Origin of the sequence: Sphingomonas sp. Leaf4, from assembly GCF_920939515.1 — a bacterium.
In the GTDB taxonomy this organism is placed as follows: domain Bacteria; phylum Pseudomonadota; class Alphaproteobacteria; order Sphingomonadales; family Sphingomonadaceae; genus Sphingomonas.
Genome location: NZ_CAKLBB010000002.1, coordinates 55,027 through 166,718, shown reverse-complemented (window position 1 = coordinate 166,718; position 111,692 = coordinate 55,027). Strand labels below are relative to the sequence as shown.

Sequence of the window (111,692 nt, the reverse complement as noted above, 5' to 3'; positions counted from 1 at the left end):
GATCGTCGGCGCGATCGAGGACGAGCATGACGAGGCTCCGACCGACCTGTTCGTGCCGCTCGATGGCGGCGCATGGGAGGCGGATGCCCGCGCCGAGCTGGAGGACGCCGCCGAACTGATCGACCCGCGGCTGGGCGAAGTCGACGAGGACGTCGAGACGCTGGGCGGCCTCGCCTTCGTGCTGGCGGGCGAAGTGCCCAAAGAAGGGACCTGCCTCGACCACCCCTCGGGCTGGAAGATCGAGATCGTCGCCGCCGACACCCGCCGCGTGCTGCGCCTGCGCCTCCACCCGCCGGTGTCGACTGAGGACGAATAGGGCAACCTCCTCCACTCCCTGATAAGGGATGGGCCGGGGGTGGGTCGGTTCGGGGCGAGTGCTGCCGTTCCGTCGTGGACCTACCTGTTCCACCTCGCAACCAACGTCGCCCCGGCGAAGGCCGGGGCCTCAAGCGACGCTTGTCGCGCATCAGCCCCGGGAGATCCCAGCCTTCGCTGGGATGACGCTCGCTTCAAGGCAGGTGAATCAGCCTGAGCCTCTCCCCCACGAAAATTCACCCCCACCCCCCGGACACCGCTTCCCCCCGCCCCCGCGCCCGCCTATTCAAGCGGAATGCGCAAACACGTCATCCGCCTGACCATCATCGTCATCGTGCTGCTCGCGCTGCTGGCGTTCTATCTGACGCGGCCCGACCGGGCACGCTTCAGCGAGCAGGCGGTGACCGGCCGGACCCCGCAACTCTCGCAGGCGCGGCCGCAGCGTATCCCGACGGTCCGCGTCGCCGAACCGATCGGCTGGGCCGATGGCCAGACGCCGACCGCAGCCGCCGGCTTGCAGGTACAGGCGTTCGCCAAGGGACTCGACCATCCACGCTGGCTCTATGCCCTCGCCAACGGCGACGTGCTGGTGGCGGAGAGCAACAGCCCGCCGCGCGAGGGCGGCGGCATCACCGGCTGGTTCATGAAGCGGTTCATGGACCGCGCCGGGGCGGGCACCCCCTCGGCCAATCGCATCACCCTGTTGCGCGACGTGAACGGCGACGGCGTGGCGGAGAGTCGCAGCGCGCTGCTGACCGGGCTGAACTCGCCGTTCGGCATGGCGGTGGTCGGCGACTGGCTCTATGTCGCCAACACCGACGCGCTGGTGCGCTATCCCTTCCGCGTTGGCCAGACCAAGATCACCGCCGCAGCGGAGAAGATCGTCGCGCTGCCCGGCGGCGGCAACCACTGGGCGCGCAACGTCGTCGCCGCGCCCGATGGCAAGTCGCTCTACGTCAGCGTCGGATCGGCGTCGAACATCGCCGAGAATGGGCTGGACGTCGAAAAGAACCGCGCCGCGATCTGGCAGGTGAACCCCGAAACCAAAAGCTTCCGCATCTATGCCACGGGCCTGCGCAACGCCAACGGCATGGCGTTCGAACCGCGCAGCAAGGAGCTGTGGGCGGTGGTCAACGAACGCGACATGATCGGGTCGGACATGCCGCCCGATTATCTGACGAAGGTGGAATTCGGCGGCAACTATGGCTGGCCGTGGCATTATTGGGGCGGCTACATCGACGATCGCGTCCAGCCGCAGCGGCCCGATCTGCGCGAATATGTCGTCCGCCCCGATTATGCGCTGGGCGCGCATGTCGCGCCCTTGGGCCTAGCCTTCACCGATGCGATGCGGCTGGGCGACCGCTTCGGCAATGGCGCGGTGGTCGGCCTGCACGGATCGTGGAACCGGGTGCCGCCATCGGGCTACAAGGTGGTCTATGTGCCGTTCGGCACCAACGGCTTTCCGCTGCCCAACAGCCGCCCGGTCGATCTGCTCACCGGCTTCCTGACCGCCGACGGCAAACAGGTCCACGGCCGCCCGGTGGGCGTGATCGCCGACCGCACCGGCGCGATGCTGGTGGCCGACGACGTCGGCAACGTGATCTGGCGCGTCAGCCAGCCGCTGGCGGCGCGCTGAGGCCCTCCCTCCGTCATTCCGGCGAAGGCCGGAATCCATGGATGGGTGACGGCAGCGATAGAGTCGCCAGCACCCGACACAATGGATTCCGGCCTTCGCCGGAATGACGAGCGTTACTTGAGAAGTGCCGGCCCATCGCGCCCCAGTTTCTCACGAATCTTCGCCGCGAACAGCGCCAGCATCGGCGGCAGGTCGAGCACCGCATGGACATGCGTGTCGTGCAGCTCGCAGCGCGCCTGCACGCTCTGCCCCATCGCGCTGACGGTGAAGTGGAGCGTATCCCCCTCCCACCGTTTGTCGTGCATCGTGCCGCCGGGGATCATGCCCGCCAGCTTGTCGATGCCGCCATCGATTCGCGTCCGCACCCCTGCGCGGCCCAGCTTGTGGGGAATGTCGACTTCGACCGGCTGTGTCATGAACGCTCCTGTACGGTGATATTCCCCAGTTAGTGCGCCACGCTGCGCGAAAACAGGTTCATCACCACCACCCCGGCGATGATGAGCGCCATGCCGGTGAGCGCCGCCCCGTCCAGCCGCTGCCCCTGCCACCCCCACGCGATCCCCGCGACCAGCACGATCCCCACCCCCGACCAGATCGCATAGGCGATCCCGGTCGGCATCGTGCGCAGCGCCAGCGACAGGCAATAGAAGGCGACGGCATAGCCGACGACGGTTACGATCGAGGGGACGAGGCGGGTGAATCCCTGCGTCGAGCGCATCATCGAGGTAGCGATCACTTCGGCGACGATCGCGACGGCGAGCCAGGCATAGGCGGTCATGCCGGTACTGATACCGCGCGACGGCGGCCAAAATAACCCATGTTCGTCACCCCGGACCTGTTCCGGGGTCCACCGTGCGGCAGGCGGCACGGTACGGGACGAACGACATTGCCGACGGAGCCGTGGACCCCGGAACGAGTCCGGGGTGACGAGGGCCGGGAACAACTCCCCCTTGCACCCGCCCGCCCCACGGCGGATATGCCGCGCGTGTCTGCGCTCCTCGCTCTCCTCGCCGGCCTGACCTCGGCCTTTGGCTTCGCGCCGCTCGAATGGTGGCCGGTGACGCTGGCCGCGTTCGCGCTGTGGCTGTGGCTGGTCCACCGCGCGCCGAGCCTCAGGACCGCGCTGTGGCGCTCATGGCTGTTCGGCGTCGGCCATTTCACCATCGGCAACAACTGGATCCAGCACGCCTTCGACTTTCAGGACCGGATGCCCCCCGCGCTTGGCTATGTTGCGGTCGTCGGCCTCGCGCTCTATCTCGCGATCTATCCGATGCTGGCGGGCGGCTTCGCATGGCGGCTGGGGCGGCGCGGCGAGCGCCCCGACCTCGGCTTCGTCCTGATCGCCGGCGCAGGCTGGATCGTCACCGAATATTGTCGCGCGGTGGTAATGACGGGCTATCCATGGAACCCGGTCGGCGCGATCTGGGTCCCGACCCCGCTGCGCCATCTTGCCGCCTTCACCGGCACCTACGCGCTGTCGGGGCTGACCGTCGTCGCCAGCGCCGCGATCCTGCTGCCCCGGTCGCGCGTACGCTACGCCGTGCTGGTCGGGCTTGCCGTGCTGATGGCCGGGTTCGCATGGATGGAACGCCCCACCACCCCGGCCATATCGTCCGACGCGCCGCGCGTGCGCGTGGTCCAGCCCAATGCTGGCAAGGAGGAGCAGAATCAGCCGGGGTATGACGATCGGGTATTCGATACGCTGGTCGCGCTGTCAGGGCGGCCGGGACCGGTTCCCCGACTGGTGATCTGGCCGGAAGGTGCGGTCAACCCGCCGTTGGAGGATGGCTATCCCCCCGAATGGTATCCGCAGTCCCCGTTCCTGCTGCGCACGCGCATTGCCGAGACGCTGGGGCCGCGCGACGTCGCGTTGGTCGGCGGAACCGCCCTGTTCTTCGATCGCCAGCGCCGGATCGAAGGGGCCGGCAATTCGGTGTTCGCCATCACCGCCGATGCCCGCATCATCGGCCGGTACGACAAGGCGCATCTGGTGCCGGGCGGGGAATATCTGCCGTTGCGCTCGATCCTCCAGCCGCTCGGCCTGTCGCGACTGGTGATGGGGGATGTCGATTTCCGCCCCGGCCCCGGCCCAGCGACGATCGCGGTTCCCGGTTTCGGCGATGCGGGGATGCAGATCTGCTACGAGATCATCTTTTCCGGGCAGGTCGTCGACCCGACGCACCGGCCACGCTTCATCGTCAATCCGTCCGTCGATTCATGGTACGGCAGTTGGGGGCCACCGCAACATCTGGCGCAGGCCCGGCTGCGCGCCGTCGAGGAGGGGTTGCCGGTGTTGCGCTCCACCACCAACGGCATTTCGGCGGTGATCGACGCATCGGGCGCGCTGGTTGCAACCATCCCTATGCGCCGCGCCGACGCGATCGAGGTTCCGATCCCCGCCCCGCACCCCCCGACCCTGTTCGCGCGGCTGGGCAACTGGCTGGCGCTGGCGATGATAGTTTTGCTTAGCGGCCTCGCGATTGCCATCCGCCGCGCCGCGCGCTAGGGCCATGGACATAAGGAAAGCTTTATATGCGGCATGGCAACGGCCGCGCGCTTTCGCTCTAACCAGAGGAAGTCCATGCGTTCCAATTATCTCTTCACCTCGGAATCGGTTTCCGAAGGCCATCCCGACAAGGTCGCCGACCAGATTTCCGATTCGATCGTCGATCTGTTCCTGTCGAAAGACCCCGAAGCGCGCATCGCCTGCGAAACGCTGACCACCACCCAGCTCGTCGTGCTGGCCGGGGAAATCCGCTGCAAGGGCGTGTTCGAGAACGGCCAGTGGGCCGACGGCGCGCAGGCCGAGATCGAGGCCGCCGTCCGTGAGACGGTGAAGAAGATCGGCTATGAACAGTCGGGCTTCCACTGGGAAACCTTTCGCTTCGAAAACAACCTGCATGCGCAGTCGGCGCATATCGCGCAGGGCGTCGACGCCTCGGGCAACAAGGACGAAGGCGCCGGCGACCAGGGCATCATGTTCGGCTTCGCCTGCGACGAGACGCCCGACCTGATGCCGGCCACGCTCGACTACAGCCACAAGATCCTCGCGAAGATGGCGGCCGACCGTCACGCGCGCACCGCGCCGTTCCTCGAACCCGACGCCAAGAGCCAGGTCACGCTGCGCTTCGAAAACGGCAAACCGGTCGCCGCCACCGCGATCGTCGTGTCGACGCAGCATGCGCCGGGCTATGACGAGGGCGACAAGGAGGCCGAACTCCACGCCTATGTGAAGTCGGTCATCGCCGACGTGCTCCCGGCCGACCTGCTGTCGGACGCGACCGAATATCACATCAACCCGACCGGCAGCTTCGAGATCGGCGGCCCCGATGGCGACGCCGGCCTCACCGGTCGCAAGATCATCGTCGACACCTACGGCGGCGCGGCTCCGCACGGCGGCGGCGCGTTCAGCGGCAAGGACCCGACCAAGGTCGATCGCTCGGCGGCGTACATCACCCGCTATCTGGCGAAGAACATCGTCGCCGCCGGCCTCGCCAAGCGCTGCACGATCCAGCTTGCCTATGCGATCGGCGTGTCGAAGCCGCTGTCGCTCTATGTCGACACCCATGGCACCGGCACCGCCGACGACGCCGCGATCGAAACCGCGATCGCCAAGATCGAGAAATTGGGCGGCCTGACCCCGCGCGGCATCCGCATGGCGCTCGGCCTCAACAAGCCGATCTATCGCGCCACCGCCGCTTATGGCCATTTCGGCCGCAAGCCCGAAGGCGACCTGTTCCCGTGGGAAAAGACCGACCTGGTCGACGAACTGAAGGCGGCGCTGGCGGCGTAAACCGTCTCGACAGCACGGCATTTTTGCGGGAGGTTCGCCGGCGACGGCGGACCTCCCGTTTGCATTGGGGGCCGCGTCGGAGGGGAACCTGATGCGACGCTTCCTGCTTCTGCTCGCGGCCTGTGCCACGCTGCCCGCCGCTGCCCAGACGACACCTACAACCGTACCCGCTCCCGTACCGACTGCTGCCGAGCAGGCCGAACTCGACCGCATCGTCGCGCGCGGACGATTGATGGCGGCCTATGACCGCGCGGCATGGCTCGGCACCGACGATGTGATGCCCCGCCTTGGCCAGCGGCGCGATCAGGCCGGCGGCTGGATCGTCGATGGTCCGGCAAGCGAACCGACCGTCGTCTTCCACGACCGCTCGAACCCACCGCGCGCGCTCTATTCGGCGCGGCTGGTCGGCGGCAAACTGGTCGATGCCACGATGCTGTCGGGCGACGCGGCCATCCTGTCGCCCGACCGGCTGCGCCTGATCGCGGCGCGCAACGCAGCGGCGAGGGCGATTGGCGCGGCCGGCATCGGTCCGTGCGGGTCATCGTTCAACACGGTCGTCGTCCCGCCGCCGACCGCGACCGGCCCGACCTCGGTCTATTTCCTGTCGCCGCAGATGAAGGCGGGCGAGATGCCCATCGGTGGCCATTACCGCGTCGAGGTCGCCGTCGATGGCACGCCCGGCACCCCCTACGCCTTTTCCAAAGGCTGCATGACGCTGCCACCCCCGCCGCCCGGCGTCCGTGAGGCGCTGGCCATCGCCTCGACGCTCACCGCGCCGCTGCCTAACGAAACGCACAGCTTCGCGGTGGAGGCCTATCGCCGGCCGCTGGTCGTCGTGATCCCCGGCCCGGCGCGTGCGTTCCTGCTCCGCCCGGGGCAACCGGTCCGCCCGTTCGCGATGCCGGCCACGCCGCGCCGCTAGTAGTTGGTCCATCCGCCTTGAACCAAGCGTCATCCCAGCGAAGGCTGGGATCTCCCCGTGACAGCACACAGCAGGAGCGGCGGGAGGCCCCAGCCTCCGCTGGGGCGACGCTTTGGGTACGATGAATCAACGACAAATGCCGATCGGCACTCCGCCCGAAGCGGCGCATGATCCGGCGTTTCGGGTCGAACGCGCTATCCGCTTCGTCACCCCGGACCTGTTCCGGGGTCCACTCGGCCGCACACGCTGCCGCTCAAGACTAGAACCACACCGATTGCCGCACCGTAGCCCCCGGAACACGTCCGGGGTGACGGTACGGAAATGAATGTCGATCAGACATGGTACACCGAATCACGCAAAACGTGCCGACAGCGCCCGGCCAAACGGCGCACCAAGGGGGGAATGCGATGCGAACGACGACGGGCCTGCTCACGGCCGCACTGGGCGCGATGATCGCCGCGACAATGCCGGCGACCGCGCAGCAGATGGGCAAGACCGTCATCCGCACCTCGGCGACCAAGCCCTATCGCTTCCGCCACAGCCGCCTCGCCGTTCCCACCGTCCTCGACGGCATCCCCCGCACCAGCGTCGAGGCGCTCGGCGCGGATGAACTCGACGTCTATGCCCGCTACGAACGGGGCAACGACATGATTACCGTCTATGTCTATCGGCAGGTCAGCGGCGCGGTGCCGGTGTGGTTCGATCGCGCCCGCCATTCGGTCGAGACGCGCACCGACCTGTTCGGCACCGTCACCCCGGCGATGGCCCCCGCCGCCTTCACTCCGCCGGGACAGACCACGCCCAGCGGCCTGATCGGCGCATGGAGCATCACCAAGCCGCCCTATCGCGGCACGGCGCTGGCGCTGCTGCCGCTCGGCGAATGGCTGGTGAAGGTGCGCTACAGCTCGTCCACCCTCGACGGCGCGGGTGTCGCCGCGCGGATGCCCGCCGTGCTGGCGGCGCTCGACTGGCCGAAGAATGTCGCGACCGGCCCGGCCGCGCAGCCGATCGCCGATTGCGCCACGCCGCTCACCTTCCCCACCACCGCGCAGCCGGTCCGCGACGAACAGGCGCTGACGTCGGCGGCGATCACCGGCGGCCTGTTCGCCTCGCTGCTGGCCAAGGCGACGCCCGAACCCGCCGCCACGTCGGTGCTGTGGTGCCGCGATCCGGCCCCGGCGCGCGTCGGCGGCGTCTACCGCGCCAATGCCGCGACCGACGCCTATCTGCTGGCGTTCACCGATTCGGGACGCGGGGCCAGCGTCGCACCCGACGCGATGGGCGTGCTGCTCGACGAAAAGGCTCCGCCACGCTGGTCGGTATCGCTCGACGATCTGGGGGCGACGACCAGCTACCCGCCGATGACCGCGCTCCCCCGCCCCGATCAGGTGATCGCCGCGCTCGAAGGCCCCGCCCTGTCGCGCACCTCGACCTGGGGCAAGAAGCGGCAGGTCGATGTCAATTCTGCCATGGTGGGGTCGGGCAAGTAGCGGCGCTGTCCTACAGTGCGGCGGCCGGGTAGCGTACCGGCCGCTCCTTGACCACGCGAAGATGACTCCACGATCACCGATCGCCACTGTTGCGATACGTTCGCAACAAACGCGCCATTAGTGTAAACTTTGTAAACTTTGGGCGAAATTGGACCACCGGAACTAGGACCGATCGACATTCAGCCGGACGGTGCCTCAGGCGCCTCCCCTCCCTGACAAGAGTTTCGGGTCGGTCATGCCCCCGGCATGACCTGAACAGTGCGGGGCACTGTTCACCCAAAACTGGGCTGGGGGTGGGTTGGCCCGAGAGGAAACATAAGCGCTCCACAACCGGCCTACCCACCCCCAACCCCTCCCTTCCAGGGAGGGGAGCAGATTGGGAAGCCATTTCGTTGAATGTCGATCCGCCCTTGGGGGCGGGTCGATGCCCGCCGCGTCGCCGGACGGTGCTACCCGCCCCGCTGGCCGCGCGCGCCCTGTTCGGCTGCAAGCAGCGTCGCCACGGCGCGCGCCACAACCGCCTCCGCCGCCCAGCCGATCACCGCGCCGACCACGACGTCGATCGGGAAATGCTTGCCCCGCGGAATCTGGATCGCGGCGATCGCCCCCGCCCCGGCATAGGCGGGACCGGCAGCCTGCGGATATTCGCGCGCCACCGCCCGCGCGACCGCGACCGCGCCGGCGGTATGGCCCGAGGGAAAGGAATTATGCGGCCCCTCGTCGCGCTCGCCCGGCGTCGGTCGATGCGCCTCGCGGCTGGCGAACAGATACGGCCGTGCCCGGTCGATATTGTGCTTCATCACGGCCTTCACCGCCGTCGCCAGCCCATGCGCCGCCAGCATCCGCGCACCGGTCCGCGTCAGCCGGCCATTGCCCGACACCAGCCCGGTGGCGATGACGCACAGGTTGATCGCGACGGTCGGCGGCTGATCGGCCACCTCGCTCAGCCAGCCGGCGACCTTTACCACCGGATGGTCGGACAGCTCGCGCGCCACCGCCTGTCCCGCCTCGGTATCGGCATCGACCAGCGCTTTCGCCTGGTCCTTTGCCTGCTGCTTCCTGCCCACGACCATGTTCCTCTCGGGCAATCGAACCCCTCACAACGGCCATGGGTCCGTGGCAAAGTGTTGCCGTTTGGCCGGACCCCGCCTACGTCCGCGCCCCATGAACGATCCCACCACCATCCGCCGCCTCTATGGCCGTCGTCAGGGGCACAAGCTGCGCACCGGCCAGGCCGCGCTGGTCGAGGAGCTGCTGCCCCGCGTTTCCGTCCCCGACACCGGGCCGCTGGACGCCGCCACGCTGTTCGGCGACAACCGCCCGCTCGAAATCGAGATCGGCTTCGGCGCGGGCGAGCATCTCGCCGGACAGGCGGCGATGCGCCCGACCCACGGCTTCATCGGCTGCGAACCGTTCCTGAACGGCGTGGTCGGTGCGCTCAACCACATCCGCGACGATAATCTCGCCAACGTCCGGCTGCACATGGGCGACGCGCTGGAGGTGATCGAACGTTTCGCCGACGCCTCGCTCGACCGGGTCTATCTGCTCCACCCCGATCCATGGCCCAAGGCGCGCCATGCCAAGCGGCGGATGATGAACCATGGCCCGATGGACCTGATCGCGCGCAAGCTGCGCCCCGGCGGCGAATTCCGTCTGGGCACCGACGATCCGACCTATTGCCGCTGGGCGATGATGGTGATGGACCAGCGCCGCGACTTCGCATGGCAGGCCGCGACCGCCGCCGACTTCCTCACCCGCCCCGCCGACTGGCCGGAAACCCGCTACGAACGCAAGGCCCGCCGGCAGGGGCATGAAGTCTGGTATTTCAGGTATATCCGCGCCTGAGATACCGGTCGGCTGGCAGTTCCGTTGGCACGGACACCGGCGGCACCGGTCGCGCGGCGGCGGCGGCGATCCATGCGTCGCCGCCATCGCGCCGGCGCGTTGATCCGTCGCCGCGCGTCGCCACCCGGCCATAAATCGGTCGCTCGCTGTCGCCCGGCGCGCCGCCGAACATCGCGGCGATATTGCCATAGGTCGACGGATCGCGCCCATCGAGGCTCAGCCGGTCGTTGAGGTAGCACGCCGTCGCCCATGCGGTTGCGGGGTCGGGGGTCATCGCGATGATCCGCTTGGCCCAGTACATCCGCAGGTTGTTGTGCATCCATCCAAACCGCAGGAACTGCCGCTGGCAGGCGTTCCACGTCTCGTCGCGCGTCTCTCCGCGTAGCATCGCCGCAAGGGTTTCGATCTCGGGCCGGGGATCGCCTTCATGCTCGGCCAGCGTCGCCCGCGCCCAGCCGGCGACCCGGTCGTAGCACTCGGGCGCCGCAAGGCCACGCGCCTGATAGTGGAACCACTCGCGCCATCCGAGCAGTTCGTCGGCGAACTTGGTCTTGTGCTTCGCCCCCGCCGCCGCCGCATCGACCGCGCGCATCACCTCGCGCGGTCCCAGCACCCCGAAGTGGAGATAGGGCGACAGGCCGCTCGCCCCCTCGCGCCGGGTCGCGTCGTTGCGGGTCACGGCATAGCCCGGCAGTACCTTGTCGACCAGCCGTTGCAGCCGGTCCCCGGCCGCCGCCCGGCCGGCGGGAAACGCAGCGCTGGCGGGCAGGCTGTGGTCGATGTCCAGACCGGCTATCAGCATGTCGAGATCGTCGTCCAGCACATCGGGCACGAACGGCAGCGCTCCGGCATAGGCCGCCACCTCGGCCGGCTCGTCCACCGCCTCCAGCCATGCCGCCCGTTCGGGTTCGTGACGCCGCAGAAAGCCCGAACGACCGCCGATGCCCTCGCCCAGCACCGCCGGGGGCACCAGACAGGCGGCGTTGACCGCATAGGCCGGGATCGCGACCCGCCCTGCCACCCGCTCGCCCTGCCAGCGCGCGACGAAGGTCGGCTGATCCTCCATCACCAGCGCGGCGGCATCGGCGGCAAGGCGATAGACCAGTCCCTTCTCGCGGTGCCCTGAGCGATCGACATGGCGGACGCAGGCCAGCCCACGCGCCTCGCACCCGGCGGCAAGATCGCGGCTCGCCCCCAAGATGAACTGGTGCAACCGGTCCGACGCATAGGGATAATCCTCGCGCACACCATGATAGACCAACACCGGCAGCCCAAGCGCATTACCCAGTCGGACGGCGGCATCGATCACCGGATTGTCGGTGGCGCGCAACGCCTGTTGCAGCCAACACAGGACATAGCGCGCGCCGGTCGCGATCGGCCGGTCGTTGGCCTCGCGGACACGCGGTGCCTCACGCCAGTCGGCAAGCCCGGGCGGCAGCGGCACGCTCACCATCCCATGCTGCCGGGAATGCCCTTGAATGGTCCGGCAAGGTCGTCGGTGATCCAGCCGCCATAGAAGCCGCCGGGCTGGGGCCGGACCCGCTCGCCATCGATGGTGCAGGCATCGAACGGCGCGGCGTAGAAGGCGACATGATCGCGCAGCATGGCGAAGGCCGGCGTCGGGTTTGGATAGCTCCAGCCGACGTCGTTGAACCGCTGCCCGCCGACCTCGACATGCCAGTAGCGCGCCTCCCCCTTCCATTCGCAGAACGATCGCCGTGTCGACGGGCGGAGCAGGCCTGGCGCAATCGCGTCGGGCGGGATGTACCAGCTCGGCGGATGGCTCGTTTCCAGCGTGCGGACGGCCGCGACGGTATCGGCGACGACGATACCGGCATGGACGATGCGGACATGCCGGTCGCTGGCTTGCGCGATCGCGGGACGCGGATAGTCCCAGACGCTCTCCTGTCCCGGCGCGGGCGCATCAGGACGCGGCCTCATACGCTTGCCTCCCGTCGCCCGAGCCAGCGTTGCAGGCGCGGGCGCACGATCAGGAACCGGCGATAGCCATATTCCAGCGCGGCCAGAACCGGCCGATAGCGCGCCAGCAGCCCCAACGGCCGCAGCAGCGGGATCGCGCGCCACATCGCCGCGAACGCCGCCGCGCCGGAAAGCATCCGCCCATCCTCGCGCGCATGGAACCGGGCAAGCAGCTCGGCACGGTCGACCGGGCAGTCCGCCGGGCCGGTCGCATCGACGAACTCGATCCGCCCGCGCCGGTCGAGCCGCCGCATCAGCGCGATCTCGCGCCGGCACAGCGGGCAATTGCCGTCGTGCCACACGGTGACGCGGCTCATCGCCTCTCCCCCGGATTATCACCCCAGATCCGCGTCGCCAATAGCGTCGCGAAGCCGAGCCATGCGACGAATGGCACGCCGGTCGCCGCCGCCGGCCGGTCGACCCGCGCGGCGGCGGCGACATAGGCGGCTCCGGAGGCGACCATCGCCCCCGACGTCGCCGCACTCGCTCCCAGCCGCTTCTCGCGAAAGAACAACTGTGTCCAGCCGCCGACCATCGCGGTGTTCAGCAGCCACAGGGCGACGGCGGTGTTGCGCGCCGCGCTCGACGGCTCGCGCAGCAACCGGTAGCCGCCGACGGCAAGGCCGGTTTCGAGTACCGGCCACACCGCCCCGAACACCGCGTCGGGCGGGGTGAAACCGGGCTTGTCGAGCCGGCGATACCAGCGGCGGATGCGGGGATGCGACGGATCGGGGGCATTCCGCCGCCCGACGACCGCACTCGCCCCCAGCACGAGGCCGACCGCGCCCAGCGCCAGCAGCGGCGACAGCCCGCCCTTCGACAGAGCGGCAGCGCCTTGAATGACGGTCGCGTCGGGATGTCGGGACATGGCAACGATCTCCTTTGCGTCGCACAACGATCGAAACGACATTCGGGCGCCTCGACAGGCTGTCCCACCAGCGCCTTTCGGGTAAGAGGCCGGCTGTCAGAGTAGGAAAGCGGATGAACGACACGTCGAAACCATGGGATGCCGATCTCGTCCGCACCTGGCTCGACCGGCGGATCGATGCCGCCCGGCTCGATCAGGCGGCGGCGGACCGGCGCGGCTATACGGCGCAGGACGACTATGACAAGGCGGCGGGCGAGGAATGGGCCTGTCGGGCGCTGCGGACCAGAGACCATGCCGATGACCGGACGGCGTTCGCCGCGCAGGTGAAGGCGCTGCTCGCGCAGGAGGAATATCGCACCACCGGCATCTACGACGATCGCCGGTTCGACCGGAACGTGCGCGCGACCCTGCGCAAGATCGCGAAGATGACCAAGGCGAACGACGGGTTCGCGAACACATTGCGCTATCAGGGCTGACGCGGACCGACCGCGGTACGGCACGACTTCAGGTGGATAATTTCAAGGCATGGCCCGCAAACACCCCAAACATGGTCCCTATCCAGCAGAAGCGGAGAACGAGGACGAGGCGCCGCCCCCGGTCGCGTGCTGGCTGTGCGGCCGGCCGACCGGCAAGACAATCGTCTGGCACCATCCCGTGCCCAAGAGCCGGGGCGGGCGCGACGTCGTGCCGATGCACCCGATCTGCCAGCAGACGCTGATGGCCAATTTCACCAATTCGGAATTGCAACGCCACGGCACCGATGTCGCGATGCTGCTGGCGCATCCCGACGTGCGCAAGTTCGTCGACTGGGTCGCCAACAAGGATCCCGACTTCACCGCGACCACGGCGAAGAAGCGGAAATAGCAGCCAGGGCGCGCGGGCTACAGCCCGGCAACCGGCGGCGCGAGCGTGCCGAGCCACGCGACCAGCGCGAGGATGGCGATACCGCAGCCGGTTTCCACCGCGACGCTCGCCCGCAACCCGCGCCACGCCGATGCCGGATCACCGGTCGGCAGGGCGAGCGCCGGGGTCAGCCGGAACCGGTTAAGGGCGGCGAGGCACAACATCGCGGCGAACAGCATCAGCTTGACGAGCAGCAACCGGCCATAAAGCGTACCGGTCAGTCCGCCAAAGCCGCCGACGAGCAGCCAGGCGTTGACGATCCCGCTCGCGACGATCGCCACGACCAGCACCGTGCCCAGCCCCGCGAACCCCGACGCCAGCCGGTGGGTGCGGGCGAGGCGCGACGGGTCGGGCACGCGGACGAGCAGCGCGCACAGTAGCGCCAGCACGCCGATCCACAATGCGGCGGCGAGCAGGTGGACAATATCGGCGACGAGATGCACCCGGCCGATCACCCCCTCATCCATCGCGCCATGCCCGCTCCACGCCAGCGTCGCGAGCGCCACCGCGCCGGCAAGCGCGGCAAGGCGCGGACGGGCAGCGAGCGCCACCGCCACGCACAGCGCGACGATCCGCACGACCCATGACCGGCCGACCGCCGTCGCCGTCACCACCATCTCCAGCGTCGCGCGGTCGACGTCACCGATTCCGGTGCCCGCCATGCCCGCCGCCAGCACGACCAGTCCGGCGACCGACAGCAGCATGCCGACGATCGCCAGCATCGCGACGATCCACGGCAGCCGCGCGACAGGATGGCGCCACCCGGCATAGCCCGCGATCCCGACCAGCAGCAGCAGGTCGACGAACAGTGCGAAGCGCAGCGCGATGCCGGGCAGGTCCATCACTTGACCTTGAAGGCGTAGCTGCCGTTGACACGGTGGGTATCGCCCGACACGACATGCCAGTCGAGCCGGTAGCTGCCACGCGGCAGCGGCCGGGCCAGCGTCGCCACCAGCGTCTTGCCATCGGCGGCGACGCTGGTCTGCAACGGCATCCGCATCGGCGATTTCATCTTCATGCCGGGCATGTCGGTCATCTCGATCGTGATGCCGGAAAAGGCGGCGACGAGCGGTTCGGAAAAGCCAAGCTGCACCACCTTGGTCGCGGGCACCGTCGCCTCGGCGGCAGGGGTGGCGGCAAGCAGCTTCGGATGGGCCAGCGCCGGTGCGGCAGCGAGCAGGGCGGGCACGGCAAGAGCGATCAGATGGCGCATTGCGATCCTTCGTCAGACAGGAAGCAGGGCCGGACTGTCCGGCCCCATGCCAAGCGATACGCAGCGGGCGACACCGTCCCTCGCCCGGACGAAATGATTTTCGGGCTTGAGGGAAAGCGGCGGGGCGTGCGTATTGGATAGGCCCGTTACCGATGTAGAGATGCCCGATGCCGACCGACCTCGACCGATCGCTGGCCCTGCTGGGCGACACTGACGAACCGCCCGCGCTGGCGCGGCTGGAGGGGGTGCTGTTGTCGCGGGTCGCGGCCGATCGCGCGGCGCGGGGGACGGGATTATCGATGGCGTGCGGCGCGGCGGTCGGCGCGGTCCTTCTTGGACTGGGCGCGGCGGGGCCGACGGGCAGCCCGGCAGCGGCGGCACCGCTGGGCATCGACATGGCGCTGGCCCCCTCCACCTTGCTGGCCGGGCGATGAGCCGCACGCGCTGGACGCTGCTGGTCGCGCTGGTCGCCTTCGTCGCGGCGCTCGCCGGGGTGGTTGCCGGGCGGATGCTGACCACGCCGCCGCATCACGACGGTGGCGAACTGCACGCGCTGCTGCACGACGGACTGACGCTGACCCCGGCGCAGCGTGGCGCGATCGACACGCTGGAGGCACGCTTCGCCATACGGCGCGCGGCGCTGGAGGCACGGATGCGCGCCGACAACGCACGCCTCGCCACGGCGATGGCCGCCGAACATGCGGCGGGACCGCGCGTGACGGCGGCGGTCGATGCCTGCCACCACACGATGGGCACGCTGCAAAAGGAAACGCTGGCGCATGTCTTCGCGATGCGCGCGCTGCTGCGCCCCGATCAGGCCCCGGTGTTCGACCGCGCCGTGGCGCGGGCGCTGACCGCCGGCCAGCGGTGAGCGATGCGCTGGCGGCGGTGTCGGACGCCGATCTGGCGGTACTGGCGCGCAGCGGGCACGAGATGGCGTTCGCCGCGCTGTTCGCCCGGCACCGCGCGCGGGTCTATCGACTGATCCTGAACAACGTCGCCGACGCGGACGAGGCGCTCGATCTGGTGCAGGAGACGTTCCTGTCGGCGCATCGCGCGCTCGGCCGCTACGATCCGGCCCGGCCGATGGCCGGGTGGCTGGCGACGATCGCGCTCAACAAGTGCCGTGACTGGAGCCGGCGGCGGACGGTGCGCCGCTGGCTGTGGCGCGCGCGCCCGATCGAGGAGGTCGCCGACACGCTCGGCGACGGCGCGCCGGGGCAGGACATCGCCATTGCGGACCGCGACCGGTTGACCCGGCTGCGCGCGGCGATCGCCGATCTGCCCGCCACGCTGCGCGAACCGCTGGTGCTGTGTGCGATCGAGGGGGCGAGCCATGGCGAGGCGGCGGCGATCCTCGGCGTCAGTGCCAAGGCGGTCGAAACCCGGCTGCGTCGCGCGCGGCTGCGATTGGGCGAGATGCTGCCCGAATGACGGGCCGGGATGAGGGATGCGTCCGGCGGCTGCGTATCACAGGGACGGACGGCGCGGATCGCGTTGGCAAAAGGATATGGGCATGACGACGATCGACCGGCGCACGCTGCTGCGCGGCGCCACGATGGCGGGCGGCGCGCTGGCGCTGGAACGCTGGACCCCGGCATGGGCGCAAGGGGCCGGCCTGCTCCCGACCGTATCGGGCGAATCGATCGAACTGCGCATCGCGCGGCTGACCCGCACGGTCGACGGGGTGACGACGCGCGGGGTCGGCATCAACGGCACGTCGCCCGCCCCGCTCGTCCGCCTGCGCGAAGGGCAGCGCGCGCGCATCCGCGTGGTCAACACGCTCGACGTCGACAGTTCGGTCCATTGGCACGGGTTGCTCGTGCCGTTCCAGCATGACGGCGTGCCCGGCATCTCGTTTCCCGGCATCGCGCCGGGCGGTCATTTCGACTACGACTTTCCGGTGCGCCAGAACGGCAGCTATTGGTATCACAGCCATTCGGGCGGGCAGGAACAGGAAGGGCTGTACGGCCCGATCGTCATCGACCCCGCCGACCGCGATCCCGTAGCCTATGACCGCGAGCATGTGATCGTGCTGTCCGACCATAGCCGGTCGGATGCCGCCACGATCTTTCGCCGGATGAAGCTGCAACCGGGCTATTACAACTTCCAGCGGCAGACGCTGGGCGGGCTGTTGAGCGGCGCCGACCAGCGCGCCAAGGACCGCCGCGCCTGGGGCGCGATGCGGATGGACCCGGCCGACATCGCCGACGCGACCGGAGCGACCTATACTTATCTGGTGAACGGGCGGGGGCCACGCGACAACTGGACCGGGCTGTTCGTGGCAGGGGAGCGGGTGCGGCTGCGGATCGTCAACGCATCGGCGATGACGACCTTCAACGTGCGCATTCCCGGACTGCCGCTGACGATCGTGCAGGCCGACGGGCTGAACGTCGAGCCGGTCGAGGTCGACGAATTCCAGATCGGTGTCGCCGAAACCTATGACGCGGTCGTCACGCCCGCCGAAGCCCGCGCCTATACGCTGGTGGCCGAGAGCATCGACCGGTCGGGCATGGCGCGCGCGACGCTGGCGCCGCGTATCGGCATAACCGCGCCGGTGCCGCCGCTGCGCCCGCGCCCGCTGGCCGACATGACCGACATGGGAATGGGCGGCATGGCGATGGACGAAGCCCCCACCGGCCCGCCCGACCCGAGCGCCGAACAGAACGCATCGCGGCGGCTGGCGACGCCGGGCGCGGCGATCGCGACGGCTGCTGCGACCGCGCTGGCTGCCACGGGCAAGGCCGGAATGGACCATGCGGCGATGGGGCATGCCGCCGCCGACCCGTCGGACCCGATGGCCGGGATGGATCATGGCGCGATGAAGATGCGCGACTTCGACGTGGCGCCACAGGTCGCGAAGACGCCGGGCGTGCAGACGCTGTCGCCGATGCCGGTCGACCGGACCGGCTATCCGGGACAGGGGCTTGGCGACGTCGGCCACCGCGTGCTGACCTATCGCCTGCTCCGCGCGCTGGAACCGAACCCCGACGTGCGTGCCCCGGGACGCGAACTGGAAATCCACCTGACCGGCAATATGGAGCGGTTCATGTGGGGGTTCGACGGCAAGCGCATGGTCGACACCCACGAACCCTTCGCCTTTACGTTGGGCGAGCGGGTGCGGGTGAAACTGGTCAACGACACGATGATGGGCCACCCGATCCACCTGCACGGTCATTTCTTCGACCTCGTGACCGGTCAGGGCGATCATGCCCCGCGCAAGCATACCGTGCTGGTGCAGCCCGGTGGCATCGTCAGCTTCGATCTGACCGCCGATGCGCCCGGCGACTGGGCGTTCCATTGCCATATGCTCTATCACATGCTGGCGGGAATGATGCGGGTCGTCACCGTCCGTCCGGCGGGAGCGGCGGCATGAACGGCACGATCGCCGCGCTGCTGGCCAGCGTCTTCGCCCTGCCCGCCGCCGCGCAGGACCACAGCGGCCACACCATGCCCGGCATGACGATGCCCGCCGCCCCGCCGGCCAAGGCGAAGGTGCGGACGAAACCCGCCGCGCAGGCCCGTCCGGCCGAACCCGCCGCAGCGGGCACCGACCCCCATGTGGGTCATGTCATGCCGCCCGCGCAGGCGGCCGATCCGCATGCCGGTCACGATATGTCCGACATGCCCGACATGCCGGCCGCCGATGCGCACGCCGGGCATGCCATGCCCGCGACGCCAGTGGTCGCGATCGGCACCGACCTGCCGCCCGGCGATGCCCCCGCCCCGCCGGTGCCGATGCCGCACGCCGCCGATGCGCTCTGGGGGACGGCCGCGATGGCGCGCGCGCGCGACCGGATGATGGTGGACGAGGGCGGCGGACAGCGGTTCACGCAATTGCTGGTCGACCTCGCCGAAGTTCGCTCCGGTGGCGGCTATCGCTGGGAGGGCGAAGGCTGGTGGGGCGGCGATCTCCACCGACTGGTCGTCAAGTCCGAAGGCGAGGGCGACGACCGGGTCGAAACGGCCGAGGTGCAGGCACTGTATTCACGGGCGATCGGTCCGTATTTCAACCTGCAGGCCGGCATCCGCCACGACATCCGCCCGACCCCGACCCGCACCTTCGGGGTGGTGGGGATCGAGGGACTCGCGCCCTATTGGTTCGAGATCGACGCCGCCGCCTTTCTCTCGACGCGCGGCGAGTTGCTGGCCCGAGTCGAAGGCTATTACGACCAGCGGCTGACCCAGCGGCTGATCCTCCAGCCGCGCGTCGAACTGAACCTGTCGGCGCAGGACATCCGCGCGACCGGCACCGGCACGGGGCTGACCGGGGCCGAGCTGGGTCTGCGCTTGCGTTACGAAATCGCGCGCGAATTCGCCCCCTATGTCGGCGTCCAATGGGAACGCCGCTTCGGCGACACCCGTCGTTTCGCCCGCGAAGCCGGAGGCGACAGCGGGGGGGTGGCGGTCGTCGCCGGGGTCCGCGCATGGTTCTGACCCGCGTAGCGGGGCAGCATCGTGCGGCACATCCTGCCGCACCGGACGGCGATAGCGCATAGGGGCGGTGTCCGGCCCGCCAGTTTGGCAATTCCCCCGCTACTCGTCCGCTATGCTCTGGGCGAACGACAAGGGGGACGACATTGCGACGCCATGCTGCCCCGACGACCGCGCCGTTCATCGTACCGGGCGGCAAGGACGCCGGGATCGGCCGGAGCGCGGGATATTGATTTGCCGCCCGGCCCCGCGCGCTATAAAGCTGCGTATCGTGACGCTCGCGCTGCTCCGCTCCTGGCTGTTTGCCGCCGTGCCGGCGTTGCTGGCGCTGTGCGCGATCGTATCAGTCGCGACCTGGCACGCGGCCGACCTCCACGACGACCGCCCGGTCGCCACCGTGGCGCTGGAGCGCGGCACGCCGCCCGCCGATGACGCCGCGACGATGGTCCATGTCGCCGCCCATGCGATCGGGCACGGCATGGCGGTGCCCCGCGCCACCCTCGCCCTGCCGCTGGTCGCCGAACCGCGCCAGCCGTGGCTGCGTGTGATCGCGACGCTGCCGCCCGGCCTCGCGCCCCTTTCGCCGATTCGTCCCCCGCGCGCCTGAACGTCCGCGCGTGTTCCTTGAACACGCCTCCGACGCTCACTCTGTCGTGCAGGATGTTTCATGTCCGTTTCCCCTTGCTGGCGGCGCGTGCTCGCGCTGGCCGCAGTGCTTGCGGCGGCACCGCCCGCCGCCGCGCAACTCGCCCCGCCCTTCCCCCAACTGCTCGCCGAGCGCGGCACCGCGCCGCGCATCGCCGCGCTCGACGCGCGTACCCAGGCCGCACAGGGCCTTGCCGACCAGGCACGCGCCCGCCCCAACCCGACGATCAGCGGCTATGTCGAGAATATCGGCGGCTCCGACCCCTATGGCGGCTTCGCCCGTGCCGAAACGACGATCCAGCTCAACCATGTCGTCGAACTGGGTGGCAAGCGCGCCGCGCGGATCGCGGCGGGGATCGCCGGGGTCGATGCCGCCCGCGCCCGCGCCCATGCCGGGCGTGTCGCCTATGCCCATGATCTTGCCCGCGCCTATGCGATGGCGGAGATCGCCGGACGGCGGATCGATCTTGCCGAGGAAGAAGTGGCGGAGGCGACGACCGACCTGAAGGTCGCCCGCGCGATGGTGGCGGCGGGCAAGGAAGCGCGGCTGCGCGAACTGCGCGCCGACAGCGAAGTGGCGGCGCTTACCGCCGACCTTGCCGTCACCCGCGCCGCCTATCAGACCGCGCTTGCCCAACTGGCGGTGTTGGCGGGCACCGAAACGCCCTATACCGGGCTGTCCGCCTCGCTGCTCGACACGCTGCCGCCGGTCGTACCGGTCGGGCCGCCGGCATCACCGGAAATGCGCGTCGCGCTGGCCGAACGCGATGCCGCCACCGCGCGCATCGCCGCCGAACGCAAACGCGCATTGCCCGACGTCAGCGCGCAGATCGGCATCCGCCGTCTCGAAGCGGACCGGGCGACGGCGCTGGTAGCCGGCATCTCGCTGCCGCTCACCCTGTTCGATCGCAACCGTGGCAACATCGCCGCCGCCGAAGCCGAACGCACGGCTGCCGAAATCGAACTGAACGCCCAGCGACAGGCGGCGCGCACCATGGCCGTCGCCGCCGCCACACAGGTCGCCGCCGCCGACCAGCGCGCCGCCGCCGCCGTGCGATCGGTCGCGACCGCCACCGAAACCTATCGGCTGACCCGGATCGCCTATGAATCGGGCAAGGCACCCTTGAGCGAAGTCCTGATCGCCCGTCACGACCTGGGCGTCGTGCGCGGCACCGCGCTCGACGCCGCCGCCGCGCGGATCGACGCGCGCGCAGCACTGGTCCGGCTGCACGGCCAGGCCCTTACCGGAGCAATCGTCGAATGACCTCGCAACGCCTTTACGCCGGTGCCGCGATCGGCATCGTCCTCGCCGCCGCCGCAGGCTTCGGTGCCGCGCGCCTGACCTCGCCGGTGCCCACCGCCGCCCCCGCGCCACCGGCGGAGGCCGAGCATGACGAGGCCCCGACCGATACCGTCGCGATCGACGCCGCCGGCATCGCCGCATCGCAGATCACGGTCGTCGCCGCCGCCGCCGGGTCGATCGACGCGATCCTCTCCGCCGCCGCGACCGTCGCCTCGCCACCCGATGCGCAGGCCGTGCTGGCCGCCGGCGCCGATGGCACCGTCACCCGCATCTTCAAGCGCGTCGGCGATCCCGTCGCGCGTGGCGAGACGATCGCGCTGATCGAAAGCCGTGACGCGTCCTCGGTCGTCGCCGATCGTGCCGGCGCCGCCGCGCGCGTGACGCTGGCCGAGCGGCAACTGGCCCGCGAGCGCAGCCTGTTGTCGCAAGGGGTGTCGCCTCGCGCCGACCTTGAAACGGCGCAGGCCGCGCTCGCCGTCGCGCGGGCCGATGCCGCGCGCGCGGGGGCGGCCGCCGGGGCGTTGCGCGTCGCGCGCGACGGTCGTTCGGTCGCGCTGGTCAGCCCGATCGCCGGGCGGATTACCGCCGCCCCCGCGACACTCGGCCAATATGTCGCCGCCGCGACCGAATTGTTCCGCGTCGCCGATGCCACCCGCCTGACCGTCACCGCCGCGCTGCCGCCGGCCGATGCCGCGCGCGTCCACCCCGGCGACCGGGTGGAACTGACCATCGATCCGGGTCGGATCGTGCCCGGCACGGTCCGATCGGCGACCGGCGTGGTCGATCCCGAAACCCGCGCCGCGACCGTCGTGGTCGATCCGGGGGCCGGGGCCTCCACCCTGTCGCCCGGCCAGTTGGTACAGGCGCGCATTTTCACCCGTGGCGGCACCGTTGCCGGCGGTGTCACCGTTCCCGCCGAAGCGGTGCAGACGCTGGGCGAGCGTACCGTCGTGTTCGTCGCCACCCCCACCGGCTTTCGCGCGCAGGATGTGATCGTCGGCACCCGGAGCGGCGAGCGGGTCCAGATATTGCGCGGTCTGGCGGCGGGCACGCGCATCGCCGCCGCCAATGCCTTTTTGCTGAAGGCCGAACTCGGCAAGAGCGAAGGGGACCATCATTGATCGCGCGCATCCTGACCGCATCGGTGCGCGGACGCTGGGCGGTCGCGTTCCTGACGCTGATCGTCATCGCGATCGGCGCGTGGCAGATCGCCCGCCTGCCGATCGACGCCGTGCCCGACGTGACGAACCGGCAGGTGCAGATCAGCACCTTCGTCCCCGCACTCGGCCCCACCGACGTGGAAAAGCAGATCACCTTCCCGGTCGAAACCGCGCTGGCCGGAATCCCCGGACTGGAGATGACCCGATCGGTCACGCGCAATGGCTTCAGTCAGGTCACGGCGGTCTTCGCCGATTCGACCGACATCTATTTCGCCCGTGCCCAAGTGACCGAACGGCTGGCGCAGGCGCAGGGCAGCCTGCCCGCCGGGGTCCAGCCACGGCTCAGCCCGCTGGCGACGGGTCTGGGCGAAATCTTCATGTATTCGGTCGCCTTCGCCCATCCCGACGGGCGGGGCGCGAAGGCGACGCCGGGCCGGCCGGGCTGGCAGGGCGACGGCAGCTATGTGACTCCCGAGGGTGAGCGGCTGACGACCCCGCTCGCCAAGGCCGCCTATCTGCGCACCGTGCAGGACTGGATCATCCGGCCGCAGATGCGCGGCGTGGACGGGGTGGCGGGGGTCGATTCCAACGGCGGCTATGTGAAGCAATATGTCGTCGAACCCAAGCTCGGCGCGCTGACCGCCTATGGCCTGTCGCTCACCGACCTTGCCGACGCGCTGGAGCGGGCCAATGTCTCGACCGGCTCCAACTATGTCCGGCGCGCCGGGGAAAGCTTCCTCGTGCGCGCCGATGCCCGGCTGAAATCGATCGGCGACATCGAAGCGGCGATCGTCGCGAGCCGTGGCGGCACGCCGGTGCGGGTCGCCGACGTGGCGCAGGTGGTGATCGGTGGCGGGGTCCGCACCGGCTCCGGCAGCCTGATGGGGGCCGAAGCGGTCATCTCGACCGTGCTGATGCTGACCGGCGAGAACAGCCGCATCGTCGCCGACGCGCTCGCCGACCGGCTGATCGAGGTGAACCGCACCCTGCCCGCCGACATCGTCGCCACGCCGGTCTACAACCGTGCGTCGCTGGTCCGCGCGACCATCGCCACGGTCGAGAAGAATCTGGTCGAGGGCGCGCTGCTCGTCATCGTCGTGCTGTTCGCGCTGCTCGGCAACGTCCGCGCCGCGCTCATCACCGCCGCCGTCATTCCGATCGCGATGCTGATGACCGCCACGGGCATGAACGCGCTTGGCGTTTCGGGCAATCTGATGAGTCTGGGCGCGCTCGATTTCGGGCTGATCGTCGATGGCGCGGTGATCGTGGTGGAAAACGCGCTGCGCCGCCTTGCGGAACGGCAGGAACATCTGGGCAGGCTGCTGACCAAGGAGGAACGGCTGGAGGAAACCGGCGAGGCCGCGCGCGAGATGATCCGCCCGACCGTGTTCGGGCAGGCGATCATCTTCCTCGTGTTCCTGCCGCTGCTGACGTTTCAGGGGGTGGAGGGCAAAACCTTTGCGCCGATGGCGGTCACGCTGATGCTGGCGCTCGCCTCGGCGCTGGTGCTGTCGCTCACCTTCGTGCCGGCGATGATCGCGATCCTCGTGACCGGGCGGGTGAGCGAGACCGAGGTGAAGCCGATCCGCTGGTTCAAGGCGCGCTATGCGCCGTGGCTGGCCAGGGCGGTGGCGCGGCCCCTGCCCTTCGTCGCCACCGGGGCCGGCGTGTTCGTCGCGGCGATCGTCGGGTTCGGGGCGCTGGGCGAGGAGTTCATGCCGCAGCTCGACGAACGCGACATCACCGTCACCAACTTCCGCATTCCCTCCACCTCGATCGACCAGTCGACCGCGATGCAGCTCCGCATCGAGGATGCGATCAAGACGCTGCCCGAAGTCGCGCTGGTCTTTTCCAAGAACGGCAACGCCGATCTCGGCACCGATCCGATGCCGCCCAACGCATCGGACACCTATGTCATCCCCAAACCCCGCGACGAATGGCCCGCCGGGGTGACGAGCAAGGCCGACATCCTCGCGCGGATCGAGGCGAAGATGAAGCCGCTGATCGGCAGCCGGTCCGAAATCCAGCAGCCGATCCAGATGCGCTTCAACGAACTGATCGCCGGGGTGCGATCCGACGTGGCGGTCAAGCTGTACGGCGACGATCTGGAGGCGATGCAGGCCACCGCCGGACGCATCGCCGCGTCGCTGCGCACCATCGCCGGTGCCGCCGACGTGCAGGCCGAACAGACCGACGGCGCGCCGACCTTCGACGTGGTGGTCGATCGGCAGGCGGCGGCACGCTATGGCCTGTCGGTCGATGCGGTGGCGAACACCGTCGCCGCCGCGCTGTCGGGTCGCGAGGCTGGCGTCGTCTACGAAGGCGACCGCAGCTTCGACATCGTCGTCCGCCTGCCCGACGTGGCGCGCGACGATGTGACGGCGCTCGGATCGGTGCCGGTGATGCTGCCGCCCGACGCGACCGGCCATACCGATTCGGTGCCGTTGGCGCAGGTCGCCCGCTTCCGCTACACCGAAGGCTTGAACCAGATCAGCCGTGAGAACGGCAAGCGCATGGTCGTGGTGCAGGCCAATGTGCGCGGGCGCGACCTCGGCGGGTTCGTCGGCGAGGCGCAGGCAAAGGTGGCGGCGCTCGCGCTGCCGCCGGGCATGTATATCGACTGGGGCGGCACCTTCGAAAACCTGCGGTCGGCGCGCAACCGGTTGCTGATCGTCGTGCCGCTGTGCTTCGCGGGCGTGTTCGCGCTGCTGTATCTGGCGCTCGGTGGCTGGGTGCGGGCCGCCGTGGTGTTCAGCGCGGTGCCGATGGCGCTGGCCGGCGGGGTCTTCGCGCTGCTGTTGCGCGGTATCCCCTTCTCGATCACCGCGGCGGTCGGCTTTATCGCGCTGTCGGGGGTGGCGGTGCTGAACGGCCTCGTCATGATGAGCGCGATCGGCCGGCGGCAGGCGACCGGTGTGGACGCCACCACCGCCATCATCGACGGGGCGATGGAGCGGGTCCGCCCGGTGCTGATGACCGCCCTGGTCGCCAGCCTCGGCTTCGTACCGATGGCGCTGGCGACCGGCACCGGCGCGGAGGTCCAGCGCCCGCTGGCCACGGTCGTGATCGGCGGGTTGATGACCGCGACCGCGCTGACGCTGCTGGTGCTGCCCGCGATCGTCGCGCTCATTGCCCGGCGTGGCAGCACGACGGTCGCGGCGTAGCGACGGCTACACCGCGACCGGCTGCGCCACGCGCCCGCCTTCACCGAAGATGCGCAGGTAACGGGCGATGTCCTCCGGCCGGCCGGTCGCCTTGGCCGGGTTGTCGGACAGCTTGACCGCGTGGCGTCCGTTCGCCTCGACGACCTTGCACACCAGCGAGATCGGCTCCAGCCCGCCGGCGCCCAGCGGATCGCAGCCGCGAAAGTCGTTGGTCAGGTTGGTGCCCCAGCCGAAGCTCATCCGCACCCGGCCATGGAAGTGGTGGTAGGTCGCAGTGATGCTGTCGACATCCATCCCGTCGGAAAAGATCAGCAACCTGCTGCGCGGATCGACGCCCTGGGCGTGCCACCATGCGATGATCTGTTCGCCGCCCTCGATCGGCGGCATGCTGTCGGGGCGGAAGCCGGTCCACTGCGCCAGCCACGCCGGCGCATCGCGCAGGAACGCGGTGGTGCCGAACGCATCAGGCAGCGCGATCAACAGGTTGCCGCCATAATGCCGCCGCCACTCCTCGAGCACGCGATAGGGTGCGGCGGCGATGCCGGCATCGTCGTCGGCCAGCGCCGCCTCGACCATCGGCAGTTCATGCGCGTTGGTGCCGACTGCCTCCAGCCCGGCCTGCATCGCCAGCAGCACGTTCGACGTGCCGATGAAGCGGTCACCCAGCCCCTCCTGCAACGCCTCGACGCACCAGCGCTGCCACAGAAAGCCGTGCCGCCGCCGCGTGCCGAAGTCCGACAGGACCAGATCGGGCAGGTCGCGCAGCCGCTCGACCTTGTCCCACAATCGCGCCTTCGCCCGCGCATAGGTGACGTCGAGCGCGAAGCGGCCGTGATCGGCCAGCGCCGCGCGGGCACGCAGTTCGTTGAGGATGGTGAGCGCCGGGATTTCCCATAGCGACGTCGCCGCCCACGGCCCCGCGAAACGCAGCTCATATTGCCCGTCGCGCACCGACAGCTCGTATTCGGGCAGGCGAAATTCGGCCAGCCAGTCGATGAACCCCGGCGCGAACATCCGTTCGACCCCATAGAAGCTGTTGCCCGCCAGCCAGATCAGCTCCTGCTTCGAGAAGCGCAGCGTCCGCGCATGGTCGAGCTGGGCGCGCAATTCGCTCTCGTCGATCACCTCGGCCAGCCGTACCGCCTTTGTCCGGTTTAGCACCGCGAAGGTCGCCTGTACGTCGGGGCGAACCTCGCGGATCATCTGCACCATCAGCAGCTTGTAGAAATCGGTATCGAGCAGGCTGCGCACCACCGGGTCCAGCCGCCAGCCATGGTTCCAGACACGGGTGGCAATATCCGTCATCACCATCGATCAATCCTTTATGGTGCGGGTATAGAAGGCGGCGGGGCGAAAGGCGGTTCCCGCCTCGCGGTCGCCGGTGGGCGTGATCCGCCCGCTGTCGAGCATCCGGCGGCGAAAGGCGGGCTTGTTGAGCGCGCGGCCCAGCACCGCTTCCTGCACGCCCTGAAGATCGCGCAGCGTGAAGCGATCGGGCAACAGCGCGAAAGCAGCGTCGTCGATCCCGCCACGCAACCGGTCGAGCGTCAACGCGACGATCGCGGCATGATCGAAGCCGAGCGCAATCGCATCGCCATCGATGCGGACCGCGCCGGTCGCATCGATCGTCGCCAGCCGCTGCCCCGCGTCCAGCGTCAGCCCGGCCAGCTCCGCCGGGGTCAGCAACACGCGATGCGCGATGCTGACGATCCGCATGCGTGGATCGCGATCGACCGCGCCGAAGCAATGGACCTGTTCGGGCACCGGGCCGACCAGCCCGCCCTTTTCCGCCAGCACCCGTCGGGCCGCCGCCTCCAGCGCCTCGTCGATGCCGACGAACCCGCCGGGCAGCGTCCATCGATCGGCGAACGGCGACTGCCGACGCCGGGTCAGCAGCACGACCGGACGGCCATCCATGATTCCCAGCACGACAATATCGGCCGTCACCGACGGGCGATCATAGCGCCCGGGGTCATATGCTTGGGAGGATGCCATATCTTCCATGCACTTTACATATATCCTCCTAGCATATATGTCCAGTATCGGATGACAGGAGCTGGAAGATGCGCGATCTGATCGTGGTGGTGGATACCCAGGCGGATTTCATGCTGGCGGACGGGGCTTTGCCGGTGCCCGGTGCCGACCGGCTGGCCGCGCCGATCCGCGCATGGCTCGGCCGGCGACAGGCGGCGGATACGGCGGCGGTAGTGTTCACCTTCGACACCCATTTCGCCGATACCTATTCGACCAGTGCCGAGGCGACGCTGTTTCCGATCCACTGCGTCCATGGCACGCCGGGCTGGCGCAATCTGGTCGGGGCCGATGTCGTGGCGGCGGACATTCCCTGTCTCGGGCTGGAGAAAGGCGTGTTCGATATGTGGGCCGAACCGGGGCTGACGCTCCACGACCTGCGACAGCCGGCATCCGTGGCGGTGGCGCGCGACGGTTTCTTCGCCGGGTTGCGCGCGGCGGGTATCGACCGCGCGATCGTGGTGGGAGTCGCCGCCGACTATTGTGTCCGCTGGGCGATCGATGGGCTGGTCGCGCGCGGCTTCGTCGTCGAGGTGCCGGCCGACCTTACCCGCGGGATCGAACGGTCGATCGACCGGGTGATCGAAACCGACTTCGCCGGTGCCCCGGTCGTGCTGTCCCGCGACAAGACGGTCGCATCTTCAATCACTTCGCCCTTCAACTGACCCGCCTTTGTGATATGGCCTGTCAAACCGGTTCGCGGTATCGCTACGGTGCCGAAACGGAATGGAGGCCCTCGATGTCGCAAATCCTCGTCGCCGACGACCATCCGATGTGTGCGACCGCGCTGGCGATGGCGGCGCGGGTCGTCGATCCGGCGGTGACGATCGACAGCGCGACGACGCTGGCCGAGGCGGAGGATTTCGCCCGCGTCCGTCCGCACGACCTGATCCTGCTCGACCTGATGCTGCCCGATGTTCAGGGGTTCGCCGGTCTGGCGGTATTGCGCGCGGTGCGGCCGGCCGCGCGGATCGCGATCGTGTCCGGTCGGGACGATCCGAGCGTGATCCGTCAGGCGGTGGCGCTGGGCGCCAGCGGCTTCATCCCCAAATCCTCGCCGATCGACGAGATGGTGGCGGCGATCCGCAGCCTGCTCGCCGGCGAACGCTGGATTCCCGCAGGAATCGACATCGGCGCGAGCGACGACCGGCGCGCCGACCTCGCGCAGCGGATGGGCACCTTGTCGATCGCGCAACTGCGCGTGCTCCGCGCGATCGCCAACGGGCATCAGAACAAGCAGATCGCCTATGACCTGCAACTCGCCGAACCGACGGTGAAGTCGCACTTGTCGGCGATCTTCCGCAAGCTGGGCGTCAGCAACCGGACGCAGGCGGTGCTGGCGCTTCAGGCATTCGACGCCGAGGACTGACCGTCCCGCATCACGCCTGGTCGCTCACCGCGCGCGCGGCGGCGACCACCGCCTGCGCCGCGCGATCGATCGTGTCGAGCCATGCCGGATCGATCGGCGCATCCTCCCGCGCGTCCTCCACCACGCGGAGCGCGGCCACCAGCGCCTGCGCACCGACACTCGCCGCCGCACCGCGCAGGGCATGCGCCTCGCGCCGGGCGAGATCGCCCCGCCCGCCGCCGACCAATGCGCGGAGACGCCCCGGAATACGCTGGGCATCCTCGACCAGCAGGCCGAGCAGCGTGTCGCGCGCCGCCGGCCCCAGCGTCTCGCCGAGCGCGCGGACCCGTCCGGGATCGATCGCCGCCACGTCCGGTGCGGTATCGTGTTCCTCGTCCTGCTCCACGGTCACGCCCGCGATCGCATGACGCAACGCCGCGATGTCGACCGGCTTGGCAAGGACCCCGTTCATGCCCGCCGCAACGACTTCGGCACGGCGTTCGGCCGACAGATCGGCGGTCAGCGCAAAGATCGGCACGCGCGCGCCGGCGCCGCTCCATGCCCGGATCGCCCGGGTCGCGGCGATCCCGTCCATGACTGGCATCTGCACGTCCATCAGCACCAGATCGATCGGATGCCCCGCCCGGTCGGTGACATATTCCACCGCCCGCGCGCCATGTTCGACCGCGACGACATGGTGGCCCAGCCGGCGGACGATCTCGGCGATCAGATAACGGTTGGTGTCGTTGTCCTCGGCGACGAGGATGCTGCGCGGGCGGACCGGCGCGGTGGGCGGCGGCGGGGCGATCTCGCTGGTCGCGGCGACGGTGGCCGGCAGCGGAAGGGTGAACCAGAAGCGCGATCCCTCGCCCGCGCGGCTGTCGACGCCGATCGCACCGCCCATCGATTCGACCAGCATCCGGCTGATGCTGAGGCCCAGGCCCGTGCCGCCATAGCTGCGCGTGGTCGATGCGTCGGCCTGCACGAACGGCTCGAAGATCGCCTCCAGCCGGTCGTCGCGGATGCCGACGCCGGTGTCGGCGACATCGAAACACCATAGATCGCCACCGCTCGCGGTCGCGGTGATGCGGACCGATCCGGCACGGGTGAACTTGATCGCATTGCCGACGAGGTTGGTCAGCACCCGCTGCAACCGCGCCGGATCGCCGATCACCCGGCCGGGGGCAATATCGGCCTCCAGCGCGATGCCATGCGCCGCCGCGTCGGTCGCGAACATGCCGGCGATGCCGGCGATCAGCGCGTCGGGCTCGAACGCGATCGCCTCCGCCTCGCCCTGCCCTGCCTCCAGCTTGGAAAAGGTCAGCACGTCGTCGACGATATGCGACAGCGTCCGTCCGGCCTGTTCGAGCGAGTCGAGATGCCGCATCCGTTCGACCCGCTCGGGCGTGTCGCGCAGCAACTGCGCGGCGGCGAGGATCGCGGTCAGCGGGGTGCGGATCTCGTGGCTGATCGTCGCGACGAAGGTGGCGCGCGCCGCCAGCGCGCGTTCGGCCGCTTCGCGCGCGGCACGCAGTTCGGCCATCGCCGTGACCTGTTCGGTAATGTCCTGGAACACGCCGAACAGCCCGACGGTCGTGCCGTCCGGCCCCTGTTCCGCCTGTCCACGTGTCGATACCCAGCGCAGCGCGCCGTCGTTGCGGTGCAGCCGCGCCTCGAACGCGAACGGCCCCTCGCCCGCGAACGTCTGCGCGATCCGCGAGCGGACCATCGCCCGGTCGTCGGGATGATAACAGTCGACCGCATCGCCCAGCGGCGGGGCGGCGCCGACCGGCAGGCCGTGGATGCGGAACACCTCGGGCGACCAGAACAAGCGCTGTCCGTCGTGATCGATGCGCCAATGGCCGATCTGCGCCGCCGCCTCGGCCATCGCCAGCAGGCGCTGCCGCTCCTCCAGTTGCGCGATCGCCGCGGTCGCGGCCTGCTCGGCGGCCTGGCGCAGCCCGATGTCGCGCACCGTCGCGACGATTTCCCCCACCGGCCCGTCGCCCGGCGTCAGGCGGAACGCGCCTTCCAGCCACACATACTGGCCGTCGCGATGCCGCTGGCGATAGCGACGCACCACACCGACGCCGTTTTCGGTCAGCGTCAGGCAGGCCCTGCGCATCCGTTCCTTATCGTCGGGGTGCATCCGTTCGAACGAACTGCGCCCGACCAACTCCTCGGGCGCATAGCCGAGCAGTTGCTGCGACGCGGGCGAGGCATAGCGGCGGATGCCGTCCATGCCGATGCGCAGGATCAGGTCGGTCGAATGGTCGGTCAGCAGGCGCAACTCGCGCTCGGCGGCGCGGGTCTGTTCCAGCGCGCGGTCGCGGTGGTGAAGCAGCGTCGCCATCGGAAAGGCGGTCAGCGTGATCGCCGACAGGAACAGTTGTAGGAACAGGAAGCGATCGATGGTTTCGGGAAAGCTCGCCGCGATCGGCCCGTCGCCGTGGACGGTGAAGATCGTGGCGACTATCGCGATCGTCAGCGTGGTCAGCGCCGCGCCGCCGAAACCGTGGTGGAAGGCGGCGAACACCCCGCACGGCATCAGCAGGAACAGCAGCGGATAATTGCCGATGCCGAACACCAGCGTCGCGACGAGTGCCGCGATCGACGGCAGCAGGACGAGTGCGACCGGCCCGATCGTGCCTTCGCCGGGCAGGTCGCGGCGGCTGGCGCCGAGTGCCGGCACCACGATCACCATGCCCATGACGCTGGCGGCGAACCAGCGGGCCATGGCCAGCACCGACACCGGCCCGCCGACCGCCGCCGACAGTCCGGCGGCCAGCGGCGTGCTGACCGCCGCGCCGGCCATCGCCGCAAGGATCGTCAGCGCATAGCCGCGCAGCCGCATCGGATCGGCGCCCGAGCGCCGCAGCAGCGTGGCAACGACGGTGATCTCGATCAGGTTGATCGCGCTGAACCCCAGCGCCAACCGCGTCTCGATGCCGAGCACGACATGCGACAGCAGCATGGCCACGGCGGTGACGGCCAGCCACTGCGGCAGCCGGGCGACCGGCTGTCGGGTCAGCATCGAAACCGCGACCGCATTGACCGGCCAGATCAGCACCGCCCCCGCCATCGCCGACGCGAACGACAGCGTCGCCGTCGCCAGCAACAGGATCACCGCGCCATAGGCCGCCATAGCGATCGGCAATCGGGTGAAGGCAGGCGGAAGGAACGACATGACGGACCATTTGCGCGGGAAGGTTCGGTGGTCCGGTACGGGCGGCCATGGATCGATCGGCCCGCGCCGGACGACGTCCATGATCGCCCTTCGACCCCGCGCGACATGTTCGCGATTCGGTGGTCGCGCTCAATCATCCAAAGGATGCAGCCAAGGCAAGTGATTGATCCGAAACGCAGGTCCCGAGCAGATGGCTATTGCCCGCTGGCGCTCCAACGTCGTCGCAGCAACCGGCCGATCAGCGCGGGCAACCCCGGCTGCAGGAACAGCCAGTCGCGGATCGCCGGCCCCTGCTGCGCGCCGATGACCCGCTTGTAGCCGCTGTCCCCCGCCCCCCAGTCGACCAGGGTGATGCCGTCGGCCATCCCCTGGACCAGATTGCGGTAATAGAGCAGCCGCCCCGGCGAATGTTTCGCGAAGGCGGGGTCATAGCTGTTGGCGATGGCGTATTTCAGGTGGCCGGCGTTCAGATCGAACGAGAAGGCGGCGGGCACCCCGTCGATGCGCAGCACCGCCGCCCACAACATGCCGGCGATCACCGGATCGGCGGCGGCGGTCCGCCAGAACGCGCCATGCCCTTCACCGGTGAACTTGGCGTCGCTGCCGTCGGTCCGCTCGGCGATCCAGCTCCGCTCCTCGACCGTGGCGAGCGCATCGAACGCGGCTGCGTTCCAGTCGCCGCCGCTTACGAACGACCAGTCGAGCGCGCCATGGCTGGCGAGATGCTTTTCGTGGAAACGGTTTTTCTTCAGCGTCGAGCCGCGCGGCCATGCGCCCTCGGCCTGCACGGCGGCGATGTCGAGCAGGAAGCTGTCGGCGACGAAGCGCGGCATCGCCCGCCAGCCCGCACGACCGGCGGCGGCGAGCAAGCCGGTGAGCGCGGGGTCGCCGTCATAGATTGGGCCGAGCCGGAACCCGCGCACTGCCCGTCCGGTGGTGGCGAGCAGCGTGTCGAATTCGGCCGGTGTCGCATCGGCCGCGACCGGCAGGCTGCGGAACGGCCAATAGCATCCCGGCACCTGCCCCAGCCGCAGAATGCCGGGGCCGAGCGGCACCAGCGGCAACGCCGCGACCGGCGCGTCGCCGCGCGCGACCGTCACCGTCCGCGCGACACCGCCATAGGCCGTCAGCGCGGCGGCGAACCACTGGCGGCGCAGGAAACGATGCGACGGTGGCGCCGCCGCCGCGACCAGATCGATCGCGGGCGACAGGCCATCGACGATCCGGGCATCGGGCCGGGCGTCGGGAACGGAAACGGTGGAGCGGGTCATCGCCGGGCAAACTGGCGGGCAGACGTTACGATCCGGTGGAGAAGCCGCCTTGCCCGTACCGGTCGCGGGCGTCATATCGCTGTCGTGGAATTCGAACCCGTCCTTTCGACCGTCGCCAAGACGATCCAGACCGCGATCGCGCCGGTGTTCCTGCTGGCCGGAATCGGCGCGATCCTGAACGTCATGGTCGGGCGGCTGGCGCGGATCGTCGACCGCGCGCGCGATCTGGAAAAGCTGCACCCCAGCTCGATCGGGCCGGAGCATGACCGCCACGTCTTCGAACTGCGCCTGCTCGACCGGCGGATCCGCGTCATCAACAGCGCGGTGTTCCTCGTCGTGCTGTCGGCGGTCGCGAACTGCACCGTCGTGGCGATGCTGTTCACCGCCGAACTGCTCGACCTGCGGCTGGGTAAGGCGGTGGCGATCGCGTTCATCCTGTCGATGCTGCTGCTGATCGGCGGGCTGACATGGTTTCTGGTCGAGGTCCGCATGTCGGTGCGCGCGATCCGGGTACGCGCCGAACTGCTGGAGCGCGAACGGCAATGAGCCCCCGGTGCGAACGCACGCTGTTGCAGGCGGTGGTGGCGCTTACCTGCCTGTTGCCGCTCGTCGCGGGGTCCCTCGGCATGGTGCGCGGCGCGACATGGGTCCAGTCCGCGCCGACAGTCGATCTGGACAGTCATTTCCGCTATCTGTCCGGCCTGCTGGTCGGCATCGCCGCTGGTTTCCTCAGTTGCATTCCCGGCATCGAACGCAAGAGCGGGCGTATCCGCCTGCTCGGCGCGATCGTGATTCTCGGCGGCCTTGGCCGTCTGGCGGGGCTGGGCGAGATGGGACTGCCCTCGATCGGCCACCGCATCGGGCTGGGCGTCGAACTGGTCGTCGTGCCGCTAGTGCTGGCATGGCAGACGCGGATCATGCACCGCTGCCACCGCCCCTGAGCGACCGGTTCCAAAAAAGATTTTTTCGGACTTGCGCGTTCGGGAAAGGCCGGAAAGTCCATGCGTCGCGCCGTTCGACGCGCCCGCGCGTCGATATGTGGCGCTTGCATTCCGGCGGCTTGGGCAACTAAGTCTTGTGGGTAACGTTCTACGGGACGCACTAGCCATGGTGTCGGATCGGCATTCCAGACAATCGGTTCGCGCGGTTTTCCGCAGGGGTCCATCGTCGGGAAGCACATCCGTGCAAGGCAGTGCGGACGCTTCCGCCGCACCCGTGCCGAACGCGCCAGTAAACAGGATACCGCCATGGACTTCAGGGATTCAGACGTGACCGATCGCAACACGCTCACCCTCGATCTCGCCGCTGCCACCGCCGTCGCCACGGCGGCACCGGTACGCACCAGCCACACCGTCGATGCCCAGCTCCACGCGGTCGAGGTCGATCATTCGCGCGACGCGCTGCTCACCGATTTCGGCAAGGATACGCTGAAGGACCGCTATTTGCTGCCGGGCGAATCCTATCAGGACCTGTTCGTCCGCGTCGCCTCGGCCTATGCCGACGATGCCGCGCATGCGCAGCGGCTGTACGACTATATCTCGAAGCTGTGGTTCATGCCGGCGACGCCGGTCCTGTCGAACGGCGGCACCGGGCGCGGCCTGCCGATCTCCTGCTATCTCAACTCGGTCCCCGACAGCCTTGAGGGCATCGTCGAGACGTGGAACGAGAATGTCTGGCTGGCGTCGCGCGGCGGCGGCATCGGCACCTATTGGGGCAATGTCCGCGGCATCGGCGAGCCGGTCGGCCTGAACGGCAAGACCAGCGGCATCATCCCGTTCGTCCGCGTCATGGATTCGCTGACGCTCGCCATCTCGCAAGGGTCGCTGCGGCGCGGGTCGGCGGCGTGCTACCTCGACATCAGCCACCCGGAAATCGAGGAGTTCCTCGAAATCCGCAAGCCCAGCGGCGATTTCAACCGCAAGGCGCTGAACCTGCATCACGGCGTGCTGATCCCCGATGCCTTTATGGAAGCGGTGCGCGACGGTGCCGAATGGCAACTGAAGAGCCCGAAGGACGGGTCGGTCCGTGCCACGGTCGACGCCCGCTCGCTGTTCCAGAAGCTGGTCGAAACCCGCCTCGCCACCGGCGAGCCGTACATCGTGTTCAGCGACCATGTGAATTCGACGATGCCCAAGCATCACCGCGATCTGGGCCTGAAGGTATCGACCTCGAACCTGTGCAGCGAGATCACGCTGCCCACCGGCAAGGACCACCTCGGCAATGATCGCACCGCCGTGTGCTGCCTCTCGTCGCTCAACCTCGAGACGTGGGACGAATGGAACGGCGACAAGCGCTTCATCGAGGATGTGATGCGCTTCCTCGACAATGTGCTGACCGACTATATCGAGCGCGCACCCGACGAGATGGCCCGCGCGCGCTATTCGGCGGAGCGCGAGCGTTCGGTCGGTCTGGGGGTCATGGGCTTCCACTCGTTCCTGCAGGCGCGCGGCCTGCCGTTCGAAGGCGCGATGGCCAAGGCGTGGAACCTCAAGGTGTTCCGCCACATCAGCGCGCAGGTGAACGAGGCGTCGATGCAGCTCGCCGGCGAGCGCGGGCCCTGCCCCGACGCCGCCGACATGGGCGTGATGGAGCGGTTTTCGTGCAAGATGGCGATCGCGCCGACCGCCTCGATCAGCATCATCTGCGGCGGCACCAGCGCCTGCATCGAACCGATCCCGGCGAACATCTATACCCACAAGACGCTGTCGGGTTCGTGGTCGGTCAAGAACCCGTATCTCGAAAAGCTGCTGATCGCGAAGTCGAAGAACAGCGACGCGGTGTGGAACACGATCCTCGAGCGGGGTGGTTCGGTCCAGCACCTCGACTTCCTGTCAGTCGAGGAAAAGGACACGTTCAAGACCAGCTTCGAGATCGATCAGCGCTGGCTGCTCGAACTGGCCGGCGATCGCACGCCCTATATCGATCAGGCGCAGTCGCTGAACCTGTTCATCCCCGCCGATGTCGAGAAGTGGGACCTGTTGATGCTCCACTTCCGCGCGTGGGAGCTGGGCATCAAGTCGCTCTACTATCTCCGCTCGAAGTCGGTGCAGCGCGCCGGATTCGCGGGCGGCGTGGAGGCGGACAATACCTCCGAACTGGCGAAGTTCGATCTGGGCGAGACGACCGATTATGATGAGTGCCTTGCCTGTCAGTGAGCGGGTCGCCTCACCTTGCGCAAGCAAGGTGAGGACAGACCACGGCGGGCAGCGGGGTCGCGCAGCGTCCCCGTCTGACGGCGTGGGCTGATCCTCAAGCGGGAAGTCGCAGGTCGGTTCGACGTGCCCTATGCGCGTGATCTTGGGGCACGAAAACGGGAACATGGGGATGGCCAAAACCAATTCGTCCGGCAAGGTCGGGCCGATCGAGAAGCTGCGCTATGCCGCCGCGCTGATCCGCCATCGTGTAAGCGAAGCCAGCGGCGAGGAAGCGGCGCTGCACGAGCTGCGCGAACTGCAAGGCTATGTCGCATCGTTCGAACAGGCGACCGGCAAGCGTGCCGCCGAATCGAGCGTGGTCGAGATCGGCTTCGGACCGCGACCGCGCCGGGCGTTCCTGCTGAGCGGGATGTTCGCACAGGTCCATGCGATCGACCTCGACGCGCCGATCCTGTCGCTGGGCGATGCGCTGCGCACCGCGCGGACCAACGGCATCGAACGCGCGGTCAAGAGCGTGGCGCGCTATGCGTTATTCGACCGGCGCGAATGGCCGAAATTCCATGCGACGATCCGGCGCGAACTGCCGGATTATGCGCCCGACAAGGTTCGGTTCACCATCGGTTCGGCCGGTGACGAGGCGACATGGGCGACGATCGGACAGGCCGATCTGATGATCTCGTTCGACGTGTTCGAACATATTCCGCCCGAGGAACTGCGCCTTATGCTCGGCACCGTCCGGTCGCACCTGCGCCCCGGCGGGATGGTCATCTCGCGACCCTGCGTGTTCACCGGCATCACCGGCGGCCATACCGTCGAATGGTATCCGCAGCATGCCGAGCAGCATCCGTCCGGCAATACTGCGTGGGCGCATCTGACTGACCCGGACTTTATCGTCGACACCTATCTCAACCGCATGTCGCGTGCCGACATGCGCGCGATGTTCGAGGCCGAAGGGTTCGAGGTGACGCGCGACCATGCCGAACTCGGCCGGTTCTGCGAGGTCCATTTGACGCCCGAAAAGCGCGCGCTGCTGAAAGGCTATGACGATTACGAACTGTTCTCGAACAACGTCGAATTTCATTTGAAGCCGCGGCACGACCGGGTCGCGGCATGACGATCCAGCGCGCCTCGGACCATGCGGGGGCGGGTCGCCCTGCCCCGCGCACGGCCGATGCACTGTATTCAGAGCGCCGAGCCGTCCTCTTCGGTCTCGAATGTCACCGCGACGTCGGCGTTGGCCGACAGACGGACGGTGTCACCCTCGACCTCGGCGACGAGGCCGCCGTCGATATAATGGTGGTGCCCTTCGTGGCTGGACTCCGCGCCTTCGACCTGCGCGCCGCTGTCTTTCTTCGTCAGCTTGATGCGGTCGCCTTCTACGCGGTCGACGGTGCCGACATGGACGCCGTCGGCGCCGATGACGTCGGCGTGTTCGTTGATGTTGCTCAGATCGGCCATGATGTTTCTCCGTTGGGGGCGGCGGTCAAACGCATGTCCCCGCCGTTGGTCGCATGACGCAGAACGTCGTCATCATGCTGGGCGTCGCGCTAGTCGCGGGGGGCCTTGGCGTATGGCTGCTTGCGCGGTTGCGCGGGCGGGCCACGCCGCAGGCCCGCTATGCCCATGCCATGACCGGCATGATGGCGCTGGCGCTCGGGATCATCCTCGCGATCTTCGGGATCGCGCAATGGTCGTGGGGGTCGGCATGACCTTTTCGCGCTCGGCATTCCGGCACCGGCCGGGATGACGCCATATTTCTTCGCCATAATCCCTCGATAATCTCTTTTCAGTTTTCCCGGAGTAACCCCATGTCGCTCACCGAAGCCCGCAAGCAGTACAAGCCGTTCGAATACCCTTGGGCGTTCGATTTCTGGAAGCGCCAGCAGCAGATCCACTGGATGCCCGAAGAGGTGCCGTTGGGCGAGGATTGCCGCGACTGGGCGCAGAAGCTGACCCCGCACGAGCGCAACCTGCTGACGCAGATCTTCCGCTTCTTCACCCAGGCGGATGTCGAGGTGCAGGATTGCTACCACGAGAAATACGGCCGCATCTTCAAGCCGACCGAGGTCAAGATGATGCTCGCCGCCTTCTCCAACATGGAGACGGTGCATATCGCGGCGTACAGCCATCTGCTCGACACGATCGGCATGCCCGAGAGCGAATATGGCGCCTTCCTCGAATATAGCGAGATGAAGGACAAGCACGACTATCTCCAGAACTTCGGGGTCGATACCGACGAGGACATCGCCAAGACGCTGGCGATGTTCGGCGGCTTCACCGAAGGGCTGCAGTTGTTCGCGTCGTTCGCGATGCTGATGAACTTCCCGCGCTTCAACAAGATGAAGGGCATGGGGCAGATCGTGTCGTGGTCGGTCCGTGACGAGAGCCTGCACTGCGAAGGGATCATCAAGCTGTTCCATGCCTTCTGCAAGGAACGCGACTGCATGACGCGCAGCGTTCGCGACGACATCGCCGACATGTGCCAGACGACGGTGCGGCTGGAGGACAATTTCATCGATCTCGCCTTTGAAATGGGGCCGGTCCACGGGATGACCGCCAAGGAGATCAAGAAGTACATCCGCTACATCGCCGACTGGCGGCTGGGGCAATTGGGGATGAAGCCGATCTATCTGATCGAGGAACACCCCCTGCCGTGGCTCGCCCCGCTGCTGAACGGCGTCGAGCACGCCAACTTCTTCGAACAGCGCGCGACGGAGTATTCCAAGGCGGCGACGCGCGGCAATTGGAACGAGGTGTGGGACGGCTTCGACAAGCGCCAGAAGGCCAAGGCGGTGCCGGCGGCGAACGAGGAAGCCAGCGGCATGGGGGATATGTTTGGTGGGGTTGCGGCGGAATAAGCCGCGCTGGGGCCGCGCCGGGCAAGGGGTAGCGAAGCTACCCCGAGCCTAAAGGCGCGGCCGGCCGACGGCGCCCAAAGCGCCGACCGACGGCACGGGCTTTGCCCGTGCCAGCCCGCCAATCCCCCCCAAAGTTTACAAAGTTTACACTAACCGCGCGTTCGCGTTCGGATTGCGTAGCATTCGCAAAAGCCTCCTATCGCCATTCGTCGGAAGTGTATCGGCGCACGCCGCTGTAGGACAGCGCGCTACCGCCTCCGCCTGACGGGCGCGCGGAAGTCGGCGGGTTTGTCCCGCACCCATGCCACGAAGCGCGCGACCGCCGGCACGTCGCGCAAGCTGTCGAGATCGGCGAGCGACCCGGCCAGTTCGGCGTTGGTGGCGCTGGCGTGGATCGTGCGGTGGCAGATCGGGTGGAGCGGCACCGTCTCGCGCCCGCCTTCGCTCTTGGGGATGCGGTGATGCCATTCCACCTGCGCGCCGATCGGGCGGGCGCATAGCGCGCAGACCGGCGGCGCGATCGGGCGATCGGCCAGCGCCTCGGCCGCCGCCAGTCCCGCCTTGCGCTTTACCCGTCCGGCCATGTTCATCGTGCCCTAATGCTGCCTGCGATAACATCGGATGCCTGTCGCCGTCGTGCAAGTCTTGCGGCCATGGCCCGGTCGATCGGACAATATCGAGGGGGCGTCGGGCAGATGAACGACAGATGAAGGAACCGTCCGCAGCGTACAATGGTTGTCGCTCGGCAAGTTCAGTATCAGGGAGACGACCCATGAACCGCACGACATTGCTTCTGGCCGCAACCGCCGCCGCGCTGACCGCCACTCCGTCGCTGGCGCGCGATCGATCGGTGCCGGTCTATTCGGACTACAACCCCTATTACCTCGACTACAAGACCGACATTTCCGAGGCGAAGCGCGAGCTGCGCAAGGATTTGGCGCGTGCCAAGGATGCTTCGTCGCGCGAGGATGCGTGGCATGAATATCGTCGCGAGGTGGCCGATGCCGAACATGATTTCCGCAAGGAGATGGCGGAGCGCGGCATGATCGTCCGGCGCGGCCGGGTGACGGTCGAGGAATAAGCTTCCCTGTTGTCCTACGGGGAATGGCCGCCGGGTTCGCGCCCGGCGGCTTTTTGTCGTTCCACGCCGGATTAATGTCCAGCCAGACAGCGGCTCGTGGCATCTCCCCTCCCTGAAAGGGAGGAGCCGGGGGTGGGTCGGCTGATACGGAAACACAAGGCGCCACAACCGGCCTACCCACCCCCGAACCCCTCCCTTGTCAGGGAGGGGAGCAGGTCGCTCCCGAAGCTACCCACAACAAAAAACCCCGGACGTTGCCGTCCAGGGTCTTTCGATACGCAATCACCGGGGCGGGTCCCGATACGCCGGACCCGCCCAATACAAGCCGTCTTTAGAAGTGGGTCGTCAGACCCAGCATCGGACGGAAGCTGTGCGCCGAACCGAAGGTCGACACTTCACCGCGCAGGCGGACGCCCGAGTTGCCGGTGATGCCGCCAAGGCCGATGTCCTTCGGGCCGACTTCGAAACCGGCGCCATAGGTCATTTCGTGATAGTCGCGGCTGTCGTTGCCGAACGCTGCGAAATTGACCCAGCGATAGCCGACCTTGCCGTAGATCAGGCCCGAGTCACCGGCGCGGACGCCGAAACGACCGGCTGCGCCGTAATCCCAATCGATGTCGCCCGAGATACCCTTCGACGCGCTGCCTTCGGCACCGACGAACACCGGGCCGAGCGGCACGTTGAAGCCGAGGATGCCTTCGACGAGGCTGCCGTTCAGCTTGTTGTCGCGCGGGACGAGCGGGATGCCGGCCTTGGTCCGCTCGGAATCGAACTGTTCCCAGCCGCCGAGGATCGCGACATAGGGTTCAAAGCCGATGCCGCTGGTGCCATCGGGAGCCTCGACCGCCGGGGCGGGCTCGGTGGTGGTGGCGGCGGGATCCTGCGCATAGGTGGCATCCTGCGCGAAAGCCGGCGCGGCGACGAACGCAGCGGCTGCGGCGGCAACAGTGATAAGCGTACGCATACATGACCTCACTTGAGAACTAACGGTTCCGGCATCGAAGGCGCGCCGGTTGTCCCGTGGCCCCTCTGAACCCCGCACTCCGGTGGTTGTTGCATCGCGAAGTACGATTGGGCACGGAACCGTATATCTGTTGCACAACTGCAACGGTATCTGTCGCTTCCATGAACGAACCAAGGCGCGAATGCCCGATTTCCGGTGAATTTGCGGCAGGGCCGGTTCGGCGATGCGGCAGGCAGCGACAGGGAAACCTATGCTGCGCTGCGGGTTGAAGCCGTGAGGGGCCGCCGCCATGCGGCCTTTTGGGGGAGAGCGAACGACATGCCCGAACGGATCGTGATCGTGGGTGCCGGCTTCGGCGGGATCGCCGCCGCGCAGGCGCTGCGCCATGCCGATGCGCAGGTGACGCTGATCGACCGGACCAACCATCACCTGTTCCAGCCGCTGCTGTATCAGGTGGCCGGCGCGGCGCTCTCCCCCGCCGACATCGCCGCCGCCAATCGCGCGCTGCTCCGGCGCAACCGCAATACCCGCGTGCTGATGGCCGAGGTCGCCGGGGTCGATGCCGCCGCGAAGCAAGTGCGGTTGAACGACGGACGGCGCTTGCCGTTCGACCGGCTGATCCTTGCGACCGGGGCGGCGTACAGCTTCTTCGGGCACGACGACTGGGCGGAACATGCCTTCGTGCTGAAATCGATCGACGATGCGCTGGCGATCCGCGCGGCGGTGCTGGGCGCGTTCGAACGGGCCGAACAATGCGACGATCCGGCGGAGCTGCGCCGGTTGCTGACCTTTGCCGTCGTCGGCGGCGGGCCGACCGGGGTGGAACTGGCCGGGACCATCGCCGAACTGGCGCGCACGACGCTGGCGCGCGATTTCGCCCATGTCGATCCGCGCGGGGCGCGGGTGGTGCTGTGCGAGATGGGGGATCGCATCCTTGCCGGCTTCGATCCCGCGCTGTCGGCATCGGCGAGGCGCGCGCTGGAGTCACTGGGCGTCGAGGTGCGGACCGGTGCCGCGGTCGAGACGATCGACGACGGCGGGCTGACCGTCGGCGGCGAGCGGATCGATGCGGCGGCGGTGCTGTGGGCGGCGGGCACTGCAGCGCGGCCGGCGGCGACGTGGCTGGACGCGGCGGCGGCACGCAACGGCGCGGTGAAGGTGCGGCCCGACTGCTCGGTGCCGGGACACCCCGACATCTTTGCGATCGGCGACGTCGCCAGCTTTCAGGGCGACGACGGCCCCCTCCCCGGCCTTGCCCCGGTCGCCAAGCAGCAGGGGAAGTATGTCGGCCGGCTGATCGCGGGGCGGATCGCCGGCACGCCCGATCCGGGGCCGTTCCGCTACCGCGATTATGGTTCGATGGCGGTGATCGGCCGGTCGCGCGCGGTGGCGGAGATCGGGGGCATGAAGCTCAAGGGGTTCGTCGCGTGGCTGGCATGGTCGCTCGTCCACCTGATGCTGCTGGTCGATTTCCGCAGCCGGGTGGCGGTGTACGTCAACTGGTCGTGGTCGTGGTTCACCTATGGCCGGGGCGCGCGGTTGCTGACCGGTTATGCGCCCGATCCGGGGGAGAAGCCGAAGCCGCCGGTGCTGGAGGGATGATGCTCCCCTCCCTGGCAGGGAGGGGTTGGGGGTGGGTCGGGTTGCGTGGGAACGGCGGCGCTTGACCGAAGCCTACCCACCCCCGGCCCCTCCCTTGTCAGGGAGGGGAGAAGTCCCAAACGCAAACGGCCCGCCCGCATCGCTGCGGACGGGCCGTGTGTCGTTGGTCAACGCGAGATCAGCCGACGCGCGATCCGGCCATCGGGAAGCTGCCGAACGCACCCGCGCCGACCGTGCCCGAAATCGTGTCGCCCTCGACGGTCGCTTCGCAGTCGAGCGTCATCGGCATCGGCACGACGATCGCGACCTTCCACGACAGTTTGTCGCCTTCGACCTTGCCGTCGGTGATCCCGGTCGATCCCATGGCGCCCGAATAGCTGCCGGTGAAGGTCGCGCCGTCGCTCTTGACGGTCAGCGTCGCCTTTTGATCGCCCATCGGCGATTTGGTGACGGTATCCCAGCTTCCATCCACATTGGCCATCGTCGCTCTCCTTACTTGCTGCCGCCGGTAGCGGACGTCGCAGCCGCTGGCTGCACGACTTCCACCGGCAGGCCCAGCGCGTCAAGCTGCGGCCGGACCGTCGCGGCGTTGCCGACCACGACATAGACGAAGCGATTGGGGTCGATCGACGCGCGTGCCGCAGCGTCAAGCGCCTGCGGGGTCAGCGCGCGATATTTTTGCGGCAGCGTCGCCTGATAGTTATCCGGGCGGCCGAGGAAGTCGTTGCTGCGCATCGCGCCCAGCACCGCGCCCGACGTTTCGTAGGTGCCGGCGAGCTGCCGCGTCTCGCCATCGATCGAGCGGCGGAATTCGACCGGCGTGACGCCGTTCTGCCCCAGGAACCCGCTGATCTGTTCGCGCAGCGACGCGATCGCCGGGCCGGTCTTGTCGGCCTGCACCGGCGCGTTGATGACATAGGGCACCGCGTTCTGCATCAACTGATAGCCGCCGCGCGCGCCGTACGACCAGTGCTTGGCTTCGCGCAGGTCCATGTTGATCCGGCTGAGGAAGCCCGATCCCAGCACCGTGTTGGCGGTGGTGGCCGCCAGCGTATCGGTGCGGGCGTTGAGCGGCGTCATCTCGGCGGCGACGATCAGCGACTGCGGCGAATCGGGCCGGTCGACCAGCACGATCTTGGGACTGATCGCCGCGCGCTGCGCCGGGAAGGTCTTGGTGCCCGCCGTGCCGGTCGCACGCCAGTCGCCCAGGCCCGCGTTCAGCGCCGCCTGCACTTCGGCCAGCGGCCGGTCGGATACGACGAACACCTTCGCCTTGTCCGGGCGCAGCCATGCCGCACGCCACGCCAGCAGGTCCTCGCGCTTGAGCGAGGCGACGGCGGCGGGATCGCCCACGCCGGCCGCCAGCTTCGCATAGGGCGAATCCGCGCCGTAGAGCAGCGGCGGCAGCGTCATGTCGGCCAGCCCCTGCGGGCTGGTGCGCTGCTGGCCGATCTGCGCCAGCGTCTGGCCGCGCACCCGCTCGATCTCGGCCGGGTCGAACGCCGGGTTCTTGAGGATGTCGGCGAACAGCATCGTCGCGCTGGTCAGGTTGGCGCTTGGCACGTCGAAGCCGAACGTCGTCTGATCGGCCGAGTTGCCGCCGCCGACCGACATGCCCAGCCGCTCCTTGGCCTCGGCCAGCGCGATCGAGTTGCGGGTGGTGGTGCCCTCGTCCAGCGTCGCGAGCGTCATGCCGGCGGTGCCGAGCTTGCCGGTCACGTCGGCGGCGATGCCGGCGTCGAACGCCATCGACACCTGGGTGATCGGCACGGCGGTACGCTGGGCATAGACCAGCTCCATGCCGTTCGACAGGCGGCTGCGCGTGACCTTAGGGAATTGCAGCGCGCCGCCGATGTCGGCGACGCCCGGCATGCTCCCGCGCGTGCCCTTGGCCGGACCTTCGGCGGTGGCCGGCGTCGGCGCGCTGGTGTCGGCGACCTTGGGGGCCGCCTTGGCTTCCTCATAGCCTTCGCGCGCGCCGGGGACGACGACCAGCGTATAGGCCGGGCGCGACATCCACTTCTGCGCGGCGGCCTTGGCGCGCGCCGGCGTCATGGTCGCCAGTTCGTTCAGCTCCTTCTTATAGAAGCCGGGATCGTTCGAGTAGAGTTCGCCCTGCGCCAGCGCGACCGCCTTGCCGCCGAAGCCGCCGACCGATTCCAGCCCGCCGATCGTCTGCGACACGTTGGTGGTGGCGACGCGAGCCACTTCGTCGGCGGTGGGGCCGGTGCGCAGATAGTCGGCAATCATCTGGTCGAGCCGTGCCTCGACCTGCTTGGCATCGACGCCGGGGCGCACGACCGCACGGACGATCAGCATGCCGGCCTGCGACAGCGACTGCACGCCCGCCGACACCTGCACCGCCAGCTTCTCGCGCTTCACCAGTTCATTGTCGAGCCGCGACGAGGCCAGCCCGCCGAACGCGCTCATCGCCACGTCGAGCGCCGGCGAATCGGGATCGTTCAGACCCGGCACCGGCCAGACCTTCATAATCATCGTCGCGGCGACACGGTCCTTCATCTCCTCGCGCACCGGCGCGGCCAGCGTCGGCACGGTGATCGTCGGCAGGACCGATTCCGGCCCCTTGGGGATCGCGCCGAAATATTTCTCGACCAGCGGGCGCGCTTCCTTGGCGTCAATGTCGCCGGCGAGCACCAGCACCGCGTTGTTCGGGCCGTAATGGCCGCGGAACCACGACTTCACATCCTCAAGGCTGGCGGCGTCGAGATCGGCCATCGAGCCGATGACCGAGTGGCGGTACGGGTGGCCCTGCGGAAAGATGCCCTCGGTCATCTTGTAGCGCACGAGGCCATAGGGCTGGTTGTCGCCCTGCCGCTTCTCGTTCTGCACCACGCCGCGCTGTTCATCCAGCACTCCCTGCGTCACCGCGCCGAGCAGATAGCCCATGCGATCGGATTCGAGGAACAGCGCGCGGTCGAGCGCGGGCTTGGGCACCGTCTCGAAATAATTGGTGCGGTCGTAGCTGGTCGTGCCGTTCAGGTCGGTCGCGCCGATCGAGCGCAGCGGATCGAAGAAGTCGCCCGGGGCATTTTCCGAGCCATTGAACATAAGATGTTCGAACAAATGGGCAAAACCGGTCTTGCCGGTCGGCTCATGCTTCGACCCGACATCGTACCACACCGACACCGCGACGATCGGCGCCTTGCGATCGGTATGGGTGATGACGGTCAGGCCGTTGGGCAGGGTGAATTTTTCGTACGGAATGTTGACCGGGGCGACGAGCGCCGAGAGCGGCGCGGCCTTCACCGGCGGGGCGGACGGCGCGGTCTGCGCCAGTGCGGGAGCACCGGCGAGCGCGGTGGAAGCGAGCAGGACGGACGCCATGGTACGAAACATTCGAAACCCCCAAACGTTATCGATAAACGGAATATGCGGGGTGTATGGACAGTCATGCCCCTGTGCAAGCGTCGTTTTTGCCTGGCGAGTTGACCGGCGGCGGACGTCCGACATTCGTCGTCATCCCGGGACATGCCGCAATTCGTGAACGCGCAACGTTTTGGACCGGAATCGAAGCAGGTCTTTTCGATCGATCGCGACCTTGGCCGGTATCATGACCGGAAACGGGCAACACTTCGCAACAATGCCGGCACTTCCCCGCCAATGCTACACTTGCCTTGCCGGTTGCGCACCGCCGTCTTACATGACTGTAACATATGATTTCCCGACCGGTGAACGGAGCGGAAGCTGCGGTGGTGCGTATTCCATTCCTGAAAGTCGCGGTTATGTTGCGATGCGTCATGGATATACCCTATCAAACGCTTCGTTCCTACCTGCCCTCGACCGACCGGTTCGATCGCCTGATGGAGATTGGCTGGGAGGAAACCGGGGGCCTGTTCCTCGCTTTCGGCGCGATCGCGTTCATGACCCTGGTCGGAGCGATCCGGTCGCGCTGAACGCGGGGATGATCGCGGCATCGGCGGCGTGGCGGCAACTTTGCAGCGACGCGGCGGATCGGTGTCGGACTGGCAATTTCAAGAGGATGAACGATGCGAGCAATCGTTGCGACGATGGCCTTTTCCCTGCTGGCGGCCTGCGGCGGCGCGAATTCGCGCGACGTGACCGAGGTTGCGGCGACGGGCGACAATGGCGTCAGCCTGCGCAATCTGGTCGACACGCCGATCGCGGGCGACGGGGCCGAGCGGTACAAGCTGGAGGGTGTCGCGATTCCGACGCCGTCGGACCCGCGCTCGCGCTATGAACTGCTGCGCCAGCGGCGGACGGCGGCGGGAACGACGATCGCGATCCTGCGCCAGCAGCGCGGGACCAAGGTCGCCTATGCCCGCACCGAACTCGATTGCGAGCGCGGGTTGTTCCACATTGTCGGCGTGGCGGACACGCGGGCGCATGTCGAAACCTATACCGCGCACGACGGCCCGCTGCGGCCGACCGAGGGCATGCCGCTGCGGCAGGAACTGTCGCGCTTCATCTGTGAGCGTGGCGACGCCTGAGGTTCGGTTTGAAAACGCGCCGATACGCGTTTTGCGGTGCCGGCCCGCTCCCCCTCCCGGCCACCCACAGCGTATCCTTGATGGGTGGCCGGGAGGGGGAGCGGGCCGGCACCGCCTTGAAACTCGCGCTTCCGCGAGTTTACAAAAGGCTTCCTATTCGTTCGCGGGCGGCGCGCCCGGCGTCGCGATGACCGCCTCGATCGCCGGTTCGTCGGGGATCGGGGCGGGCGTGCCGCTGCGCCGCCGTTCGAAGCTGGTCAGCAGGAAGAACAGCAGGTTGCTGCCCTGCGTCAGCGCGCCGCCCGCCAGCAGCAATCCGGCCATCGCCGCGCGCGGGCCATCGACGATATGGCTCATCTCCAGCGCGGCGGACAAGAACAGCAGGTCGCGGTTGGGCACCACCGGCAGGCGGCTGATGACCATCTGCACCGTCAGGAACGTCACCCACACGCTCCACGGTTCGGTGGGCAGCACGACCGCCCATTGCGTCGCCTGCAACAGCACGACGACCGCGATCCGCGCGACATGGATGGCGAACACCGTGCCCGCCGTCGCCCAGGGCACCGACAATATCTGCCGCCGCAGCCGCAGCAGCAGCGGCGTCAGGAAACCGGCGACCAGCAGCGCGGCAAGCACCATGCCGCCCGCCGAATGGAGCCAGTCGGCGATCCACTTTGCCCGGCCGGTCGCCATGAAGATCAGCAGCAGGACCGAGGTGATCCCGGCCGAGGCGAGCGCCGAGAGGATCGCATTGTCCTTGATCGCCAGCAGCAACGTCTTCGACGCGATCCCCAGCCGCTGGCGCGCCCAGACGAACAGATACAGCTCGCCCGAATAGCCGACGAACGCCGAATTGAAGACGCGCTTGCGCACGAACACCGGCAGTGCGCCGGGCAATTTCCGGCCGAGCAGCAGGCGGAAGATCAGCACCTCGGACAGCGGCAACGCCATGAACATCACGACGAACAACAGGTAGAACCACGGCGTGCGCGGTAGCGCGGCGGCGACGTTGCTCCACCCGATCGCGCGGACCTTCAGCACCAGCCACGCCAGCACGCCGACAAAGAACAACGCGCGGCAGACGCGGCCGAGTATCTTTGCCGCAGGGGTCTCGGACCACGCCTGAACGCGCGCGAACCGGTCGGCGAGGGTCACGCGAAGACCCCGGCGGCGCGGGAATCGGCAACGAACGCGGTGAACGCGGCACGGGTGGCGGCATCGAGCCGGAAGCGCGAATGCCGCCACACTCCGCCGGGCAGCAGGCGACGCAGCGCATATTCGATCGCGGCGGCGGGGGTATTGCGCACCCGGCGCTCGAAATGATCGCGCTCCCACGTGTTCGACCCGTGGAACGCACGGACGAACAGGCCGGGCGAGTCGAGCACGCCGATCGCCTCGCGCGGCCAGTGGTGCAGGAAATCGGTATCCTCGCCGCGCCGCTTCTCGGGGTAGCGCGCGGCCGGATCGGCTCGGTGGACGATGCTGCCCGGCACGCCGGGCTCCAGCGCGCCGACGTAAGGGTGGTCGAACCATCCGGGCGCGTCGAGGTGCATCAATGTGCCGCGCAGCACGCACGCCCCCTTGCCCCCGGTGAGTACCGCCGCCTGCCGGGCAAGGCGTTCGGGGTGATACCAGTCGTCGTCGTCCCACTGGGCGACGATCGTACCGGTCGCATGGTCGAGCGAGCGATTTCGTAAGCGTCCCAATGTGTTGTCGGGAGTCTTTGCCACCCGGTCGTAGATCAGTCGATCGGCGGGAATCGCGGCGAACAACGGGGTATAGTCCTGCGTACCGTCGTCAACGACGACCAGTTCGCGGTTACGCCATGTCTGCCTCAGGAAACAATCGACCGCCCGGCGCGCCAGCGCGGCCCGGTTCGCCGTCACCATCACGCAACTGATGCGCGCGCCATCGTCCGACCAGTTCATCGATCGCGCCTTAGGACGCGGCCGGCGAAACGGCAATGGCTGGCGCCCCGCCCCGCGCGCTGGTAGCCGGGACGGCTGATGCGTATCGTGTTCGTCCTGACCTATCCGACCCATCACGGCATCGCCGATCCGGGCGAATGGCTGCGCTGGGACAATCGCGACCGGCGGATGCCGGGCATCCTTGCCGAGCAGGATGTCGATGTCGAACTGTGGGGACTGGCGCGCGCGCCGCTCGACACGCTGTCGGCGCTGCCGGGGGTCGCGCCCTATCCGATCCGGCTGTTCGCGCCGTCGAACCCGCAGGCACGGACCCGCGACCAGCGCAGCGACACGATGGTCGCGGCGGCGACGGTCGATGCGGCGGACCTGTTCGTGCTGATCGGCAGCAATGGCGGCGCGGGGTTCGACCTGTTCGACCGGGTGCTGCGGCCCGGGCGGCGGCGGTTCGCGCTCGTCATCGGCGGCGATTACTGGAGCCGGATCGTGCCGCACGCCGATCTGCTGTTCCCGGAGTCGGCGGTGCAGGAGACGTTGCTGACCACGCCGGGCTGGCGGTTCTGGCGGCGGGCGATCCCCGGCAGCGGCATGCAGCGGCTGCCCAAGACGATCGATACCGCCCGCTTCGCGCCCGTGGAGGCGGAGAAACGCTACGATGTCATCGCGACGAGCCGCCTCACCCGCTACAAAAAGTTCGACGAGATCGCCGCGCTGGGTCGGCAGCACCGGGTGGCGGTGATCGGCGACGGGCCGCAGGCGGGCAAGCTCAAGGCGCGGTTTCCGTGGGTCGACTGGCTGGGGCATGTGCCGAACGGACAGGTGCCGGCGATGCTGGCGCAGGCGCGGCTGTTCTTCCACGCCGGGCGGCGCGACTATTTCCCGCGCGCGATCCCCGAGGCGATGGCGTGCGGCCTGCCCGTCGCGGCGTTCGACGACCGGATCGGGCCGGACGTGATCCCGCCCGCCTGTGGCCTGCTGGTGCGCGATGCCGATTATGCGGCGAAGGTCGCGGCGCTGCTCGCCGATCCGGGTGCGCTGGCGGCAATGGGCGCGGCGGCGCGGGCGCATGTCGTGGCGACGCACGGGGCGCGGTCGTCGGAGGCCGCGTGCGCGCGATTGATGGAGCTTTGCCGATGACGCGCTGGACCTTCGTCATCGCCTATTACAACGAGGCGGACTATCTGCCCGCGACGCTGGCCACCTTGGCGGCGCAGGGGGTGCCGTTCCGGCTGGTGCTGGTCGACAACGCCTCGACCGATGGCTCGGACGCGATCGCGCGGAACTTCGCGGCGCCGGGGGTCGAGGTGGTGCACTGCCAAGAGGCGCGGCCGGGCAAAATCCATGCGCTGGAGGCGGCGATGGCGCATCTGACGACCGAGTTCAGCGCGTTCGGCGATGCCGATACCTTCTATCCGCCGCACTATCTGGCCGAGGCGGAGCGGGCGTTCGATGCCGATCCTGCAGTGGTGGCGGTGATGGCGCTGGGCGTCGATGCGTCGGGGCAGCCGCTGCGCCGCGCGCTCTATTCGGGGATCGTGACGAAAATTCTGTCGAAACAAACGCATACCGGCGGTTATGGCCAGGCGTTTCGAACTTCCGCGCTAGGGCAGGCGGGCGGCTTTTCGGAGAAACACTGGCCCTACGTCCTGCTCGACCACGAGATCATGCAGCGCGTCGCGAAGCTCGGCCGCGTCGTCTATCCCTATCGCTTCTGGGCGAAACCTTCGCCGAGGCGTGCGGACCGCCGGCGGGTGCGCTGGACCTTGGCCGAGCGGGTGCTGTACCATCTGACGCCGTTCGCGGCGAAGGACTGGTATTTCTACCGGTTTCTCGGGCCACGATTGCAGGCGCGCGGGATCACGCATCTGAATTTGCGCGACAAGCCGTGGGAGGCGAAGTAGCACCATCCAAGGTATCGTAGAGATGCAGCATCGTGGTACTTCTCCCGACAAATCCGCCAGATCAGTATTGCGCGTGAATAAGCGTCTCCTCTTGATGCTACCACCTGCCATCGTGGTCATCGGGGCGGCGTGGATCGTCACAGCGGAAGTCCGCAATACGCCGAGCCGGAAAATCTACGCCGCATTACAGCAGATTATGATGCAATCCGAAACGGACATCGCCCGTCTTCCGATGGCGGTCACTGGACGAAGCGGCATTCGTGCTATCGCGATCGGCAGCGGAAATCCGCAAAGTCCGGTGGTGTGGATAGCGGTGCATGAAACCGACCCATCGGCGGCGGCGGGGATCTTTCGAATAGGCGACGTCGTCCGAAAAACGACGATCTGCCGGTCGCTTGCTCCGATGCTTCGTACCGAACGCCCCGCTCCCGCCGTCGCCCGGTATCTGGTACGGAATTGCCGTCGTTAGAAACCTGCGGTGGTCAGCAGACCACGTCGGCCAATTTCATCGTTCGGCTCTAAATACCCCGTCCGCCACGACGCGCAACGTCGCCCCGACCGCCGCCGCCGCACTCGCCAACTCACCGCCCGCGCGGGGGTCGTCGGCCGTGATTTCCACCACCGTCGCCCCGTCGCGCAGCGCCCGGGCCAGCCGGATGGCGGGCCACGGACAGCGCATGCCGCGGGCGTCGATGTGGATCACTTGCTGTGGTCGAACGGGTTCTTCGGGGCGCGCATGTTGATCCGCACCGGCACCGCGCCGAAGCCGAATTCCTTGCGCAGACTGTTGATGAGGTAGCGCTTGTAGCTCTCGGGCAACTGGTCGACGCGGGTGCCGAACAGCACGAAGCTCGGCGGGCGGCTCTTGTTCTGGGTGATGTAGCGCATCTTGACGCGCTTGCCGCCGGGCGCGGGCGGCGGGTTGGCCTCCAGCGCGCGGTCGAACCAGCGGTTGAGCTGGCCGGTCGACACGCGGCGGCTCCATGCCTCGCGCGTTTCGAACGCGACCTTCATCAGCATGTCGAGCCCCTTGCCGGTCGCCGCCGACACGGTCAGCAGCGGCACGCCCTTCGCCTGCGACAGCCCGTCCTCAAGCGCACCCTTCACGCCGTTGAACAGCGACGAGGCATGTTCGGCCACGTCCCATTTGTTGAGGGCGATCACCAGCGCGCGGCCCTCTTGCAGCACGCGGTCGGCGATCTTGATGTCCTGCAATTCCAGCCCGCGCGTCCCGTCGAGCAGCAGCACGACCACTTCGGCGAAGTCGATCGCGTGGAGCGCGTCGGCGACCGACAGCTTCTCCAGCTTTTCCTGCACCCGTGCCTTCTTGCGCATGCCGGCCGTGTCGATCAGCCGGACCGGACGGGCGTTGCCCTCGGCATCGGTCCATTCCCAATCGACGGCGATCGAATCGCGGGTGATGCCCGCTTCCGGTCCGGTGATAAGCCGGTCCTGCCCCAGAAAGCGGTTGATGAGCGTCGATTTGCCCGCGTTCGGACGGCCGACGATCGCCAGCTTGAGGATGGCGGTCTGCGGGTCGTATTCGCTCTCGTCCTCCTCCTCGATCTCCTCTTCCTCGCGTTCGATGTGCGGGCGCAGCGCGTCGAACAGGTCGGCGACACCTTCGCCGTGTTCGGCCGACATCTGCACCGGATCACCGAAGCCCAGCGCCAGCGATTCGATCACGCCGCTCTCGCCCGCGCGGCCCTCCGCCTTGTTGGCGACGAGGACGACGGTGCCGTTCGACGAGCGCAGCCACCGGGCGATCTCCTCGTCGAGCGGGGTGATGCCGGCGCGCGCGTCGATCATGAACAGCGCGACGTCGGCCATCTCGACCGCCGCCTGCGTCTGAATCCGCATGCGCCCGGGCAGCGTCGCGGCGTCTTCATCCTCGAACCCGGCCGTGTCGACGATGGTGAAGTCGAGCCCGAGCAGGCTGGCCTCGCCCTCGCGCCGGTCGCGGGTCACGCCCGGCTGATCGTCGACCAGCGCCAGCCGCTTGCCGACCAGCCGGTTGAACAGCGTCGACTTGCCGACATTGGGACGGCCGATGATGGCGACGACGGGGTTGGGCATGGGGATTCCTGGGGTGCGCGGTATGCGCGCGAGTGTAGGGCGTATGGGCCGGTGGGTCGAGGGGGTGTCCCGAAACCGTCATTCCGGCGAAAGCCGGAATCCATGGATGGGGTGACGGCATCGCATGATCGATACCACCCGACACAATGGATTCCGGCCTTCGCCGGAATGACGGTTGGGGAAGAGGGTCGGAATTACTTCCAGGCGGTGAGCTGCCCCGCGTCGTCGAGCAGGTACAGCATGCCGTTGGCGACGATCGGCGACAGGGTATAGCCCGCCTTCGACCGGGTTTCCTGCGTCGTCGTGATGCTGCCGTCGGCGGTCGAGGCGGACACCAACTGCCCTTCGGTATTGACGAGGAGCAGGCGGTTGCCCGCGAGGATCGGGCCGACCCAGCCGATGGGTCCCTTGCGCTTCTTCACGTTGCGGAAGCCCGGCAGTTGCTGGACCCAGCGCAGCTTGCCGCTGCCGCGCGAAATGCACAGCAGGCGCGCATCGTCGGTGACGACGAAGATCCATTCGCCCGCGACCCATGGCGTCGAGATGCCCGCCAGATTCTGTTCCCACAGCCGCTGGCCCGAAGTGAGTTCAAGCGCGACCATGCGCCCGCCCTGCCCGACCGCATAGACCCGGCCGTTGTCGATCACCGGTTCGGCATCGATGTCGGCCAGCGCCGACACCGAGGTCGACGCCGAGGTGCGCGACAGGCTGTCGGCCCAGACCGAACGGCCGTTTTCGTAGCGATAGGCGTTCAGTTCGCCCGACGAGAAACCGGCGACCACCGTGCCCTGCGCCGATGCCGGCGCGGCGACGCCGAACACGCCCTGCGCTTCAAGGCTGCCCGACTGGGTCCACACGACCTTGCCGTCGGCCTGGTCGAGCGCGAAAAGCTGGTTGTCCTGGCTGACGACATAGACCTGCGCATTGGCCAGCGTCGGCGCGCCACGCAGCGGACCGCCGGGCTTGGCGCGCCACACTTCCTTGCCGTCGGCGGCGTTGAACGCGACCACATCGCCGAGGCCATCGCTGGCGAACACGCGCTCGCCCTCGGCGCTGACGCCGCCGCCGAAGCGGGCGCGCGGGTTCTCGTCACCCTTGACGGTCGGCGCGGTCCAGAGCTGCGCACCGGTGTCGGCCGCCATCGCGGTGACGACGCCCTCGACATCGATCACGTACAGCTTGCCGTTATCGACCACCGGGGCGGCGGCGAGGCGCGTGCGGGTGTTGCCACCGGCGATGCGCGCCGACCACGCCTGGCGCAGCGTATCGCCCAGCGCCAGATGGCCCATCGACTTCGACGCGCTGCCGCCGGGCTGCGCCCAGCTCGCGTTGGTGGTGGCGAGCGGCAGGACAACCTGCAACTCGGCGAGCGTGGGATCGGCGACCGCCAGTTCCTCCGACGCGAGGATCGGCACGCGCTGGCCGACGATCGGCGTCTTGGGGCCGCCGCCGCCCTTGAACACGCCGCATCCACCGAGCAGCGCGAGCGCGGCGACCGCTGCCGAAAGTTTCAGGTGCTTCTTCATGGAAACGGTATCCGCGTTCAAAAGGAAGGATCAGCGCGCCGCAGCGGGCGTGGGAGCAGCATCGACGCCGAGCGACCCGGCCATCTGCACCGCGCGGGCACGGATGGTTTCGGGCACGCTTTCGGTCTGCGCGATCAGGCGATAGGTCTGCCCGGCCTGCTGCGGCTTGTCGAGGCGAAGATAGGCGATCGCCACCATCTCGCCCGCGCTGCCAAGCCACGGGCTATCCTTGTCGGCCAGGCCGCGCAGCCGGTCGATCACCGCCTGCGGCGCAAGGCCGTCATATTCGACCGCGGTCTGGCGGACCAGCGCGAGATCGCGGAACGGCTGCGCCAGCGAGTCGTCGGCGGCGACCTTGGCGAAGGCGGCGGCAGCGCCCTTGCGATCGTCCTTGCCGAGCAGGAGGTCGGCCTGCGTCAGCAGCGCGGTGGCGCGCACCGCATCCCGATCCGACGTGGTCAGCGCCTGTACCGCCGCCGTCGCCTGCGCGCTGCGGCCCGCCGCGACATCATCGAGCGCGACCGCCAGCTTTTCGCCCTGTTCGCCCGCCACCGTGTTGCGGTGATGCTGCCACCACGTCCAGCCGCCGAACGCGACGAGCGCCAGCAGGACCGCACCGATGATCCACAGACCATAGCGCCGGCCGATATGCGACATCTGCTCGCGACGCAGTTCGTCGTCCACTTCGCGAATGAAGGCGTCGTTGTTCTGCGGGGTCAGCGCCAAGGGGAAAGCTCCGGGGGTTCAGTCAAGCGGGCTCCTTTAACCGACGCCCGGCCGAAACGAAAGCGGTTGGTCGCGGGGGAAGTTGTTTGAAAACTTGCGAAGGCGCAAGTTTCCGGACGGCACCGGCCCGCTCCCCCACCCGGCCACCCACAGCGTATCCTTGATGGGTGGCCGGATGGGGGAGCGGGCCGGTGCCGCGAAACGCGCTTCGGCGCGTTTTCAAAAAACCTCTCAACCCTTGGGCGGATAGAGCTGCGCCGCGCCGGGAAAGGCCCGCGACCGGACATCGCCGGCATAGGCATCGACCGCGGCGGAAATACGGCCGGCAATATCGCCATAGGTCTTCACGAAACGCGGCGTCCGCTCGAACAGGCCCAGCATGTCCTCGGCCACCAGCACCTGCCCGTCGCATTGGGCCGATGCGCCGATGCCGATGGTGGGACAGGCGATGCGATTGGTGATGTCGATGGCGATCGGTTCGACCACGCCTTCGATCACCACCGCGAACGCGCCGGCCTCGGCGACCGCCGTCGCGTCGGCGACGATCTTGGCGGCCTCTTCGGGGCTGCGGCCGCGCGCGCCATAGCCGCCGAGCTGGTTCACCGCCTGCGGGGTCAGGCCGACATGGCCCATGACGGGGATACCCCGCTGCGACAGGAACGCGACCGTCTCGGCCATCGCCGTGCCGCCCTCCAGCTTCACCGCCGCCGCGCCGGTCGCCTTCAAGAGCATCGCCGCGCTTTCGAACGCTTGGGCGGGGCTGGCTTCGTAGCTGCCGAACGGCATGTCGATGACGACCAGCGCGTGATAGCTGCCGCGCACCACCGCCGCGCCATGCGCCGCCATCATGTCGAGCGTGACCGGCACCGTGGAGGGCAGGCCATAGATCACCTGCCCCAGACTGTCGCCGACCAGCAGCATGTCGCATTGCGCATCCATCAACTGCGCCATCCGCACGGTATAGGCGGTCAGCATCACCAGCGGGGTCTTGCCCTTGGCGGCGCGGATCGCGGGGATGGTCAGCCGTTTGGCGGGCACCGGGGTGGGCGTCGCGCGGCTGGTGGCGGTGTCGATGGTGAAGGTCGTGGACATGCCCGCGCTTTAGCGGAGCGCGATCAGCGAAGCCACCCGCGCACGATGCCATGCCGCGCCAGCGCCAGTTGGGCGAGCGCGATGGCGAAGATCACCAGTGGAAACGGCAGGGTGGCTCCGGCCCCCTTGACCGCGATCAGATCGGTCGCGGCGAACACCCACGCGAACTGCACCGCCACCGCCAGCAGCGACACCGCGAACGCCGCCGCCGCCTGCCGCCGCCGCGCGAGGAGCAGCAGCGCGCCGATCAGCCCGCCCCAGGTCGCGGCGGCATAAATCCAGTCGAACCAGCCCGGCCGCACCAGATACATCCGCCGGTCATAATCGGGCAGCGCCGCCAGCGCCGCGTCGCTCATCATCGCATGGCTGTAGAAGGCGAAAATCCCGGCAAGGCCCCACAGGACCAGCAACAGCCCGACGAACCGGAACCAAGGTGGCGTACGTCGACCGATCGCTGACGGCATATGCTTCCCCCAAAGCATGATTCGATGCGGGAGCGTAACGGGTCCGTCGGCGCCGGCCAATCGCTCTTTTGAATCAGGCGGCGAACCGCGCCGCATAGCGATCGGCCTTGAACCCGATCTCGATCCCCGCCCCGTCGAGCAGCACCGGACGACGGATCATCGACGGCTGGTCGAGCATCAGTTCGATCGCGCGCGCGGCATCGAGATCGGCACGCGCGGCTTCGGGCAGCTTGCGGAACGTCGTGCCGCTACGGTTGAGCAACGCTTCCCACCCGAGCGCCGCGACCCAGGTTTCGAGCAGCGCCCGGTCGATGCCGGCCTTCTTATAGTCGTGGAATTGATAGGCGACGCCGTGCGCGTCGAGCCACGACCGCGCCTTCTTGATCGTATCGCAGTTGGGGATGCCGTACATCGTCAGTGTCATCGATCACCTTTATCATCGGACAGAGCGCGTCAAAATCCCAAGGTCGCGACCGCGATCGCTCGACCCTGCCAAAGAACCGGGATCGATGGTAGCCCGGCAGCATGATGGCGACAAACCGGATGTACCGCTGGCTTCTTGCGTCGATGCTGGTGCTTCCGGGCGGGTGTCAGCAATCCGGCCCTCCTTCGACGCCGCTGTTCGCCGGTATCGAAGGAATGGCATATCGCCGAGGCGAAGCAATGATCCGCGACCGGATCGAGGCCCGGCAGATGCGGGGAAACCCGGAACGCGCGCTGATCTCCTATCTCGAGACGCAAGGACTCCAGATCGACCGGAACCGGAAAAGCGCCTCGGTCAAATTCGGCGGCCCCCTCTGCGGCAGCCGGGTCCGCATCGACTGGGAAACGGACCGCACCGGCAAGGTCGCCACGATGTTCGTGGTGTACGGCGATACGGGGTGCCTCTAGCGGATCGGCATTCGACCATTCCAGTGCGACGCCTGATCGAAAATCCTGCCTTTCGTCGTCACCCCGGACTTGTTCCGGGGTCCACCTGGCCGCGTACGCTGTCGATCATTCTTCGGTCTGCATCGATCGCTGCGCCGTGGACCCCGGAACGAGTCCGGGGTGACGATGCGGTCGTGAATATCGACTGGGCCTAAAGATTCACCCGTAGCCGGCGCCTCATGCCGGCTCACGCCGCCGATCGATAGCGCCGGACGGGCGGGGCCATCTGGACCACCGCCGGTTCCATCGCCAGCCGGAAGCGGGCGACGTGGCGGGCGAGCGCTTCGGCTTCGGCGGCGAGGCTGCGGGCGGCGGCGGTGCTTTCCTCGACCATCGCCGCATTCTGCTGCGTCACCGAATCCATCTCGTTGACCGCCGTGTTGACCTGTTGCAGCCCCAGCGCCTGCTGGTCCGCGCCCGCCGCGATCCGGCCGACCAGATCGCCGATCTCGACGACGCGGGTGACGATCCGGTCGAGCGCGCGGCCGGTTTCGCCGACCAGCGCGACGCCGCTTTCGACCTGCGTGCCGCTCGACTGGATGCGGGCCTTCACATCGCGCGCGGCATCGGCCGAACGCTGCGCCAGCGCGCGGACTTCGGAGGCGACCACGGCGAAGCCACGCCCGGCGTCGCCGGCCCGCGCCGCCTCTACCCCGGCGTTGAGCGCCAGCAGATTGGTCTGGAACGCGATCCCGTCGATCACCGAGATGATCTGCGAAATCTCGTCGGACGACCGCTTGATCCGGCCCATCGCCTCCACCGCGTCGCGGACGATCCTGCCGCCCGCCTCGGCATCGGCGCGGGTGGCGGCCATCGTCTCGTTGGCCTGCAACGCGCCGGCGGCGGTCTGGCGGACGGTCATGGTGATCTCGTCCATCGCCGCCGCCGTTTCCTCCAGCGACGCCGCCTGGTGTTCGGTGCGGCGCGACAGGTCGTCGGACGCGCCGCTGATCTCGGTCGCGCCGGTGCGGATGCTGCCCGCCGAATGCGACACCGCCTGCATCGCATCGCCGACCGCGACCATCGCCTGGTTGAAATCGGTGCGGATCTTGGCGAACGCGCCGGTGAATTCGGCATCGATCCGCGCGGTCAGATCGCCCTTCGCCAGCGCGTCGAGCCCCTGCCCGACCTCGGCGACGACCTGCTGCTGCTCGGCCTCGCGCTCCCGCGCGACGATCGCGGCGTCGCGGAACACCTGCAGCGCGTCGGACATCTCGCCGATCTCGTCGTGCCGGCCGATGCCGGGGATCGCCGCATCGGTATCGCCGACCGCCAGCCCGCGCATCCGGGCGGCAAGCGCCTCGACCGGTTTGGAGATCGACCGGCCGATCGCCTGCGAGAACAGCCCGACGGCCACCAGCACGATCAGAGCCAGCCCGCTGAGAATCGCCGCCGAACGCCACACCGCCGCATCGATCCGGTCGATATAGACGCCCGATCCGATCACCCAGCCCCATGGCGCGAACCCCATGACGTACGACAATTTGGGCTGCGGCACCGGTTCACCCGGCTTGGTCCATTGATATTCGAGGAAACCGGCACCCTTGTCGCGCACGATCTGCGCCATCTGCACGAAATGGGCCTTGCCGGAGGCATCGCGGTTGTTGGTCAGGTCGGTGCCGTTCAGTTCCGGCTTGATCGGGTGCATCAACATGCGGGGGTGCATGTCGTTGACCCAGAAATAATCCTTGTCGCCATAGCGCAGCGATCCGAGCGTCGAAAGCGCGGCCTTTTGCGCATCGGCGCGGCTCATCCGCCCGGCGACTTCCTCGTCATGATAATGTTCCACCACGGCGCGCGCGGTTTCGACGACCTGCTGCGTGCTGCGCTCAATATCGTCGTGCATCGTCGCGGAAAGGCGGAACAGACTGATACACAGCAGCGCGACCAGCCCCAGCGCCGCCACGACGCCGATAAGGTTGATACGGCCGCGAACCTTGAATTTCATGGTAGCCCTCCCCTGTCGCCGAGGATGGTGAGGCGTATTGCTGAATATATTATTTAAGCCTCGCCGATCCGACTCCCCGCGCGCCGCCATGCCGCGTCGATCGGCCCTTGACGAGTCCGCGTCCCGGCAATAGCCTTTGCGAATGAGTATCAATAGCGAGGCTCCATGTACGATCTGATCGACCGCCCGCTGGCCGCCCTGCCGCCCGGCGACCGCTTTCTGGTGCGCGCGATCCGCCTGTGGGTGGCGGCGCGAACCGCCTGTCAGCACCCACAGGCGATGCTTGCCGCGCGCTTCGCGCAGGCCGGCGCGCTGGAGGCGCTCGCCGATTTCGACACATGGATGACGCAGCTTTCCACCCACGCCCGCGTGCCGATCCAGATCAACTGTAAATGCGGGCTTGTGACCGACGATGAATCGGTTCTCTTGACCTTGGCGCGCGATCTCGTAACGGGGCGCGATGCGAAGGCACGGACCACGCTTTCGCTGCTGGTCGCCGATCGGGCGATCGCACCCACTTTTTGCGCGCTGGCCCGCACGGCGGCGATGCTCGGCCAGGTCGGGCTTCCCCCGGGCTCCAGCGTCAGGACGTAAGGATTATCGATGAGCGACCGCACCGCCGTAACCCACGGCCTCGAACCGACCAACGCGCTGAGCGTCGAGCGCGTGCGTTCGGTGCGTCACTGGAACGAGCATCTCTTCAGCTTTACCATCACCCGGCCGGCGAGCTTCCGCTTCCGCTCGGGCGAATTCGTGATGATCGGCCTGCCCGGCGACAACGGCAAGCCGCTGCTGCGCGCCTATTCGATCGCCAGCCCGGCCTATGCCGAGGAGCTGGAGTTCCTGTCGATCAAGGTGCAGGACGGCCCGCTGACGTCGAAGCTGCAACAGATCGTGCCGGGCGACGAAATCTACCTCGGCAAGAAGCCGACCGGCACGCTCGTCACCGATGCGCTGAAACCCGGCAGCCGGTTGTTCATGCTGTCGACCGGCACCGGCCTCGCCCCGTTCCTCAGCCTGATCCGCGACCCCGACGTGTACGAGATGTATGAATCGATCGTCGTGGTCCATTCGGTCCGCCGGGTCAGCGATCTCGCCTTCCGCACCACGCTGGAGGCGAACCTTGCCGGCGATCCGCTGGTCGAGGATCAGGCGGCGCAGCAGTTCACCTATGTCCCCACGGTAACGCGCGAGCCGTTCCACACCACCGGCCGCATCGACGCGCTGGTCGACAACGGCACGCTGTTCTCGTCGCGGATCGGCGGGGCGCAGGCGTTCGACCCGGCGACCGACCGGATCATGCTGTGCGGATCGACCGAGATGATCCGCGACTTCTCGGTCTATCTGGAGGGTCAGGGGTTCGAGGAAGGATCGAACGCCAAGCCCGGCGACTATGTGATCGAGCGCGCGTTCGTCGGCTGATCGGCGACCAAAGCAACACCGTCATCCCGGCGAAGGCCGGGATCCACCGTTCCGCCAGAACCGAACCCATCGGCGTTTGCGGAACCATGGATCCCGGCCTTCGCCGGGATGACGTGTCTTTGGGGGGCCGCCGCGCCGCACCCGCCGGATCAATAACTGATCCGCACCGTGCCCAGCACCGTGCGCGGCGCGTTGAAATATCCCTGATCGAAATTGAGCGCGGTCAGCGCCTTCGCGTTGTTGACGTTGCGGACATTGGCGCTAAGCGCCACGCGCGGCGTGAGGTCATAGCGCGCCATCAGGTCGAGCGTCGCATAGCCCCCTTCCGTGATGCGCACCGGCTGTCCGGTCGTCGCGGTGACACCGGGTTCGAGGTACATGCTGCCCTGATACTGGCCCGACGCGCCGACCTTGAGGTCGGGCAGCATCGTCGGCGACCAGACGATGTTGAGCCGCGCGGTGGTGCGCGGCACGAAGGTCCGCACCGGCCGGTCGTCGGTGCCGCGAATCCGCATCGCGGTGAAACCGCCGGTCGCCTGTAGTCCGGGCGCGAGCTGTCCGCTCATCTCCAGCTCAATGCCCTGCGAGGTCGCGTCGACGCCGCGATACAGCGTCTGGCCGACCGTGGCGTCGAACCCGGCGGCCTCCGCCGTATTCTTCTGTCGCGCCTGGAACAGCGCGACGCTGGCGTTCAGCTTGCCCGCGAGCCATTCGCCCTTCAGCCCGGCCTCCAGATTGTCGCCCTCGATCGGGTCGAGCAGGCGGCGCTGCGCATCGACCTGCGTCTGCGGGTTGAAGATCGTCGCGAAGCTCGCATAGGCGCTGATGCTGCCGGTCAGGTCGTAGGTCGCGCCGACGAACGGCAGGAAGCGCGACCGGTTGTAGTCGGTCGGCGCGCCATAGGACACGCCCTCGCTGAACGCGCGGGTGGCGTTGGCGCCGACCATCACCTTGAGCGCATCGGCCGGGTTGAGGCGGACGAGGCCGTACACCGTCTCGCGCCGGCTGTGCGTGTCGAGGCTGCGGTCGAACGCGGGAAAGTTCGGATAGGGGAACGACCCGTCGAACCCGCCGAACAACGGCAGCGAGAGGCCGATCGCCGCCCCGTCATAGGCCGAATCCTGCGTATAGCGCTGCGCCGAGCGGTTCACGCCGAACATCACGTCATGCGCCCGCCCGAACAGCGACACCGTGCCGCCGATATTGGCATCGATCAGCAGGTTGCGCGCGGCGCTGCGGAACCGGCCGGGATAGCTGACGATGCCGAGGCCGGTCGCACGGTCGGGCGCGCTGTTCACGCCGTTGGCGGTATTCGCGCCATAGACATAGAACAGGCTGTCGTCCTCGTCGATCGCGCGGCGCTGCACGGTCAGCTTCGCGGTCCAGTCGCCGAAGCGGTGGGTCACGTCGCCGAAGATCTGCCGGTCGGTCACGTCGAAGCTCGACCAGTCGGGCGAACTGTTGGCCGATCGCGCATAGTCGATGCGGCTGCCGTCGCTGTAGTACAGCGGCAGCGCGCCCCACATCGCCGCGCGGCTCTTGTGGTTCTGATGGCCATAGCCGAGGTTGACGACGGTATCGGGGCCGAGGTCGGCCTCGATCGTGCCATAGCCGGTCCAGCGCCGCAGACCGTAGCGATCGAGATAGCTGTCGGTATCGAAATACGATCCGACCGCACGGGCGCGGACTGATCCGTTGGCGGTCAGCGGCACGCTGACGTCGCCGTCGAGCCGCAGATGGTCGAACGAGCCATATTGGACGCTGGCGCTCGCCGCGAAATCCGTGGTCGGACGCTTGCGGATGAAGTTGATGACCGCCGACGGATTCCCGGTCGACGACAACAGCCCCGGTGCGCCGCGCACCACCTCGATCCGGTCGTACAGCGCGGTATCGATCGATCCGTTCTGGATCTGGAACGGAAACGGCAGGCCGACGCCATCGATCTGGAACGTCTGGATGTCGAAGCCGCGCGCCGAATAATAGAAGCGGTCGGTTTCCTGCGCCTGCACGTTCACGCCGGGCACCGTCGCCAGCAGCGCGTTGACGTCGTTGAGCTGGAAATCCTCGATCTGCGCGCGGGTCACGACGCTGACCGATTGCGGCGTCTCGCGCAGGCTGAGCGGCAGGCGGGTCGCGGTCGTCTGTGCCTTTACCGCATACTCGTCGCTGCCCTCGGTCCGCTCGCCGGTGACGACGATCTCATCGCCACGCTGCGGATCGGGGGCGACGGTGGCGGGATCGGACGTGGCGGCGGCTGCGACGAGCAGGGCGACGAAGGCGGACATGCGATTTCCTTGAGCGGTTTCGCACCGGGTACGCGCGGCCTATCGCTTTTGCAAGTGACTATCAGTAGCCGTTAGGAACCGTCCCAGAACGACGACATCCTGCCGTTCCAGCCCCAGTTTCCGATAGAAGCCAAGCGCCGCGTCATTGCCGCCACGCACCATCAACTGGACCTTGGGAATGCCCGCCGCGATCAGCCACGCCTCGGCAGCGGCCATCAGCATGCCGCCGATGCCCTGCCCCCGCCGCTCGGGCACGACCGCGAGATAATAGACCCAACCGCGATGGCCGTCCTGCCCGACCATGACGCTGCCGACGATCGCAGCATCGATCCGCGCGAGCAGGATCGTCGCGTTCCCGGCCATCAGCGCGCGGTCGAAATCGGTGTGCGGATCGTTCCACGGCCGGGTCAGCCCACAGGCCTGCCACAATGCCACCACCGCTACGGCATCGGCGGCACCCGCCGCGCCGATCAGCGGGCCAGGCAGACGCTGCCCGCCCATAATTCGCTGACGCTGTCCTTCGCGTCGTACAGTCCCGACAGGCCGCCGCTGCTGAACTCGCGGCCAAGGCTGGTATCCTCGACCGGTGCGTCGATCACCGCTTCGACGTCGGCACGCTTCGATCCGATGCCGACCCCGGCCATCGTCGTCAGCCCGCGCCCGCGCGCCGCCCAACCAACGAACCGGCCGTCCTGGAAATACAGGCGGATGCGCGAATAGCTGGCGATGTCGAGCGGCCCTTCGCCGCAATCGGCGTTGCGCGAGCGTTCGGGCAGCGCCTGCATCGCCGCCTCGGCGACGCGCAGGACGATCTCGGCGGGGGTGCCGAAGCCGATCTGGCGGCTGCTGGCCCCGGCCACCGTCTGGATGCCGTCGGGCGCGAGGTTGAGCGCCACCGCGTTGCGCGCGGCGGCCTCGGCACCGGCGGGCGCGTCGCAGCGCACGCGACGGGCATTGCCATCGACCCCGGTCAGGTCGAGCGCGCCGCCCTCCGCCAGCGCCAGCCGATAGCGGCGCTGCGCGGTGATCCCCGACCGGTCGGCGACCACGTCGACATCGACCGCGCCGGCCTCGGCGGCGGTGATCGATCGGGCGGGATAGTCGGTGCCGGCGATCGTCAGCGTGTCGGCGGCGATCGCCAGCCGTTGCTCGCCCGGAGCGACCGCGCGACACGATGCGGCATCGCTGTCCCAGCTTCCGACGAAGCGCGTCGGGATGGCGGTGAGCGCTTCGGGCGTCGGCGAGGCGATCGGCGCGGGTTGTTCGACTTCCTCAGCGGTGTTGGTCGCGGCCGGTTGCGGGTCCTGACTACAAGCGGCGACCGCCATCGCCGCGCCCATGATCCACCACCGCATCGTCGCCTCCATCGTCGCCTGTCGCGCTATGTGCCCAAAATCGCCCGTCGGCGAAAGTACACCCGCCGCGCGCGTCGCACCGGTCAGCCGGCCGGGACGACGACCGGCGGCGCACCGAGCGAGGCGTAATAGTCCTTCGCCGGCAGTTCGATCACCGTCACCCGCCCGACATTCGACGCTTCGAGCGACTGGCTGAACGACCGCGGCTTCTTCATCAGCTTCTTGTCCTCGACGACGGTCAGACCGGCGCGGCGCGCCGCCTCCGCGACGAAATGGACGCAGTTGCGGCGGTTGAGGTTATAGTGCGAATCGCCGCCCGGCCCCCATTCGGCCACCAGCGAGCGGATCGCGGCATATTGCGGATCGCTCAGCACGACCGAGAAATGCGCGTTGCTGCCCGCGATATATTTCGGCTTCGGCCGGTCGATCATCCCGCCGACCGTGCCCATCAATATCGCCGGGGTCAGCGCCTTGGCGGTGAAGCCATAGCTTTCGGAGATCGCCGGACCGCCGCTGTCGGGCGTGCCGGCAAGCGTGAAAAAGGCATGCGGGAAATTCTGGCCGAATTCCTGCGACCAGAAGGTGATCGTCACCGCCGCCTGCGCGGGCGCGATCCCGCCGAGCACCAGCAGCAGCGCGGCGCACCACCGCATCATTCCACGCATCGACCGGGCCATCGTCATATCCCGCAAATACCGAAAACGGCGCGCCGACACCAGTCGACACGCCGTTTTCATCGGTCCGAAACTGCTCAGTCCTGCTGCGACGCGCGCTTTGCCTCGGCCTCGGCGTCGTAGCCCGACGATGGCGCCGGCCCGCCCAGATGCGACGGCTGGCTGATCGATACCGGATCCGACGCATCCATCGTCTCGTCCAGCCCCTCGTCCAGCCGTGCGTCGTGATCGTTCGGCTGGTCCTCGACACGATCGTTGATTGTCGCATCCTCGCCGGCGTCGCCGCGCGCGGGCACGCCTGCGTCCTGCTCGCTGCCATCGGGCGCGACGGCGAGCGAATCCATCGCGTTGTCGTCGAATGCCTTGTTGTCGCTATCCATCATCCCTCACTCCTTCATGCCACTAACGACGGCGGAAGCGGCGCGTTCCGCGCATGAAAAAGGGCCGGACAGTCTCCCGTCCGGCCCCTTGGCATGTCGGTTGATGTGGATCAGTCGCGGTTGCCGCCCATGAACGACAGCAGGAACTGAAACATGTTCACGAAGTCGAGGTACAGCGACAGCGCGCCAAGGATCACGGCCTTGCCCGCGAAGTCGGTGCCGGCGACCTGATAATACATGTTCTTGATCCGCTGCGTGTCATAGGCGGTCAGACCGGCGAACAGCAGCACGCCGACGCCGCTGATGACGAGGCTGAGCATGCCCGACTGGAAGAACAGGTTCAGCAGCGAGGCCACGATCAGGCCGACGACACCCATGATGAGGAACGTACCGAAACCGGTCAGGTCCTTCTTGGTGGTGTAGCCGTACAGGCTGAGCGCGAGGAACGCGGCGGTAGTCGAGAAGAACGTCAGCGCGATCGACCCGCCGGTGTAGCGCAGAAAGATCGTCGACATCGACAGACCCATCACCGCCGCAAACGCCCAGAACAGCCCCTGCGCCGCCGTGGTCGACAGACGGTTGATTCCGAAGCTCATCACCATCACGAAGATCAGCGGCGAGAACATGATGAGATATTTCAGCGGCCCCGGCTGCAGGAACACCGCCGCCGCAGGCGAGCTTGCTCCGCCCCACGAGAACAGCAGCGCGACGATGCCGGTCAACAGCACACCGGAGGCCATGTAATTATATACCGACAACATATAGGACCGCAGCCCTTCGTCGCGTGCCATGTCACGGGTGCGCGTACGGGTGATCGGTGCGGCCGTCGTCCGGGGGTCGGACCAGTTCGCCATGAGTAGCTCCTATCGCCGACAACCATGTCGGATGGTGGAAATATCGCGCCGCGTAGCGCCGATTTCAAGGCAAACGCGGGAAGCAACACTTTGTTACGCACCCGGGAGATTTCACGATGCACCGCCTGTTCGTCGCCCTCCGCCCGCCGCCCGCCATGCGCGACCGGCTGCTCGCCATCATGGACGGCGTCGATGGTGCACGCTGGCAGGACGATGCACAGCTTCATCTGACCCTGCGCTACATCGGCAAGGTCGAACGTCCGGTCGCCGAGGACATCGCCACCGCGTTGCAATCGGTCCATGGCCCCGCGCCGATGCTGGCGTTGGACGGCGTCGGCCAGTTCGCGCAGCGCCATGCCGGGCGCGCTTTATGGGCCGGGGTGACGCCGCACGACACGGTCGGCGCGCTCCACCGCAAGATCGATCGCGTGCTGACGACGCTCGGCCTTCCCCCCGAGGGACGGGCGTATCTGCCGCATATCACCATCGCCCGGCTGAACGCCTCGACCGGTCCGGTCGACGGCTTCCTGCACCGCCACGCCAGCCTGTCGTTGTCGCCCGAGCGGTTCGACCAGTTCACGCTGTACGAAAGCCATCTCGGCCATGACGGCGCATGGTATGAACCGATCGCGCGCTACCCGCTCGACTGACGTTCCGTACATCTGCGCGAAAGGTTTGGAAGACATTGCAAATGCTCGGCAAGTGCTGACCGGTTCGGTTCGTCGCCGGACAATCTCTTCCTGTCGTTTCGTTCATGAAACTGTCAGGGGATCGCTGCGTTAAGCGATCCAGCACTGATGTTGATGAAAGGACTTGTTCCATGCGTAATATCCTGATGGCGATCGCCGCGGCTTCGCTGCTGGCACCGGTCGGCGCGACCTTTTCCGACAACACGCCGTCGATCGGCACGCAGAAGGCCGAAGCGCAGCGCCGCTCGCGCTATCGCGAATGGCGCGGTCGTGACGGTCGCCGTTATTGCCGCAAGCCGAACGGCACGACCGGGCTGGTCGTCGGCGGCGTCGCCGGCGCACTGGTCGGCCGCACGGTCGACACGCGCGGCGACCGCACGCTCGGCACGCTGATCGGCGGTGCCGCAGGCGCGCTGGCGGGTCGCGAGATCGAACGCGGCGGCAGCCGTGGCCGTTGCCGTTGAACCATCCACGATCTGACGTATTCTGAAGGGCGGGTCCGGCGACGGGCCCGCCCCTTTTTCATGACAAAGGTTCCCCCGCATGATCCGCAGCGCTTCCGCCCGGTACGAAGGTCTTGGCAAGGACGGCAAAGGCCATGTCTCCACCCAGTCGGGTGTGCTGGCCGACCAGCAATATGGCTTCAACACCCGGTTCGAGGACGGCAAGGGCACCAACCCAGAGGAACTGATCGCCGCCGCCCATGCGAGCTGCTTCACCATGGCGCTGAGCTTCGCGCTCGCCGGTGCCGGCTATAGCGACGGCACGCTGGAGACGACCGCCAAGGTGTCGCTCGACAAGGATGGCGACGGGTTCAAGGTGACGAAGTCGGCGCTGACGCTGAAGGCGAACGTGCCGGGGATCGAACCGGCGAAGTTCGAGGAGATCGCCGCCGGTGCGAAGGCCGGTTGCCCGATCTCGAAGCTGCTGAACGCAGAGATCACGCTCGACCACACGCTGGAAGGCTGATTCGGGTGCCGGCCGGTATCCTTCGGGATGCCGGCCGGTTCGCGACGATTGCTTCATCCTTTCGCGCTATCGTCCCCGGCGATGTTGCGCGTCCTTACCCTCGCCACCCTGTTCCCCGATGCGACCCGCCCCAATTTCGGGGTGTTCGTCGAGCGTCAGACGTTGGGACTGGCCGCGCTGCCTGATGTCGAGGTGCGCGTCGTCGCACCCGTCGGACTGCCGCCGTTTCCGGTATCGCTCGCCAGCCATTATCGCACGCTACTCGCGCTGCCCGCCGCCGAAACGTGGAAGGGTCTGGCCGTCGAGCGACCACGCTTCGTCAACCTGCCACTGACTGGCGGGCGTTTCCATGCCGCGCTGCTCGCCCGCAACCTGCGACCATTGCTGGGGCGGATTCGCGAAACCTTCGCGTTCGACGTGATCGATGCGCAATTCTTCTTCCCCGATGGTCCCGCCGCCGTCGGGCTCGGCCGGACGTTCGGCGTGCCGGTGTCGATCAAGGCGCGCGGCGCCGACATCCATCATTGGGGCCATGCGCCGGCCACAGCAGCGCAGGTTCGCGCCGCCGGACAGGCGGCGGACGGGCTGCTCGCGGTATCGCGGTCGATGGCCGACGACATCCTTGCGACCGGAATCGATCGACCGGTGCGGGTGCATCGCACTGGCATCGACCGGACGCGCTTTGGCGGCGTCGATCGCGCCGTCGCCCGCGCGCGGCTGGGCATCGCCGCGCCGCTGGTGGTGTCGCTCGGCGCGCTGATCGCGCGCAAGGGGCACCGGATCGTGCTCGATGCGGTCGCGGCGTTGCCCGGCGTCCATCTGTGGATCGTCGGCGGCGGGCCGGACCGGGCCGCGCTCGCCGCGCGCATCGCCGAACTGAGGCTGGAGGCGCGGGTGCGGCTGTGCGGATCGCTGCCGCATGACGATCTGCCCGACCTGCTCGCCGCCGCCGATGTGATGGCGCTGGCGTCGTCGTCGGAGGGCCTCGCCAATGCGTGGGTCGAGGCGCTGGCGTCGGGCACGCCGATCGTCATCCCCGATGCGGGCGCCGCGCGCGAGGTCGTCACCACCCGCGCCGCCGGCCGGATCGCCACACGCGACTCAGCCGCCTTCGCGCAGGCCATCGCCGCCGTGCTGTCGCAGGCCGCCGATCCGGTCGCGACCGGGGCGACCGTCGATGCCTATAGCTGGGAACGCAACGCCCGCGAACTGCGCGATCACCTGACCGCGCTGGTAAACCGTTACAGCGGGTAGATCGCCGCCGCGATCCAGCGGCCCTCGTCGCGCAGCACGCCCCACGCACGGGCGGCGGCGCGGCTGTCCATCGCCTCGATCCCCAGGCCCCGCGCATCGAGCGCGCGGACGAACGCGCGCGACGGCTGGCGCAACGTCGCGCCCGTACCGAGCAACAGGAATTCGGGCGCGGGCTGGATGTCTAGGATCGCCGCCAGCGCCGCCACGTCGAGTGCCTCGAACGCCGGCGGCTCCCATCCCTCGGCACGTTTCGGCGTCAGCAGCAGTGCGGGGTAGATGCCGTCATCCACCCGGAAACCGCCCGTCGTGATCCCCGAGACGAGCGGCCCGTCACCCTGCCGGACGCGGTCCATCTTCACCGGCGGGTGGCGGGCTTGGTCGGGACCGGTTCCTTGACCGTGCCCTCGCCCACCGGCGCGCCGGGCTTGAGGCCGAGCGTAATCAGCAGCGACGACGATACATAGATCGACGAATAGGTGCCGACGATCACGCCGAGGATCATCGCGGCGGTGAAGCCACGCAGCACATGCCCGCCGAACACCAGCAGCGCGGTCAGCGCGAGCAGGATGGTGAGCGAGGTCATGACGGTACGCGGCAGCGTTTCGTTGACCGACAGATCGATCAGCTCGCGCATCTCCATCTTGCGGAACTTGCGCATGTTTTCGCGGATACGGTCGTCGATCACCATCTTGTCGTTGATCGAATAGCCGATGATGGTCAGCACGGCGGCGACGATCGTCAGGTCGAACGCCATCTGCGTGAGCGCGAAGAAGCCGAGCGTCATCAGCACGTCGTGGATGATCGCGACTGCCGTCGACACGCCGAACTGCCATTCGTAGCGGAACCACGAAAAGACCGCGATGCCGACGATCGCCAGCACCACCGCCAGCACGCCGTTCGTCACCAGCTCGTCGGACACCTTGCCCGACACGGTCGAATAGTTGCTGAACGTCGCGCCGGGAAATTCGGTGGCGAGCGCGGTCTTGACCCGTTCGACCAGCCGGTCGGTCGCGCCCGAGTCACCCTCGGGCACCGGCAGGCGGATCGACACCAGCTTGGGATCGCCGAACTGCTGGATCGCGGGTTCGCCCACGCCCAGCCGCTCGATCGTGGCGCGCACCTTGTCGATCGCGGGGGGCGCGGCGAACTTCTCCTCGATCGCGACGCCGCCCATGAAATCGACGCCGAAGTTGAGGCCGCGGGCAAAGACCAGACCGACCGCCAGCAGGCTGAGGACCAGCGTGACCGCGAACGCGACCTTCCGCACCGCGACGAAGCGGATGTTGGTATTGTCGGGAACCAGTTTGATGAGACGCATGGGGATCAGGCCCTAGATGGTGATGTCGGTCGGGCGATGGCGGCGCATCCATCCGGCGACCAGCATGCGCGTGAAGGTGACGGCGGTGAACACCGAACTGGCGATGCCGAGCAGCAGCACGACCGCGAAGCCGCGGATCGGCCCCGACCCCAGGATCAGCATGATCCCGCCGGCGATGGCGTGGGTCACGTTCGCCTCGAAGATCGTGCGGCTGGCTTCCTTATAGCCCAGCTCCAGCGATTGCAGCACGCTGCGCCCGCGCCGCCGTTCCTCGCGGATGCGTTCGTTGATGAGCACGTTGGCGTCGACCGCCGTACCGATCGTCAGCACGAAGCCGGCGATCCCGGGCAGCGTCAGCGTGGCGTTCAGGAACGCCATCACCGCGAGGATCATCAGGATGTTGAGCACGACGGCGATCGTCGAATAGATGCCGAACCGGCCATAGGTCATGACCATGAACGCGATGACCGCGATCGTCGCGATGATCGCGGCGGTGACGCCCGCCTTGATCGAATCGGCGCCCAGTTCGGGGCTGACGGTGCTTTCCTGCACCACGGTCAGGTCGACCGGCAGCTTGCCCGAACGCAGCGCGATGGCGAGCTGGTTGGCGCCGTCGACGGTGAAGCCGCCCGAGATCGACGCCGATCCGCCGAGGATCGCCTCGTTGATGTTTGGGGCCGAAATCACCTGATTGTCGACGATGATCGCGAACGGCTTGCCGACGTTTTCCTGCGTCACGCGGGCGAAGCGGCGACCGCCTTCGGCATTGAAATTGATCGTGACATTGGGCTGACCGTTCTGGTCGTACGACTGACGCGCGTCGGCGACTTCGCTGCCCGAAATGATCGTGGTGCGCTTCACCGCGATCGGTGCGCCGGCACCGGCATAGGGCAGCACCTGGCTGCCGGCCGGCGCGCGGCCCTGCGCCACGGCGGCGGGATCGGCGGCCTGGTCGACCAGCTTGAATTCCAGCCGCGCGGTCTTGCCGAGCAGGTCCTTCAGCGCCTTGGGGTCCGAAAGCCCCGGCACCTGCACGACGATGCGGTTGCTGCCCTGCTGGATGATCGTCGGTTCGCGCGTGCCCAGCGCGTCGATGCGGCGACGCACGACCTCGGTCGCGTCCTTCATCGCATTCTCGACCGCAAGGCGCAGGCCCGCCTGCGTCGGGGTCAGCACGAAGCGCGTGGTGTCGCGCACCTCGATGTCCCATTCGCGCTGGCCGGTCATCCCCGCCCCGCCGCCCGTCAGGCCCAGCAGCTTCTCGCGCGCGGCATCGACCTGCGAAGCGTCGCGCACCATGAAGCTGATCTGGCCGTTCCGCGTCGAAATGTCACCGACGCTGACACGCGGCGCGCGGCGCATCTCGGTCGCGATCATCTCGCGCATCGCCTCGATCCGGGTGCCGGCGACATCCTCGGTCTTGGCTTCGAGCAGGATGTAGCTGCCGCCGGCCAGATCGAGGCCGAGGTTGATCGTCGGCGCGGGCACCCAGCCGGGCAGCTTCGCACGGGTCGCCTCGGGCAGCAGGCTGGGCACCGCGAACAGCGACAGGAGAATCACGGACGCCCAGATGGCGATCCGTTTCCAGCGGGGGAAGTCGAGCATCAGTCGTTCGCGGGCTTGGCGCCGGCCGGCGTCGTGATCTCGGCGATGGTCGCCTTGACCACGCGCACGCGGGTGTTGGGGGCGATCTCGACCTCGACGATCGCGTCCTCCACCTTCGTCACCCGGCCGAGGATACCGCCCGAGGTAACGACGGTATCACCGCGCTTTACCGATGCGATCGATGCCTGCAACGTCTTCATCCGCTTCTGCTGCGGACGGATCAGCAGAAAATAGAAGGCGACGAAGATCAGCAGCAGCGGCGCGATGCCGATGAGCGTGCCGGCGAAGCCGCCCGCGCCGGCAGGGGCGGTCGCGGACTGGGCAAAGGCGGAAGGTACGAACATTGCTGGCCTGGATTTTCCGAAAAAGCGAACGCCGCGATTGCGGCATCCTGTCACGCGGGGCAGCTATCATTTGCCACGAAGCGGCGCAACATATGCCGCTGACCCCACGCTTCGGGCTTGCATGCTGCGAAAAGCCCGCCTAAAGCGCCCGCTCTCTGATCGGGGCGTAGCGCAGCCTGGTAGCGCATCACACTGGGGGTGTGGGGGTCGCAGGTTCGAATCCTGTCGCCCCGACCAGAGAATTTTTCGGTTCGCCGATGCGAATCGGACCGCGACCTACCCGGCCACCAGCGCCGCGTCGCGCAACCCCCGCCATACCCGGATCGCCTGTACCGTCTCGGGCACGTCATGCACCCGCACGATCTGCGCGCCCCGCTCGACCCCCGCCAGCGCCAGCGCGACCGATCCGCCGAGCCGCTGGTCGGCCGGCGCCTCGTTCGACAATGCGCCGATGATCCGCTTACGACTGGCCCCGAGCAGCACCGGGCAGCCAAGGCCGTGGAACAGCGCAAGCCCGTTCACCAGCGCGAGATTGTCGGCCAGCGCCTTGCCGAAGCCGATGCCCGGATCGACCACGATCCGCTCGCGCGACACGCCGGCGGCGACGACCGCGTCGATCCGCGCCTCCAGCCAGTCGAACACGTCGAGCAGCGGATCGGCATAGCCCTTGCCGCCATGCGGCCCTTGCGTCGGTGCGGGCGAGTGCATCAGCACCACCGGACAGCCCCGCGAGACGACCAGCGGCAGCGCCTGTGGGTCGAAGGCGAGCGCGGCGACATCGTTGACGATCCCCGCCCCGGCGTCGAGCGCGGCGGTCATCACCGCCGCCTTGCGCGTGTCGACCGACACCGCGACTCCGGCGGCGGCCAGTCGCGTGGCGACCGGTACGACGCGGGCGATCTCGTCACCTTCCCACACGGTCGTCGCGCCGGGTTTGGTCGATTCGCCGCCCAGATCGATCAGCGCCGCGCCCGCCGCCGCCATCGCGACACCCGCCGCCGTCGCGCCCGCCGGATCGCCGACATGCGCCCCACCGTCCGAAAAACTGTCGGGGGTGACGTTGAGGATGCCCATCACCTGCGGCTGGTCGAACCGGATCACCCGCTCGCCAAGGCGCAGCGGCGGTCGTGGCGCGGTGGCACGCGCATGGATCCGCCGCGCGCGTTCGGCCTCGGCGGGGGCAAGGGCATCGATCCATGCCGGCAGGTCGGCGATGGCGACGACCGCGCGCCGTCCATCGCGCCAGCGCGCCTCATAGGCGGCGAACCACAGCATCCCGCCGGCGAGTCGGGTAACGCTCCCGTCAGGCAGGCCGATGGGGGAGTCGACGAAGCGGACGGGGCGGAGATAGAGGCTCATGGGCACCGCCCTGCCCCAACGACGGGTGCAGTATCAACCGCCATTCCCTACGCATTCATCGTCATTCCCGCGAAGGCGGGAATCCATATCCGCCGACGTTCGTGCTGGATTCGCAACCGTCACGTTTATGGATTCCCGCCTGCGCGGGAATGACGAAGTGTCGAGCTGAACGCCCCCGGTTACGGCTGCGTCGCGAGCAGCCACTGTTGCCGCAGCGTATCGATCGGCGCGAGCTTGCCCTCGCCCGCGACATGCCAGAAGGTCCAGCCGTTGCACGTCGGCGCGCCCTGCAATCCCGATCCCAGCTTGTGGATCGATCCGGCCATGCCGCACTCTGACAGCAGCGATCCGTCGGCCAGCACGCTCGCCCGCCAGCGGCGCTTCGCATCGGTCAGCACCGTGCCCGGCGGCACCAGCCCGTTCTCCACCAGCACGCCGAACGCCACGCGCGGCGGCTTGGTCGGCGCGCGCATCGCGCGGATCGCCGATTCGTCGAGCGGCAGCGCCGCCTCGATCCGCGCCGTCGCCGCCTCGACATAGCCCGCATCGCGTTCGATGCCGATGAAGCGCCGCCCCAGCCGCTTGGCGACCGCGCCGGTGGTGCCGGTGCCGAAGAACGGGTCGAGCACCACGTCGCCGGGCTTGGTCGACGCCAGCAGCACGCGGTACAGCAGCGCCTCGGGCTTTTGCGTCGGGTGGACCTTGGTCCCGTCCTTGCGCAGCCGCTCCGGCCCGCCGCAGATCGGGAATTCCCAGTCCGATCGCATCTGCAATTCGTCGTTCAGCGTCTTCATCTGGCGATAGTTGAAGGTGTAGCGCGCCTTCTCGCCCATCGACGCCCAGATCATCGTCTCATGCGCATTGGTGAAGCGCGTGCCCTTGAAATTGGGCATCGGGTTCGACTTGCGCCACACGATGTCGTTGAGAATCCAGAAGCCCTTGTCCTGGATGATCGACCCGACACGGTAGATGTTGTGATAGCTGCCGATGACCCAGATCGTGCCGTCGGGCTTCAGGATGCGTCGCGCCTCGGCCAGCCACGCCTTGGTGAAGGCGTCATAGGCGGCGAAGCTGTCGAACTTGTCCCAGTCGTCGTTGACCGCGTCGACCTGGCTGCCATCGGGGCGCAGCAGGTCGCCACCCAATTGCAGGTTATAGGGCGGATCGGCGAAAATGCAGTCGATCGACTTGGCCGGCAGCGACTGCATCGCGGCGATGCAATCATCCATCAGGATCCGGTCGAGCGGCAGGCTGACCGTCTTTGGCTCCCGCACCCGGATTTTCGTCGCGACCATTGTATTTTGTCCCCTTGCAGCCCGCTATTTCGGCCAATCCGCGAGTCGCGGTCAAGGGGGTGGGGTTGACTCTTGTGGTCGAGGCGATTCGTTCCCGCGCCGAATCGAGTCGCTTCCGGGCACATATGGAGTCTGCCAGCCACCGGCAGACTCAACATCTGGTAAAAAACGGTTCGTCGCAAATCTACAGCAGCAGCGCCTGCGCGACCGGTGCGAAGCTGCGCCGGTGTAGCGGCGTGACGCCCAGCGCGCGCAATCCGGCCAGATGCACCTTTGCGCCATACCCCTTGTTCGAGGCCCAGCCATAGCCGGGATATTCGGCATCGGCGGCGACCATCATCGCGTCGCGCGTCTCCTTGGCGACGATCGACGCGGCGGCGATCGACAGGCTCAGCGCATCGCCGCGCACGATCGCGAAGCTCGGATAGCGCCACTTCGGACAGCGATTGCCATCGACCAGCACCATCGCCGGCACGACATCAAGTGCCGCGACCGCGCGCTCCATCGCCAGCATGCTTGCCCACAGGATGTTGAGTTGGTCGATCTCCTCAACGCTCGCCACGCCGACGCCGACCTGCGCGCATTCCATCAACCGCGCATGCAGCACCGCCCGCCGCTTCGCCGACAACGCCTTGGAATCGTCCAGCCCCTCCGGCACGTCCGCCGGATCGAGGATCACCGCCGCCGCGACCACCGGCCCGGCCAGCGGCCCGCGCCCCGCCTCGTCCACACCCGCCACCAGTCCGGCATGGCGGGCCTCATGCGCGAAATCAGGCATCGGGTAACTTCCACAGATCGGCGATCAACGTCATGTCACGCCGTTCGAGCGGCTCGGCATCGTGCCGCCGCAATGCCGCGACGCGAGGGTCGTCCGCCAACACCGCGAACGCGCGGTCGCGGGTCGCCGTATCCGGCCAGCGGGCCAAGGCGCACAGGACCCCGTCGCCGGCATCGAACAATGCCGATCCGGACGACCCTTGCTCCAGTAGCGCCTCGGTAATGATCCGCCAGTCGGCCTCGAACGCAACGCGCACTGCATTCGCCACGCGCCAGCGGAACAACGTCGCCAGTTCAGCCACCGCCGATCCGCCACGGCGGGAAGCGCCGCATCTCGCCCGCCTGATACAGACAGACCTCGTTGCCCGCCGGGTCGAGCAGCCGCGCCTCGCGCCAGCCCCATGGGCGGTCAACCGGTTCCTGGGTGAACGACAGCCCCTGCCCTTTCAGGAACGGCACGATCACGCCCAGATCGCCGACCTCGAAGAACACCAGCGGGCGTTTGCGTTCCTCGGTCATCTCGATCGAGAAGGTGGCGCCGCCCTCGGTCTCGAACCGGGCATAGCGGCGGCTGGAGCGGACGATCTGTTTCAATCCCAGCAACCGGTAGAAATGCTCGCTGGCGGCCACGTCGTCGGCGGGCACCGTCACCTGATTGAGCATCGGCGACCAGCGCGACTGGTTGAGGTCGAGCCGCACGCCCTGCTGCGCCATCGGCCCCGCGCCGCGCCCCAGTTCGTTGGCGCCGAGCATCGAGATCCGCACGAAGTCGCGCGCGCGGCCGATCGCCTCGGGCAGCGTCCATTCCTTGGCCAGTTCGCAGGCGATTCCCGTGGACAGGGTGCAGCCGGTGCCATGCGTCGCCATGCCGTCGATGCGCGGACCGGACCATTCGATCACCGGCGGTGCGCCGCTGCCCGACTGGTGCAGCCGGTCGATCACCACCTCGCCCTCGCCGTGCCCGCCCTTTTCCAGCACCGCGCGCGCCTTGCCCAGCATCGCGGCCACCCCGCCCAGCGCCTTCGCCTCGGGCAGATTGGGGGTGGTGACGGTGGCCAGCGCCATTAGCCGGTCGAACGCGGCGATCGTCGCCTCGTCGGCCAGCCGCGCGCCGCTCGACGCTATCATCACCGGATCGAACACGATCGGCACGCCCGGCAGTTCGGCCAGCTTGTCGGCCACGGCATGCGCGGTCCGCGCCGATCCGATCATGCCGATCTTGATCGCATCGACGCCGATGTCGCGCACCACCGCGTCGATCTGCGCGATAACGATGTCGACCGGCACGGCATGCACCGCATCGACGCCCAGCGTGTTCTGCGCGGTGACGGCGGTGATCGCAGTCATCGCATGGCAGCCCAGCATCGTCGCGGTCTTGATGTCGGCCTGGATGCCGGCGCCGCCGCCGGAATCGGACCCGGCGACGATGAGGATACGGGGAGTGGTCATGGCCGCCGGACTAGCAGCAAGCGCAGCGCGATCAAGACACCGCTATTTCCGCCGCGCCGGCCGGTCGACCAGTTCGCCGCGACACTTGGGGCAGACCTCGTCCAGTTCGTCGGCGCAATCGGCGCAGAACGTATCCTCGAACGAACAGATGAACGCGCCGTGCGCATGGGGCGCGAGCGGCGTGTCGCACCGCTCGCATACCGGCTTCATGTCCAGCATTTGGGTCCAATCGATATTGAGGGGTCGAGCCAGCAACATTGCTCCCCTCCCTGACAAGGGAGGGGCTGGGGGGTGGGTCGGCCCGCGAGGGAAGGTAAGCGTTCCACAACCGGCCAACCCACCCCCGCCCCCTCCCTTCCAGGGAGGGGAGTGGCCGCGTGCCCCGTCGGGTCGATCGGTTTCAGGCAGCGACCTGTCGCACCGCGTCGCAGATGCGGTCGACCACCGCCTCGACATGGCGCGCGTCGTCGCCCTCGGCCATCACCCGGATCACCGGTTCGGTGCCCGACGGCCGCAGCACCAGCCGCCCACGCCCGGCCAGTTCGGCCTCGACGCCCGCCACCACGTCGCGCACGCGCGGATCGTCGAGCGGCTTGCCGCCCGAAAACCGCACGTTCTTGAGCAGTTGCGGCAGCGGATCGAAGCGGTGGAGCACCTCGCTCGCAGGCGCGCCGGCGCGCTTGATCTCGGCCAGCACCTGGAGCGCGGCGACCAGCCCGTCGCCGGTGGTCGCATAGTCGGACAGGATGATATGTCCCGACTGTTCGCCGCCGACATTGTAGCCCGAGCTGCGCATCTTTTCGAGGACGTGGCGGTCGCCCACGGCGGTCCGCACCAGCCCCAGCCCCTGTGCCGACAGATGCCGTTCGAGGCCGAGGTTCGACATGACGGTCGCGACAAGGCCACCGCCCTTCAACCGCCCGGCGCGCGCCCATCCGGCGGCGATCGTCGCCATCAACTGGTCGCCGTCGATCACCTTGCCCTGTTCATCGACCACGATCAGCCGGTCGGCGTCGCCGTCCAGCGCGATGCCGATCTGCGCGCCCGACGCGACGACGGTTTCCGACAGCGTCTGCGGCGCGGTCGATCCGACGCGGTCGTTGATGTTCTTGCCGTTGGGCGACACGCCGATCGCGACAACCTCCGCGCCCAGTTCCCACAGCGCGGAGGGCGCGACGTTGTACGCCGCGCCATTGGCACAATCGAGCACCAGCTTCACCCCGTCGAGCCGCATGTCGCTGGGGAAGGTCGATTTGGCGAAGTGGATATAGCGGCCGCGCGCATCCTCGATCCGCTTGGCGCGGCCGATGTCGCCCGGCGCCGAAAGTTCGATCTCTCTCTCGATCAGCGCCTCGATCGCCAGTTCGGCCTCGTCGGACAGCTTGTAGCCGTCCGGCCCGAACAATTTGATGCCGTTGTCGAAGAACGGATTGTGGCTGGCGGAGATCATCACGCCCAGGTCGGCGCGCATCGACTGGGTCAGCATCGCCACCGCCGGGGTCGGCATCGGGCCGACCAGCACCACGTCCATGCCGACCGAGGTGAACCCCGCAACCATCGCGTTTTCGAGCATATAGCCCGACAGCCGGGTGTCCTTGCCGATCACCACGCGGTGGCGGTGATGCCCACGCCGGAAATGCGCGCCGGCGGCCATGCCGATCCGCATCGCCATCTCCGCCGTCATCGGCCGGGTGTTGGTCAGCCCGCGAATGCCGTCGGTGCCGAAATATTTCCTTGCCATCGTGCCATACGCCTTCAGGTTGAGCCTTTGCGTGGCGACGCTACTACCGCCACTTTGTTAAAAGGGCGAGCATGTCGCAGGCGACACGAATTTTGGGCGGACTGGGCGCGGGGCTGGCGCTGGGCATCGTGCTGGCGGCGCAGGCGCCGGACACGGCGGTATCGGGCATCGCCGTCGCCGAACCGGTCGGCACCGCATGGTTGAACGCGCTGCGGATGACGATCGTCCCGCTGGTGGTGGCGCTGCTCGTCACCGGCGTCGCGCAGACGGCGGAGGCGGCGCGCGCGGGACGGATCGCCACGCGCTCGCTGCTGCTGTTCGTCGTCATCCTTTGGACGTCGTCGGCACTGGGCGCACTCGTCACCCTGTCGCTGCTCGACCTGTTCCCGCTGGGCGATACCGCCGCGCAGGCGCTGCGCGCGACGTTCGGCAGCGCCGCCCCGGTCGACAAGGTGCCGCCGTTCACCGACTTCCTCGTCGCGATCGTGCCGACCAATCCGGTATCGGCGGCGGCGAACGACCAGTTCCTGCCGCTGATCCTGTTCACCCTCGTCTTCGCCTTCGCGCTCACCCGCTTGCCGCAGGACCATCGCGGGGTGCTGGTGCGGCTGTTTCAGGCGATCGCCGACACGATGCTGATCGTCATCAACTGGGTCTTGTGGCTGGGGCCGATCGGCGTGTTCGCGCTCGGCTATGTCGTCGGCGCGCGCGCCGGCACAGCAGCGTTCGGCGCGCTGATCCATTACGTCCTGATCCTGATGAGCGTGGGGCTGACGATCTGGCTGCTCGCCTATCCTCTGGCGCGATTCGGCGGCCGGATCTCGATCGCGCGCTTCCTGAAGGGCACCACCCCGGCACAGGCGGTCGCGATCTCGACCCAGTCGTCGCTCGCCTCGCTGCCGGCGATGCTCAAGGGCGCGGGCGACCTCGGCGTGCCGGTGGCAACGTCGGGCGTGGTGCTGCCGATGGCGGTGGCGCTGTTCCGCGCGACGGGTCCGGCGATGAACGTCGGCGTCGCGCTCTATGTCGCGCATGTGTTCGGCGTGCCGCTGGGCGCGGGGCAGATCGCGGCGGGGATCGCGGCGGGCGCGATCACCACGATGGGCGCGGCCAGCCTGCCAGGCCAGATCAGCTTCGTCTCCTCGATCGCGCCGATCGCCGTGGCGATGGGCGTGCCGGTCGAACCGCTGGCGCTGCTCGTCGCTGTGGAGACGCTGCCCGACATCGTCCGCACGCTCGGCAACGTGACGATGAACGTCGCCGTGACGGCCACGATCGGCGAGCGCGTCGGCGGCGATCGGATGAGCGAGGCCGATGCGATTCTGGCGGAAGGGTGAAAAGGGCACGCCTGCTCCCCTCCGTGACAAGGGAGGGGCCGGGGGTGGGTCGGCCCGCGAGGGAACGATAGCGTCCGCCCCAAACCAACCCACCCCCAGCCCCTCCCTTGTCACGGAGGGGAGTAGGTTGCGAAGGCCGGGATGACGTGTCCCGCCCCTATTTCATCAACACCAGTTCTTCCGCCATCGTCGGGTGCAGCGCGACCGTCTCGTCGAACGCATCCTTCGTCAGCCCCGCCTTCACCGCGATCGCCGCCGCCTGCAATATCTCCGGTGCATCGGGCCCGATCATGTGCAGCCCGACGATCCTGCCCGTCACATCGTCGCAGATCATCTTGTACAGCGCGCGCTCGTTGCGACCCGCCAGCACGTTCTTCATCGGGCGGAAGTCGGAGAGGTACACCTTGACCGATCCGAGCTTCGACTTGGCCTCGCCCTCGGTCATGCCGACGCCCGCCATCGGCGGATGGCTGAACACCGCCGAGGGGATGTTGACGTAATCGACCCGGACGTCCTTGCCGCCATAGGTGCGATCGGCGAACGCTTGCCCCTCGCGGATCGCGACCGGGGTGAGCTGCACCCGGTTGGTGACGTCGCCGACCGCATAGATCGACGGGCACGCCGTCTGCGCCTCGTCGTTCACCTGGACCGCGCCCTTCTCGTCCAGCACGACGCCGGCCGACTCCAGCCCCAGCCCATCGGTATTGGGCGTACGGCCGGTGGCGAACATCACCATGTCGACGGTGACGGGTTCGTGGTTCGACATCCTGACCGTCAGGCAACCGTCGTCGCCCTTCTCGATCCCCTCGAACTCGGCGTGAAAGCGGAACTCGATGCCCTTGGTCATCGAAATCTGGAGCAGCCGGTCGCGGATCGATTCGTCATAGCCGCGCAGGATCACATCGCTGCGGTTGATGAGGATCACATGCGCGCCGAGCTGGTGGAACACGCCCGCGAACTCGTTGGCGATATAGCCCGCGCCGGCGATCAGGATACGCTTGGGGATCGCATCCAGATGAAACGCCTCGTTCGAGGTGATGCCGTGTTCGGCACCGGGGCACGACGGCACCGCCGGCGTCGCCCCCGTGGCGATCAGGATGCGCTCGGCCGTGATCTCACGCCCGCCCGAAAGCTTCACCGAATGCGGACCGGTAACGGTCGCGCGTTCGTGCAGGATGTCGACGCCGTGGTTCTCCAGCGTCGCGGTGTACGCGCCGTTGATCCGGTCGACCTCGGCCAGCACATTGTCGCGCAGCCGCTCCCAACTGAAATGGCACTGCGCCGGCACGTCCCAGCCGAACGCATTGGCATCGCGCAAATCCTCGGCGAAATGCGCGCCATAGACGAGCAGCTTTTTAGGGACGCACCCCCGGATCACGCAGGTGCCGCCGACGCGATATTCCTCGGCCACCGCGACCTTCGCGCCATAGGCGGCGGAGACGCGCGCGGCACGGGTGCCGCCCGATCCCGCCCCGATGACGAACAGGTCGTACTCATAATCGCTCATGCAAGTCCTGCCCGTGCCAGAAGATCGTTGGTCGACGCATCGAACGTCTGGCCGCCGCGATCGGCTGCCTTGGCCATTTCTTTTCCAAGCTCGACGCCGAACTGGTCGAACGGGTTGATCCCGATCAGCGCCGCGTTCACGAACGTCCGCGCCTCATAGAACGCGATCAGCGCGCCCAGCGTCCGCGCATCGAGGTCCTGCAACAGCAGTGTCGACGACGGCCGGTCGCCGGCATAGGCGCGCGCCGGATCGTCGTTCGCCTTGCCCGCCATCAACGCCGCGCCCTGCGCAAAGGCGTTGAGCAGCAACTGCCGGTGATGCGCGGGGTCGAGCGTATCGCCCGCCTCGACCACCGCGACGAATTCCAGCGGCACGATCCGCGTCCCCTGGTGCAGCAACTGGAACACCGCATGCTGCGCATCGGTGCCCACGCCACCCCAGGTGATCGCCGCCGAATGGCGCCCCAGCGGCTCGCCCGCCGCCGTCACCGACTTGCCGTTCGATTCCATCTCCAATTGCTGGAGATACGACGGCAGCAGCCGCAACCGCTCGTCATAGGCAAAGGTCGCGCGCGTCTCGCACCCGACGACCTGCGCATAATACAGGTCGGCGAACGCGGCGAGCACCGGCGCGTTTTCCTTGAGGTCGGCGAGCCGGAAATGCCGGTCCATTTCGGCCGCGCCCTCCAGCAGTTCCTCATAGGCCGAAAAGCCCAGCGCCAGCGCGAACGGAAAGCCGATCGACGACCACAGCGAATACCGCCCGCCGACGCTCTCGGCGAACGGCAGCACGCGCGTCTCGTCGACGCCCCATTCCACCGCCTTGTCGGGCGCGGCGGTCAGCGCGATGACCCGGCCATAGGGGTCCTCGACCCCGCCCTCGCTCATCCACGCCAGCGCCGACGTGGCGTTCAATATCGTCTCGGTCGTGGTGAACGTCTTAGAGGCGATGACGAGTAGCGTCGCGGCGGGATCGAAGCCTTTCAGCGCCTCCTCCATCGCCACGCCGTCGACGTTCGACACGATCGCCACGTCATAGCGGTCCTCGTCACGCCCCAGCGCGTCGAAGATCAGGTCCGGCCCCAGCGCCGATCCGCCGATGCCGACGTGCAGGATGTGGCGCACCGGGCCGAACGCCTCGGCCTCGATCGCGTCGATCACCTGCCGCATCCGCGTCTGGAAGCCCCGCGCCTGCGCCACGTCCTCGGCCGATCCCTCGCCGCGCTCGGCGGTGTGGGTCGCCGCGCGCCCCTCGGTCACGTTGATGACCTGCCCCGAAAACAACGCCTCGCGCTTGGCGGCCAGTTCCATCGTCGCGGCAAGGCCGGTGAAGGCATCGAGCGCGGCATCGTCGAGATGCGTCTTGGCGAAATCGAAATGAATGCCGCCGACATCGACGGTCAGCTTGGCGAGCCGGTCGGGATCGTTCGCGAACAGATCGGTCAGCCGGGTTTGCGGAAGATTCTCGATCGCGGACCAGTCCTGCATCGCCATGTCGTGCCTCGTTCGTCGCTTGGGAATAGGATGCCGCAGCCCTAGGATGCGTGTCCGTACAGGTCCAGTGCCGATGCGATCCGCTTGACGCCCCGCCCCCGCCCTAGCATGGCACGCTCCATGGCTCTCGATCCCGCCCCCGCGACTCCCGCGCCCGCCGCATCCCCCGCGCCCAAGCCGAAACGGTCGGAAACGGCGGATTTGCTGCTGTTCCTGCTGAAGCTCGCGATCGTGGTGTTCGTGATCCGCTCGTTCCTGTTCTCGCCCTTCTCGATCCCGTCGGGGTCGATGCAGCCGCGCCTGCTGATCGGCGACTATCTGTTCATCACCAAATGGAACTACGGCTATTCGCGCCATTCGCTGCCGTGGAGCCTGCCGCTGATCCCCGGGCGGATCATGGCCAGCACGCCCGCGCGCGGCGACGTGGTGGTGTTCAAGGCACCGCCGACCGCGAAGCAGGATTATATCAAGCGCGTCATCGGCCTGCCCGGCGACACGGTGCAGATGCGCGGCGGCCAGTTGTTCCTGAACGGCACCGCCATCCCCAAGCAGCGCATCGCCGACTTCGTCGTGCCCGTTTCGCCAAACACCGGCTGCGGCTATGAATTCCAGCGCGTGGTCGCGCAGGCGCCCGCCTGCGCCTATCCGCAGTTCCGCGAGACGCTGCCCGGCGGCAAGAGCTACAACGTCCTCGATCTCGGCACGACCGAGGCCGACGATACCGGCGTGTTCACCGTCCCCGCCGGCCACGCCTTCCTGATGGGCGACAACCGCGACGACAGCGCCGACAGCCGCTTCCCGGCGCGCGAAGGCGGTGGCATCGGCATCGTTCCGCTCGAGAATATCGAGGGCAAGGCGGTGGTGAACTTCTTCTCGACCGACGGATCGGCCAACTGGCTGCTGCCATGGACGTGGGTGAGCGCCGCGCGCTGGAGCCGGATCGGGGAAGGCTTCTGAGCGAGCCGCTGGCAGACTGGGTGGCCCGCGCGCTCGGCCGCGCGCCCACCCGGATCGACGACTATGCCCGCGCGCTGACCCATGGCAGCACCGCGCACGCGACCTATGAACGGCTCGAGTTCCTCGGCGACCGCGTGCTGGGCCTCGCCGTCGCCGAATGGCTCTACGAGCGGTTTCCCGGCGAGAGCGAGGGCGCGCTGTCCAAGCGGTTCAACGCGCTCGTCACCGGCGCGGTCTGCGCCGACATCGCGCGCGCGATCGGCGTCGTGCCCCATCTGAAACTCGGCAAGCAGGCGCGCGACGACGGTGCCGGCGACAGCGACAACGTGCTGGGCGACGTGATGGAGGCGCTGATCGGCGCCTTCTACCTCGACCACGGCCATGACGCAGCGCGCGGCCTCGTCCGTGCGCTGTGGGGCGCGCGCATCGACGCGCAGCTCCGCGTACCGCGCCATCCGAAATCGGCGCTCCAGGAATGGGCGGCGGCGCACAACCGCAAGCCGCCCGAATATGCCATCGTCGACAAGTCCGGCCCGGGCCACGCGCCGCGCTTCACGGTGCGCGTCACGATCGGCAAGCTGGCGGCGACGGAGGCCACCGGTACGTCGAAACAGGAAGCGGAGACGGCGGCGGCCAAGGCGCTGCTGCGGGAGCTGGGCGACTAGCCCACTTCCGCAGCGCCCGGCCTATGCGCTCCCACCGATCACCGCCCCGGCCAGCGCGATCAATGCGGTCGGCTGGTGAATCGCCGGATCGATCGCAAAGTCGGTCCAGCCTGGTTTTTCGACCGGATCGGCGAACCCCAGCGCCTGCACCACGCCGGCACCGGTTCGCGCATATCCCCGCAAAACACCTCGGCTGGTGGCGGTAATCTTGACAAGGACGGCATGTCCCGGCTCGCGATAGAGACGCGCCTGCGGGATGCCGACGTAATCGAGTTCGATACCCGCCGGAGCGATGAGATCGAGCTCGTCGAGGAACGCCTCGCCCGGCGGGTCCAGTCTCGCACGGAACGCGATTTCGCCCGGTGCGCAGCTATCGTCCGTATCGACGGGTTCGGCGATATGCTCCGCTGCGACGGTCGGTGCTTCCGTCGATGCCAGATCGGCAGACAGGCTGGCAGCCCTGGACGAATAGGGCGGCAACGGCTCCCTCAGTGCCTCGACCAGTTCGCGCCGGAAGTCGTCGAGCGTCGCCTGCTGCTCGGTGCCGACCGCAGTCTCCTTGTTGCATATCGGCTCGAGCGCATGGATCAGATGGCGCTCGCACCGTTCGAGCCACTTGTATTTGATCCATTGCCGGTGCGCCCGGTCCATCGGCACCCCCACGGGCAGCGCCGCCGGATCCAGCCGGGCATAGACGAAGCTGATCCGCGCGAACATCTCGTCCTCGCGGCCCGGACGAAGCAGGTCCCAGTTGCGGGCGGCGAAGCGCGCCTTGCGATAGGTACAACTGGCCCCGGTCGTTTCGATCAGCGGATGCCCCTGCGCGGCGAGCGCGCCACGATCGACCTCGCGTCCGCCCAGCGCCCCGGCGATCGCATCGAACGGCGCATTCGGCGCATCGTCGAGAATGCGGGCGACGTCGGCGGCGGTGAAGCAGACGTTGGGCGAACGCAGCGTCTGATAGGTCAAATGCAGCCGCCATCGCGTCAGCACGCTGCCGGCCATGCTGTCGGTCTTGGCACCCGAATAGATGCCGACGTAGAACAGCGCTCCGTCTAGGAACAGGCCGTACACGCCCGCCCCGCGCAGCGACGCCATGTCGATCGCGCGGCCGGGGCGGCGATGCGCGCTCAGGTTCATGTGATCGGGACGGTCGGTCTTCGGACCATGCGGTGCCGGGCGGAACAGTTCATCGGCCCGATAAGGCCGGGACAACACAAGGGACATCGACGCTCCGTGATGACAGGTACGGTGATAAAGCCCTGCCCCGCTTAGCAATCGGTTAAGCGATCACCGCCCCAACACCCGAATCTCCACCCGCCACCACGCCACCGCCCACAACGCCCCGAACGTCCACCCCGCCAGCACGTCGCTCGGCCAATGCACGCCCAGATACACCCGGCTTGCGCCGATCGCCGCGACCAGCAGCGCCGCCGTGCCCACGATCACCCCCCGCGTCGCCCGCCCGCGCACGATCGGGAACGCCAGTGTCGCCAGCGTCAGATAGACGATCGCCGAATGCGCGGCATGGCCGCTCGGGAAGCTGCTCGACGTTTCCTGCATCAAATGCGGGACCAGATCGGGGCGGGTCCGCGCCACCAGATGCTTGAGCCCGCTGTTGGCCGCGCAGCCAAGCCCGGTGCCGACCATCACCAGCGCTGCGCTGCGCCACCGCCCAAGGCTGGCCAGCAGCGCGGCGGCGAACATCACCACCATCGTCAGCACGGTCGCCCCGCCGAGCGCGGTCACGTCGCGCACTGCCGAGGCGAACTTCGCCGACCCGACCGGCGTCCCGTCCGGCCGCCGCAGCGCCAGCAGGATGCGGGTGTCGAAGGCGAACGCATCCCCCGCCACCACCCGCGATGCGAGAAAGAACAGTATCAGCAGCGCCACCACGGTCCCGGCAATGCCGATCATGCTCCACGGGATACGGCGCGACGGGCGGGGTTCGGCGGCAAGCGACATGCCGCCGCTTGTCGACGCTCGCCCGCCCCCGCGCAACCGGCTTATCCGGCTATCGCCTGCTCGACATAGCGGCGCGGCGTCATGCCGAGGAACAGATGCGCATCGCGCAGCAGATGCGGCACGCTGCGATACCCGCCCTCCTGCGCCGCCGTGGTCAGCCCCGCCTCGCGGAACCGGTCGAGCGCGCGCAGGAAGCGGCGGCGCATCAGCAGCGACTTGGTCGAAAAACCGAAATGGCGCAGCGCCGTCCGCCCCAGCGCCTCGCGTGATAGGCCGAGGGTTTCGGCGATCCGTCCGGCGTTGGCGGCCTCGTCGCGGTCGATCGCCGCCTGCAACCGGGGGACCAGCGGATCGCCCGGCGCGGCAGCGGCGTCGCACCGCCGGATCAGGACGGCGCGGGCGTGGCGCGCGATCTCGGCGGCGGGCATCGCCGGGCGGATGGCGGCGGACAGGTCGCGCGCCAGCGCGCCGGCGCGCAGCGGATCGAACGGGCTGATGCGATTGGCGACGGCGGCGGCGGACAGCGGCAGGACCTGCGCCCATTCGGCGGGGCCGAGCGGCACGACCACCACGTCCTGCGCGCCGTCGGCCATGATCCGCAGCGGCTTGCTGGTCGGCCCGACCAGCGCCAGCGTGGGCAGCGGTGCCGGCGGCAACGCGCCGACCTGCGCCCATGCCCGCCCGTCGCCCACGCGGATCAGGATGCGCGCATCGCCCGGCAGGTGCCACCGCTCGCCCACCGGCGGCCGGACCGGCGCGCCGCAATGCTCGTCGAGGTACATGGTGCGATCGACCCCCGCCCGTGAAACAGGGGGTGGGTCATGCGCCGGGGATCGGGGGAACGCCATGCCGTCACGGCTCAAACACCGGACAATGCGTCGCATTTCGCTGGTGAGCCCGTCGGGATTCGAACCCGAGACCTACAGATTAAAAGTCCGTTGCTCTACCAACTGAGCTACGGGCCCATCAACGAAGCGCCAGCCCCTAGGCGCGGCGACGGCCGTGGTCAACCATCTGCTGCAACTGTCGCATCGTCCGCCCGCCCACCGGATCGCGCCACCGCGCCGCGACGGCTGCCAGCGGCCGCAGCACGAACGCCCGTTCGCGAAACGCCAGATGCGGCACGACCAGTCCGGGCGAGCGCCAGCACCCGCCCGACCACAGGATGATGTCGAGGTCGATCACCCGCGATCCCCACCGCCGCCCGCGCCGCCGCCCGAACCTGCGCTCGATCGCCTTTAGTGCATCGAGCAACGCCGCCGGCCCCAGCGCGCTGTCGATGATCGCGACGGTGTTCGCGTACCGCCGCAGCGACGGCCCGAGTGGCGCGCTGGCCATGACCGGCGCGACCGCTCGCACCCCGTCCAGCGCCGCCACCGCCGCGCGGACCTCCGCCACCGGCCCGCCATGGCGGCCCCACCGGTTCGATCCGATCGCGATGGCATAGGTTGAGCTCGACATCCCCCGCGACTATCGCCTGCCGATGGACATCACCACCCCTGCCGAACCCATGATCGCGCCACCGACCGACTGCCCGCGCTGCCCCCGCCTTGTGGCGACCCGCGACGCGCTGCGCACTGAACACCCCGACTGGTGGAACGCACCGGTGCCGCGCTTCGGCGATGCCGACCCGTGGCTGGCGATCGTCGGCCTCGCGCCGGGATTGCAGGGCGCCAACCGCACCGGGCGGCCGTTCACCGGCGACCGGTCGGGGCCACTGTTCTGGGACACGCTGATCGCCGCCGGGCTGGCGGAGGGCAGCTACACCGGCAAGGTCACCGATGCGCCCGAGTTGCGCGGCGTCGCGATCTTCAACGCCGTCCGCTGCCTGCCGCCTGAAAACAGGCCGACCCCGGAGGAAATCCGCACCTGCCGCCCGTTCCTCGACGCCGATCTGGCGGCAATGCCGTCGCTGAAGGTCGTGGTGGCGCTGGGCGCGATCGCGCACCAGTCGGCGGTAAAGGTGCTGGGCGGGCGGCTGCCCAAGGCACCGTTCGCGCATCTCGCCGAACACCGCATGCCCGGCGGCGTGATCCTGCTCGATAGCTATCACTGCTCGCGCTACAACCAGAACACCGGGCGGCTGACCCCGGAGATGTTCGCCGCGGTGTTCGCCCGCGCGATCCACTTACGCGACGGCGCATGATTCCGCTTGTGCGCGTGGTGTCGCAGGGTAGCGTATGCCGACCAGTCTGAGGGGAAATCCGATGTACCGCCGCCATTTCGTCGCGCTGATGGCGCTCGCGCCGCTCGCCCGCGCGCTGCCCGCCGTGGCGCAGGGCGGGGCGGCGGGGGATTTCGCCCGGCTCTCGGCGGCCTATCTGGCCGGGATGGCGCGGCTGCATCCGGGCTATGCCACCGCGCTCGGCAACCACGCGCATGACGGCGAGGTCGAGGATTTGTCCGCCGCCGGCCGCGCCCGCGACGCGGCCTTCCTGCGCGCGACGCTGGACGAGCTCGGCCGGATCGACCGCGCCACGCTGTCACGCGACGATCAGGTTGATGCGGCGCTGCTCGACAACGACCTGCGCTATCAACTGTGGACGCTGGAAGTGCTGCAACCCTTCGCGTGGGACCCGCAGGGGGCCAATGGCACCATTTCGGGCGGCCTCTATGCGCTGGCGGCGCGCGACTTCGCGCCATGGCCGCAGCGGCTGCGCTCCGCCACGCGGCGGATGGAGCAGGTGCCGGCGATGTACGCGCAGATGCGCGACACCATCGTTCCCGCGCGCGTCCCGGCGATCTTCGCGACGACCGTCGCCAAGCAGAACGGCGGCATCCTCCAGATCGTCGACACGATGCTTAGCCCCCACAAGGACACGCTGCCCCGCGGCGATCGGGCGCGGTTCGACCGGGCGGTGGCGACGCTGCGCGGCGCGGTCGCCGAACAGCAGCGCTGGCTCGACACCATGCTGGTCCCCGCCGCGAAGGGCGATTTCCGTTTGGGGACGGCGCTCTACGACCAGAAGCTGAAATTCGCGCTCGTCTCGCCGCTGTCGCGTGGTGAGATCAAGGCGCGCGCCACCCGCGCCGCCGCCGACACGCGGGCCGAAATGTATGCGCTCGCCCGCACCGTCCTGCGCGGTCGCCCCACCGCGCCGCCCACCCCTGCCCGCCCGACCCCGGCGCAGCAGCAGAAGGCGATCGAGGCGGCGTTGGAAATGACCTATGCCCGCCGCCCGAACCGGAACCAGGTGATGGCGAAGGCGCGCGCGACACTGGCCACCGCCACCGCCTTCGTCCGCGAAAAGAAGCTGGTGCGCGTGCCGGCCACCCCGGTCGAGATCATCGAGATGCCCAAGTTCCAGCAGGGCGTGGCCGTCGCCTATTGCGACAGCCCGGGGCCGCTTGAAAAGCATCTGGGCACTTTCTACGCCGTCTCGCCGATCCCGGCCGACTGGTCCGACGCGCAGGCCACCTCGTTCCTGCGCGAGTACAACGACTATATGCTCCACGACCTGTCGATCCACGAGGCGATGCCGGGCCACTACCTCCAGATCGCGCACAGCAACGAGAACAAGTCGATCCTGCGCGCGGTCCTGTCGTCGGGGCCGTTCGTCGAGGGCTGGGCGGTCTATGCCGAGGGGATGATGGCCGACGCCGACTATCTCGACGGCGATCCGCTGTTCAAGCTGACCGTGCTGAAAATGCGGATGCGTTCGATCACCAACGCGCTGCTCGACATCGGCATCCATACCGAGGGCCTCACCGAAGCGACCGCAATGGACATGATGATGCGCGGCGCGTTCCAGCAGGAGCGCGAGGCCGCCGGCAAATGGACCCGCGCCCGGCTGGGCTCGACGCAGTTGCCGAGCTATTTCGTCGGCTACAGCGAACACATCGACCTGCGCCGCGACGCCGAACGCCGCGACGGCACGAAGTTCGACCTGATGCGCTACAACGACGCGGTCATCTCGCACGGCTCGCCGCCGGTGCGCTATGTGCGGGCGCTGATGTTCGGGGAGCCTATCGCGTAGGGGGTTCGGGAAGAAGGAAGGTCGGTTCCCGCGAAGGCGCGAAGAAGGTTTTGTTCGCGCGGAGGCGCGGAGGCGCGGAGAAGTAGCGCCTGCCGCCGCCGCCATCGTCATTCCCGCGAAGGCGGGAATCCATACACGCCGACGTTCCTGAAAGAGACGAAACGGTAGCGTCTATGGATTCCCGCCTTCGCGGGAATGACGAAGAGGAGAGCGCCGCGAAACCCGACGTAGCTGGCTACCGTAGGACATCGCCAGAAGCGAAACCCCTCCGCGCCTCCGTGCCTCCGCGCGAACCAACCTTCCTTCTTCTTCGCAGCGCATCGCCCGCCTACCGAACCATAAACGCCCCGCGATACTCAGGCTTCACCGCGCGCAGCACCGCCGCGCTCACCGGAACCGTCGTCTCATACTGCCCCTCGGCGTACGAGCCGACGACATATTGGTCGGCGATCACCCCGATCCGGTCGAACGCGCGACCGTTCGATGATCCCAGCAGCACCGTCACATCCTTGACCGGCGGACATTTGCCGAAAATGCCGTCGGAGGGCATCGGCCCACCTGCGCGACGATCGCGCTCGGCGCGCATCCACTTGCACCACGTCGGCATCACCGCCGCCTGCAACGCTGCGTTCGACACGAACACCTCCTTCGGATCGAGCCGCTTCCCCACGCGCTTGTCCCAGACCATGCTCCCCGACGCGGTCGAGCCATGCGCGCCACCGGTATAGCCGTAACTCACCGACGACAGGCTGAGGAACCGCGGCGTATCGGTCACGACCTGCCATTCGCGCGAGGCGTCATGCTTGCGGAACGGGAAGCCACCGCGCTTCGATTCGCGCCGGTCCCCGGCGGCGTCGCGCGCGGTGCTGGTCCGCAGCTTCGCCCTGTCTGCCTCCAGCCATGCCTTCAGCGGCGCGATTCTCCCCGCCTGCGCCGGATAGCTATATTTGAAGTCATAGTCCGCCGTTCCCTGCGCCACCGCCGGAACCGCGACCGCCGCCAACACCAACGCCGTCATCACCCGCATCGCCCGATCCTCCTGCATCACGGCTATTCCGGGGCGGCTGTACGGGCGATGACCGGACGGGTCAGTCGGCGAACAGCAGCACCGGCGTTTCGATCAGCCGCTTCAACGCCTGAACATAGCTCGCGGCGTCATGACCATCGACGACGCGGTGGTCGCAACTGATCGACAGGTTCATGAGCTTGGCCTTGACGATCTCCTCGCCACCGCCGGCGCGCGGACGAAATACCGGCCGCTCGACGATGCGGTTCGGACCAATGATCGCCACCTCGGGCCGGTTGATGACCGGCGTGGTCGCGATGCCGCCCAGCGGCCCGAGCGAGGTGATGGTGATCGTGCCGCCCGACAGTTCGGCCGACGTCGCCTTGCCGGTCCGCGCGGCCTCGGCCAGCCGGACGATCTCGCTCGCTAGGCTCCAAGGGTTCATGTCCTGCGCGTCGCGGATCACCGGCACCATCAACCCGGCATCGGTCTGCGTCGCCATGCCCAGATGCACCCGGCCCGACCGCGTCACCACCCCGGCCTCGTCGTCATAGCGCGCGTTCAGCATCGGGAAGTCGGGCAATGTCCGACAGATGGCGACGATCAGTAGCGGCAGCAGCGTCAGCTTGGGGCGGCTCCCCCGGCCTGCGTTGAGGTCGGCGCGCATCGCCTCCAGCGCGGTCACGTCGATCTCCTCGACATAGGTAAAGTGCGGAATGTGCCGCTTCGCCGCCGCCATATTCTCGGCGATGCGCCGCCGCATGCCGATGACCTTGACCACTTCATCCGCCCGCGCGCGGCTGACGTTCGGCGCGTGATAGCCCTGCCCTGATCCATAGCGCAGATAGGCGTCGAGGTCGGCATGGCGGATATGCGGCCCGTCATGGCGCACCGACGCCAGATCGACGCCAAGCTCCTTGGCGCGCTGCCGCACCGCCGGCGACGCCAGCGTCGTCGCCCGCTCGCGCGACGGCGCAGGGGCGGGTTCGGGTGCCGGCTCCGGAGCACGCTCCTCGATCGGTGCGGCCGGCGCAGGCTCGGCCACGACCTCCTCGACCCCCGGATTCTCCGCCTCGACCCGTTCGGGTTCGGCGGGCTGCACCACCTCTTCCCCGGTCTCGATCACCACCAGCGTCGCGCCGATCGCCACCTGGTCGCCCGGCTCACCCGCCAGTTCGACGACGGTGCCCGCGACCGGGCTCTCCATCTCGACCGTCGCCTTGTCGGTCATCATGTCGGCAAGGCGACCATCCTCCTCGACACGGTCGCCGACCGCGACATGCCATGCCACGATCTCGGCTTCGGAAATGCCTTCGCCGATGTCGGGCAGACGAAAGGAAAAACGTGCCATGGCTCTCTAGTCCTGCATGATCTTTTTCAGCGCCTGTCCGATGCGGACCGGCCCGGGGAAATACGCCCATTCGAGGCTGTGCGGGTACGGCGTGTCGAATCCGGTCACGCGCTCGACCGGCGCTTCGAGGTGGTGGAAGCAGCGTTCCTGCACCAGCGCCGACAGTTCCGCGCCAAAACCGCCGGTGCGCGTCGCCTCATGCACGATCATGCAGCGCCCGGTCTTCCTCACCGACGCCTCGATCGCGTCGATGTCGAGCGGGACCAGCGTACGCAGGTCGAGAATCTCGGCATCCACCCCCGCCGCCTCGACGGTCGCGGTCACGACATGGACCATCGTGCCATAGGCGAGGATCGTCAGGTCGCTGCCTTCGCGCACCACCTTCGCCTTGCCCAGCTCGATCCGGTAATAGTCCTCGGGCACCTCGCCGCCCGCATGTTTCGACCAGTTCTGTGCCGGCTTGTCCCAATTGCCGTCGAACGGGCCGTTGTAAATGCGCTTGGGCTCGAAGAAGAGCACCGGATCATTATCCTCGATCGCGGCGATCAACAGCCCCTTGGCGTCATAGGGCGTCGAGGGGATCACCGTCTTGATGCCCGACACATGGGTGAAGATGCCCTCGGGCGACTGCGAATGCGTCTGCCCGCCGAAGATGCCGCCGCCGAACGGCGATCGTACCGTGATCGGCGCGATGAACTCCCCGCCCGAGCGATAGCGCAGCCGCGCCGCCTCGCTCACCAACTGGTCGAGCGCCGGATAGATGTAATCGGCGAACTGGATTTCGGGCACCGGGCGCAGGCCATAGGCGCCCATCCCCACCGCGACGCCGATGATGCCGCATTCGGTGATCGGCGTGTCGAACACGCGGGTCTTGCCGTATTTCGACTGGAGCCCGGCGGTGGCGCGGAACACCCCGCCGAAATAGCCGACGTCCTCGCCCATCACGATCACGCCCGCGTCGCGCGCCATCATCACGTCCATCGCGGAATTGATCGCCTGGATCATGTTCATCCGCGCCATGTCAAACCTCCTTGCGCGCCCAGGGGCGGCCCGAGGCCTGCTCCTCGGCCATCATCTGCGCCTGTTGCTCGCGCAAATGCCACGGCATCTCCTCGAACACCCCGTCGAACAGCGTGTCGAGCGGCTGGTGCAGCCCGTGGCCGAGGATGCCATTGGCCTCCGCCGCCTTCTGCGCGGCGCGCACCGCTTCGGCGACCTCGCGGTCCATCTCCGCGTGGCGGTCGTCGTCCCACTCGCCGATGGCGATGAGATGCGCCTTCAGCCGCGCGACCGGATCGCCCAGCGGCCATGCCGTCGGCTCGCCCGCCGACCGATACTGGCTGGGGTCGTCCGAGGTCGAATGCCCCTCGGCGCGATAGGTGAAATGCTCGATCAGCGTGGGGCCCGCGTTCAGCCGCGCCCGCTCGGCCGCCCATGCGGTGGCGGCATAGACCGCCAGCGCGTCGTTGCCGTCGACGCGCAGGCCGGCGATGCCATAGCCGATCGCGCGCGCGGCAAAGGTCGTCGCCTCCGCGCCGGCAAACCCCGAAAAGCTGCTGATCGCCCACTGGTTGTTGACCACGTTGAAGATCACCGGCGCGCGGTACACGGTGGCGAAGGTCAGCGCGGAGTGGAAATCACCCTCCGCCGTGCTCCCCTCACCGCACCATGTCGCCGCGATCCGCGTATCGCCCTTCGACGCCGACGCCATCGCCCAGCCCACCGCCTGCGGATATTGCGTGGTCAGGTTGCCCGAGATCGAGAAGAACCCATGGTCCTTCGCCGAATACATGATCGGCAACTGCTTGCCCTGCAGCTTGTCGCCGCGGTTCGAATAGATCTGGTTCATCATCTCGACCAGCGGATAGTCGCGCGCGATCAGGATGCCCTGCTGACGATAGCTGGGAAAGGTCATGTCGTCGCGGTCGAGCGCCATCGTGCCCGCCACCGCGATCGCCTCCTCGCCAGTGCATTTCATGTAGAAGCTGGTCTTGCCCTGCCGTTGCGCGCGGAACATCCGCTCGTCGAACGCGCGGACCATCGCCATGTGGCGCAGCATCCGCCGCAGCATGTCGGGGTCGAGGCGCGGGTTCCACGGTCCGACCGCCTGTCCCGCCTCGTCGAGCACGCGGACCAGCGTATAGGCCAGATCGTGGAACCGGTCAGCGGCGGCGGCCGGATCGGGGCGGGGCTGCGCGCCGGCGGCCGGCACCGTCACATCGGCGAAGTCCACCGCGTCGCCGGGGCGGAACTTCGGCTCGGGTACGTGCAGCGCGAGGCGCGGCAGGTTGGGGCGATGGTCGCCGGTCATGCACTCTCCATGTCGCTTCCGCGTCGCCGCTTCAGCGGTCGCGCAGACTCGTTACAAACGCTTGTTATATAATTTCAACGAACTTGGCGAGGGGGTGGTTGCGTCGGCCGCCCAAGTTTCGTCGGAACTGTCGCGCACTTCACCCGTATCACATTGAAACCATTGGGAGACGGTGCTTGAGCGGACTCGCGGGCTGGATCGCGCCGGCCGCCACGATGATCGCGGCGATGATGACGGCGGCCAACCTCGGCGCGCGGGTGACGGGCTGGGGCTTCGTCGTGTTCACGCTCGGATCGGTCGCGTGGACGATCGTCGGTTTGTCGAGCGGACAGACCAACCTCGTCCTCTCCAACGGCTTTCTGACGATGGTGAACCTCGTCGGCATCTGGCGCTGGCTCGGCCGGCAGGCGAGCTACGACAAGGGCAGCAGCGCCGCCGCCTACGACAGCGCCTGTGCCCCGGTCCCCTCGCTCTACGCGGCGGGCCGCGTGGTCGGCGCGACGCTGACCGGCCCCGGCGGCGAGGGCGTGGGCACCATCGTCGACGCGATGTTAGGGTGCGGCGACAACGCCATCGCCTATGTCGTGGTCAGCACCGGCGGGGTCGGCGGTGTGGGCGAGACGCTGCACGCGCTGCGCCCGGATGAACTGGTGTTCGGCGCGGACGGGGTTCGGACGGAGCTTACCGTCGACGCGATCCGGGCGAAACCGACGGTAAGGTCCGGCCATTGGCCCGAGGCGGTGTGACTCCGCCTGATTGGTCGACCGCTAACGAAGGTCAAGGCTTGGTCGCCGGTGAACCTTCGTGATGATCCATCGGATCGTCCTGAACAATAGCACGAAACCATACGTCACAAGTACAGTCAGCGAAAATATCAGGCCAAGGAAGAACATCGGCGAGAATGCCTCGCCATTGATAATGCCGCCAACCAAACCGAAGATGCAAGCAACGACAAACAGGATCGACCCGATACCAAATAGGATGAATTCGAGTCCAATCCGCCGCATAACCATCATCGTATATTACTTCTATAACGGTCTACAAGTCGGCGCCGGCAAACACTCCCGCTACCAGCGCGCACTCTCATCACTCCACCGGAAACCCCCGCCGCCGGAACAGCGCGGTCACATCCGGGTCGCGCCCGCGGAACGCGCGATACGCTTCCTTGCGATCGGTCTCGTTCCCCGTCGCCAGCAACGTCTTGCGGAACCGGTCCGCCGTCGCCTTGTCCCACACATTGCCGGTCGCGACGAACGCGGCCCACGTATCGGCGTCCATCGTCTCCGACCACAGATACGAATAATAGCCCGCCGAATAGGCATCCGACGAGAACAGGTGATTGAACTGCGGCAACCGGTGCCGCATCACGATCTCCTTGGGCATCCCCAGCTTGGCCAACGTATCGCGCTCGAACGCCGCGACGTCGCTCACCGGCTCCGCACGGTCGTGCAACTCCATGTCGACGATCGCCGATGAGAGATATTCGACCGTGTCGAACCCTTGGTTGAAGGTCGACGACTTCTCGATCTTGTCGACCAGCGCCTGCGGCATCGCCTGCCCGGTCTGGTAATGCTTGGCATAGCGATCGAGCACGTCGCGGGTCAGCAGCCAGTTCTCGTTCACCTGACTCGGATATTCCACGAAGTCGCGCGGCGTCCCCGAAAGGCCGGGATAGGTCACGTCCTGCACCAGCGAATGGATCGCATGGCCGAATTCGTGGAACAGCGTCGTCGTATCGTCGAGGCTGATGAGCGTCGGCTGTCCGCCCGCGCCCTTCACGAAATTATTGTTGTTCGACGCCAGCACGTTCGTCTCACCGCCGAGCTTCTGCTGCCCGCGATAGCGCGTCGCCCACGCGCCCGATCGCTTGCCGCTGCGCGCGAAATTGTCGAGGTAGAACACGCCGACGTTGGACCCGTCGCGCGCATCGGTGACGACGAAGGTCCGCACGTTCTTCTCGAACACCGGGATCTGCCCGGTATTTTCGGTGAACTTCAGATCGTACAGCCGCCCCGCCGCATAGAACGCCGCCTGAACGATATTGTCGAGCTGGAGATACGGCTTCACCTCGCTCTCATCGAGGTCGTATTTCGCCTTGCGTACCTTTTCGGCGTAGAAGCGATAATCCCATGGCTCGATCGTGATCGCCGCCCCGCCCTGCGTGGCCAGCACCTGCATGTCGGTCACTTCCTGCCGCACCCGTGCTACAGCGGCGGGCCACACCCGCATCATCAGCGCGCGGGCGTTGGCCGGCGTCTCCGCCATCGTGTCGTCCATCCGCAGCCAGGCATGGTTGCGGAAGCCGAGCAGCTTCGCGCGCTCCTGCCGCAGCTTCAGGATCGTCGCGATCGTCGCCTTGGTGTCGTTGCCGTCGCCATTGTCGCCGCGCTTGACGAACTTGCGCCACACCGCCTCGCGCAAGGGACGATCGGTGGCATAGGTCAGCACCGGCGCCACCGACGAGCGCGTGTTGACGATCGCCCATTTGCCGGCAAGGCCCCGCTCGTCCGCCGCCGCCTTCAACGACGCGACGAAACTGTCAGGCAGGCCGGCCAGCCGCTTCGCGTCGTCGACGACGATCCACGTTTCCTCGTCGGCCAGCACCTTGCGGCTGAACTCGTTATAGGCGACCGACAATTGCTGGTTGAGCCCGCTCACCTGGGCGCGCTGCGCATCGGTCAACAGGCTGCCGCGCCGCACGAAGCCGCGATAGGTCCGCTCCAGCAACCGCAGTTGCTGCGCGTTCAGCCGCTGGCTCGACCGCGTGTCATACGCCGCCTTGACGCGCGCGAAGAGCTTCGGGTCGAGGAACAGTTCGTCGTTGAACGCCGACAGTTTGGGCGACCACTCGCGGTCGATCGCCTGCACCTCCTTGGTCGCGAGGTTGCCGGTATAGACGCCCCACATCGCGCCCACCCGGTCCATCGTCTTGCCGGCCAGTTGCAGCGGCACGATCACCGTGTCGAACGTCGCCGGGCGCGTGTCGTCGCGGACCTTGTGGATGTCGCGCCGCATCTCGGCCATCGCCATCGGGAACGCGACCGGGAACATCGCCGGCGTCACCTTGTCCCATGGCGGCACCCCTTCATAGGGTCCGCTCCATGGCGCGGTCAGCGGGGTCGCGTCGATCGTCGCGGCACTGGTCTGCGCGCCGCCGATCGTCGGCAGCGCGGTGGTGGCAAGCAGCAGGCTCAAGGCGAGTTTCATCCAGTCGTCCGTATGCAATATCGAATTACGACGAACCTAGGCATTGGGAGCCGCTTGGCAAGCTCGCGCGTTATGCGCGGCAACGAAACGGAACCGGGGGTATCCATGCAGATCACGTCGCTCGCCGAACTCGACCGCGTGGCCGACGAGGCGCGCAAGCTGGTGACGAAGCGCGCCCTCGTCTCGGCCGGCGCGGCGGTGGTGCCGGTGCCCGGTGCCGACCTGCTCGTCGACGCCAATATCCTCACCAAACTGCTGCCCGACATCAACCAGCGTTTCGGGTTGAGCAAGGATCAGGTCGAACAGCTCGAACCCGATCGCGCGAAACAGATTTTCCTGATCGCCGCCAATCTCGGCAACGGCGTCATCGGCCGATCGATCACCCGCCGCATCGTCACCGCGCTCGTCCGCCGCGTCGCGGCCCGCTACGCGACCAAATCGGTGCTACGCTTCGTCCCCTTCGCCGGACAGGTCGCCGCCGCCGGCATCAGCTTCGGCGCGATGAAGCTGGTCGGCAACAGCCATATCGACGACTGTTATGAGACGGTGAAACGTACGCTGGTTTGAGGGAAGGTACTGGGGACAAGAACAACCATCCTTCCCCCCCTGCCAACGCATCGTCCGCCGCGTGCCCTCCCCCTCGTCGTCCCCGCGAAGGCGGGGACCCATAAACGCTGGCGTCGCGCTTCCAGCCGATCCGTCAGCGTCTATGGATTCCCGCCTTCGCGGGAATGACGAAATGCCCTACGCCGCCAGTCCCTCCAGCGCCTCGTTCGCCTCCATCCACTTGGCCTCCGCCGCCTCGATCTCGGTGTCGAGGCTGGCGCGGCGCTTCATCAACTGCGCCATCGTCAGCCGGGCGAGCGCGGGCGACGCCTGCCCCGCCATCGCCGCGTCCAACGCGTCGCGCTGCTCGGTCAGCTTGGCCAGATCGCGCTCGATCGCCTGCGCGCCCTTGCGCAACACCTGCGCTTTCTCGCGCGCTTCGGCTGCCGCCTTGCGGTCGTCCTTCTTGTTGGCCTTCTTCGCCTTTTCCTTGGCCGAATTGCCGAGGATCAGCGCGATATAGTCGTCAATCGTCCCGTCGAATTCCTTGGCCGTCCCCTCGTCGACCAGCACCAGCCGGTCGGCGGTCGCCTCCAGCATGTGGCGGTCGTGGCTGACCAGCAGCACGCAGCCGGTATAGGCGTTGAGCGCCTGCACCAGCGCCTCGCGCGCATCGACGTCCAGGTGGTTGGTCGGCTCGTCGAGGATCAGCATGTGCGGTGCCTCGCGCGTGATGAGCGCCAGCGCCAACCGCGCCCGCTCGCCACCCGACAGCTTGCCGACCAGCGTGATCGCCTTGTCGCCCGAAAAGCCGAACCGGCCGAGTTGCGCGCGCACCGCGGCGGGCGACGCGCCCTTCATCTGCCGCGTCATATGTTCGAGCGGGGTATCGTCGGTGCTGAGTTCCTCCACCTGATACTGGGTGAAATAGCCGACCTTCATCTTGCCCGCCGCGTTCATGTCGCCGTCCATCGGCGCAAGCTGCGCCGCCAACAGCCGCGCCAGCGTCGTCTTGCCGTTGCCGTTGCGGCCCAGCAGCGCGATGCGGTCCTCGGGGTCGATCCGCAGGTTCAGCCGCTTGAGGATCGGCGTATCGCCATAGCCGACGCTCGCCATGTCGAGCGTGATAAGCGGCGGGCGCAGTTCATCGGGATCGGGAAAGTCGAACGTCAGGCTGGGATCCTCGGCCATCGCCGCGATCGGCTTCATCTTGGCGAGAATCTTGAGGCGCGACTGCGCCTGTTTAGCAGTCGAGGCGCGGGCGGAGTTCTTCGCCACATATTCCTGCAACTTGGCGCGCTGCGACGCCTGATTGGCGCGCGCCGCCTCGATCTGCGCCAGCCGCTCGGCGCGCTGCTTCTCGAAGGCGTCATAGCCGCCGGGATACAGCGTGATCTTGCCCTGATGCAGATGCAGGATGTGATCGACGACGTTGTTCAGGAAATCGCGCTCGTGGCTGACGACGACGATCGTCGCCTTGTAGCCTTTCAGGAAATCCTCGAGCCACATGACGGCTTCGAGGTCGAGGTGGTTCGACGGTTCGTCGAGCAGCAGCACGTCGGGCTGGCTGAACAGCAACGCCGCCAGCGCGACGCGCATCCGCCAGCCGCCCGAATAGCTCTCCAGCGCACGGCCCTGCATCTCCTCGTCGAAACCGAGGCCGACGAGGATGCGCGCTGCCCTGGCCGGCGCGCCATAGGCGTCGATCGCCAGCAGCCGTTCGTGGATGTCGCCCAGCCGGTCGGGATCGGTCACGGTTTCGGCATCGTGCATCAACCGCGCACGCTCGACATCGGCCTCCAGCACCGTCTCGAACGGCGTCGCCTGTCCTGCCGGTGCTTCCTGCGCGACATAGCCGAGGCGACTGCCGCGCGGCATCTCGGCGGTGCCGGTGTCGGGTTCGAGCTGCCCGGCGATCACCCGCACCAGCGTCGACTTGCCCGCGCCATTGCGCCCGATCAGCCCGACCCGGCTGCCCGGCGGCAGCGCCGCACTGGCATTGTCGAGGATCGTCCGCCCGCCAAGGCGCACCGTGATACCGTTCAGATTGAGCATGGGGCGGGCGCGTAGCAGTTTTCGCCGCGTTTGCGAAGGGGACGCCGCACTGGCGTCATGGTGGCTGCCGGCGGGTCGCCGACACACGCCTCGACCCGTTCAGACCGACTGACGGCAAATGTCGCACAGGCGCAACCTTCCACCCGAACCGATCGAAAACTCCTCCCCTCCCTGACAAGGGAGGGGCCGGGGGTGGGTAGGCTTCGAGGACACCGATACATTCCCTCGCAGGCCAACCCACCCCCAACCCCTCCCTTGTCAGGGAGGGGAGCCTCAAGCCGCCGAAACCATCGCCCGCAACTCGCCCTTCAAGATCTTGCCGTTCGCATTCCTCGGCAACACCGTGTCCGAAAACCGTACCTCCACCGGCACCTTGAAGCCGGCGAGCCGCTCGCCGACGAACGCCTGCAACTCGGTCGCCTCGACGTGGTATCCCGGCGACAGATGCACCACCGCCACCGGCTCCTCGCCCAGCACGCGGTGCGGCCGGCCGATCACCGCCGCGTCGCTCACGGCGGGATGGGCGTACAGCACGTCCTCGACCTCGATCGAATAGATGTTCTCGCCGCCGCGGATGATGATGTCCTTGGCCCGGTCGACGATGTAGCAGAAGCCTTCTTCATCCAGCCGCGCCAGGTCGCCGGTACGGACCCAGCCGTCGATGAAGGTCGCCGCCGTCTCCTCGGGCCGCTGCCAGTATCCCGCCACGATCATAGGGCCGCGCACCCATAGCTCGCCGACGTCGCCGACCGGCAGTTCGCCGGCGCCGTCCACGTCCATGACCTTCAGGTCGGCGACCGGCACCGGTGGCCCGCAACTGGTTGGCCTTGCCAGATAATCCTCGGCGCTGTGCTGGGTCACGGTCGCCATCGTCTCGGTCATGCCCCAGCCGTTGCCGGGCATCACGCCGAACGTCTCGTGCAGCCGCCGCACCAGATCGGGGGCCGACGGCGCGCCGCCATAGCTGATCGTCTCCAACGAGGAGAGGTCGTAGCGCTCCCGGTCGGGATGGTCGAGCAACTGCCACGCGATCGTCGGCACGCCACCGGTCGCCTGCACCCGTTCGCGTTCGATCAGCGCCAGCGCCTCGCCCGCGTCCCATTTGCGCATCAGCACCATCGTGCCGCCGCTGGCCGTCATCCCCATCAGCACCGCGCTGCACGCGGTGACGTGGAAGAACGGGATGACCAGCAGGCCCGTCTTGGCCTCGGGGGCGGGCGGCGGCATCTCCCCCCGGCGCAGCATCGTCCGGGTGGTGTTATAGGCCGACGACAGGATATTGGTCGCCAGATTGCGATGCGTACCAAGCGCGCCCTTGGGGCGTCCGGTCGTCCCGCTGGTATAGAAGATCGCCGCCGGATCGTCGGGCAGGATCGCCACCTCCGGTAACGTCCGTTCGGGCAGGGCGGCCCAGTCGGCACAGGCCCCGATCACCGCCTCCAGCGGCTGGGCCGGCGCGGCCACCGGCCCGGTCGGCCGCGCGACCAGCATCGGCACCGCGCTCCCCCCGATCCGGGCATGGCGCTCGCCATCGACGATCGCCAGTCGCGCGCCCGAATCCGCGATCCCGAACGCCAGTTCGGCCGGGCTCCACCATGCGTTCAGCGGCACGCAGATCGCCCCGATGCCGACGATCGCAAAAAAGGCGACCGGCCATTCGGGCAGATTGCGCATCGCCAGCGCCACCCGGTCGCCCTTGCCGATGCCGAGGGCCCGCAGATGCGCCGCCAGCGCCGCGATCGCCCGGTACTGCGCGGCATAGCTCACCCGATCGTCGCCATAGATTGTCGCCAGCCGGTCGCCATGCGCCGCCGACGCCCGCGCCAGCAGCGCTAGATCGGCCGGCGCATTGCGCCAGATGCGGGTGGGAACGCCGCCGATCAGCGCCTCGCCCATTTCGAACGGCATACCCGGCGCGGTCAGCAGCGCGCGGACGTGCGTATCCGACATCGCCGGCCACGCCGCACCGTCCGCCCCTGTCATCGCCCGTTCGATCATTGCCTCCTAGAATATCGGGTTTGCCTGAAATTCCGGGCCACCCGCAACGGACTATTGATTAAGCAGGTGCCAAAGGCAATAGAAGGCCCAACCCGCCGCCGGATGTTAGAAGGACCGGTATGGCAAGCGATGGAGAGATGCCCGCAATGTCCGTCAAGACCGAACGCCATGGCGACGTGCTGGTCGCGATCGCCGACCACCCGCCGGTCAACGCGCTTGCCGCCCCGGTACGGCTCGGCCTGAAGGCCGCGATCGAGGAAGCCGCCGGTGACGATTCCATCCGCGCGGTCGTCATCGCCTGCGCCGGCAAGACGTTCTTCGCCGGGGCCGACATCACCGAATTCACCAAGCCGCCGGTGATGCCGCTGCTCCCCGAACTGGTCGACATGATCGAGGCGTCGGACAAGCCGGTCGTGGCGGCAATCCACGGCACCGCGCTCGGCGGCGGCTGCGAGGTCGCGATCGCCAGCCATTACCGGATCGCCGTGCCCAGCGCGAAGCTCGGTACGCCCGAAGTAAAGCTCGGCCTGCTGCCCGGCGCCGGCGGCACCCAGCGCCTGCCGCGCCTCGGCGGCGTCGCGGTGGCGCTCGAACTGGTGGCGAAGGGTGATCCGATCCCGGCGACCAAGGCGATGCAGGCCGGCCTGATCGACCGGCTGGCCGGCGAGGACAGCCTGCTCGTCGACGCCATCGCCTTCGCGACCGAGGTGGCGGACGTCCGCCCCCTGCCCCGCACCTCCGAAAAGCCGGTCCAGCCCGACCCCGAAGCCGTGGCCGCGTTCGAGAAAGCCAACGCCCGCCGCTTCCGGGGCTATGAAGCGCCGGCCGCCAACATCGCCTGCGTGGTCAAGGCCAGCGAAACCCCCTTCGCGCAAGGGGTGCAGTTCGAGCGCGAGCAGTTCATGAAACTGATGTTCAGCGTGCAGTCGGCGGCGCAGCGGCATATCTTCTTTTCCGAACGCAAGGCGTCGCGGATCGACGGCATTGCCAAGGACATCGCGCTGCGCCCGGTGAACCGCGTCGGCGTGATCGGCGCGGGCACGATGGGCGGCGGAATCGCGATGAACTTCCTGTCGGCCGGGGTTCCTGTCACCATCGTCGAGATGCAGCAGGACGCGCTCGATCGCGGCGTCGCCACCATCCGCAAGAATTACGAGGCGACCGCCGCCAAGGGCCGGATGACTCCGCACGCCGTCGAGGCGGCAATGGGGTTGCTCACCGCCACGCTGGGGCTGGACGCGCTCGCCGACTGCGATCTGGTGATCGAGGCGGTGTATGAGGAAATGGCGGTCAAGCAGGACATCTTCGCCAAACTCGACACCATCGCCAAACCCGGTGCGATCCTCGCCACCAACACCAGCTTCCTCGACATCGACGTCATCGCCGCAGCGACCGGCCGGCCGCAGGACGTGCTCGGCATGCACTTCTTCTCGCCGGCCAATGTCATGAAGCTGCTGGAGGTCGTCCGCGCCGAAAAGACCGCCGACGATGCGCTGGCGACGGTGATGGCCATCGCCAAAAAGATCCGCAAGGTCGCGGTGGTTGCTGGCGTCTGCCACGGCTTTATCGGCAACCGCATGCTGATCCCGCGTCAGGAGGAAGCGACCAGACTGCTGCTCGAAGGGGCGACCCCTGAACAGGTCGACCGGGTGCATGTCGATTTCGGCTTCCCGATGGGCCCGTTCCAGATGAGCGATCTGGCCGGCGTCGACATCGGCTGGCACCGCGACCCGACCCGGATCGAGAATATCCGCGACGCGCTCGCCGCCGAGGACCGCTGGGGCCAGAAGAAGGGCGCGGGCTTCTACGACTATGACGACAGGCGCAATCCGTCGCCCAGCCCCCGCGTCGCCGAGATCATCGCCGACTTCCGCGCAAAAACCGCCACGCCGCAGCATGACGTGACCGAGCAGGAGATTATCGAACGCACGCTTTATCCGATGGTCAACGAAGGCGCGAAGATTCTCGCCGAAGGCAAGGCGCAGCGGGCATCGGACATCGATGTCGTCTGGGTCTATGGCTATGGCTGGCCGCCGTATCGCGGTGGTCCGATGTTCTGGGCCGATATGGAAGGGCTGAAGAAGATCGTCGCCGGCCTCGAAAAGCACGGCTTCGAGGTCGCGCCGCTGCTGCGCGAAAAGGCCGAGAGCGGCGGGCGGTTCAACTGAACCGCCCCGTCCGCCGACCGTTGGAGCAGCCATGACCGATAGCCCGACCCTGGTCGCGAACCTCACCGCACTGCTCGACGTCGAGACGATCGATACCGACCTCTACCGGGGCGCGCGCAACCCCGGCGGGGTCGGCCGGGTGTTCGGCGGACAGGTGATCGGACAGGCGTTGCAGGCGGCGCAACGCTCGATCGGCGGCGACAAGATCGCCCACTCGCTCCACGCCTATTTCCTGCGGGCGGGCGACGAGGCGCATCCGATCGTCTACCGCGTGGAGCGCGACTTCGCCGGGCGCAGCTTCGCCAACGCGCGGGTGATCGCGATGCAGCGGGGACAGGCGATCCTCAACATGGCGGCGTCGTTCCACTTGCCCGAAGAGGGCATGCACCATCAGGACACGATGCCCGCCGTCCCGCCGCCCGACGAGTTGCCGTCCGAAGCCGATCTGATCGAGGCGATGCGCGAGCGCATTCCCGAACGGCTCGCGCCGCTGCTCAGCAAGGCGCGACCGATCGAGTTCCGCCCGGCCTCCGGCCGCCACTGGCTCGACCCGACGCCGCGCCCGCCCGAACAGGCGAGCTGGTTCCGCATCGTGGGACCGGTCGGCGACGATATGGAACTGCACCGCGCGATGCTCGCCTATGCCAGCGACGCGATGCTGCTCGGCACGTCGATGCTGCCGCACGGCGTCAACTGGCTGATGGACCGGATGCAGGTCGCCAGCCTCGACCATGCGCTGTGGCTGCACGAACCGTTCCGCGTCGACGACTGGCTGCTCTATGCCACCGACAGCCCATGGGCCGGCCATGCGCGCGGCCACAACCGCGGCCGCATCTTCACCCGCGACGGGCGGCTGGTCGCCAGCGTCGCGCAGGAAGGGCTGATCCGGGCGCGGGGTTGAGGCTCCCACCCCCAGCCCCTCCCTGACCAGGGAGGAGCTGGGGGTGGGTCGGTCTGGGGCGGGTGCTACCGTTCCCTCGCAACCCGACCCACCCCCGCCCCCCTTTCCAGGGGGGGAGACGTAATCTCAGAACCGCACGTTCACGCCCGCCGTCACCGTCCGGCCGATCCGCGTCTCGAACAGCGTGTCCTGCCGGACGCTGTCGGTATAGAGCACGTTGCGCTCGTCGGTCAGGTTGGTCGCCTCGACGATCAGCTTGATGGTGTCGGTGATGCCATAGGATGCCGAGGCATCGACGTAGAGCGTCGGCTTGTTCCCCTGAAGATCGCTGCCGGGCGATGCCGGAATGCCGCGGATGAAGCGGTCGCGATAATTGGCGGTCGAGCGGATGCTGAAACGATCGTCCTCGTAGAACAGCGTGCCCGACGCAGTGTTCTTCGACAGGCCGACCAGATCGTTGGTCGTCGTCACGGTCGGCACCCCGCCCACGCTGGCGAGGACATATTCGATCTCCGACGTCACGCGGGTGTAATTGGCCAGCACGCCCAGATTGCCGAGGAACCCGGGCAGGAAGTCGAGCCGCAACTGCGCGTTGACCTCGACACCCTGCAGCGGACCGCCCGGCGTGTTGAACGGCTGCGACACGGTGAACAGCTCGTCGGGCGAGGTCTGGCTGTTCTCCAGCAGGGCGTTGGGCAGCCCCAACTGGTTGAACGGGATCTGGCTGTTGACGTTCTGGATATAGCTTTTGATGTCCTTGTAGAAATAGGCGACCGACAGCAGCGACCCCGGCTTGAAATACCATTCGAGCGCGGCGTCGAAGGTGTTGGCGCGGATCGGTTCGAGGAACGGGTTGTTGACGTTGCCGACACGCGTCACCGGATTGACCCCGCTGGTCGGCGTCAGGATGCCGAGTTCGGGGCGGGTCATCACCTTGGCCCCCGACAGGCGGATCAGCAGGTCGCGCACCGGCTCGATCACGACGTTGGCGGACGGCAGCCAGTCGTCATAGCCGCGCCGCGCCTGCGCATATTGCCCGACGAGGTTGGTCGGCGAGGTCTGCCCGGCGGGCGGTGCGACCGCGATATAGCCCGAGGTGAACAGGTCGGTCTTGATATAGCGCACGCCCACGTCGCCGCGCACGCCGATGCCGACCGTATCGGTCAGATCGAAGTTGCCCATCACATAGGCGCCCTTGATCTCCTCCTTCACCCGGCTGCGTCCGCCGCCGCATTCGACGCCGCAATAGCGCACCGCATCGAAGCCGAAGGTCGACGCCCATTTGTCGGGATCGATCGCCGCCCAGCTATTGGGCGCACCCGATCCGAACAGGTCGCCCACGCCGTCGATCTGCCGGGTGATGCTGGCGAGGCTGGTCCCGGCGGGCAGCGCGCGGACGACGGTGTCGGCGTTGTACGGCCGCAGGAACGACGAGACGAAATCGCTCTCGCGATACTGGCCGCCGGTCTTGACCGTGAAGCCTTCGGCGACGGTCCAGCCGAGATTGACCTCCCCGGTGAAATTGTCGGTCGTGTTCTTGGACGGCTTGCCCTGATAGCTGAACCCGCCAAGCACGGTGCCGTCCGACAGGCCGGGGGCGTAGGTGAAGTTCGCCGGGTTCGCGACATCGAAGCCGAAACCGATCGTCGGCGTGCTGCCCTTGCCGCGGAAATCGATCGAGAAATTGTCGCTGTCGATGACGTCCATGAACGTCTGCAACCGCTTGCGCCCGTCCCACACCGACTGGTTGCGCCCGACCAGCATCGTCAGTTCGAGCGCGTCGTTGAACCGGTGCTTCAGGTTGAAATTGGCCTGTTTGAAGGTCGAGACGAAGTGGTCGACCAACCCCTCGGAGCGGACGTCGACCCCGTCGAACAGGCCATAAAGCAGCGAGCCGTTCTCGCTGAATTGCGCATCGCGGACCGACACCATCGGCTGCCCATTGTTGGCGATCGACCGACCGAACGAGATGCCGGCGATGTAATTGTCGCGACGCTCCACGTCGAAGCGCGAATAGAGCAGGTCGACCGAGATGTCGGTATTGTCGTCGGGCTTGAACTGCACGGTGAAGGTGCCGCCGATGCGTTCCTGATCCTGTTCGGAATTCAGGTAGCGCGGCAGGCGCGGGAAGAACGCCCCGCTGCCCGGCGTGTTGGGCAGGTCGGCGCGGCGCAGCCCGAGGATGGTGTTGTAGGCCGCGACCGATCCGGTGCGCGGATTGCCGGTCGAACAGTCGCCGATCGTCGCGCCCTTGGTTCCGAAGGCGGGATAGAGCGGATTGACGCCGACCGGCGAACAGAACAGTCCGTTGGTATTGGCCGACAGAATATCGACCGCCGAATAGCCGACCTCGCGCAGATGCCGCTTCTGATAGGCGACCGAGGCAAGGACGCCGAACGTGCCGTCGGCGAACTTCTTCGACACCAGCAGCGAGGCGCGCGGGTCGACCTGTTTCGACAATTCGTTCCAGATACCACGCGCGGTCGCGGTCAGCACGAAATCCCCGCGCGCGTCGAGCGGCTTGGGCGCGGTCAGGTCGACCGTGGCGCCGAGCGAGCCCTCCTCGACATCGGCCGAGGGGGTCTTGCGCACCGACAGGGCCGAAAAGATTTCGGTCGGGAAGATGTTGAAATCGAAGCTGCGGCCGTTGTTGCCCGCGCCATAGATGTCGGACGAACCGGTCTGCGCGGTGCCCTCCATGCCGTTGATGCGGACGCGGGTGAAGCCCGCTCCCAGACCCCGGACCGAGATGTTGCGCCCTTCCCCGCCGTCGCCGCGCGCCAGTGCCACGCCGGGCACGCGCTGCATCGATTCGGCGAGGTTTGCGTCGGGAAACTTGCCGATGTCCTCGGCGACGATGCTGTCGACGGCCGCCGTCTCACGGCGCTTCTGGCCCAGCGCACTGTCGAGCGAGGCGCGGAAGCCGGTGACGATGATCTCGCCTTCGTCGGCGGTCTGCGGCGTGGCGGTATCGCCGCCGGTGTCGGCCGGGGTCGTCTGCGCGGCGGCAGGCACGGCGGCGAGCAACGCGACCGATAACGCCGCGAACGAGGCACCACGGCGCGCATGGATACGGAACTTCATGTTCTTCCTCTCCCTGTATCGGGATCACGAAATCCGCGTCTCGCGTCCCATATTTTGATACTTATATACACATAGTAGATCATGCTGGCACGGCTGTCACCTGTCCCGATGCCCTCATGCGATCAAAAATTGCGCCGACGCCGCCGTGGCTGGCCGGAGCGTCGCGACTGTTCGCGGTCGCCGCAGGTTTCGGGAGATTGCCGTAAATTACGCAAATCATTGGGAACCTGTCCGGCAACTTCGCTTGAACAATCGTGGCTATGCTCGTTCCCGAAAGGTGGTTCGATGCTGGTGCGATTTTCGGAAAGGTCGTGGGAATGGTCGCCCGGCACCGTCGCCGCGCTGGCGCTGGCCGGGGTTCAGATCGCGCTGGCGCTGGCGGGCATGGCCCATCCGACGCTGCTGACGCTCCCGTTCCTGCTGCTGCTCGCCGCGCTGACGATCGCCGATGCGGTGCTGATCGCCTATGCCAGCCTGCCGGTCGAGGCGAAGGTCATGGCGGTCGCCGCGATCGGGCTGGCGCTGACCGGGGCGGCGATGATCCACGGCACGGTACGACCGGCAGCAGTGACGATCCCGGCGCTGGCCTCGCCGGAGGTCATGGCCGGGCCCGGCGCGATACCGCCGGTTTCCCGAACCGCCGGCCTGACGATCGCTCCGGGTGACGATGCCGTCGCGGCAGGGTTCGGCACCGATGTCACCCGTCTGGTCGCCGAAGCCGGCGGCGACGTGGTCGATCCGCCCGAGATCGCCGCGACGATCAGCGTCGATACCGACGCGCTCGGCACCGCCTATCGGCTCGTCTGGTCGATCCGGCGCGGTGCGGACCGGCGGTGGTGCGGACAGAGCATGGTCCGCCATGCCTCACGCGAGGCGGCGGCGCGCGCCATCGCCGCGCTGATCGTGGCGGCACGATCGATCCCGGCGAGCGAGGGACTGCGATGCGACTGATTCGACGAACTATTCCGGGTATCCGCACTTTGCGTGAATTGGCACTGGCGCACGACCGGCGCGGGGCGGCGGTGGTCGAACTCGCGCTGGCCTTGCCGGTCCTGCTGACGCTGCTGTTCGGTATCCTGACCGGGGGGACGTGGCTCGCCATGTCGCACGCGGTCCAGCAGAGCGCGAACGAAGCCGGACGCGCCTCGCTGGCCGGATTGACGCAGGGC

110 protein-coding genes and 2 tRNA genes (2 of these 112 only partly in view) are annotated in these 111,692 nt (G+C 67.9%); 52 read left to right on the top strand and 60 right to left on the bottom strand.

Going from position 1 to position 111,692, the window contains the following annotated elements; all coding sequences use genetic code 11:
• Together LRA89_RS03270 and LRA89_RS03265 are read left to right on the top strand one after the other, a co-directional pair.
• Window positions 1-316: the final stretch of a hemolysin family protein gene (locus LRA89_RS03270; RefSeq protein WP_055755586.1), read on the top strand. The gene continues 593 nt to the left of window position 1, outside the view; the window shows 316 of its 909 coding nt (coding positions 594-909); its start codon lies off the left edge, out of view; the stop codon is at window positions 314-316.
• Between the two features lie 294 nt (window positions 317-610).
• Entirely contained in the window at window positions 611-1,951 is a 1,341-nt protein-coding gene (locus LRA89_RS03265; RefSeq protein WP_230768999.1) for a PQQ-dependent sugar dehydrogenase, read from the top strand.
• A gap of 113 nt (window positions 1,952-2,064) precedes the next feature.
• Here the strand turns inward: LRA89_RS03265 and LRA89_RS03260 are convergent, their stop codons facing one another.
• Both LRA89_RS03260 and LRA89_RS03255 read right to left on the bottom strand, forming a co-directional pair.
• Complete coding sequence (locus LRA89_RS03260; protein ID WP_055755584.1) at window positions 2,065-2,367, bottom strand: polyhydroxyalkanoic acid system family protein; 303 nt, start codon at window positions 2,365-2,367, stop codon at window positions 2,065-2,067.
• Between the two features lie 29 nt (window positions 2,368-2,396).
• Window positions 2,397-2,729, bottom strand: coding sequence for an SMR family transporter (locus LRA89_RS03255; protein WP_230768998.1), 333 nt, complete (start codon window positions 2,727-2,729; stop codon window positions 2,397-2,399).
• A 198-nt stretch (window positions 2,730-2,927) separates the two neighbouring features.
• Here LRA89_RS03255 and lnt point away from each other — a divergent pair, with 198 nt between their 5' ends.
• From lnt to LRA89_RS03235, 4 genes are all read left to right on the top strand, one after another.
• Window positions 2,928-4,457: an apolipoprotein N-acyltransferase gene (gene lnt, locus LRA89_RS03250; RefSeq protein WP_230768997.1), complete on the top strand. Its 1,530-nt coding sequence runs from the start codon at window positions 2,928-2,930 to the stop codon at window positions 4,455-4,457.
• Between the two features lie 75 nt (window positions 4,458-4,532).
• Window positions 4,533-5,744 (top strand): methionine adenosyltransferase, encoded by a 1,212-nt coding sequence (metK, locus tag LRA89_RS03245; RefSeq protein ID WP_055755581.1) that lies wholly within the window; start codon window positions 4,533-4,535, stop codon window positions 5,742-5,744.
• Between the two features lie 91 nt (window positions 5,745-5,835).
• Entirely contained in the window at window positions 5,836-6,666 is an 831-nt protein-coding gene (locus LRA89_RS03240; RefSeq protein ID WP_230768996.1) for a hypothetical protein, read from the top strand.
• A 407-nt stretch (window positions 6,667-7,073) separates the two neighbouring features.
• Window positions 7,074-8,156: a hypothetical protein gene (locus LRA89_RS03235; RefSeq protein WP_230768995.1), complete on the top strand. Its 1,083-nt coding sequence runs from the start codon at window positions 7,074-7,076 to the stop codon at window positions 8,154-8,156.
• 449 nt (window positions 8,157-8,605) lie between these two features.
• Here LRA89_RS03235 and LRA89_RS03230 read toward each other — a convergent pair whose 3' ends face one another.
• Entirely contained in the window at window positions 8,606-9,223 is a 618-nt protein-coding gene (locus tag LRA89_RS03230) for a phosphatase PAP2 family protein (protein ID WP_230768994.1), read from the bottom strand.
• Window positions 9,224-9,320: 97 nt separating this feature from the next.
• Between LRA89_RS03230 and trmB the strand changes: the two genes are divergently transcribed.
• The gene (gene trmB, locus LRA89_RS03225; protein ID WP_230768993.1) at window positions 9,321-10,001 is read left to right on the top strand and encodes a tRNA (guanosine(46)-N7)-methyltransferase TrmB; all 681 of its coding nucleotides are present in this window, start codon (window positions 9,321-9,323) and stop codon (window positions 9,999-10,001) included.
• On the opposite strand, the gene LRA89_RS03220 is transcribed toward trmB, so the two are convergent.
• The 4 genes from LRA89_RS03220 to LRA89_RS03205 are packed head-to-tail and all read right to left on the bottom strand — an operon-like array spanning window position 9,982 to window position 12,849.
• Window positions 9,982-11,445 (bottom strand): deoxyribodipyrimidine photo-lyase, encoded by a 1,464-nt coding sequence (locus LRA89_RS03220; RefSeq protein ID WP_230768992.1) that lies wholly within the window; start codon window positions 11,443-11,445, stop codon window positions 9,982-9,984. The genes trmB and LRA89_RS03220 overlap by 20 nt on opposite strands.
• A 2-nt stretch (window positions 11,446-11,447) precedes the next feature.
• A complete protein-coding gene (locus LRA89_RS03215; RefSeq protein ID WP_230768991.1) occupies window positions 11,448-11,942 on the bottom strand; it encodes a DUF427 domain-containing protein in 495 nt (164 codons plus the stop codon).
• Complete coding sequence (locus LRA89_RS03210; protein WP_056496913.1) at window positions 11,939-12,298, bottom strand: thiol-disulfide oxidoreductase DCC family protein; 360 nt, start codon at window positions 12,296-12,298, stop codon at window positions 11,939-11,941. The genes LRA89_RS03215 and LRA89_RS03210 overlap by 4 nt, the downstream gene beginning before the upstream one ends.
• Window positions 12,295-12,849, bottom strand: a complete 555-nt coding sequence (locus tag LRA89_RS03205) for a TspO/MBR family protein (RefSeq protein ID WP_230768990.1) — start codon at window positions 12,847-12,849, stop codon at window positions 12,295-12,297. The genes LRA89_RS03210 and LRA89_RS03205 overlap by 4 nt, the downstream gene beginning before the upstream one ends.
• A gap of 113 nt (window positions 12,850-12,962) precedes the next feature.
• On the opposite strand from LRA89_RS03205, the gene LRA89_RS03200 reads away from it, so the two are divergent.
• Both LRA89_RS03200 and LRA89_RS03195 read left to right on the top strand, forming a co-directional pair.
• Window positions 12,963-13,325 (top strand): hypothetical protein, encoded by a 363-nt coding sequence (locus LRA89_RS03200; RefSeq protein ID WP_056496916.1) that lies wholly within the window; start codon window positions 12,963-12,965, stop codon window positions 13,323-13,325.
• 49 nt (window positions 13,326-13,374) lie between these two features.
• Window positions 13,375-13,713: a hypothetical protein gene (locus LRA89_RS03195; RefSeq protein ID WP_055755572.1), complete on the top strand. Its 339-nt coding sequence runs from the start codon at window positions 13,375-13,377 to the stop codon at window positions 13,711-13,713.
• Between the two features lie 17 nt (window positions 13,714-13,730).
• On the opposite strand, the gene copD is transcribed toward LRA89_RS03195, so the two are convergent.
• Together copD and copC are read right to left on the bottom strand one after the other, a co-directional pair.
• Window positions 13,731-14,594: a copper homeostasis membrane protein CopD gene (gene copD / locus LRA89_RS03190; RefSeq protein ID WP_230768989.1), complete on the bottom strand. Its 864-nt coding sequence runs from the start codon at window positions 14,592-14,594 to the stop codon at window positions 13,731-13,733.
• Window positions 14,594-14,965: a copper homeostasis periplasmic binding protein CopC gene (copC, locus tag LRA89_RS03185; protein ID WP_056496922.1), complete on the bottom strand. Its 372-nt coding sequence runs from the start codon at window positions 14,963-14,965 to the stop codon at window positions 14,594-14,596. The genes copD and copC overlap by 1 nt, the downstream gene beginning before the upstream one ends.
• A gap of 167 nt (window positions 14,966-15,132) precedes the next feature.
• Between copC and LRA89_RS03180 the strand changes: the two genes are divergently transcribed.
• The 9 genes from LRA89_RS03180 to LRA89_RS03140 all read left to right on the top strand — a co-directional run bounded on the left by LRA89_RS03180 (window position 15,133) and on the right by LRA89_RS03140 (window position 25,671).
• Window positions 15,133-15,399, top strand: a complete 267-nt coding sequence (locus LRA89_RS03180; RefSeq protein ID WP_055755569.1) for a hypothetical protein — start codon at window positions 15,133-15,135, stop codon at window positions 15,397-15,399.
• Window positions 15,396-15,836, top strand: coding sequence for a periplasmic heavy metal sensor (locus LRA89_RS03175; RefSeq protein WP_055755568.1), 441 nt, complete (start codon window positions 15,396-15,398; stop codon window positions 15,834-15,836). The genes LRA89_RS03180 and LRA89_RS03175 overlap by 4 nt, the downstream gene beginning before the upstream one ends.
• Complete coding sequence (locus tag LRA89_RS03170; RefSeq protein WP_055755567.1) at window positions 15,833-16,399, top strand: RNA polymerase sigma factor; 567 nt, start codon at window positions 15,833-15,835, stop codon at window positions 16,397-16,399. The genes LRA89_RS03175 and LRA89_RS03170 overlap by 4 nt, the downstream gene beginning before the upstream one ends.
• Before the next feature lie 82 nt (window positions 16,400-16,481).
• Window positions 16,482-18,341: a copper resistance system multicopper oxidase gene (locus tag LRA89_RS03165; RefSeq protein ID WP_230768988.1), complete on the top strand. Its 1,860-nt coding sequence runs from the start codon at window positions 16,482-16,484 to the stop codon at window positions 18,339-18,341.
• Window positions 18,338-19,402 carry a copper resistance protein B gene (locus LRA89_RS03160; protein WP_230768987.1) on the top strand — a complete coding sequence of 355 codons (1,065 nt, stop codon included), beginning with the start codon at window positions 18,338-18,340 and terminating at the stop codon, window positions 19,400-19,402. The genes LRA89_RS03165 and LRA89_RS03160 overlap by 4 nt, the downstream gene beginning before the upstream one ends.
• A 268-nt stretch (window positions 19,403-19,670) precedes the next feature.
• Window positions 19,671-20,006 carry a hypothetical protein gene (locus tag LRA89_RS03155; RefSeq protein WP_056496937.1) on the top strand — a complete coding sequence of 112 codons (336 nt, stop codon included), beginning with the start codon at window positions 19,671-19,673 and terminating at the stop codon, window positions 20,004-20,006.
• A 60-nt stretch (window positions 20,007-20,066) separates the two neighbouring features.
• Window positions 20,067-21,308 carry a TolC family protein gene (locus LRA89_RS03150; protein WP_230768986.1) on the top strand — a complete coding sequence of 414 codons (1,242 nt, stop codon included), beginning with the start codon at window positions 20,067-20,069 and terminating at the stop codon, window positions 21,306-21,308.
• The gene (locus tag LRA89_RS03145) at window positions 21,305-22,468 is read left to right on the top strand and encodes an efflux RND transporter periplasmic adaptor subunit (RefSeq protein ID WP_055755563.1); all 1,164 of its coding nucleotides are present in this window, start codon (window positions 21,305-21,307) and stop codon (window positions 22,466-22,468) included. Before LRA89_RS03150 ends, LRA89_RS03145 begins: the two co-directional genes overlap by 4 nt.
• On the top strand, window positions 22,465-25,671 hold the full coding sequence (locus LRA89_RS03140) for an efflux RND transporter permease subunit (protein ID WP_230768985.1): 3,207 nt from the start codon (window positions 22,465-22,467) through the stop codon (window positions 25,669-25,671). The genes LRA89_RS03145 and LRA89_RS03140 overlap by 4 nt, the downstream gene beginning before the upstream one ends.
• A 6-nt stretch (window positions 25,672-25,677) precedes the next feature.
• Here the strand turns inward: LRA89_RS03140 and pncB are convergent, their stop codons facing one another.
• Window positions 25,678-26,982, bottom strand: a complete 1,305-nt coding sequence (gene pncB / locus LRA89_RS03135; RefSeq protein ID WP_230768984.1) for a nicotinate phosphoribosyltransferase — start codon at window positions 26,980-26,982, stop codon at window positions 25,678-25,680.
• Window positions 26,983-26,985: 3 nt separating this feature from the next.
• Window positions 26,986-27,666, bottom strand: coding sequence for an NUDIX hydrolase (locus LRA89_RS03130; RefSeq protein WP_230768983.1), 681 nt, complete (start codon window positions 27,664-27,666; stop codon window positions 26,986-26,988).
• A gap of 68 nt (window positions 27,667-27,734) precedes the next feature.
• Between LRA89_RS03130 and LRA89_RS03125 the strand changes: the two genes are divergently transcribed.
• Window positions 27,735-28,367, top strand: coding sequence for an isochorismatase family protein (locus tag LRA89_RS03125; RefSeq protein WP_230768982.1), 633 nt, complete (start codon window positions 27,735-27,737; stop codon window positions 28,365-28,367).
• A gap of 74 nt (window positions 28,368-28,441) precedes the next feature.
• Window positions 28,442-29,071, top strand: coding sequence for a response regulator transcription factor (locus LRA89_RS03120; RefSeq protein ID WP_230768981.1), 630 nt, complete (start codon window positions 28,442-28,444; stop codon window positions 29,069-29,071).
• A gap of 10 nt (window positions 29,072-29,081) precedes the next feature.
• Here LRA89_RS03120 and LRA89_RS03115 read toward each other — a convergent pair whose 3' ends face one another.
• Together LRA89_RS03115 and LRA89_RS03110 are read right to left on the bottom strand one after the other, a co-directional pair.
• Complete coding sequence (locus tag LRA89_RS03115; protein WP_230768980.1) at window positions 29,082-32,237, bottom strand: ATP-binding protein; 3,156 nt, start codon at window positions 32,235-32,237, stop codon at window positions 29,082-29,084.
• A gap of 194 nt (window positions 32,238-32,431) precedes the next feature.
• Window positions 32,432-33,508: a GNAT family N-acetyltransferase gene (locus LRA89_RS03110; protein ID WP_230768979.1), complete on the bottom strand. Its 1,077-nt coding sequence runs from the start codon at window positions 33,506-33,508 to the stop codon at window positions 32,432-32,434.
• 84 nt (window positions 33,509-33,592) lie between these two features.
• On the opposite strand from LRA89_RS03110, the gene LRA89_RS03105 reads away from it, so the two are divergent.
• The 4 genes from LRA89_RS03105 to LRA89_RS03090 all read left to right on the top strand — a co-directional run bounded on the left by LRA89_RS03105 (window position 33,593) and on the right by LRA89_RS03090 (window position 37,777).
• Window positions 33,593-34,054 (top strand): DUF2721 domain-containing protein, encoded by a 462-nt coding sequence (locus LRA89_RS03105; protein ID WP_055755556.1) that lies wholly within the window; start codon window positions 33,593-33,595, stop codon window positions 34,052-34,054.
• Window positions 34,051-34,449, top strand: coding sequence for a DUF4345 domain-containing protein (locus tag LRA89_RS03100; protein ID WP_230768978.1), 399 nt, complete (start codon window positions 34,051-34,053; stop codon window positions 34,447-34,449). Before LRA89_RS03105 ends, LRA89_RS03100 begins: the two co-directional genes overlap by 4 nt.
• 306 nt (window positions 34,450-34,755) lie before the next feature.
• Entirely contained in the window at window positions 34,756-36,663 is a 1,908-nt protein-coding gene (locus tag LRA89_RS03095; RefSeq protein ID WP_230768977.1) for a ribonucleoside-diphosphate reductase subunit alpha, read from the top strand.
• Window positions 36,664-36,832: 169 nt separating this feature from the next.
• The gene (locus LRA89_RS03090) at window positions 36,833-37,777 is read left to right on the top strand and encodes a class I SAM-dependent methyltransferase (protein ID WP_230768976.1); all 945 of its coding nucleotides are present in this window, start codon (window positions 36,833-36,835) and stop codon (window positions 37,775-37,777) included.
• A gap of 68 nt (window positions 37,778-37,845) precedes the next feature.
• On the opposite strand, the gene LRA89_RS03085 is transcribed toward LRA89_RS03090, so the two are convergent.
• Entirely contained in the window at window positions 37,846-38,121 is a 276-nt protein-coding gene (locus LRA89_RS03085) for a DUF2171 domain-containing protein (protein ID WP_230768975.1), read from the bottom strand.
• 53 nt (window positions 38,122-38,174) lie between these two features.
• Between LRA89_RS03085 and LRA89_RS03080 the strand changes: the two genes are divergently transcribed.
• Together LRA89_RS03080 and LRA89_RS03075 are read left to right on the top strand one after the other, a co-directional pair.
• Window positions 38,175-38,372: a hypothetical protein gene (locus LRA89_RS03080; protein ID WP_230768974.1), complete on the top strand. Its 198-nt coding sequence runs from the start codon at window positions 38,175-38,177 to the stop codon at window positions 38,370-38,372.
• Between the two features lie 99 nt (window positions 38,373-38,471).
• Window positions 38,472-39,521, top strand: coding sequence for a ribonucleotide-diphosphate reductase subunit beta (locus LRA89_RS03075; RefSeq protein ID WP_055755550.1), 1,050 nt, complete (start codon window positions 38,472-38,474; stop codon window positions 39,519-39,521).
• A gap of 248 nt (window positions 39,522-39,769) precedes the next feature.
• Here LRA89_RS03075 and LRA89_RS03070 read toward each other — a convergent pair whose 3' ends face one another.
• Window positions 39,770-40,105 (bottom strand): HNH endonuclease, encoded by a 336-nt coding sequence (locus tag LRA89_RS03070; RefSeq protein ID WP_230768973.1) that lies wholly within the window; start codon window positions 40,103-40,105, stop codon window positions 39,770-39,772.
• Window positions 40,106-40,293: 188 nt separating this feature from the next.
• Here LRA89_RS03070 and LRA89_RS03065 point away from each other — a divergent pair, with 188 nt between their 5' ends.
• Entirely contained in the window at window positions 40,294-40,602 is a 309-nt protein-coding gene (locus LRA89_RS03065; RefSeq protein ID WP_230768972.1) for a hypothetical protein, read from the top strand.
• A gap of 331 nt (window positions 40,603-40,933) precedes the next feature.
• On the opposite strand, the gene LRA89_RS03060 is transcribed toward LRA89_RS03065, so the two are convergent.
• The gene (locus tag LRA89_RS03060) at window positions 40,934-41,566 is read right to left on the bottom strand and encodes a hypothetical protein (RefSeq protein WP_056496978.1); all 633 of its coding nucleotides are present in this window, start codon (window positions 41,564-41,566) and stop codon (window positions 40,934-40,936) included.
• Between the two features lie 318 nt (window positions 41,567-41,884).
• On the opposite strand from LRA89_RS03060, the gene LRA89_RS03055 reads away from it, so the two are divergent.
• A complete protein-coding gene (locus LRA89_RS03055; RefSeq protein WP_230768971.1) occupies window positions 41,885-43,168 on the top strand; it encodes an NAD(P)/FAD-dependent oxidoreductase in 1,284 nt (427 codons plus the stop codon).
• 178 nt (window positions 43,169-43,346) lie between these two features.
• On the opposite strand, the gene LRA89_RS03050 is transcribed toward LRA89_RS03055, so the two are convergent.
• Both LRA89_RS03050 and LRA89_RS03045 read right to left on the bottom strand, forming a co-directional pair.
• A complete protein-coding gene (locus LRA89_RS03050) occupies window positions 43,347-43,649 on the bottom strand; it encodes a hypothetical protein (protein WP_055755545.1) in 303 nt (100 codons plus the stop codon).
• A gap of 11 nt (window positions 43,650-43,660) precedes the next feature.
• On the bottom strand, window positions 43,661-46,513 hold the full coding sequence (locus LRA89_RS03045) for a M16 family metallopeptidase (protein WP_230768970.1): 2,853 nt from the start codon (window positions 46,511-46,513) through the stop codon (window positions 43,661-43,663).
• Between the two features lie 329 nt (window positions 46,514-46,842).
• On the opposite strand from LRA89_RS03045, the gene LRA89_RS03040 reads away from it, so the two are divergent.
• Both LRA89_RS03040 and LRA89_RS03035 read left to right on the top strand, forming a co-directional pair.
• Window positions 46,843-47,082, top strand: coding sequence for a hypothetical protein (locus LRA89_RS03040; protein ID WP_156349015.1), 240 nt, complete (start codon window positions 46,843-46,845; stop codon window positions 47,080-47,082).
• A gap of 93 nt (window positions 47,083-47,175) precedes the next feature.
• Complete coding sequence (locus LRA89_RS03035) at window positions 47,176-47,637, top strand: hypothetical protein (RefSeq protein ID WP_230768969.1); 462 nt, start codon at window positions 47,176-47,178, stop codon at window positions 47,635-47,637.
• Between the two features lie 153 nt (window positions 47,638-47,790).
• On the opposite strand, the gene LRA89_RS03030 is transcribed toward LRA89_RS03035, so the two are convergent.
• Together LRA89_RS03030 and LRA89_RS03025 are read right to left on the bottom strand one after the other, a co-directional pair.
• Complete coding sequence (locus LRA89_RS03030; RefSeq protein WP_230768968.1) at window positions 47,791-48,792, bottom strand: hypothetical protein; 1,002 nt, start codon at window positions 48,790-48,792, stop codon at window positions 47,791-47,793.
• Window positions 48,789-49,565, bottom strand: coding sequence for a glycosyltransferase family A protein (locus LRA89_RS03025; RefSeq protein ID WP_230768967.1), 777 nt, complete (start codon window positions 49,563-49,565; stop codon window positions 48,789-48,791). Before LRA89_RS03025 ends, LRA89_RS03030 begins: the two co-directional genes overlap by 4 nt.
• A 78-nt stretch (window positions 49,566-49,643) precedes the next feature.
• Here LRA89_RS03025 and LRA89_RS03020 point away from each other — a divergent pair, with 78 nt between their 5' ends.
• Genes LRA89_RS03020 through LRA89_RS03010 form a run of 3 tightly spaced genes read left to right on the top strand, consistent with a single transcriptional unit; the run spans window position 49,644 to window position 51,932 of the window.
• Window positions 49,644-50,699, top strand: a complete 1,056-nt coding sequence (locus LRA89_RS03020; RefSeq protein WP_230768966.1) for a glycosyltransferase — start codon at window positions 49,644-49,646, stop codon at window positions 50,697-50,699.
• Complete coding sequence (locus tag LRA89_RS03015; protein WP_230768965.1) at window positions 50,696-51,463, top strand: glycosyltransferase family 2 protein; 768 nt, start codon at window positions 50,696-50,698, stop codon at window positions 51,461-51,463. Before LRA89_RS03020 ends, LRA89_RS03015 begins: the two co-directional genes overlap by 4 nt.
• A 22-nt stretch (window positions 51,464-51,485) precedes the next feature.
• A complete protein-coding gene (locus tag LRA89_RS03010; RefSeq protein WP_156349013.1) occupies window positions 51,486-51,932 on the top strand; it encodes a hypothetical protein in 447 nt (148 codons plus the stop codon).
• A gap of 36 nt (window positions 51,933-51,968) precedes the next feature.
• On the opposite strand, the gene LRA89_RS03005 is transcribed toward LRA89_RS03010, so the two are convergent.
• The 7 genes from LRA89_RS03005 to LRA89_RS02975 form a co-directional block, all read right to left on the bottom strand.
• Window positions 51,969-52,142, bottom strand: a complete 174-nt coding sequence (locus LRA89_RS03005; RefSeq protein ID WP_156349039.1) for a sulfurtransferase TusA family protein — start codon at window positions 52,140-52,142, stop codon at window positions 51,969-51,971.
• Between the two features lie 20 nt (window positions 52,143-52,162).
• On the bottom strand, window positions 52,163-53,539 hold the full coding sequence (der, locus tag LRA89_RS03000) for a ribosome biogenesis GTPase Der (protein WP_230768964.1): 1,377 nt from the start codon (window positions 53,537-53,539) through the stop codon (window positions 52,163-52,165).
• Between the two features lie 194 nt (window positions 53,540-53,733).
• Window positions 53,734-55,065 carry an outer membrane protein assembly factor BamB family protein gene (locus tag LRA89_RS02995; protein ID WP_230768963.1) on the bottom strand — a complete coding sequence of 444 codons (1,332 nt, stop codon included), beginning with the start codon at window positions 55,063-55,065 and terminating at the stop codon, window positions 53,734-53,736.
• Between the two features lie 30 nt (window positions 55,066-55,095).
• Entirely contained in the window at window positions 55,096-55,791 is a 696-nt protein-coding gene (locus LRA89_RS02990; protein WP_055755531.1) for a tetratricopeptide repeat protein, read from the bottom strand.
• Window positions 55,792-56,022: 231 nt separating this feature from the next.
• A complete protein-coding gene (gene panB, locus LRA89_RS02985) occupies window positions 56,023-56,883 on the bottom strand; it encodes a 3-methyl-2-oxobutanoate hydroxymethyltransferase (RefSeq protein WP_230768962.1) in 861 nt (286 codons plus the stop codon).
• A gap of 23 nt (window positions 56,884-56,906) precedes the next feature.
• Window positions 56,907-57,347, bottom strand: a complete 441-nt coding sequence (locus LRA89_RS02980) for a hypothetical protein (protein ID WP_055755529.1) — start codon at window positions 57,345-57,347, stop codon at window positions 56,907-56,909.
• Window positions 57,348-57,420: 73 nt separating this feature from the next.
• Window positions 57,421-57,771 carry an ArsC family reductase gene (locus LRA89_RS02975; protein WP_230768961.1) on the bottom strand — a complete coding sequence of 117 codons (351 nt, stop codon included), beginning with the start codon at window positions 57,769-57,771 and terminating at the stop codon, window positions 57,421-57,423.
• Between the two features lie 119 nt (window positions 57,772-57,890).
• Between LRA89_RS02975 and LRA89_RS02970 the strand changes: the two genes are divergently transcribed.
• On the top strand, window positions 57,891-58,238 hold the full coding sequence (locus tag LRA89_RS02970; RefSeq protein WP_230768960.1) for a hypothetical protein: 348 nt from the start codon (window positions 57,891-57,893) through the stop codon (window positions 58,236-58,238).
• Between the two features lie 226 nt (window positions 58,239-58,464).
• On the opposite strand, the gene LRA89_RS02965 is transcribed toward LRA89_RS02970, so the two are convergent.
• Complete coding sequence (locus tag LRA89_RS02965) at window positions 58,465-60,225, bottom strand: methyl-accepting chemotaxis protein (protein WP_055755526.1); 1,761 nt, start codon at window positions 60,223-60,225, stop codon at window positions 58,465-58,467.
• Window positions 60,226-60,390: 165 nt separating this feature from the next.
• Here LRA89_RS02965 and LRA89_RS02960 point away from each other — a divergent pair, with 165 nt between their 5' ends.
• Window positions 60,391-60,819, top strand: coding sequence for a hypothetical protein (locus tag LRA89_RS02960; RefSeq protein ID WP_055755525.1), 429 nt, complete (start codon window positions 60,391-60,393; stop codon window positions 60,817-60,819).
• Between the two features lie 9 nt (window positions 60,820-60,828).
• Window positions 60,829-61,647, top strand: a complete 819-nt coding sequence (locus tag LRA89_RS02955) for a ferredoxin--NADP reductase (protein ID WP_055755524.1) — start codon at window positions 60,829-60,831, stop codon at window positions 61,645-61,647.
• 149 nt (window positions 61,648-61,796) lie between these two features.
• Here LRA89_RS02955 and LRA89_RS02950 read toward each other — a convergent pair whose 3' ends face one another.
• The 6 genes from LRA89_RS02950 to LRA89_RS02925 all read right to left on the bottom strand — a co-directional run bounded on the left by LRA89_RS02950 (window position 61,797) and on the right by LRA89_RS02925 (window position 67,195).
• Window positions 61,797-63,932 carry a TonB-dependent siderophore receptor gene (locus LRA89_RS02950; protein ID WP_230768959.1) on the bottom strand — a complete coding sequence of 712 codons (2,136 nt, stop codon included), beginning with the start codon at window positions 63,930-63,932 and terminating at the stop codon, window positions 61,797-61,799.
• A gap of 39 nt (window positions 63,933-63,971) precedes the next feature.
• Complete coding sequence (locus LRA89_RS02945) at window positions 63,972-64,433, bottom strand: GNAT family acetyltransferase (RefSeq protein WP_230768958.1); 462 nt, start codon at window positions 64,431-64,433, stop codon at window positions 63,972-63,974.
• Window positions 64,403-65,287, bottom strand: coding sequence for a hypothetical protein (locus LRA89_RS02940; protein ID WP_230768957.1), 885 nt, complete (start codon window positions 65,285-65,287; stop codon window positions 64,403-64,405). Before LRA89_RS02940 ends, LRA89_RS02945 begins: the two co-directional genes overlap by 31 nt.
• An 83-nt stretch (window positions 65,288-65,370) precedes the next feature.
• Entirely contained in the window at window positions 65,371-65,952 is a 582-nt protein-coding gene (locus LRA89_RS02935) for a hypothetical protein (RefSeq protein ID WP_230768956.1), read from the bottom strand.
• A gap of 86 nt (window positions 65,953-66,038) precedes the next feature.
• Window positions 66,039-66,344: a hypothetical protein gene (locus LRA89_RS02930; protein ID WP_230768955.1), complete on the bottom strand. Its 306-nt coding sequence runs from the start codon at window positions 66,342-66,344 to the stop codon at window positions 66,039-66,041.
• A 107-nt stretch (window positions 66,345-66,451) separates the two neighbouring features.
• Window positions 66,452-67,195, bottom strand: a complete 744-nt coding sequence (locus LRA89_RS02925; RefSeq protein ID WP_055755520.1) for a Bax inhibitor-1/YccA family protein — start codon at window positions 67,193-67,195, stop codon at window positions 66,452-66,454.
• A 116-nt stretch (window positions 67,196-67,311) separates the two neighbouring features.
• Between LRA89_RS02925 and thpR the strand changes: the two genes are divergently transcribed.
• The 4 genes from thpR to LRA89_RS02905 all read left to right on the top strand — a co-directional run bounded on the left by thpR (window position 67,312) and on the right by LRA89_RS02905 (window position 70,107).
• Window positions 67,312-67,845: an RNA 2',3'-cyclic phosphodiesterase gene (gene thpR, locus LRA89_RS02920; protein WP_230768954.1), complete on the top strand. Its 534-nt coding sequence runs from the start codon at window positions 67,312-67,314 to the stop codon at window positions 67,843-67,845.
• Between the two features lie 170 nt (window positions 67,846-68,015).
• Window positions 68,016-68,348, top strand: coding sequence for a glycine zipper 2TM domain-containing protein (locus tag LRA89_RS02915; protein ID WP_200909688.1), 333 nt, complete (start codon window positions 68,016-68,018; stop codon window positions 68,346-68,348).
• 79 nt (window positions 68,349-68,427) lie between these two features.
• Entirely contained in the window at window positions 68,428-68,853 is a 426-nt protein-coding gene (locus LRA89_RS02910) for an OsmC family protein (RefSeq protein ID WP_230768953.1), read from the top strand.
• A gap of 81 nt (window positions 68,854-68,934) precedes the next feature.
• Window positions 68,935-70,107: a glycosyltransferase gene (locus tag LRA89_RS02905; RefSeq protein WP_230768952.1), complete on the top strand. Its 1,173-nt coding sequence runs from the start codon at window positions 68,935-68,937 to the stop codon at window positions 70,105-70,107.
• Here the strand turns inward: LRA89_RS02905 and LRA89_RS02900 are convergent.
• The 4 genes from LRA89_RS02900 to yajC are packed head-to-tail and all read right to left on the bottom strand — an operon-like array spanning window position 70,095 to window position 73,374.
• On the bottom strand, window positions 70,095-70,460 hold the full coding sequence (locus LRA89_RS02900) for an Mth938-like domain-containing protein (protein WP_055755516.1): 366 nt from the start codon (window positions 70,458-70,460) through the stop codon (window positions 70,095-70,097). The genes LRA89_RS02905 and LRA89_RS02900 overlap by 13 nt on opposite strands.
• Window positions 70,461-70,462: 2 nt before the next feature.
• Window positions 70,463-71,425 (bottom strand): protein translocase subunit SecF, encoded by a 963-nt coding sequence (gene secF, locus LRA89_RS02895; RefSeq protein ID WP_230768951.1) that lies wholly within the window; start codon window positions 71,423-71,425, stop codon window positions 70,463-70,465.
• A gap of 12 nt (window positions 71,426-71,437) precedes the next feature.
• Window positions 71,438-73,030, bottom strand: coding sequence for a protein translocase subunit SecD (secD, locus tag LRA89_RS02890; RefSeq protein WP_055755514.1), 1,593 nt, complete (start codon window positions 73,028-73,030; stop codon window positions 71,438-71,440).
• Window positions 73,030-73,374, bottom strand: coding sequence for a preprotein translocase subunit YajC (gene yajC, locus LRA89_RS02885; protein ID WP_230768950.1), 345 nt, complete (start codon window positions 73,372-73,374; stop codon window positions 73,030-73,032). Before yajC ends, secD begins: the two co-directional genes overlap by 1 nt.
• Window positions 73,375-73,534: 160 nt before the next feature.
• Between yajC and LRA89_RS02880 the strand changes: the two genes are divergently transcribed.
• Window positions 73,535-73,611, top strand: a tRNA-Pro gene (locus LRA89_RS02880).
• A 39-nt stretch (window positions 73,612-73,650) separates the two neighbouring features.
• Here the strand turns inward: LRA89_RS02880 and folP are convergent.
• The 7 genes from folP to glmM form a co-directional block, all read right to left on the bottom strand.
• Window positions 73,651-74,733, bottom strand: a complete 1,083-nt coding sequence (gene folP / locus LRA89_RS02875) for a dihydropteroate synthase (RefSeq protein ID WP_230768949.1) — start codon at window positions 74,731-74,733, stop codon at window positions 73,651-73,653.
• A 179-nt stretch (window positions 74,734-74,912) separates the two neighbouring features.
• Complete coding sequence (locus LRA89_RS02870) at window positions 74,913-76,028, bottom strand: site-specific DNA-methyltransferase (RefSeq protein WP_230768948.1); 1,116 nt, start codon at window positions 76,026-76,028, stop codon at window positions 74,913-74,915.
• 184 nt (window positions 76,029-76,212) lie between these two features.
• Window positions 76,213-76,806 (bottom strand): ribonuclease HII, encoded by a 594-nt coding sequence (locus LRA89_RS02865; RefSeq protein ID WP_055755510.1) that lies wholly within the window; start codon window positions 76,804-76,806, stop codon window positions 76,213-76,215.
• Window positions 76,799-77,107, bottom strand: coding sequence for a hypothetical protein (locus LRA89_RS02860; protein WP_055755509.1), 309 nt, complete (start codon window positions 77,105-77,107; stop codon window positions 76,799-76,801). Before LRA89_RS02860 ends, LRA89_RS02865 begins: the two co-directional genes overlap by 8 nt.
• On the bottom strand, window positions 77,100-78,254 hold the full coding sequence (thiD, locus tag LRA89_RS02855; protein ID WP_230768947.1) for a bifunctional hydroxymethylpyrimidine kinase/phosphomethylpyrimidine kinase: 1,155 nt from the start codon (window positions 78,252-78,254) through the stop codon (window positions 77,100-77,102). Before thiD ends, LRA89_RS02860 begins: the two co-directional genes overlap by 8 nt.
• 42 nt (window positions 78,255-78,296) lie before the next feature.
• Entirely contained in the window at window positions 78,297-78,473 is a 177-nt protein-coding gene (locus LRA89_RS02850; RefSeq protein WP_230768946.1) for a DUF1272 domain-containing protein, read from the bottom strand.
• A 181-nt stretch (window positions 78,474-78,654) separates the two neighbouring features.
• On the bottom strand, window positions 78,655-79,995 hold the full coding sequence (glmM, locus tag LRA89_RS02845) for a phosphoglucosamine mutase (RefSeq protein WP_230768945.1): 1,341 nt from the start codon (window positions 79,993-79,995) through the stop codon (window positions 78,655-78,657).
• Between the two features lie 71 nt (window positions 79,996-80,066).
• Here glmM and LRA89_RS02840 point away from each other — a divergent pair, with 71 nt between their 5' ends.
• The gene (locus tag LRA89_RS02840) at window positions 80,067-81,332 is read left to right on the top strand and encodes a dicarboxylate/amino acid:cation symporter (protein ID WP_055755506.1); all 1,266 of its coding nucleotides are present in this window, start codon (window positions 80,067-80,069) and stop codon (window positions 81,330-81,332) included.
• Between the two features lie 157 nt (window positions 81,333-81,489).
• Here LRA89_RS02840 and gorA read toward each other — a convergent pair whose 3' ends face one another.
• Both gorA and pgi read right to left on the bottom strand, forming a co-directional pair.
• Entirely contained in the window at window positions 81,490-82,839 is a 1,350-nt protein-coding gene (gorA, locus tag LRA89_RS02835) for a glutathione-disulfide reductase (protein WP_230768944.1), read from the bottom strand.
• A complete protein-coding gene (gene pgi / locus LRA89_RS02830; RefSeq protein WP_056497293.1) occupies window positions 82,836-84,326 on the bottom strand; it encodes a glucose-6-phosphate isomerase in 1,491 nt (496 codons plus the stop codon). The genes gorA and pgi overlap by 4 nt, the downstream gene beginning before the upstream one ends.
• A gap of 126 nt (window positions 84,327-84,452) precedes the next feature.
• On the opposite strand from pgi, the gene lepB reads away from it, so the two are divergent.
• Together lepB and rnc are read left to right on the top strand one after the other, a co-directional pair.
• On the top strand, window positions 84,453-85,289 hold the full coding sequence (gene lepB / locus LRA89_RS02825; protein WP_156351474.1) for a signal peptidase I: 837 nt from the start codon (window positions 84,453-84,455) through the stop codon (window positions 85,287-85,289).
• The gene (rnc, locus tag LRA89_RS02820) at window positions 85,238-85,954 is read left to right on the top strand and encodes a ribonuclease III (protein WP_443024924.1); all 717 of its coding nucleotides are present in this window, start codon (window positions 85,238-85,240) and stop codon (window positions 85,952-85,954) included. The genes lepB and rnc overlap by 52 nt, the downstream gene beginning before the upstream one ends.
• A gap of 21 nt (window positions 85,955-85,975) precedes the next feature.
• Here rnc and LRA89_RS02815 read toward each other — a convergent pair whose 3' ends face one another.
• From LRA89_RS02815 to folK, 5 genes are all read right to left on the bottom strand, one after another.
• Window positions 85,976-87,181, bottom strand: a complete 1,206-nt coding sequence (locus tag LRA89_RS02815; protein WP_230768943.1) for a hypothetical protein — start codon at window positions 87,179-87,181, stop codon at window positions 85,976-85,978.
• A 63-nt stretch (window positions 87,182-87,244) separates the two neighbouring features.
• The gene (locus LRA89_RS02810) at window positions 87,245-87,919 is read right to left on the bottom strand and encodes a phosphatase PAP2 family protein (protein ID WP_230768942.1); all 675 of its coding nucleotides are present in this window, start codon (window positions 87,917-87,919) and stop codon (window positions 87,245-87,247) included.
• A 41-nt stretch (window positions 87,920-87,960) separates the two neighbouring features.
• Window positions 87,961-88,701, bottom strand: a complete 741-nt coding sequence (locus LRA89_RS02805) for a helix-turn-helix domain-containing protein (RefSeq protein ID WP_230768941.1) — start codon at window positions 88,699-88,701, stop codon at window positions 87,961-87,963.
• A gap of 107 nt (window positions 88,702-88,808) precedes the next feature.
• A tRNA-Lys gene (locus LRA89_RS02800) sits at window positions 88,809-88,884 on the bottom strand.
• 19 nt (window positions 88,885-88,903) lie between these two features.
• On the bottom strand, window positions 88,904-89,380 hold the full coding sequence (gene folK, locus LRA89_RS02795; RefSeq protein WP_230768940.1) for a 2-amino-4-hydroxy-6-hydroxymethyldihydropteridine diphosphokinase: 477 nt from the start codon (window positions 89,378-89,380) through the stop codon (window positions 88,904-88,906).
• A 22-nt stretch (window positions 89,381-89,402) separates the two neighbouring features.
• Here folK and LRA89_RS02790 point away from each other — a divergent pair, with 22 nt between their 5' ends.
• Complete coding sequence (locus tag LRA89_RS02790) at window positions 89,403-90,065, top strand: uracil-DNA glycosylase (RefSeq protein WP_230768939.1); 663 nt, start codon at window positions 89,403-89,405, stop codon at window positions 90,063-90,065.
• A 61-nt stretch (window positions 90,066-90,126) separates the two neighbouring features.
• Entirely contained in the window at window positions 90,127-91,896 is a 1,770-nt protein-coding gene (locus LRA89_RS02785; protein WP_230768938.1) for a DUF885 domain-containing protein, read from the top strand.
• Between the two features lie 328 nt (window positions 91,897-92,224).
• Here the strand turns inward: LRA89_RS02785 and LRA89_RS02780 are convergent, their stop codons facing one another.
• The 4 genes from LRA89_RS02780 to LRA89_RS02765 are packed head-to-tail and all read right to left on the bottom strand — an operon-like array spanning window position 92,225 to window position 96,564.
• Entirely contained in the window at window positions 92,225-92,941 is a 717-nt protein-coding gene (locus LRA89_RS02780) for a DUF4163 domain-containing protein (protein WP_230769218.1), read from the bottom strand.
• A gap of 43 nt (window positions 92,942-92,984) precedes the next feature.
• The gene (locus LRA89_RS02775; protein ID WP_230768937.1) at window positions 92,985-94,253 is read right to left on the bottom strand and encodes a dihydrolipoamide acetyltransferase family protein; all 1,269 of its coding nucleotides are present in this window, start codon (window positions 94,251-94,253) and stop codon (window positions 92,985-92,987) included.
• A gap of 6 nt (window positions 94,254-94,259) precedes the next feature.
• Window positions 94,260-95,264 (bottom strand): alpha-ketoacid dehydrogenase subunit beta, encoded by a 1,005-nt coding sequence (locus LRA89_RS02770; RefSeq protein WP_230769217.1) that lies wholly within the window; start codon window positions 95,262-95,264, stop codon window positions 94,260-94,262.
• Window positions 95,265-95,274: 10 nt separating this feature from the next.
• A complete protein-coding gene (locus LRA89_RS02765) occupies window positions 95,275-96,564 on the bottom strand; it encodes a thiamine pyrophosphate-dependent enzyme (RefSeq protein WP_230768936.1) in 1,290 nt (429 codons plus the stop codon).
• A 176-nt stretch (window positions 96,565-96,740) separates the two neighbouring features.
• Between LRA89_RS02765 and LRA89_RS02760 the strand changes: the two genes are divergently transcribed.
• Window positions 96,741-97,310 carry a PRC-barrel domain containing protein gene (locus tag LRA89_RS02760; RefSeq protein WP_230768935.1) on the top strand — a complete coding sequence of 190 codons (570 nt, stop codon included), beginning with the start codon at window positions 96,741-96,743 and terminating at the stop codon, window positions 97,308-97,310.
• A gap of 340 nt (window positions 97,311-97,650) precedes the next feature.
• On the opposite strand, the gene LRA89_RS02755 is transcribed toward LRA89_RS02760, so the two are convergent.
• Window positions 97,651-99,771: a M3 family metallopeptidase gene (locus LRA89_RS02755; RefSeq protein WP_230768934.1), complete on the bottom strand. Its 2,121-nt coding sequence runs from the start codon at window positions 99,769-99,771 to the stop codon at window positions 97,651-97,653.
• A gap of 105 nt (window positions 99,772-99,876) precedes the next feature.
• Here LRA89_RS02755 and LRA89_RS02750 point away from each other — a divergent pair, with 105 nt between their 5' ends.
• Complete coding sequence (locus tag LRA89_RS02750) at window positions 99,877-100,338, top strand: hypothetical protein (protein WP_230768933.1); 462 nt, start codon at window positions 99,877-99,879, stop codon at window positions 100,336-100,338.
• Between the two features lie 177 nt (window positions 100,339-100,515).
• Here the strand turns inward: LRA89_RS02750 and LRA89_RS02745 are convergent, their stop codons facing one another.
• Both LRA89_RS02745 and LRA89_RS02740 read right to left on the bottom strand, forming a co-directional pair.
• Complete coding sequence (locus LRA89_RS02745; RefSeq protein ID WP_230768932.1) at window positions 100,516-102,372, bottom strand: ABC-F family ATP-binding cassette domain-containing protein; 1,857 nt, start codon at window positions 102,370-102,372, stop codon at window positions 100,516-100,518.
• Between the two features lie 273 nt (window positions 102,373-102,645).
• The gene (locus tag LRA89_RS02740) at window positions 102,646-104,355 is read right to left on the bottom strand and encodes a class I adenylate-forming enzyme family protein (protein WP_230768931.1); all 1,710 of its coding nucleotides are present in this window, start codon (window positions 104,353-104,355) and stop codon (window positions 102,646-102,648) included.
• 152 nt (window positions 104,356-104,507) lie between these two features.
• Here LRA89_RS02740 and LRA89_RS02735 point away from each other — a divergent pair, with 152 nt between their 5' ends.
• On the top strand, window positions 104,508-106,538 hold the full coding sequence (locus tag LRA89_RS02735; RefSeq protein WP_443024923.1) for a 3-hydroxyacyl-CoA dehydrogenase NAD-binding domain-containing protein: 2,031 nt from the start codon (window positions 104,508-104,510) through the stop codon (window positions 106,536-106,538).
• Between the two features lie 31 nt (window positions 106,539-106,569).
• Window positions 106,570-107,439 (top strand): acyl-CoA thioesterase, encoded by an 870-nt coding sequence (locus tag LRA89_RS02730; protein ID WP_230768930.1) that lies wholly within the window; start codon window positions 106,570-106,572, stop codon window positions 107,437-107,439.
• A gap of 126 nt (window positions 107,440-107,565) precedes the next feature.
• On the opposite strand, the gene LRA89_RS02725 is transcribed toward LRA89_RS02730, so the two are convergent.
• Window positions 107,566-110,523 (bottom strand): TonB-dependent receptor, encoded by a 2,958-nt coding sequence (locus LRA89_RS02725; protein WP_230768929.1) that lies wholly within the window; start codon window positions 110,521-110,523, stop codon window positions 107,566-107,568.
• A gap of 285 nt (window positions 110,524-110,808) precedes the next feature.
• On the opposite strand from LRA89_RS02725, the gene LRA89_RS02720 reads away from it, so the two are divergent.
• On the top strand, window positions 110,809-111,474 hold the full coding sequence (locus tag LRA89_RS02720; RefSeq protein ID WP_230768928.1) for a hypothetical protein: 666 nt from the start codon (window positions 110,809-110,811) through the stop codon (window positions 111,472-111,474).
• Window positions 111,465-111,692 carry the 5' portion of a TadE/TadG family type IV pilus assembly protein gene (locus LRA89_RS02715; protein WP_230768927.1) on the top strand. 222 nt of this gene lie beyond the right edge of the window, so the window shows 228 of its 450 coding nt (coding positions 1-228); it begins with the start codon at window positions 111,465-111,467; its stop codon lies off the right edge, out of view. The genes LRA89_RS02720 and LRA89_RS02715 overlap by 10 nt, the downstream gene beginning before the upstream one ends.

Coding starts and splice junctions, on each gene's coding strand:
- der (WP_230768964.1), bottom strand. CDS start 53,539: ATGCCCAACCCCGTCGTCGCCATCATCGGCCGTCCCAATGTCGGCAAG.
- LRA89_RS03240 (WP_230768996.1), top strand. CDS start 5,836: ATGCGACGCTTCCTGCTTCTGCTCGCGGCCTGTGCCACGCTGCCCGCC.
- LRA89_RS02905 (WP_230768952.1), top strand. CDS start 68,935: ATGTTGCGCGTCCTTACCCTCGCCACCCTGTTCCCCGATGCGACCCGC.
- LRA89_RS03070 (WP_230768973.1), bottom strand. CDS start 40,105: ATGGCCGGACGGGTAAAGCGCAAGGCGGGACTGGCGGCGGCCGAGGCG.
- gorA (WP_230768944.1), bottom strand. CDS start 82,839: ATGAGCGATTATGAGTACGACCTGTTCGTCATCGGGGCGGGATCGGGC.
- LRA89_RS03075 (WP_055755550.1), top strand. CDS start 38,472: ATGTCGCTCACCGAAGCCCGCAAGCAGTACAAGCCGTTCGAATACCCT.
- LRA89_RS03235 (WP_230768995.1), top strand. CDS start 7,074: ATGCGAACGACGACGGGCCTGCTCACGGCCGCACTGGGCGCGATGATC.
- folK (WP_230768940.1), bottom strand. CDS start 89,380: ATGTCGAGCTCAACCTATGCCATCGCGATCGGATCGAACCGGTGGGGC.
- LRA89_RS03110 (WP_230768979.1), bottom strand. CDS start 33,508: ATGACCCGCTCCACCGTTTCCGTTCCCGACGCCCGGCCCGATGCCCGG.
- LRA89_RS03090 (WP_230768976.1), top strand. CDS start 36,833: ATGGCCAAAACCAATTCGTCCGGCAAGGTCGGGCCGATCGAGAAGCTG.
- LRA89_RS02780 (WP_230769218.1), bottom strand. CDS start 92,941: ATGCAGGAGGATCGGGCGATGCGGGTGATGACGGCGTTGGTGTTGGCG.
- LRA89_RS02725 (WP_230768929.1), bottom strand. CDS start 110,523: ATGAAGTTCCGTATCCATGCGCGCCGTGGTGCCTCGTTCGCGGCGTTA.
- LRA89_RS03040 (WP_156349015.1), top strand. CDS start 46,843: ATGATTTCCCGACCGGTGAACGGAGCGGAAGCTGCGGTGGTGCGTATT.
- LRA89_RS03085 (WP_230768975.1), bottom strand. CDS start 38,121: ATGGCCGATCTGAGCAACATCAACGAACACGCCGACGTCATCGGCGCC.
- LRA89_RS02785 (WP_230768938.1), top strand. CDS start 90,127: ATGTACCGCCGCCATTTCGTCGCGCTGATGGCGCTCGCGCCGCTCGCC.
- LRA89_RS03010 (WP_156349013.1), top strand. CDS start 51,486: ATGCAGCATCGTGGTACTTCTCCCGACAAATCCGCCAGATCAGTATTG.
- LRA89_RS02790 (WP_230768939.1), top strand. CDS start 89,403: ATGGACATCACCACCCCTGCCGAACCCATGATCGCGCCACCGACCGAC.
- pncB (WP_230768984.1), bottom strand. CDS start 26,982: ATGGTGATGACGGATATTGCCACCCGTGTCTGGAACCATGGCTGGCGG.
- LRA89_RS03265 (WP_230768999.1), top strand. CDS start 611: ATGCGCAAACACGTCATCCGCCTGACCATCATCGTCATCGTGCTGCTC.
- LRA89_RS03060 (WP_056496978.1), bottom strand. CDS start 41,566: ATGCGTACGCTTATCACTGTTGCCGCCGCAGCCGCTGCGTTCGTCGCC.
- LRA89_RS02915 (WP_200909688.1), top strand. CDS start 68,016: ATGCGTAATATCCTGATGGCGATCGCCGCGGCTTCGCTGCTGGCACCG.
- thiD (WP_230768947.1), bottom strand. CDS start 78,254: ATGACCACTCCCCGTATCCTCATCGTCGCCGGGTCCGATTCCGGCGGC.
- LRA89_RS03205 (WP_230768990.1), bottom strand. CDS start 12,849: ATGTCCCGACATCCCGACGCGACCGTCATTCAAGGCGCTGCCGCTCTG.
- LRA89_RS02865 (WP_055755510.1), bottom strand. CDS start 76,806: ATGCCTGATTTCGCGCATGAGGCCCGCCATGCCGGACTGGTGGCGGGT.
- LRA89_RS02840 (WP_055755506.1), top strand. CDS start 80,067: ATGTCGCAGGCGACACGAATTTTGGGCGGACTGGGCGCGGGGCTGGCG.
- secF (WP_230768951.1), bottom strand. CDS start 71,425: ATGCGTCTCATCAAACTGGTTCCCGACAATACCAACATCCGCTTCGTC.
- lepB (WP_156351474.1), top strand. CDS start 84,453: ATGGCTCTCGATCCCGCCCCCGCGACTCCCGCGCCCGCCGCATCCCCC.
- folP (WP_230768949.1), bottom strand. CDS start 74,733: ATGAGCCTCTATCTCCGCCCCGTCCGCTTCGTCGACTCCCCCATCGGC.
- LRA89_RS02970 (WP_230768960.1), top strand. CDS start 57,891: ATGTACCGCTGGCTTCTTGCGTCGATGCTGGTGCTTCCGGGCGGGTGT.
- LRA89_RS02770 (WP_230769217.1), bottom strand. CDS start 95,264: ATGAACATGATCCAGGCGATCAATTCCGCGATGGACGTGATGATGGCG.
- LRA89_RS03055 (WP_230768971.1), top strand. CDS start 41,885: ATGCCCGAACGGATCGTGATCGTGGGTGCCGGCTTCGGCGGGATCGCC.
- trmB (WP_230768993.1), top strand. CDS start 9,321: ATGAACGATCCCACCACCATCCGCCGCCTCTATGGCCGTCGTCAGGGG.
- LRA89_RS02730 (WP_230768930.1), top strand. CDS start 106,570: ATGACCGATAGCCCGACCCTGGTCGCGAACCTCACCGCACTGCTCGAC.
- LRA89_RS03080 (WP_230768974.1), top strand. CDS start 38,175: ATGACGCAGAACGTCGTCATCATGCTGGGCGTCGCGCTAGTCGCGGGG.
- LRA89_RS03175 (WP_055755568.1), top strand. CDS start 15,396: ATGAGCCGCACGCGCTGGACGCTGCTGGTCGCGCTGGTCGCCTTCGTC.
- LRA89_RS02980 (WP_055755529.1), bottom strand. CDS start 57,347: ATGCCGTCAGCGATCGGTCGACGTACGCCACCTTGGTTCCGGTTCGTC.
- LRA89_RS02755 (WP_230768934.1), bottom strand. CDS start 99,771: ATGAAACTCGCCTTGAGCCTGCTGCTTGCCACCACCGCGCTGCCGACG.
- LRA89_RS02930 (WP_230768955.1), bottom strand. CDS start 66,344: ATGATGGATAGCGACAACAAGGCATTCGACGACAACGCGATGGATTCG.
- LRA89_RS02995 (WP_230768963.1), bottom strand. CDS start 55,065: ATGAAGAAGCACCTGAAACTTTCGGCAGCGGTCGCCGCGCTCGCGCTG.
- lnt (WP_230768997.1), top strand. CDS start 2,928: ATGCCGCGCGTGTCTGCGCTCCTCGCTCTCCTCGCCGGCCTGACCTCG.
- LRA89_RS02815 (WP_230768943.1), bottom strand. CDS start 87,181: ATGTCCCTTGTGTTGTCCCGGCCTTATCGGGCCGATGAACTGTTCCGC.
- LRA89_RS02960 (WP_055755525.1), top strand. CDS start 60,391: ATGTACGATCTGATCGACCGCCCGCTGGCCGCCCTGCCGCCCGGCGAC.
- LRA89_RS03165 (WP_230768988.1), top strand. CDS start 16,482: ATGACGACGATCGACCGGCGCACGCTGCTGCGCGGCGCCACGATGGCG.
- LRA89_RS03015 (WP_230768965.1), top strand. CDS start 50,696: ATGACGCGCTGGACCTTCGTCATCGCCTATTACAACGAGGCGGACTAT.
- yajC (WP_230768950.1), bottom strand. CDS start 73,374: ATGTTCGTACCTTCCGCCTTTGCCCAGTCCGCGACCGCCCCTGCCGGC.
- LRA89_RS02740 (WP_230768931.1), bottom strand. CDS start 104,355: ATGACAGGGGCGGACGGTGCGGCGTGGCCGGCGATGTCGGATACGCAC.
- LRA89_RS03025 (WP_230768967.1), bottom strand. CDS start 49,565: ATGAACTGGTCGGACGATGGCGCGCGCATCAGTTGCGTGATGGTGACG.
- copD (WP_230768989.1), bottom strand. CDS start 14,594: ATGGACCTGCCCGGCATCGCGCTGCGCTTCGCACTGTTCGTCGACCTG.
- LRA89_RS03180 (WP_055755569.1), top strand. CDS start 15,133: ATGCCGACCGACCTCGACCGATCGCTGGCCCTGCTGGGCGACACTGAC.
- copC (WP_056496922.1), bottom strand. CDS start 14,965: ATGCGCCATCTGATCGCTCTTGCCGTGCCCGCCCTGCTCGCTGCCGCA.
- LRA89_RS03045 (WP_230768970.1), bottom strand. CDS start 46,513: ATGGCGTCCGTCCTGCTCGCTTCCACCGCGCTCGCCGGTGCTCCCGCA.
- LRA89_RS02940 (WP_230768957.1), bottom strand. CDS start 65,287: ATGCGGTGGTGGATCATGGGCGCGGCGATGGCGGTCGCCGCTTGTAGT.
- LRA89_RS02900 (WP_055755516.1), bottom strand. CDS start 70,460: ATGGACCGCGTCCGGCAGGGTGACGGGCCGCTCGTCTCGGGGATCACG.
- LRA89_RS02775 (WP_230768937.1), bottom strand. CDS start 94,253: ATGGCACGTTTTTCCTTTCGTCTGCCCGACATCGGCGAAGGCATTTCC.
- LRA89_RS03210 (WP_056496913.1), bottom strand. CDS start 12,298: ATGAGCCGCGTCACCGTGTGGCACGACGGCAATTGCCCGCTGTGCCGG.
- LRA89_RS02765 (WP_230768936.1), bottom strand. CDS start 96,564: ATGACCGGCGACCATCGCCCCAACCTGCCGCGCCTCGCGCTGCACGTA.
- secD (WP_055755514.1), bottom strand. CDS start 73,030: ATGCTCGACTTCCCCCGCTGGAAACGGATCGCCATCTGGGCGTCCGTG.
- metK (WP_055755581.1), top strand. CDS start 4,533: ATGCGTTCCAATTATCTCTTCACCTCGGAATCGGTTTCCGAAGGCCAT.
- LRA89_RS02975 (WP_230768961.1), bottom strand. CDS start 57,771: ATGACACTGACGATGTACGGCATCCCCAACTGCGATACGATCAAGAAG.
- LRA89_RS03255 (WP_230768998.1), bottom strand. CDS start 2,729: ATGACCGCCTATGCCTGGCTCGCCGTCGCGATCGTCGCCGAAGTGATC.
- LRA89_RS03115 (WP_230768980.1), bottom strand. CDS start 32,237: ATGTCGTTCCTTCCGCCTGCCTTCACCCGATTGCCGATCGCTATGGCG.
- LRA89_RS03260 (WP_055755584.1), bottom strand. CDS start 2,367: ATGACACAGCCGGTCGAAGTCGACATTCCCCACAAGCTGGGCCGCGCA.
- LRA89_RS03100 (WP_230768978.1), top strand. CDS start 34,051: ATGAGCCCCCGGTGCGAACGCACGCTGTTGCAGGCGGTGGTGGCGCTT.
- LRA89_RS03065 (WP_230768972.1), top strand. CDS start 40,294: ATGAACCGCACGACATTGCTTCTGGCCGCAACCGCCGCCGCGCTGACC.
- LRA89_RS02925 (WP_055755520.1), bottom strand. CDS start 67,195: ATGGCGAACTGGTCCGACCCCCGGACGACGGCCGCACCGATCACCCGT.
- LRA89_RS03195 (WP_055755572.1), top strand. CDS start 13,375: ATGGCCCGCAAACACCCCAAACATGGTCCCTATCCAGCAGAAGCGGAG.
- LRA89_RS03120 (WP_230768981.1), top strand. CDS start 28,442: ATGTCGCAAATCCTCGTCGCCGACGACCATCCGATGTGTGCGACCGCG.
- pgi (WP_056497293.1), bottom strand. CDS start 84,326: ATGCAGGACTGGTCCGCGATCGAGAATCTTCCGCAAACCCGGCTGACC.
- LRA89_RS02850 (WP_230768946.1), bottom strand. CDS start 78,473: ATGCTGGACATGAAGCCGGTATGCGAGCGGTGCGACACGCCGCTCGCG.
- LRA89_RS02955 (WP_055755524.1), top strand. CDS start 60,829: ATGAGCGACCGCACCGCCGTAACCCACGGCCTCGAACCGACCAACGCG.
- thpR (WP_230768954.1), top strand. CDS start 67,312: ATGCACCGCCTGTTCGTCGCCCTCCGCCCGCCGCCCGCCATGCGCGAC.
- LRA89_RS03160 (WP_230768987.1), top strand. CDS start 18,338: ATGAACGGCACGATCGCCGCGCTGCTGGCCAGCGTCTTCGCCCTGCCC.
- LRA89_RS03125 (WP_230768982.1), top strand. CDS start 27,735: ATGCGCGATCTGATCGTGGTGGTGGATACCCAGGCGGATTTCATGCTG.
- LRA89_RS02950 (WP_230768959.1), bottom strand. CDS start 63,932: ATGTCCGCCTTCGTCGCCCTGCTCGTCGCAGCCGCCGCCACGTCCGAT.
- LRA89_RS03050 (WP_055755545.1), bottom strand. CDS start 43,649: ATGGCCAATGTGGATGGAAGCTGGGATACCGTCACCAAATCGCCGATG.
- rnc (WP_443024924.1), top strand. CDS start 85,238: ATGGACGTGGGTGAGCGCCGCGCGCTGGAGCCGGATCGGGGAAGGCTT.
- LRA89_RS02735 (WP_443024923.1), top strand. CDS start 104,508: ATGCCCGCAATGTCCGTCAAGACCGAACGCCATGGCGACGTGCTGGTC.
- LRA89_RS02805 (WP_230768941.1), bottom strand. CDS start 88,701: ATGTACCTCGACGAGCATTGCGGCGCGCCGGTCCGGCCGCCGGTGGGC.
- LRA89_RS03095 (WP_230768977.1), top strand. CDS start 34,756: ATGGACTTCAGGGATTCAGACGTGACCGATCGCAACACGCTCACCCTC.
- LRA89_RS03130 (WP_230768983.1), bottom strand. CDS start 27,666: ATGGCATCCTCCCAAGCATATGACCCCGGGCGCTATGATCGCCCGTCG.
- glmM (WP_230768945.1), bottom strand. CDS start 79,995: ATGGCAAGGAAATATTTCGGCACCGACGGCATTCGCGGGCTGACCAAC.
- LRA89_RS03020 (WP_230768966.1), top strand. CDS start 49,644: ATGCGTATCGTGTTCGTCCTGACCTATCCGACCCATCACGGCATCGCC.
- LRA89_RS02870 (WP_230768948.1), bottom strand. CDS start 76,028: ATGGTCGCGACGAAAATCCGGGTGCGGGAGCCAAAGACGGTCAGCCTG.
- panB (WP_230768962.1), bottom strand. CDS start 56,883: ATGTCCACGACCTTCACCATCGACACCGCCACCAGCCGCGCGACGCCC.
- LRA89_RS02745 (WP_230768932.1), bottom strand. CDS start 102,372: ATGCTCAATCTGAACGGTATCACGGTGCGCCTTGGCGGGCGGACGATC.
- LRA89_RS02935 (WP_230768956.1), bottom strand. CDS start 65,952: ATGCGTGGAATGATGCGGTGGTGCGCCGCGCTGCTGCTGGTGCTCGGC.
- LRA89_RS02945 (WP_230768958.1), bottom strand. CDS start 64,433: ATGGGCGGGCAGCGTCTGCCTGGCCCGCTGATCGGCGCGGCGGGTGCC.
- LRA89_RS02965 (WP_055755526.1), bottom strand. CDS start 60,225: ATGAAATTCAAGGTTCGCGGCCGTATCAACCTTATCGGCGTCGTGGCG.
- LRA89_RS03005 (WP_156349039.1), bottom strand. CDS start 52,142: ATGCGCTGTCCGTGGCCCGCCATCCGGCTGGCCCGGGCGCTGCGCGAC.
- LRA89_RS02810 (WP_230768942.1), bottom strand. CDS start 87,919: ATGTCGCTTGCCGCCGAACCCCGCCCGTCGCGCCGTATCCCGTGGAGC.
- LRA89_RS03150 (WP_230768986.1), top strand. CDS start 20,067: ATGTCCGTTTCCCCTTGCTGGCGGCGCGTGCTCGCGCTGGCCGCAGTG.
- LRA89_RS03215 (WP_230768991.1), bottom strand. CDS start 11,942: ATGAGGCCGCGTCCTGATGCGCCCGCGCCGGGACAGGAGAGCGTCTGG.
- LRA89_RS02720 (WP_230768928.1), top strand. CDS start 110,809: ATGCTGGTGCGATTTTCGGAAAGGTCGTGGGAATGGTCGCCCGGCACC.
- LRA89_RS02910 (WP_230768953.1), top strand. CDS start 68,428: ATGATCCGCAGCGCTTCCGCCCGGTACGAAGGTCTTGGCAAGGACGGC.
- LRA89_RS03200 (WP_056496916.1), top strand. CDS start 12,963: ATGAACGACACGTCGAAACCATGGGATGCCGATCTCGTCCGCACCTGG.
- LRA89_RS03035 (WP_230768969.1), top strand. CDS start 47,176: ATGCGAGCAATCGTTGCGACGATGGCCTTTTCCCTGCTGGCGGCCTGC.
- LRA89_RS02750 (WP_230768933.1), top strand. CDS start 99,877: ATGCAGATCACGTCGCTCGCCGAACTCGACCGCGTGGCCGACGAGGCG.
- LRA89_RS03145 (WP_055755563.1), top strand. CDS start 21,305: ATGACCTCGCAACGCCTTTACGCCGGTGCCGCGATCGGCATCGTCCTC.